Source organism: Pararhizobium polonicum, from assembly GCF_001687365.1.
Classification (GTDB): domain Bacteria; phylum Pseudomonadota; class Alphaproteobacteria; order Rhizobiales; family Rhizobiaceae; genus Pararhizobium; species Pararhizobium polonicum.
Genome location: NZ_LGLV01000006.1, coordinates 288,225 through 402,999 on the forward strand (window position 1 = coordinate 288,225; position 114,775 = coordinate 402,999).

Genomic DNA, 114,775 nt, shown 5'->3' on the forward strand with positions numbered 1-114,775 from the left:
CGGGCTCGTTTGGCGATGTGCTGGCCAATGCCTGCCTCGCCAAGGGTATCGGCGGCCTCGTGACGGACACGGGGGTACGCGACACGCTGCAGCTTCGCGACCTCGGCTTCCCGGTCTTTTCCTTGAGTGTCTGCATCAAGGGGACGGTCAAGGAAACGCTGGGAGCGGTGAACGATCCGATCACCATCGGCGATGAGCTGGTTTTCCCCGGCGATATCATCGTCGGTGATGCGGACGGACTTGTCGTCGTTCGAAAGGATGAAGCCCTTGCCGTGGCCGAACTGGCCCAGGCGCGGGAGGATGCGGAAGCCGGCTATATTGCCGCCTACAAGGCTGGCAAGTCCGTTGTTGAAGTCAGCAACCTCGAGCAGGTTCTGAAAGCCAAGGGCCTCGTGGTCAATCTTTAGTCCATTGTTCTGCCGGGCGGTATCTTGAAGGGACGCCGCCCGTAAGGTGTACTGTGAACAGGCGCGTCAGGATTCAGATGTCGCCAGTGCGTTCTCGGCAAGTTGCGCGCTGCGTTTCAGCCAGTGCTCGCGCCAGACAGCGAAGAGGCCGGCTGCTGCGACAATGATTGCCCCCGCGATTGTCGTTGCGACGGGCAACTGACCGAGCAGGATATAGCCCAGCAGCACCGACCAGAGCATGGTGCTGTATTCGAACGGGGCAAGCAGCGATGCCAGAGCGTGACGCAGGCTAAGCGTCATCAGGATTTGCGCAACGCCGCCGGTGATACCGGCGGCAGCCAGCAGGCAGAGCTGGGAAAGCGTCGGCATGATCCATCCGAATATGGCCGTTGCCAGGCCGATCACTGTTGTCATCAGCGAGAAGTACAGAACAATCGCGCCCGGCCGCTCCGTCCGCGCAAGGTGACGGATCTGGACAGATGAGAGCGCTGAGAAGAGCGCCGCGAGCAGACCCGCAGCTGCGCCGAGCATCGCCGCGGTATTCGAGGACAGGTCGGGTGCGCCTTCGGTGCCGAACATGCCGAGATGCGGCGACAGCATCACCAGCACGCCGGAAAAGCCGATCACTACCGATGACCATCGATAGGCCCTGACAACTTCGCCAAGCAGCACCGCCGCCAGGATGACCGTGAACAGCGGCGCGGCATAGCTCAGCGCCGTCGCGTCGGCCAGTGGCAGATAGGCCAGCGCCAGATAGCTGAAGAACATGCCGCCGGTGCCCGACAGGCTGCGGACGACATGGCCGCCGAAATGCCGGGTCGCTGTCAGCTCGATGAGGTTTCCCTGAAGGCCCAGCCAGATACCGAGCGGAACGAGAGCGCAGATCGACCGGAAGAACACCACTTCGCCGGTCGGGACCGCGCCGTTCAACCCCTTGATGCTGGCCGCCATCAGCGTCGCACACAGCGCTGCCAGCACCTTGAGAAGAATTCCTTTTTTGGGGTTCATTGATCGTCCACCGCCTGTTGCCCCCCATGGTGCTTTCAGCACGAGCGGCAGCGCGAGAGAACCAGAAAAACGCGATATAGAAACATTGTCTGCCCCCATCGCGATAACAGGCCCATGATTTTGAGGGGCGACCGGCAGGCAAAACCAGGCTCCATCAAAACTTCGTCTGACCCCATCGCATCTTGCCTGATGTAGTCAGGATGAAAGCCGTCGCGGCTCCTATCAGGAAAGCGACGATGGACGTGAGCACGGGTGACGCATGGATCTCTCAAAAATAAAGACGCTGATCGACTTCGTCGGCCAGTCAAACATCACGGAGCTTACGGTCACCGAAAAAGAGACGACGGTTCGGATATTCCGAACGCGGTCGCCGGGTGAAGGCGTTGCATCTTCCTCTCCGGCCGATGCCGCAGTCATCGAGATGCCGGTGGTTGTTTCGACAGCCACCGAGCCCTCCGCACCGGATGCGGCGTCCATTCCGGTCCATGCTCCGATCTTTGGCGTGCTTCATACCGCCCCGGCTCCGGGTGAGGCTGCGTTCGTCAAGCCCGGCGACACGGTCGAGGCCGGTCAGACGCTCTTCATCATCGAGGCCATGAAGGTCTTCAATCCGATCGGCGCGCCCCGCGCGGGCCGCATTGTCCGTATCGCCGCTATCGACGGTGGCGAAGTCGAGGCGGGTGACATACTGGCGGAGATCGTCTGATGCCGGATGGTCAAGTTCATTCTGCCCGACCGGAGAACAGTTTCGATACGGTGTTGATCGCCAATCGCGGGGAGATCGCGCTGAGGATTCTGAGAGCCTGCAAGGATCTCGGCCTGAAGACGGTTATGGTCTGCTCGCAAGCCGACAGGCAGGCAAGCTATGGCGCGCTCGCCGACACCTTCCTTTGCATCGGCCCGGCAGGCGCCGGCAAGAGCTACCTCAACAAGGACGCCATCCTTCTCGCTGCCCGCCTCACCGGTGCCGGCGCAGTTCATCCCGGCTACGGCTTTCTGTCCGAAAACGCGGCCTTTTCCAAGGCTGTCGAAGACGCGGGGATGGTGTTCATCGGGCCGACGGCTCAATCGATCGCAACCATGGGCGACAAGATTGCGGCCAAGAGCGCGATGATCGCCGCGGGCGTTCCATGCGTCCCGGGGCCGGATTGCGAACTGCCAGACGACCACGCCAGCGTCGAGGCGATTGCCTTGCAGATTGGCTATCCGGTCATCGTCAAGGCGGCCGGTGGGGGCGGGGGGCGCGGCATGCGTGTGGTTCTTGAGGCCAGTGCGCTGCAGGAAGCTGTGGCGATTACCCGGGAGGAGGCCCGCCAGGCCTTTGGATCGCCGGCGCTCTACATGGAGAAGTTCCTCCAGCATCCGCGCCACATCGAAATCCAGGTCCTCTGCGATGTGCATGGAAACGCTGTCTGGCTCGGCCACCGCGATTGCTCGATGCAACGCCGCCACCAGAAAGTTGTCGAAGAGGCGCCGGCACCCGGTATCGCGCCCGATATCATCGGGCCGGTCGCCGAGGCATGCGTTCGGGCCTGCCTGCAGATTGGCTATCGTGGCGTTGGTACCTTCGAGTTTCTCTATGAAGACGGTGCCTTCTATTTCATCGAGATGAACACGCGGCTGCAGGTCGAACATCCGGTGACGGAAATGACCAGCGGCATCGACATCGTTCAGGCACAGATCAAGGCTGCGCAGGGCATGCCGCTGGAGGTTGGCCAGAGCAGCATCGCGGTGGATGGCCACGCCTTCGAATGCCGGATCAATGCTGAGGACCCCACCACCTTCCTCGCATCGGCCGGTATGATTACAGCTTTGAAGCTGCCCTCCGGCCCCGGCATCCGCGTCGATACGCATGTGCACGCAGGCTACAAGGTATCACCCTATTACGATTCCCTGATCGGCAAGCTGATCGTGCACGCGCCATCGCGTCCTGAGGCGATCGCTGCGATGCGGGCAGCGCTCGCGGAAACGGAGATCGAAGGCATTTCTACCAATCTGCCGCTGCTTCGCCTGCTGTTCGATGATGAGAGCTTTGCATCCGGAGGCACGGATATTCACTATCTCGAAAAATGGCTGAAACAGCGGAGCGCGTCATGAGCGGGATGGATTTCAGCGATCCTGCGGTCATCGCGTCTCTGGTGGCGGCGCTTGAAGCCGCTGGTGTCGATGGCATCGAGATCGAGCAGCGCGGGTGCAAGGTGCGGATTGTCGTTGATCACGAGGTGCCCGGTACGGCACGACGGTTCAAGACCTCGCACACACCGTCGCGGACGATGCAGCCGGGCAACGTTGTGGCTCCGATGGCGGGCGTATTCTGCAGCGACCACCCTGCCGTGGCCGTGCGGTCATCGGGGGCTCCGCTTGAGGTTGGGGCAGGCGAGCCTCTTGGTTTCATCCGGATCGGCCCTATCCTGCTGCCGATCACAGCTGCAACGCCGGGGGTACTGACACTACGGATTGCCGGGGATGGTGCTCTCGTCGGCTATGGTGCCCCTCTCTTTGAATTCGAGCCCCGCCCATGATCGCTCCCATGCCTCAACCGGTCGACAATTCTTCGAACGCTCTTGAAACATCACCGCGGATGGCGCCGGCGCTGCACCGCCAACCCGTTATTTCGACGATCGGTGCGCGGGCCTTTCTGCTGGAGGCGCCCGGCCATTTCGATCTTGCCCCCCAGCGGCGAATCTGGGCGCTGGCGCAGGCGCTGCGGCAGTGGGATGATCTGAGCGAGATCGTGCCGGGCATGACCAATCTCCTGGCCATCTTCAAGGCGACGCCCGCGGATCCGGACGCCGTGACAGTGCGGCTCCGCGACGCCTGGGGGCGGGCCGAAAGCATCGACATCAAGGGCAAGACCGTCGAGATCGGCGTTATTTACGGCGGAGAGCATGCCATCGATCTGGCTGCGCTCTGCGATCGCTCGGGCTTAACGGACAGCGAGGTTGTCCGCATCCATCATGAGGGGACTTATACGGTTTTTGCGTTGGGAAGCGCGCCGGGTTTCGGTTATCTCCACGGACTGGACCCGCGCATCCATATGCCGCGCAAGACGGTCCCCTCGCTGAAAATGACCAAGGGCTGCGTCACCATCGGTGGCATGCAGACAGGTGTTGCCACGTTGACCGGCCCGAACGGCTGGAATTCGATCGGTTTTGCCGATCTTCAGATGTTCGATCCGGCAGCGGCCGTGCCTGCGATCATGGCGCCGGGCGACACCGTGCGCTTCCTGCCGGAAAGGATCGAACTGTGATCGAGATCATCGACACCGGGCCCTTGAACACGATCCAGGATCTCGGGCGGCCGGGCTATCGCGACATTGGTGTCACCGCAAGTGGCGCCATGGATCCGCTGGCGCTGAAGATCGCCAATCTGCTGGTCGGGAATGGTGAAGGTGCTGCCGCGATCGAAGTGCAGACCTTTCCGTTCCGCCTCCGTTTCGACGAAACGACGGTTTTCGCAGTGACCGGAGGCGCCGGCGCGACACTCGATGGCCGCGTTCTGCCCCCTTGGTGGATGCAGCAGGGCAATGCCGGACAGGTTCTTGAGCTCTCGTTGTCTCCTGCTTCAGCGCGCGCCTACATCGCTTTTGCGGGAGGCGTGGACGTCCCAATCGTCATGGGCTCGCGCAGCACTTCGCTGCGCGGCGCCTTCGGCGGCATGGACGGCCGGTTCCTGCAAAGGCACGACAGGCTTCCTCTCGGCGAGGCCACGGCCTTGTCGGTGGATGGATTGGGCGTTGTGCCGCCGGCAACGGCGCTGGCCGAACTCTTTCCCATCGCACTTGACGGCACGCTGCTGATCCGGGCCCTGCCGGCGGGCGAACACCACCTTTTCGGTGCCGATGCCGAACGCTTCTGGAGCCAGAGCTGGAAAATCTCCTCGCAGAGCGACCGGACCGGCTACCGGCTTTCCGGCGAGCCCGTGCGGCCCACCGAACCGGCGGAAATGCGTTCCTACGGGATCGTTCCCGGCGTTGTGCAGGTGCCACCGGGCGGTGAACCAATCGTGCAGATGAGCGACGCCAACACCGCGGGTGGGTACCCGAAAATTGCGGGCGTTCTCGAAGCCGATCTCTGGCGGCTCGGCCAGGCGCGCATCGGCAGCCGCCTGCGTTTCGTCCGCTCCTCGCATGCCGATGCGCGGGCGCTCGACCAGGCCATCGCCGCCTATATCGACGATATCCGCAACACGTCGCAAATGGTCGCGCGTGCCTTGAAGACGATGACAGGACGGTGAATGCTCGTGGCGAAAGGAAAGAACCGGTGAAGATCGACCTGAATTCCGACATGGGCGAAGGTTTCGGGCCTTATCGCCTCTGCGATGACGAGGCACTGATGGAGGTCGTCTCCTCGGTCAACATCGCCTGCGGCTTCCATGCCGGCGATCCCGACACGATGGTGCGTATGGTTCGCCTTGCCAAGGCAAACGGTGTCGGCGTGGGTGCCCACCCTGGATTGCCGGACAGGCTGGGTTTTGGCCGCCGCGAACTGCCTTTCACCGCCGATGAACTGCGCCAGCAGATGCTCTACCAGCTGGGCGCCCTGACGGCGATCGCAAACGCGGAGCAGGTGCCCGTCGCCCATATCAGCTTCCATGCGGCGATGGGCAACATGGTCAACCGCGATCCGGTGCTGGCTGATCTGATGATGGACACGATCCGCACGATCGATCCGAACCTGATCGTCTTCGCTATGCCTGATAGCATCATTGCGCACGCCGCAGCCCGCGCGGGCCTGAAAACCCTTCTCCTGTTCCTTGCCGACCGTGCCTATGATGTGCAGGGCAGGCTTGTCGCCCGTGGTTTGCCTGGGGCCGTTATCAAGGAGGAAGACGCTCTTCGCGCCCGCGTCCGACACTTCCTCAAGACCGGCACCGTCACGACCATCGAGGGCGCAACTCTTGCCGTGCCGGCCCGCTCCATCCTCGTTCACAGCGACACGCCGGGATCGCTTGAACTCGCACGGATCGTGCGCAGCGAGATCGAGGCGACGGGCGCGACGATCGCCCCGGCTGCCGAAATCGTCGGCTAGTTCCAAACCTTCCTTGTTTCTCCTTCAACACCACGAAAGCCCTGTCCGATGCCAGCAATCGCCGACCGCCTCAAGAACGTTTCCATCTCGGCCTCCGCCGCCATGACGCAGTGCGCCCGGGAGCTTGCCGCGCAAAGCGTCAACGTCATCAGCCTGTCGGCTGGCGAACCCGATTTCGCCACACCGACGCATGCTGTCGAGGCAGCGCATGCCTCAGCCCTTGCCGGCGACACAAAATATCCGACGATGGATGGCACGCCGGCCCTGAAGGCGGCGATTTCGCGCAAGTTCAAGCGCGAAAACAATCTCGACTATGATGCTAGCCAGATCGTCGTCTGCGGCGGTGGCAAGCAGGTCATCTTCAATGCGATGCTGGCGACCTGCAATCCCGGCGACGAGGTGGTGATCCCGGCGCCGTCCTGGATCAGCTATGCGGACATCGTCAAGTTCACCGGCGCCGTACCCGTGCCGGTCGCTTGCCCGCAGGAGGCCGGCTTCAAGCTGCGCGCCGAAGATCTGGAGGCCGCGATTACGCCCCGGACCAAATGGCTTTTCCTGAACTTCCCGAACAATCCCACAGGCGCCGCCTGCTCGCGCGCGGAAATGAAGGCAATCGCCGATGTCATGCTGCGCCATCCGCACGTGTGGATCCTGACCGACGATATCTACGAACACCTGATCTATGACGACTTCGAATTCTGCACGATCGCCGAGGTCGAGCCGAGGCTTTATGATCGGGTTTTGACCGTCAACGGCGCGTCCAAGGCCTATGCGATGACGGGTTGGCGCCTCGGTTTCTGCGGCGGACCGAAGGACCTGATCTCGGCCATCAGCAATGTCAACGGCCAGAACGGCGGCGGCACGGCGACCGTTGTTCAGGCGGCAGCTGCGGCTGTGCTGGATGGACCGCAGAACCTGCTTGCGGAACGAGCCGCCGTCTACAAGCAGCGCCGCGACTTCGTGCTCTCCGAACTGGGCAAGATCGACGGCCTGAAATGCCACCGGCCTGAAGGTGCCTTCTACATCTTTCCGAATATATCGGGGCTGATCGGTAAGGTGAGCAAGGGCGGGCGAGCGATCGAGAGCGACACCGATTTCGTCATGGCGCTGGTCAACGAGCATCATGTGGCCACCGTCCAGGGTGCTGCTTATGGCATGAGCCCGTTCTTCCGGATCTCCTATGCGACCAGCATGGAAAAGCTGACGGAAGCCTGCGCCCGGATTTCCCAGTTTTGCGCCGAGTTGCTCTAAAGTTTAACCGTCACCCGCGCGGCGGCTTGAGCCGCGCGGTCAACTCGATCAAAATGTCTTTGACCGCGGCAGCGGGTTCGGAAAGCGGCGTGTGGTCGGAAACGCACAGCGACAGCGTTTCCTCAATCCGCGGCGAGACCATGCGGCAGATCAGCGGCTCGCTCGCCTCCGTAATAATCCGGTCGGCGATAGCTTTGGGCATGATTGTTGCCCCAAGGCCGATGCTGACGGCCCGCGTCAGCGTCCGGACGATTTCCACTTCGCCGACGACTTTCAGATTGGTTCTGGTCCGGGTGAAAGCCGTGTCGACGGCGCGCCGGACAAAATTGTAGGCAGGCGGCATCAACAGTGGAAGCCCGTCCAGCGCGGTGATGGAGACCGGTTTGTCATCGGCCTCGATGGCAAAATCCGGATGGGCGACCAGAAAGAATTCCTCGCTGAGCAGAGGTTCGAAACGAACACCCTTGATCGGCCCGGAGCCATGGATCAGCGCCATCTCCAGACGGCCGGTCATGATCATCTGGCTGTAGGTCTGGCCGACGCTTTCGGTCAGATGCAGGAGAATGCCAGGGTGGCGCTTGCGCGTCTCGGCCAGGAGATCGACGGAGAGCGTGGCAGCGCTGCTGAACGGCACAAGCCCGACCGATACGCGTCCGGCAAGCGAATTGCCGGCTGCGGATGCATCGGCCTGAGCCTGATCCATCTGCCGCAGGATGATCTGCGCATGACGATAAACAGCATGTCCGGCATCGGTCATGCTGACGCCCTGCTGGCTCCGGTTCAGAAGCTTCTGGCCAAAATGCTCCTCCAGCGACGCAAGCTGCTGGCTCAAAGCTGGTTGGGCCACATGCAAGATATCGGCGGCCCGCGTGATGCTGCCGGAATCGACGATGACGATAAAGGATTTGAGCCGCCTGGTGTCCATTGTGCTGCAATCGATCCAATCATTTTTCAGGCCATCGTACAGGCCTTCGGTGAAATTGCAAACCGGAAACTGCAAGATAAAACATGTGGTTACAGATAAAATCGTGAATCGTTATGTTGAAATCACAGGGCTTTAGAGGCCTGCCGGTGTACAGGTGTCGAGCATCATAAGGCTTGCTTATCGCTCCACAAATAATCGGTCTTAGGCAGGGCTTTGAAGTTCAACTAATGTTCAAAAAAACAACTGGGGAATAAAAATGTCATTTTCCGATTACAGGACAGCGCTGGTCACCGGCGCCTCTTCCGGTATTGGTGCGGCCGTCGTCGAGCGGCTGCGCCGGGAAAATATTGAGGTTCATGCCCTTGCCCGCAGCGCCGAGCCACTGCAGAGACTTGCCGAAAAGACTGGCTGCATCCCGCATGCGATCGACGTAACCAATCGTGCGGCGCTTGCCGAGCTGACGGCGCGGATCGAGTTCGATATCCTCGTCAACAATGCCGGCGTTGATCGCCCGAAGAAATTCCTGGAAGCCGACGAGAGCGATATCGACCTTCTGGTCGACGTCAATCTGCGCGCCGTGCTGCATCTTTGCCGGATGGTCGTGCCGGGCATGGTCGCGCGTGACAACGGCCATGTGATCAATATTTCCTCGATCGCGGGCGCTTATAATTTCGGCGGAAATTCCTCCTATCATGCGACGAAAGCGGCTGTGAGCATGTTGTCCAACCAGCTGCGCATCGATGCCTTCGGCAAGCGCGTTCGGGTTACGGAAATCTGCCCGGGCCGGGTCGCGACCGATATTTTTGCGCATGTGCATGGTGACGACCCATCGATCCGCGAACGCTTCATCGATGGGTTCGAACTGCCGGAAGCCGCCGATATCGCCGAAGCCATCGCTTTCGCCATCGCCGCCCCCATCGCGGTCAATATCGGCCACATGGAAATCACGCCGACGCTTCAGGTGATGGGCGGTCTTCAGACGGCCAAACCGGCAACGCCGCGGTCGGTGCCGCCTTCCGAAGGGTCGAAGCCGTGACGGGGTTCGATCTCTCTGCGATCCTGACCAACCCGGAATTCATCTCGATGCTGCTGCACGGCATCGAGATGACGTTCATCATCGCCATCGGCTCCTGGCTGCTGGCGATGACGCTCGCCATCCTGCTGCTTGCACTGCGTTTTTCGCCGGGCCGCTTCGGCAATGCCTTTGTCGCCGGCTATGTCTCCTATCACCGTAATGTCCCGACACTCGTCCAGCTGATGCTGTGGTACTTCGGTATCTTCACGCTGCTGCCCGACTGGCTGACCTATTGGCTTGCGAGCCACAACGCCGAGGCGATCTTTGCGATCATCGGGCTCGGGCTCTGCCAGGCTGCCTATTTCAGCGAGGACCTGCGATCCGGGCTTCGCTCGGTCAGTCCGGGTCAGATGGAAGCTGCGCGAGCACTTGGCCACGGTTACCTGTCGGCGATGCGCTTCGTCATGATGCCGCAAGGGGTACGCAACGCCTTGCCGCCGCTGATCAACCACAGCGTTTCACTGTTCAAGAACAGCAGTCTCGGGGTCGTGATCGGTGCGTCCGAGCTGACGCATGCGGTCAAGGAGATCGAGAACCTCAGCTTCCGGACGTTCGAAATCTATCTGATCGGGACAGTGCTCTATCTGTTCTTCTCGCTCGTCATCATGGCCGGTGGTGCCTATGTGACCATGCGCGCCGATCCGGCCACGAGGGTACGGGCATGATCAGCGATATCGTCGCCATCATTCACGACTATTGGCTGCTGCTGCTGATCGGTCAGTATCCGAACGGACCGCTGGGCGGGCTTGCCAACACGCTGATCCTGTCGGTGCTGAGCATCGCATTGGCATTCCCGCTGAGCATCCTGCTGGCGCTGGCGCGTCTTTCCAAATGGCCGTTCCTGCGCTGGCCGGTGACGGTGCTGGTCTATGTGACGCGTGGCGTGCCGCTCTTGATGCTTATCCTGTGGAGCTACTTTCTGGTGCCGCTTTTGACCGGCGCCGATGTCCCGAGCTTTGTGACGATGCTGACGACACTGGTCGTCTATCAGGCCGCTTTTCTCAGCGAGGTCGTGCGGGCAGGGATCGTCGCGCTTGGCCACGGGCAGATGGAAGCGGCCAAGGCTCTGGGGCATGGTTATTTCGGTGCGATGCGCTTCGTGATTTTGCCGCAGGCGCTCTACAACATGATCCCGAGCATCCTGTCGACCTTCGTTTCGACGATCAAGGATACGACGCTCGGCTATGTGATCAACGTGCCCGACCTCACCTTTGCCGCGAGCCAGGTTAACAATCAGCTCCTCACGCAGCCCTTCCAGGTCTTTCTCATCCTGGCGGTCATCTACTACGCGATCTGCTGGTCTCTCACCCATGTCGCCTATCGTCTCGAGCGCCGGATCAGCCGCAGGCGTGCCGGTCTTTCCGGTGCCCGCCCGGCGGCGGTGATCGCGCCCGTCAAAATCATATCGGAGCAGCTATGACCCCGTCAGTTTCACCGCAGGATGTGAATGCGATCCGGATTTCCAAGGTCTCCAAGCAGTACGGCGACTATCAGGTCCTGAAAGAGATCGACGCTCAGGTCGCCAGAGGCGAAGTCGTGGTCATCTGCGGCCCTTCCGGCTCCGGCAAATCGACGTTGATCCGAACCATCAACCGCCTTGAGGAAATCAACAGCGGGGCGATCTCCTTCGACGGCCAGAACATTCACGCGCCGATGAAGACCCGGGAGCTCAACCAGCTGCGCAGCCGGATCGGTTTCGTCTTCCAGAATTTCAACCTGTTCCCGCATCTGTCCGTGGTCGAGAACGTCTCGATGTCGCCCGTCCGGGTGAAGGGCATCGCTCGCGATATCGCCCATGACAAAGCTCTGCTCCTTCTCGATCGCGTCGGGCTGGTGGATAAGGCCAATGCCTATCCCGGCCAGCTGTCCGGCGGCCAGCAGCAGCGCGTGGCCATTGCCCGTGCGCTTGCCATGGAGCCGCCGGTCATGCTGTTCGACGAGCCGACCAGCGCCCTCGATCCGGAGATGGTCGGAGAAGTGCTGGCCGTCATGAAGAGCCTGGCCGCCGACGGCATGACCATGCTGTGCGTCACCCATGAAATGGGCTTTGCCCGCGATGTTGCCGACCGGATCTGGTTCATCGACGCTGGCCAGATCATCGAGATGGCGACACCGGAAGAGTTTTTCACCAATCCCCGGCATCCCCGCGCTCAGCGTTTTCTCGCCGACCTGCGGCACTGATCCCAATAATAACCAAAGGAGAACAGCAATGACCATGAAATGCACCGCCCTCAGTTTCGCCATCGCGGCAACCGCCGCCATCGCCCCCGCTAAAGCGGATCGGCTCGGCGACATCCTGTCGACCAAGACACTGCGCTGCGCCACCTTCGCCGATGTGCCGCCCTTCGCCTCTCCCGATCTGAAGACACGCGAGATGGCCGGTTTCGACGTCGACCTCTGCAACGCGATCGCCAAGCAGCTCGGCGTGACGGCGGAGGTCAAGCCGGTCTCCGTCGAGGCCCGCGTGCCGGAAGTCAAGCTCGGCCGTGTCGACATCACCGTCGCCAACCTCGCCTATACCCAGAGCCGCGCCGAACAGATCGAGTTCAGCGATCCCTATTATCTCGCCAAGGAAATGCTGATCGTTCCGGCCGATGACGCCGGGCAGACCAAGGCCGATTTCGCAGGCCAGCGTATCGCCTCCACCAAGGGCTCTACGTCGGAAATGTCGATCAAGCTCAACAAGTCCGAGCCGCTGACGTTCCAGGATACCGCATCGGCCTATCTGGCGGTTCAGCAGGGCAAGGCGCGCGGCATGGTGGCCAATACGATGACCACGACAAAATTCGTCAACGAGTCCCAGACCAAGGGCAAGAAGATGCGGATGATCCAGGATCCGATGCTCTTCCAGCCGATCGGCGTGGGCATGGCCAAGGATCAACCGGCTCTGACCGCCAAGATCAACGAAGCGCTCCATGCGCTCGATGAAGCGGGGGAGATCAACAAGATCTGGGACAAGTGGCTCGGCCCGAACACGGAATACAAGATGAGCCGGACAGACAAAGTCGTTCCGATCAGCGAGCTGAAGTTCACGCCGATCCCGTAAGGAGTCGAGAAAACGCGAGGTGTCGTTCGCCTAACTGAATGTCACAGTGTCGGGGGGATGACCATGATCTCCCCGACGCCGACGCATATTCAATAGTCCGGCGCGTCTGAAGGCCATGGTTTCGTCAAATGCCGTTTGGCGTACGCAGCCCCAGCATCGCCAACGTGACGTCGATTTCGTCTCGCAGCATCTGAAACAGTGCGTTGGCGCCTGCTTCGCCATTGGCAGCGAGCCCCCAGAGAGGAAGACGGCCCACCATGACGGAACTGGCGCCAAGCGAGAGGTATTTCAGCACGTCGCTGCCGCGCATCACACCGCTATCGGCAAGAATTTCAGTGCGATGTCCAACTGCTTCAGCAATCGCCGGCAGAACTTCAGCGGGCGCCGGCGCGATATCGAGGTTACGACCGCCATGGGCGGATACGACGATACCATCGGCTTCCAGCTCACAGGCCTTGATCGCGTCCTGAAGACTGAGGACGCCCTTGATCACGAGCTTGCCCTTCCACCATTGTCTTAACTGACGCACGTCGTCCCACTTCAGCAGGTTTTCGAGTTTTACCGCTTCAGAGACCGACGGGCGGGTGACTGCACTGCGAAATTCCTTTGGGTAATGCCCGTAGGTCGGCATGCCGGTGGTCATCAGGTAACGCAGGAGCACCCCGAAAAACCAGTGGGGATGCGTCAGCACGTCGATACCGCCGCGAACCGAATATTTCAGGGGAATGGAGAAACCGTTGCGGTTGTTGTATTCCCGCTTCGGGCCGACTGGCGTATCGGCCGTGACCACGAGCGTTGTCGCGCCGCTGGCCGCCACGCGTTCCAGAAGTTTTCTGGAGAGGTTGCGGTCTTTCCACATATAGAGCTGGAACCAGAGCAGCGCGTCCGGCGCACCGTCTCTCACCTCTTCAATGGTGGTCACAGACTGCGTGGAAATGCAGAAGGGAATTCCCATGCGTGCCGCCGCACGGGCAAGCTTGACCTCGCCGTTATGCGACACCATGCCTGCAAGAGCCGTTGGCGCAACGATCAATGGCATTCCGGTTTGCTGTCCAAGCACCGTTGTCTGCAGATTGCGTTCGGCATGGCCCGTCAGGATGCGCGGTGCAAGGCGAATGGCGTCGAGGCTCTTGCGAATCCCGTCAATGGCCAGCTCGTCTTCCGTGCCGCGATCGATATATTCGAATAGAGCCGTGGGAAGGCGCTTGCGTGCGGCGTCCCGGTAATCCCGGGCGTTCAGCAGTTGTGGCATGTTGTCATTCTCGTTTGCACCAAAGCGCAAAATTCACGGCACGACCAGAACCCAGAGCACCTTGGCATTCGCTTCGCCGGCGGATGTCCAGACATGCTCGGAATTTGCGTCGTAATACATGGAATCGCCCTGCTTGAGCTCAAGCGGTTCATAAAGCCGGCTGTGCACGACAAGCGTACCCTCGACGACCATCAGGAAAATTTCGGCTTCGGACTTTGCCCAGATCGAATACTCGTCAGGAGAGCGGGCCGTCACGTTGGTCAGGATCGGCGTCATCTTCTTGTTGCGCATGTCCGAGCACAAAAGCACGTTGGCACAGGTCATCGTATCATGCGCATTGCCCGCGCCCGCGCGGTTGACGCTGCGCCGGCCGTAGGTGCCCAGTACGGTTTCCTGGCCGTTCAGCAATGCCGGCAGCTCGATGCCGAGGCCTTGGGCGATGCGCTGAAGCGTGCCGATTGTTGGCGACAGTTCGTTGCGCTCGATTTTCGAGAACGCCGATGCGGACACGCCCGTGACCTTGCTGACGTCCTGCAGGGTGAGCTTTCTGCTTTTGCGCAGCTGGTGCAAGCGCGCACCAATGTTCACCTCCTCCACGTCGTTTTCAGTGTCGGTCTTGGGTATTTCATCTGCCCTGCGGCGGATAACATCCTGAATCAGTTCACTTTGATCCCGGATTGCTGCATCGGCCATAAAGCCTCCTTCTGGCGACGGAGTGCCCGTCATTCCCCTGTCTCGCAATGTGCACGTGTATCGCAGATTCTGCGAATTTTAAAGCAAAAATGCTCTAAAGTGTATATTTATCGTATAGTGAATTTTTTGAACAAAAATATTGACTAAGAGATAATAGTCGATAATCATCGAGATCGTGAAGCGACATAAACAAAACATCAGGGGCGGCTTCACGGGAAAACAGCCATATCATGCGCTCATTCCGTGCCGCTCGGATCGTCAAGACAGGACAGGCAAAGATGGCACTCTCATCCACCGATCTCCGCGGGCTCTACACGGCAATCGTCACTCCGTTGAAAGATGATGGCAGTGTGGATGTCGCAGGCCTGCAGGCCCTCGTCGGCTTTCAGATTCAGGCTGGGGCGTCCGGCGTCGTGCCGATTGGCGGAACGGGTGAATATCCGGCCTTTTCCCGCGCGGAACGCAAGGCAATCGTCGCTGCCTGCGTTGACGCGGCAGACGGCAAGCCCGTGATCCCCGGCGTTCTTTCGACAGGTTTTCAGGATGCGGTGGAAGCCGGAAACGATTTCGCCGAAGCGGGTGCCGCGGCCGTCATGACGGTGACGCCGTATTACGCTTCCGGCACGCAGGACGGCATGCGCGACTATTTCCGCAACTACCGTGATGCGGTCAAGGTTCCGGTTCTTCTCTACCAGATCCCCCGTCGCACCAATGTCGCCGTTACCGCCGAAGGCATTCAGGCGATGGCGGAAGATCAGTCCATCATCGGAATGAAGTTCTCATCCTATGACATGCCGGAATATATCAAGACCATCAAGCTCGCCGGCGACAAGATCGCCGTGCTGAGTGGCGAAGAACCGCTCTTTGCCACGCATGTCGCACTCGGCGCAAAGGGGGGCGTTCTGGCCTCCGCGACGATATATCCCAAGATCTGGCTCGAGATTTTCGCCCTTGCCCGGGACGGCGAGTTGAACAAGGCTCTGGAATTGCAGGCGTCCGTCGATCCCGTTATCGACAGCATTTTCCTCGAGACCAATCCCGGCCCGCTCAAGACATACATGGCGCTTGCCGGAATGCCGGTCGGCGGCGTCCGCTTGCCGCTTCAGGGCCCGAACGCCGTGACGCTGGCAAGGCTCGAAATCGCTGCGAAACAGGCCAAATCGGCCAATCTAGCCTGATCGGAGACTATCTTGATCGACCGGTTGCTTGAGATTGTCGGACCGAAAGGCGTCATTTCAGACGCAACCGAAATGCTCCCTTTCCTGACTGACTGGCGCGGTCGCAAACAGGGTCACGCAATCTGCGTGGTCCTGCCCGCCTCGACCGAAGAAGTGGCGGCCGTGATACGCCTCGCACACGCGGAAGGACAGCCGGTCTTTGCAAGCGGCGGTAATACCGGGCTTTGCTACGGTGCAGTGCCCGAAAGCGGCGCTCCGGCAAAGCCGGGCATCGTCCTGTCGTTACGCCGCATGAACCGCATTCGCGCAATTGATCGTGCCGCCAACCTTGCCATCGTTGACGCGGGTGTCGTTCTCGGCGATCTCCATAAGGCAGCCGATCACATAGATCGCCAGTTCCCGTTGCACCTCGGCAGTGAAGGCAGCGCACAGATCGGCGGACTGATCTCGACCAATGCCGGTGGCACGGCGGTCGTTCGTTACGGGCCGATGCGCGATCTTGTGGCGGGCCTGGAAGTCGTGCTGGCCGACGGCCGCGTGCTGAACGATCTGGCGGCGTTGCGCAAGGACAATACCGGATACATGCTGCGCCAGCTTTTCATCGGCGCCGAAGGGACGCTCGGCGTTATTACCGGCGCTGCCCTTCACCTTCATCCAAAACAGAACAACAGCGTTCATGCCTGGGTCGACGTTCCATCGCCAACGGAGGCGGTCGAACTGCTTTCTCGGTTCCGGGATGCGGCGGGTCCTTATATCGAAGCCTTCGAACTGGTGTCCGCATCGCAGATCGAGCTTGTCGTCCGGCATGTCGATCGTGTTCGCATCCCGTTTGCAAACATTCCTAACTGGTCCCTGATGGTCGAGCTGAGCAGTGCCGATTCATCCACCGGGCTGCGCGAAATGCTGGAGAAAATTTTGGAGGCCGGCCTTGAGGAGGGCCTGATAACCGATGCCATGGTGCCCGCTTCCCAGCAACAGGCTGATGATATCTGGCACGTGCGCCACTCTGTTTCGGAAGCCAACAAGAAGGAAGGCATCGGCGTTGTTCATGATATCGCCGTGCGCACCTCGAATGTTCCCGATTTCATCAAAGCCGCCGACAAGGTTTCCGCCGAAAGCTATCCGCAGGCCGTGACACAGGTCGTCTGCCATCTCGGCGATGGCAATGTCCATTATATCCTGATGTTCCAGCATGATTTCTGGTCGCAACGTCCGGACATGGATGCCTTCGCTCTTCAGATCGAGCGCACCATTCATGATGTCGGTGCGCGGTTTGAAGGCACCTTTAGCGCCGAACACGGCGTCGGCCGCAAGTTGCCGGAAGAACTTGAAAGGCTCTGCGATCCGCTTCGTTACGAACTGATGCAGCAGGTCAAGCAACTGTTCGACCCGCAGAACCGGATGAACCCCGGCGTTCTGCTCTCGCCGCCAGATCATGGGGCAAAACCGTAGAAGCGGGTGCCCCATGCGCAATACTCGCCGCTGTGGCGATCTCGCCCTCATCGAAAATGAGGATAAAAAAAGGGGAATTCACATGGTTTCAAGAAGAGAATTTGCTGGCCTTATCGGTGGTGGCGCGCTTGCGGCGGCAATGGTTGGCGCCAGCGGCAGGGCGGCTCAGGCGCAATCGGACATGAGCACGTTCGAACGCGTGACCAGCACCAAAAAGCTGCGGATCGGCGGTGTCGCTACAGGCGCACCCTGGACGATGAAAGATCCGGCAACAGGCCAGTGGGGTGGACAGTTCTATGACATCGGTGCAGCGCTTGCCGCCGATATGGACGTCGAGCTTGAGATCGTCGAAACCACCTGGGGCAGCGCGATCCTCGAGGTTCAGGCCAACAAGGTCGATATCATGTTCGGCATGAATCCGACGCCGAAGCGTGCGCTCGCGGTCGATTTCACCGTTCCCGTCTATAACAGCGCGCTTGTCGTCATGGCAAAACCGGGCTTTGAGCCGAAGACATGGGCAGACCTGAACAAGCCGGAGGTGAAGATTTCCGTCGATGTCGGTTCGGCACACGACCAGGTCGCGACCCGTCTTTGCCCGAACGCCCAGATTGTTCGCTTCAAGTCCATCGACGAGGCAACGCTTGCCCTGCGAAGCGGCCGCGTCGATTGCCAGAGCATTTTCTGGATGGGCGGTGTCCGTGCCGTCAAGCGCGATCCGTCGATCGGCAAGGTCATCGTGCCTCAGCCGACATTCGGCTCCACGTCGAATGCGGCCGTCCGGCGCGAGGTTGACAAGACATGGCGCGATTTCGTCAACACCTGGATCGTCTATGCGCAGGGGCTTGGGCTTATCCGCGAAGCCGTCATTACAAACCTCGCAAAAGTGGACATCACCACCGACGACATTCCGGCCGGCGTCACGTTCTGATCGGCACTGCGGCGCCTGTTTTTGGACAGGCGCCGTCAGCCATACGGGAAGGTAAAACATGTATACCTGGGACTTCAATATCCTCTGGACTTACCGCTGGTTATTTGTGGAGGGAACGGCGGTCACGATCGCTCTGACCATCGGCATCATCGTCCTCGGCCTGCTGCTCGGGCTGATCGGCGGTCTTGCGCAATTATCGAAATCAGCCACGTTGCGCTGGGCATCCTGGTTATACATCGAGATCTTTCGCTGTACGCCTCTGCTTGTGCAGCTTCTATGGTGCTACTACGCATTGCCAATCCTGACCGGCATCGAAATGTCGGCGACTACCGCTGCGGTTCTGACGCTTTCTCTCTATGGCGGCTCGTTTTACGCCGAAGTCATCCGTGGGGGTATCGTTTCGATCGAGCCGGGGCAGAGTGAAGCGGGGCTTGCTCTTGGGCTGACACCGGCCCGCGTCATGCGACGCATCATTCTGCCGCAGGCATTGAAACGCATGATCCCGCCGTTGATGAACCAGTCGATCATTCAGTTCAAGAACACCTCGCTGGTATCGGTTCTCGCGGTGCCGGACCTGCTGTATCAGGGGCAGGTTGCCGCCATGGACACCTATCGCCCGCTCGAAGTCTATACGGTCATTGCGGTCATCTATTTTATCGTCCTCGTGCCTCTTACCGCCGTGGTGAAGAAGAGCGAAAAACTCCTTCAAGAAAGCAATTGAGGCCACGATGAACACCGAAAACCACATGATCGAAATCGTATCGCTGAAAAAACAGTTCGGTGATCTCGTTGTCCTGAAAGATATCAATCTGAAGGTCACGCCTGGCTCGGTCGTTGCTCTCATCGGCCCGTCGGGCTCGGGAAAATCGACGCTGTTGCGCTGCATGAACCTGCTTGTCGTTCCGGACGGCGGCCGCGTGCGCATCGGCAGCGACACATTCACCTTCGATGGAACGTCGCGGTTGCCGAGCACGCGGCAACAGGCCCGGTTCCGATCCGGTACCGGCATGGTGTTCCAGCACTTCAATCTTTTCCCACATATGACCGTCCTTCAAAATGTCATGGAAGGGCCGGTTTCCGCCAAGAACATGCCGGCGCAACAGGCGGCCGAACTCGCCAGAAAGCTGCTGGCGAAAGTCGGCTTGAGCGAGAAGGTTGATGCATTCCCCAATCGCCTCTCCGGAGGCCAGAAACAGCGCGTGGCAATTGCCCGTGCGCTGGCCATGGAACCGGCCGTCATGCTGTTCGATGAAGCGACATCGGCGCTCGATCCTGAGCTGGTTGCCGAAGTCCTGTCGGTCATGCGCGATCTGGCCGCCGAAGGCATGACGATGATCATCGTCACCCACGAAATCGCCTTTGCCCGCGACGTTGCCGACACGGTGGTTTTCATGCGCGACGGTATCATTGTCGAGGAAGGTCCGGCGCGCGATGTCATCGACAATCCGAAGCAGGAAGCGACCCGCATGTTCCTGAGCCACTTCCATACCCGCGCTTCGTGACACGAATTGGTACTGGTGGCCTATCGATGGTTTGGCGGTTCCCCCATATTCCCAATCGCGTGGAGGAGTGACCATTGCGGGGCTATCCGCCAAACCGAGTTATTGGGCTGAGTGAGGACTGCGGAGAGGTTCCGCGCCTGCAGGTACGGTACCAAGCAATCGATGGGGACGGAAGGCCGGCGCAACATCGGCTTCTCCTCCAGAGAGAATATCGGCGGCAGCTCTATCGGCAATGGGGGGTGCAAGGGTGACGCCGCTAAGTGTCGCGACCCGATAGATGTTTTCGTTGAGCCGGCCGATCGCCGGCAGTCCGTCGCCAGTCATCGAGCGTCTGCCGATCCGAAGTTCCTGGATCGCCTTTTCGGGGAGGAAGGGCAAAAGAAGTCGAATTCGGCTGCGGATCACCTCGTGTAGGAAGGCCATGGCTCAGGCCACGTCCGAATTTGCAAATACCTGGATGACAAGACTGACGTGCGCTTTGATTTTGCGCACGCCGATCAAGCGCGACGAATGCCGCGTCGGGGAAACCTTGTGGGACGTCGTTTCGAATCGTCGTCAGATATCCTTGGCCAACCGCAGCGCGTCGTAGATAGCCGCGTGCGTATTGCGTGCCGCGACGGCATCGCCGATCCGGAAGAGCTGGTAAGTGCCGTCCGGGTTGCGTTCAATGGTTTGTGGGCCACCGGAAAGCAATTCGTCGTAGGAGACCTCGCCGAGGTTTTTCGAACCCGGCTTTAGCGCGAAGTAGAGATCGTCCAGCGGAATGGTGCCGTGATTGATTACGATCTGATCGACTGTTCGCTGTTTTGCTATGCCGCCGTAATCGCTCCCCACATGGGCGATGATCTGGTTGCCGCTCTTTTCGGCAGCCTCCAGCCGGTAGGTGACGGTGAAGGTCACATCGAGCTTCTGGAGCGAGCGCATATAGGGGACGAGGTTCATCGCCATGACTTCCGGCGCGAACGAGCGATCCGGAGTCATGATTTCGACCTTTGCGCCAGCCTTGGCGAGGAATTCGGCAGCCTGCAGGCCGGCATGGTCGCCCGCATCGTCGAAGATCAGCACGTTCGTACCCGGTTTCACGTCGCCTGAGATGATATCCCACGACGACACGACCAGTTCGTTGCCGTTCGTCAGGACCTCCGTGTGCGGTATCCCGCCCGTGGCAATGATGACAACATCGGGATTTTCGGCGGAGATCGTGTCGGCTTCGGCCCAGGTGTTGAAATGGAAGGTGACGCCGAGCTTCTGACACTGGCTCATGCGCCAGTCGATGATGCTGATCATTTCGCGGCGGCGCTCGCTCTGCGCGGTGAGCCTGATCTGGCCGCCGGGATTGTTGGCCGCTTCGAAGACCACCACGTCATGACCGCGCTCGGCTGTGACACGCGCCGCCTCAAGTCCTGCCGGACCGGCGCCGACGATGACGACTTTCCTGCGGGTGCCGGACTTTGAGATGTGATGCGGCATCGTCTCCTCGCGGCCCGTCGCGGCATTGTGGATGCAGAACGCCAGCCCGCCCTGATAGATGCGATCGAGACAGTAGTTCGCGCCGACGCAGGGGCGAATATCATCTTCGCGCTTTTCGATGATCTTGCGCACGATATGCGGGTCGGTCATGTGGGCGCGCGTCATGCCGATCATGTCGACCTTGCCGGCGGCGATGGCGTGCCGAGCAGTGGCGACATCCTGAATTTTCGCCGCATGAAACGTCGGGAATTTTGTGGCGGCGCGAACATCGCCCGCGAAATCCAGATGCGGCGCGCTCGCCATGCCCTGGATCGGAATAAGGTCGGTCAAGCCCGGATCGGTGTCGATATGACCGCGGACGACGTTGAGGTAGTCGATAAGCCCGCTGTCTTTGAGGCGCCGGGATATCTCAAGTCCCTCGGCCTTGCCTGTTCCCCCGGGAAGACATTCGTCGGCGGTGTAGCGAACGCCGAGAATAAAGTCCTCGCCAACCCGCTCGCGCATGGCCCTGAAGACGTCGAGACAGAAACGCAGGCGATTGTCGAGCGAGCCCCCATAAGGGCCGTCCAGTTCATTGGTCAGCGGCGAGGTAAACTGCTCGATCAGGTGACCATAGGCTTCCAGCTCGACGCCATCCATGCCGCCGGCCTTCATGCGTTCGGCGGCGTCGGCAAAATCCTTGATGATCCGCTCGATGTCCCAGTCTTCGATCTTTTTCGGGAAGGCGCGGTGCGCAGCCTCGCGATGATGGGACGGTGCCAGCACCGGCAACCAATCGCCCTTGTCCCAGCGGGTGCGCCGGCCAAGGTGCGTGAGCTGGATCATGATTGCCGCGCCTTCCTCGTGGACGGCATCCGTCATCTCCTTGATCCAGGGAACGATCTCGTCCTTGTAGGCCAGAAGGTTATTGAAGACCGGCGGGCTATCTTTCGAAACGGCGGCGGACCCTGCCGTCATCGTCATGGCAACGCCGCCTTTTGCCCTTTCCGCCGTGTAGGCGCGATAACGTCCCTTGGGCATCCCATCCTCCGGATAGGCCGGCTCGTGGGACGTGACGATGATACGGTTGCGAAGGGTCAAATGCTTCAGTTTGTAGGGTTGAAGGAGGGGATCGTTCGACATGCGCCGGGCTCCGGTCTGAGGGCTTTGATCGGAAGGCTAGGCGGGAATGTACACATATGTCAACGATCAAAAACACAAGCGTTTACTTTGTGGACATTAATGTACATTCTACGCGCTGGTGCGACGGATTGATTGGGGGCTGCATGGAACAGACGATGAGTGACAGCGGTTGGCGCGGCTCTCACGAAGGGTGGCTCGAAGCGGCCTATGACGCCCTGCTCGAATCCGGTGTGGATTCGGTGAAGATCCTGCCATTGGCAAAAAAGCTCAATCTTTCCCGGACCAGTTTCTATTGGTTCTTCAAGGACCGGGAGGAGCTGTTGAACGCACTGATCGCACGCTGGAGAGACAAGAATACCGGTAACCTCGTGAAGCAGGCGGATGCCTATGCAGAATCGCTGGCGGAGGCGATGCTGAACGTCTTTGACTGCTGGGTGAACAGGGACCTGTTCGATTCCCTGTTTGAGTTTGCAGTTCGCAGCTGGGCGCTGCAATCGCCGGAAATCCTTGAAGAGGTCCAGCGTGCCGACCAGATACGGCTGGAGGCACTCAGCCGGATGTTCATGCGGTTTGGCTACGAGGAACCCGCCGCGGATGTCCGGGCGCGAACGACCTATCTGGTGCAGATCGGATACATCTCGATGCAGTCCAAAGAGGACATCCTCACCCGCATGACGCGGATCCCGGAATATATCGCGATTTACACCGGCCAAGTGCCCCAGCAGAGAGAGCTTGATCGCTTCTTCTCACGGCACGGCTGCAAACCCGATTAGAAAAGGGATGGTCTCTTGAAGGGGGAGCGTCATCGTGGTGGTGGCTGGTGTGCCACAGCTGGTTTGATGCTGACGCAGATGTCGTGCAACTGCGAAATTCGGGGTAGTGTCTCAGGAAGGGCTTGAGCTATTGTGCCTTGTTTAGCTCCGCGCGAATTCAATTAGGGGGCTGATATCGTGATTGTCCGCAGCGCGTAGCGAGGCGACATAGCGCGCGCGTATTTCGCCGGCATCGGCCAGGCTGCCACTACCCCAACTGAAAAGGTTTGCACCGAGGCGTTGAATCAGAAGATCGGCGGCTAGCCGAGCATGACGGCCATTTCCGTTCGGAAACGGGTGGATCGCGACGAGGCGGTGATGGAATCTGATTGCTATCTCATCCGGTGGAAAAGTTGCATGCTTGACCCAGTATTGGATGTCGTTCAATAGGCTCGCGAGCTCTATTCCTATGCGATATGCCTGAATACCGATGTTGCGCTCTGTCGCCCGAAACGTACCCGCCCATTGCCAGACTTCCCCAAACATCCGCTTGTGCAAGGTGCGTATGAAGTCCTCGCTGAGAAGCCGCTCGATCGGCACGCGCCGCTGGCCCCGTGCCCAGGCAGCGCCCTTAACGATGTTTTCCTGTTCTGCCTCGTTGAGGTCGTTACGGTGGGTAATCCAGCTCTGCAGAAGCCCCTCTCGCTCCTGCGGCTCAAGCGGGGTCGCGTCCTCAGGCTGCCGGAAGAGGTCCGTCATGTGTCGCTCCAGAGGTCGCGTTCGGAGAGTTGGTCGCGGATGTATGTTTGAATGCGATATTCGAAGTCGTCGTTATCCGTGCCTTGCGCTTCCAGCTGCATCGTGTGCGCGACACGTTGCAATTCGCGTATCGCGATTTTGCGCGCCCGTATCTCGACGGCGGCCTCAAGTGAACTGTTCGGAATGAGGGCATAGACAAGGGTGCAATCCATCGCCTCGGCGGCGCGGCGCAGCGTGTTGAGTTGGATCGTTCCCGCCGCCTCCGACTTTTCGATCGCATCGACAGTTTGGGGCCGGATGCCCATGCGCGTGCCTAATTGCGCGCCTGTCATGCCGAGGACATCGCGTAGCGCACGCACCCATCCCTTTGGTGGCACCCTGAACCGATCAATAGGTCGAAGCGCCTGAAGCCTCTCGTCAATCCTGAGGCGTGCTCTCTTGCGGCTGTCGCTTTTCATTATGGCCTCATTTCCAGATCAAGCACCGAGCGATGAGCGCAAAATTTATCAGCTCATAGAGTGATAAACAATTAAAATTTATCAGCCTATAGCCTGAGCAAATTTTGTTAAAATCAGCTTATAATCTGATTCAAGGGTGAATAAAAGATTGCGCCCTTTGACGGCATCAAAACGAATTCAAGGCGTAGGCGGACGGTAGGCGCGCATTGCGCCCTGAACCTGCGGCCGTGTAGCTTACCCCCAATGAGCGACGCACAAGCGATCCGGTTCGTTTCACGCATGAAAACGGCGCCGGTAGTCGCTCGGCGTCAGCCCGACAAATCTGGCGAAAATCTTGCGGAACGCGCCGGGATCATTGTAGCCGACCTCCCAGGCGATCCGGTCTATGGAGAGGGCGCCGAACTGCAGCAGTTCGCGCGCTCTGCCGATGCGCAGCCGCTGGCAATATTCGGTCGTCGTCAGTCCGGTTGCCTTCTGAAAACGCCGCAGGAAGGTTCGCTCTTCAAGCCCTGCCTGCTCGCAGAGGATTGAAAGATCCATATCCTTGGCTTTTGTCACTTGTAGCCAGTGCTGCACCTTGAGGATGGCGGCATCACCATGGCCAAGCCTCGGTGAGAAGGTGCTGTAATAGCGCTGCTCACGGCCGGGTGGATCGACCAGAAGCACCTGCGCAGTTTCGACCATCACCGTCGGGCCGAGAAAACGGTCCACAAGCTTCAGGCCAAGATCGGTCCACGACATCAGCCCACCGGCGGTGATGATGTCACCGTCATCGATGATCAGCCTGTCCGGGTCGAGATGAGCCTCGGGGAAGCGCTCCCGGAACGTTTCGGCATACGACCAGTGCGTCGTGACGGTTCGACCAGCCAGCAAGCCGGTTTCTGCGAGCAGGAAGGCGCCTGCGCAGACCGAGGCCAATACGGCTCCAGCGCCGTGCCGTTCGCGCAGCCAATCCGTTAGCGGTGCAGTCATCTCCACGGAGATGAGATAATCGATCGCCGGCGGCAGGATAAATACATCGGGTGCGCCTTCATCGCTGAACTCCGTATCGAAGACACGGGCCGGTGGGGCCGATGCGCTTTCAAGCGCCCAATGCGTGACACGCAGAAGACGTTGGCTGCCCTGTTCGTTCTTTGCGGCTGCGATCCCATTGGCAATGCCAAACAGATCGGTGAGGCCGAGCACGCAAGACATCTGGCTGCTGGGGTAGAGAACCAGGCCGATTTCAATCGGAGCAGAGTTGGGCATTTGTCGGTATCACCCTCTATTATGTCATGATCGCCAATGGAGGAGCAATTTATTCCGCTGCATCATCCATGCAACAGCCAATGATCCACCAATAAGGGATAAGTCATGAGCAAGCGCGCCATTGTCGCCGTCGATATCCAGAACGAATATTTCGCATCGGGGAAACTGCCGCTCGTCGGTATTGAGGAGGCCGCTGCCAACGCGGCCAAGGTGCTTGCCCATGCCCGCGCCAAGGGCGATCTGGTCATCCACGTCCGCCATGAAACGTCAGATCCGCAGGACCCTATCTTCATCCCCGGCACGCCAGGTGTGGAGATCAGCCCGATCGTCGGCCCCCTGAGCGGTGAAACAGTGATCGTCAAGAATTACCCCAATTCCTTCCGCGAGACGGGGTTAAAGGAAATCCTTGACGCGAAGGGTATTGAAGAGGTCGTGCTGGTTGGAGCGATGACCCATATGTGCATCGACGCGACCGCCCGCGCGGCGGCGGACTTCGGCTATAGCACGGTTACTGTCCACGATGCCTGCGCCACGCTCGACCTTGAGTTCGAGGGCGCAACAGTTCCGGCGGCCCAGGTCCACGCCGCCATCATGTCCGCGCTGGCGTTCGCCTATGGCGAGGTGATTGATACCAACGCTTTGCTCTCCCGCTAAAGCGCACAGGTTCCGCTGTTGGTCGAATTGGTCCGCGCAAAAAATTGACGGGCCACCTCTCATTGCCGTGCTAAGCCACACCGGCAATGAGAGGTGGAATACCAGAGATATGGAGGCCTCGGTGATGGCTTCGGCAAGGGCGGCCGGTCGTGTGCCGAAGGCTGGATCACAGCCACCACCTGATTTTGGGAGCGGCATATGAAGCACGGCGGTGGACAACCACCACGGGACGTCACACGCCCATCTCAAGTCACCCTATTGGTAGTCGGCCCTGCCAAAGTATGGGCTCCAGAAGTTTGTTCGCCGCGAAATCCACGAACGCCCGGAGCTTGGGCGAGAGGTGGCGGCTGGATGGCCACAGGACGCGCAGTGTCGTGCGGGTTTGCATGTAGTCGTCGAGCACGCTGATCAGAGATCCGTCTTCGAGTTGTCTGCGGACCGCCATGTCGGGAATGCAGGCAAGGCCGAGACCTTGCTCGGCAAGGCAGATTTGCGGTTCCAGCGTGTTCATCACCATGCTGGCGGGCAGGGCGACATCAATCGCTTCTCCGTCACGGCGCAGCAGCCACCGGTCCAGCTTGCCCGTCGAGGGGTAGCGGTAGATCAGGCAGGCATGGCCGGCGAGATCTTCGGGGCTGGCCGGTAGGCCAGCCTGTTTGAGATAGGCGGGCGAGCCGACGATGACCTTGCGATAGAAGCCGAGTTTTCGGACCATCAACCGTGAATCAGCCTGCGCGCCGGTGCGGATCACTGCGTCGAAACCCTCCTCGATCACATCCACCAGCCGATCGCTGAAATCCATCTCTATTTCGATCTGGGGATAAAGCCGCTTGAATTCGGCGAGCCTCGGCATGAACAGGATACCGATGGAGGGAAGGCTGATCCGGAGCTTCCCTTGCGGCGCGCTCTGCGCCTGCGTCAATTCCGTCTCGGCCGCTTCGACCTCACACAGGATACGGCGGCAGCGCTCAAGAAACACCGCGCCTTCGGGCGTCAGGGTGATGCTGCGTGTCGAACGGTGAAACAGCCGGACACCAAGACGTTCCTCCAGCCGTTGCACGGCCTTGCTGACGGCGGAGGGCGACACGCCGAGCTTGCGCCCGGCCTCGGTGAAACCGTTGGCATCGGCCGCCTGAACGAAGGCGCCGAGTGCACCGAGACTGTCCATGGGTTCACCGCTCCGCTGCACGACATATTTGTCCAAAGTGTTATGAACTGTAGCCTGTTTGTCGCTCATTGGCGAGGGGTTAGGTTCGCCGCGAACCACGGCCAGGTTGCACGCCGCCTTCTCAAGGGGGGCGGTTGCTCTCCTGCCTTCATCCCAATCTCTCACGAAAGCGATTCTCATGACATTGACCAGCCCGGCGGACATTCCCGCCCACGAACCGCATAGCGACAAGACGAGCCGAAGGAGCGCGGCTTTGCAGGAGCGGCTTCCCGTCTGGGGATTGCTGGCACTCGCCATGGCAGCGTTTGTCACGCTGCTGACCGAAGTGATGCCTGCGGGCCTGCTGCCGCAGATGAGCGCGAGCCTCGGCGTTTCCGAAAGCATGACGGGCCAGTTGATTACGGTCTACGCCGCCGGCTCTCTGCTGACGGCCATTCCGTTGATGACCGTGACGCAGCGCCTGCGCCGACGGCCGCTGCTGCTGGTTGCCATTGGTGGCTTCGCCGTCGTCAATACGGTGACGGCGATATCGGACAACTACACCCTGACGCTCGTGGCGCGGTTCTTCGCCGGTGTGTCCGGCGGTCTGGTCTGGGCGCTTCTTGCCGGTTACGCCGCCCGCATGGCGCCGCCACATCTGGCAGGCCGGGCGATTGCCATCACCGGGATCGGCGCGCCGCTGGCGTTTTCCCTCGGTGTTCCCGCCGGGGCTTTCGTCGGCGGACTGGCCGGCTGGCGCTTTGCCTTCGGTATCATGAGCGTGCTGGCAGTCATTCTCATCGGCTGGGTCCTGGCAAGAGTGCCTGATTTTCCGGGCCAACCGGCAGGCAAGCAGCTTTCCACTGCGCAGGTCTTCATGCTGCCGGGTATTCGCCCGATCCTGTTTGTGATGTTTGCCTTCGTCGTCGCCCACAATATTCTCTACACTTACATCGCGCCGTTCCTGGCTCCCGTCGGTTTGGCGGAGCAGGTGGATGCCATCCTGCTCGTCTTCGGCCTGTCCAGTCTCATTGGTCTGTGGATCGCCGGGGTTTTGATCGACCGCTGGCTGCGCGCGCTGGTGCTTACCAGTATCGCCGTATTCGCGGCCGCCGTTTTGGCGTTGGGGCTGTTGGGCGCTTCGCCAATGATTATCTACGTCGCCATCGCCGTCTGGGGGCTGGTGTTTGGCGGAGCTCCGACGCTGTTCCAGACAGCCTCGGCCAAGACGGCCGGCAAGGCGGCGGATGTCGCACAGGCCATGATCGTCACCGGATGGAATCTTGCCATCGCTGGTGGCAGTGTCATCGGCGGCGTGCTGCTGGGAACGATTGGTGCTGCCTATTTACCTTGGGCGATGCTCGCTGCTCTTGTTCCGACACTGATCGTTGCTTGGGCCGCGAGGCGGCACGGATTTCCCTCAGCGGGTCAGGAGTGATGGAGTAGCGCCTGTGCGAGCCCCCGCCTGCGTGCCGTGGATATAGGTCTTTCCTCCGGTATGTAGCATGCCGGAGGAAAGACGCGCTCGAAGTAGTCTCCATTCACTACCCATGCCAGGCCCGTGAATGAGGGCAAAGGTCGTCATGCCGTTCTTCCAGTCATGAACTGGGCCGATGTTCGCGGAACGCTGTTGCGAGCGTGCGCAGCGCCTCGCGGGACCTGGCGTCGGTCAGCGTGGAGAACATCACGATCTCCGTGGAAGGCAGCGGCGGCAGGCCGAAACGATGGCTGACCTCGACTGTGCCGGGAGGGGCCAGACGGCAGGAGAAGGCCGAGATGGCAAGGCCCGCCGAGACGGCGGCCGTCACCATGGATGACGTGCCGCCAAGGAATACCTCCGTCCACGGTATCGAACCGGCGTCCAGCGCGCGGGTGGCAATGTCGCGCACCCCGCAGGCGGGTGCGAGTGCGGCCAGCCGCAACGGCTCGCCCTGACGATGCGCGAACTGCGGGGCTGCAAACCAGCCGAAATGCTCTGGCCCCAGCACCTCTCCGTCGCGCCGGTCGTCTTCACGCCGGATGATGGCGGCGTCGAGTTCGCCGCGATCGAAGGCGTCCAGCAGCACGCGTGACGTGTCCATGCGCACTTCTATGGTCAAGCCAGGATCGTGCGCATTCAGCCGCGCCAGCAGGGTTGGCACCTCCGGCCCCGCGACATGGGCGGCGATGCCGAGGCCGAAATGCCGCCGGGCGGAAAATACCCCCGCCAACGCGCGGTCATGGGCGGCGAGGAATTCGCGGGCACCATCGATGAAGACCGCGCCTTGCGCCGACAGGCGCACCGAACGCGGCGTCCGCTCGATCAGCCGTTGCCCCAGACGATCCTCCAGCCGTTTGAGCTTGACGCTGATGGCGCCTTGCGTCGATCCGAGCAGCTCGGCTGCGCGCGTGAAGCTCTGGAGATCGGCGACGGTGACGAACGCCTGAACGGCGTCCACGTCCAGCGTGGTCATGGCAGTAATCCGATATTGTTGTCTCTGAAATATCCAATCATCCAATTCAGTTATGGTCAAGATGCCGTTAGGCTGCCTCAACCACGCAACACGCGGACCGAAGCAGCGCGCCATCCGTTTTGACCGGATCGCGCCATTGCCGTCCCACCGTCGAAAGGCTGAACACATGACCCTTGCCGTATCCGCACCAACCAGCAGCCGGAGTGCCATTGCGCTCGCCGCCGTCTGCCTGTCCGCGCTGATGTTCGGGCTGGAAATCTCCAGTGTGCCGGCAATCCTGCCAACACTGGAAGAGGTGCTGCATGCGGATTTCAGGCAGCTCCAATGGATCATGAATGCCTATACCATCGCTGTGACGATGGTGCTGATGGCGACGGGCACTTTGGCGGACCGCTTCGGGCGCAAACGCGTCTTCATCGCCAGCATCGCCGCTTTTGGCGCGGCCTCGCTGGCCTGTGGCGTGACCGAAAGCGTGATGGTGCTGATCGGCGCCCGGTTCCTTCAGGGACTGAGCGGCGGCGCGATGCTGGTGTGCCAGATCGCCATCCTCTCGCATCAGTTCCGCACGGCGCGCGAACGCGGCATGGCCTTCGGGTGGTGGGGCATCATTTCCGGTGTGGGGTTGGGGTTCGGCCCGATCATCGGCGGTGCCATCGTCGCGCTTTGGAGTTGGGAATGGGTGTTCCTCGTCCATGTTGTGCTCAGCATCATGACATTGCTGCTGGCGATTGGCGGTGTGCAGGAATCACGGGACCCGGAAGCGACCCGCCTCGACATCGCCGGCATCGCCACGCTGTCGCTATCGGTGTCCTGCCTTGCCTTCTTCATCACCCAGGGACCGGATCTCGGCTTTTCCAGCCCGATGGCGCTTTTAATCCTCGGCATTTCGGTCATAAGCTTTATCGTCTTCCTCGTCGCAGAGACGCTGACCCCACGGCCGATGTTCGATTTTTCGGTGTTCCGCATCCGCGCCTTTTCCGGTGCGATCATCGGCTCGGCGGCGATGAATATCAGCTTCTGGCCGTTCATGATCTATCTGCCGATCTGGTTCCAGGCAGGTCTTGGTTATGACAGCGTCACCGCCGGGCTGGGCCTGCTTGCCTATACGCTGCCCGCGCTGGTCGTGCCGCCGCTGGCCGAGCGGCTGTCGCTGCGCTATCGGCCCGGCCTGGTCGTGCCGGCGGGACTGTTCGTCATCGGGCTGGGCTTTATGTTGATGAAGCTCGGTAGCGGGGCCGCGAATGCGAGCTGGCTGACCATGCTGCCGGGCTGCGTTCTGGCGGGTGTTGGGCTCGGGCTGACCAATACGCCGGTTACCAACACCACGACGGGCGCGGTCCCCGCTGCACGCTCCGGCATGGCATCGGGCATCGATATGAGCGCACGCATGATCTCGCTGGCCATCAACATTCCGGTCATGGGCTTCCTGCTGGCCGCAGGGGTGCTGTCCTCATTGAGTGCCGCCCAGCCAACCGGAGCGGGGATCGAGCAGTTGCGCGGGCTGGCCGAGAGGATCGCCGCCGGAAATGTCGGCACCGTGCCGGACCTGTCCGGCGCTGTCATCCACGAGGCGCTGGTCACAGGCTTCGGCTGGGTAATGCTCTACGGTGGAATCGGCGCCTGGGTCCTGGCCGCGCTCAGCTTCATGATCTTCGGCCCCAAGACAGCCGTCGCCTGCGCGGATGCTCGAAATCTTCAAGGGGCATCGGCCGATTAAACACCGGCAGGATCGGTCAAGAACCACCGGCCAAGGCTGCCCCAACGGAAAAGGGGGCAGCATTCCCGCTCTCCGCGGCCCTCAGCGTATTGTTGTGGCAAGACCCGGAAATGGTCCCGCCGGTTCGGCTCAAACCTCTTTTGGCGTCATCCGGCCATCCAGGCTTCCGATCAGAGTCGAGCTTGCCTGGTTCAGGCCGACGATATCCACGGGAATGTCATGCGCCTTGAACCGCTGTACCACCTTGTCGAGGGCGCCGACGGCAGTGACGTCCCAGAAATGGGCATCCGACACGTCGATCAAGACCGCCATGCCGCCCGCATCCTGTATGTCGAACGCCTCGACGAAGACATCCGCGGACGCGAAGAAAACCTGACCCGATACACGATAGGTCAAGCGGGCAGCCGAAGCATCGGTCTCGGTTTCCACCCGCAACAGGCGGGCAACCTTGAATGAGAAGAATACGCCGCTCAGGAGGACGCCGACGGTAACGCCCAATGCAAGATTAGAGCTGAACACCGTGACGAGAACGGTTGCGATCATGACCACGCTCGACATCTTGGGATGAACGACCACTGTGCGCAAGGACGACCAGTCGAACGTGTCGATCGACACCATCACCATGATGGCCACCAGCGCCGCCACCGGAACTTGGGATACCCATGGCTTGAGCAGGACCATCAGAACCAGCAACAGGGCGCCTGCGAACAGGGTGGAGAGCCGGCCGCGTCCGCCGTATTTCACGTTGCTGATCGTCTGGCCGATCATCCCACAGCCAGCGATACCGCCAAACAGGCTTGCTGCAGTGTTGGCAAGGCCGAGGCCCGTGCACTCCCTGTTTTTCGAACTCGGAGTGCCGGTCAGGTCGTCAACGACGCTGGCCGTCATCATCGACTCGAGCAAGCCGACCATGGCGATGGCAAGGGCAGGGCCGGCGATGATTGCCAGCGTTTCCAACGTCAGTGGAACTGCGGGCCAGCCAAAGACCGGAAGCGAGTCCGGAAGCTTTCCAAGGTCGGCGACGGTCAGGACCGGAAGCTGCAGGGTGATCGAAGCGGCGGTCAGAACGAGAATGCAGATCAACGGTGATGGAATGGCCGTGGTGATCCGTGGGACGAGATAGATGACGGCCAGCCCGGCGGCCAGCATGGCGTAGGCAGTCCAGTCTCCTCCGATAATATGCGGAAGCTGCGCCGTGAAGATCAGGATCGCGAGTGCGTTGACGAAGCCCGTGCGGACGGAGTTTGAAACGAACCGCATGAGGACGCCAAGGCGCAACAGCCCGAACAGGATCTGGAAGCCGCCTGCCAGCAATCCGGCGGCAAAGAGATAGGGCAATCCATGCGCATGGACCAAAGGTGCCGCAACAAGCGCGACCGATCCTGCGGCGGCCGAGATCATGGCGGGACGTCCGCCTGTGAAGGCGATGACGATGCCGATGATGAACGACGCGAACAGGCCGACCTGCGGATCGACACCCGCAACGAAGGAGAAGGCAATGACTTCGGGGATCAGTGCGAACGTCGCGACGGCTCCGGCGAGCATTTCGCGCATGGGGTTGGCGGACCAATCCCGGCGGATGGATGAAAATGACATGGAATGAGATCTCGCAAAGCATGGCGAACGCGCCCTGTTAAGCGGCGGTTTCGATGGCATGCAGGTTTTGCGTTGTCTGGCGGATCGGCGGCCAGAAGAGCCACCCGGAATTTCACCGGGTCCGTGGTGAGTACATCATCTATAATCCGCATTTTTGCCGCGATGCAACACGAAATCGTCGTCACCGTGCCATCCCCTCGCTGCTCACGAAACGAGCATCTCTTGCAAAGTCCAGAGAACCCCTGCGTCAGGCGCATAGGTGGGGTGAGGGATTATCCGTAGTTTAAACCGATTGAAACGCCTATATTCCAATCACCGAAACGACGCCGGAACCAAACGCGGTTGCTGACGTCAGACAACCCTCAGGAAAGGGGATCATCATGAACGTTGCACGCTCTTTCAACAACTGGCGCAAGTTCCGTCAGACCGTTAACGAACTTGGCCGCATGTCTGCCCGCGAACTGCAGGACCTTGGTATCGATCGCGCCGACATCCGCACCGTTGCCCGCGCATCGGTCGCTCGTTAATTCGCGCCAGACTATACCCGAATGATACCGCATGACGCCCGCTGATGACGCGGGCGTTTTTGCGTCAAAGGGGTACCGTCCCGGCACGACGGAACCTCGAATGCCTATCTGAAAGCATCGACAAGAAATCTCGGAAGAAGGTCTGCGTTTCGCAGGGTCTCGATCAGATCCGGATGCCGGTAGATCGCAAGATATGGCTTGCCGACGTGGATGCTTCTTGTGTCAGCGAAAACAGGCCAGACGTCCAGCCGTGATTTCAGGCAGCAAAGCCCGGTTGATTGCGCAACCGGGCTTTGCCTTTCTGCCGGAAAAGGAACCGGAGTTATCCTAAAACTCCTCCCAGGAAGCATCCTGCGCGACGGCGGCGCTTGTCGCCCGGTTGTTGGCGAATGCGCCGGCAAGTTTGCGGCCGAGCGCCCGTGCCGGGGATGCGACGGGCTGACTATGGCTGCTGCTCGGCATGGGGCCCGACCGCCCCGACGTTCTGCTGAGCGTAAACTGTGCGAGCAGCCTGTTCAGTGCCTGGGCCTCGCGTGCAAGGCTGTGGCTTGCAGCGGTCGATTGCTCGACCATGGCGGCGTTCTGCTGGGTGCCCTGATCCATCGTGTTGACGGCGGTGTTAATCTCCTGAAGGCCGACCGATTGTTCGCGGGCGGCCTCGACGATGGCGGTAACATGCCGGTTGATCTGCTGGACCTGCTCGACGATCTCCTGCAACGACGTGCCGGTTTCCTCGACGAGCTCGACGCCTGAGCGCACCTGATTGCCGGAGGTGCTGATCAGCGCCTTGATTTCCTTTGCTGCATTGGCGGAGCGTTGTGCCAGTTCGCGCACCTCTTGCGCCACGACGGCAAAACCCTTGCCGGCGTCGCCGGCGCGCGCGGCTTCGACACCGGCGTTCAGGGCCAGCAGGTTTGTCTGGAAGGCGATTTCGTCGATAACGCCGATGATATTGCTGATTTCTTGCGACGATTTTTCGATTTCGTGCATGGCGGAAACCGCGCGTTTCACGACATCGCCGGATTTCCCGGCCTGGGTTCTGGCATGCCCAACCAGTGCGCCGGCTTCCTCCGCCCGGCGGGTCGAATCCTTGACGGTTGTGGTGATCTGCTCGAGAGCCGCCGCGGTTTCCTCGACGGAGGCAGCCTGCTGTTCTGTGCGCTTGGCAAGATCGTCGGCGGCCGAGCGGATTTCATTGGCACCGGAATCGATGCCACGGGCATTCTCGCCAACCGCCTCAAGCGTTTCCTGCAACTTCTCGACAGATGTGTTGAAGTTGTCTCTCAAACCATCGAGGTGGGCAACGAAAGGGGTGGCAATGCGGTAGGTGACATTCCCTTCGGCAAGGTGCACGAGGCCGGCCGCCAACCCATCGACTGCAAACCGTATGTCCGCAGCCTCCTTGGCCCTGAGCTCGTCCCGTTCGATCCGCTCGCGTTCGGTCAGACTGCGATTGGCCTCGGCTTCCTGCTCAAGGCGCACCCGCTCTCTTGCATTGTCTCTGAAAGTGGCGACCGCGGTTGCCATCTGGCCGATTTCGTCCCCGCGGTTCAGGCCGGCAATCTCATCGGTTGCGTTGCCGCCGGCAAGGGAAAGCATGCGGCCGCGAAGCCGCTCTATCGGACGCGTGATGCCGCGCGATGAAACGTAAAGGCCAAGAAGAACCATCAAAGCGATCGCAATTCCGAGGCCGGACAAGCTGGTGAATATGGTCCGGTCCACGGTCGCGGTGATTTCATCACGGCCGCTCTCCATGGCCTTGATCAACTGGTCGTTGCCATTCGCAAAGAGAGGCAAAAGCCCCATGATGTCGCTACCCGCTGTTTTCATCAGGTGTTGTGCCTGATCGCGCTGCCCGGACTGTGCGAGAGAAAGAACCGTCGCACCGACATCTTCAATTTTGGCGACCCCCTGGAGCATCGCCTCGACCGGCTCGGCACGGCTCGGCACCAGCTTCGCTGTTGTCAGCAGCCGCTCCTTGATCTGTGCCCGGTCCGCATCGTACTTGGCGAGGGCTGCTTTGAATTCCGCAGACGAGGGGTCGTTCAATGCGGCGAGGCTGAGTTGCAGGCCCATCTGCAGAAGGTTTCCCGTCGAACGGGCATTGAGCATCGCAGCCATGCTCTCATGCGTGATGAATGCGTTGTATCGCTCGTTGGCATCGTTGAATTTGACACTCAGATAAATAAGGCCGGCGAGCGATAGAATTGCCATCAATACGATGACGGAAATGATTTTTGTGCGAATCTTGATGCGTTCGAGAAGCATGGCAGCCCCTTTCAATACAGTGCTTTGCTCACGCGGCCGGGGTGCATGCCGGCCGGATCTATCTATCGTTTAAAGGAAGGGAACATGACGGCATTTGACGCCGTGATGGCGAAAGGGCTCCTCAGAGCCGTCCCGGCCTGTCTAGCATGGTGCAAATGTATGATTTCTTAACCATAAGCGTCGGGTCCGCGACGGCTCGATTGATACCGGGGCCGCGTTCTCAAGGCCGATTTTGCGATGCTGCTGAAGCGGTGCGGTGACCGTTTACCAAACTCCGGCCAAGCCAGCGGTTTTAGCCGTCTGAGGTAAACCAGGGCGCGCTCCGGGGCAAAATCAGCCGGCGGTGACGACAGGCAATCCGTTCCTGCGCCGTAACCGCACGGATCATCGTTCGCGTCATGCCGGCCGTCTAAGGCGCTCCGGATGGGGGAGGACAGCGGTGTTCACCCGGAAGTCTTCCGCCGGTGCCGGCCGGCCGACATGGAAGCCTTGGACCTGATCGATGCGAAACTCCTGCATGAGTGCCAACTGCTCGTCGGTCTCGACACCTTCGACCAGAATCTTGTGACCGCGATTGCGGACGAGGCCGATAATATCCTGAAGCATCGCCTTTCCCTTCGGCGTGTCGCTGTCGTGCAGAAACGAGCGGTCGATCTTGACGGTATCGAAATCGATCAGGCGGAGCCAGGAGAGGCCGGCGAAACCCGTACCGAAATCGTCAAGCCATATCCTGATCCCGAGCATCTTCAGGTCGCTGATGCAGCGAAGAATGTGCGAATTCATCTCCATTTCGAGGCCTTCGGTGATCTCGAAGGCCAATCTGGCGCCGGCGACCCCGGTTTCGCCCAGGATTGCGGCGACGGAGGTTGCAAACCCGGGTGTCTTGAGCTGAATGGGAGAGACGTTGACGCTGACCACGCCGACGTGATTGCCGGCAAGCAGTTCGAGGCACACTGTTCGTATGGCCCAGTATCCGAGATTGAGAATGGCGCCCGTCCGCTCTGCTACGGGAATGAAAAGGCTTGGCGGAACGGATGTGCCATCCAGCATTTTAAGACGCATCAGCGCCTCGACGGCTTCAACCTGGCCTGTCGAGACGTTGCGAATGGGCTGATAGACGAGCGACACGAGGTTTTGATTGTTGGCGATCTTCAACAGGGCCGCGATATTCTCGCTTTCGTCGCTGCTCTGCGGATCGTTTGGATCAAACAGCCGGACACAGTTGCGGCCGCTTGCTTTGGCGCCATAAAGCGCACGATCTGCCTCGTGGATGATCTTTTCAAGCTTCGAGCCCGTCTGATTCCGCGTGAATGCGGCGCCAACGCTGACGGTGACGATGGACATGCCGTCGCGGCGCTGCTGGTGCAGCAGCCCCATGTTCTCCACGGTTCGGCAAATGGCTTCTGCCAGATCCGTCGCCCGTTCTCTCGTCTCCAGGCGGGCAAGCACAATGAATTCTTCGCCGCCGTAGCGGCCGATGGAACCATTGAACGGCTTTATCGAATCCGTGAGAGCATCGGCAACGAGAACGAGGCAGCGATCGCCTTCCTGATGGCCGTAGCAGTCATTGTATATCTTGAAGAAATCGACGTCGATCAGGATTGCCGCAAAGCTGGTACCGTTTTTTTGCCAGTCATGCCAATAGTCGCGCAGCCTCTGATCGATGGCGCGGCGATTTTCCAGGCCGGTCAGGGGATCGGTGTTCGACAGTCTCAGCAGGGCTTTTCCCCGTTCGGACGCCTCGTTGTGCTGAACCTTCGCCTCGAAGGCGTTCAGAAAAACCTTGTAGCGCTCTCTGTTGAGTTTCCAGTTCACATAGGAGGTGAACACGAAGCACGAGACGCAGAACGTGCCGAATGCCAGCTTGTAGGAAGGATCCACAGGTGGGAAGGACTGGAGAGCGCCCAGGAAGATGAAGAGAATGACGACCGATGCCATCAGGGAAAGGCGAAACTGGAAGCTGAAGAACAGGTTGACGCTCATCATGAAGATGGCGCCGAAGACCATGTAGTAGGAAATGCTTTGCGTATCCGCCGTCATCAGCGACGGATAGAGCCAGCCGGCATAGGCCACGACGAGCGCGGTCGCGCAGGTGCTGTCGATCGTGTCGGCGCTGGCATTCAGGCGGACCTGCATTTCGAGCAGGACGAACGCGATCGAGCCGATGATGAACCGCGCGGCGATCGTGTCGTGCGCCACGTCCGGTACCAGCAGAATATCGGTGATGGAAAACAGCAGATAGACGGCAATCGCGATCCACATCCCCTGCCTGGTGGCCTGTCTTCGCGTGCTCTGGCCTTCCTGCTGGTAGAGTACGCGAAGCTCCGCCGACCCCGGCCTCGGCGGTTCAGCGTGGAGATCGATCTCTACTACGTCGGCCAGCGTGTGCTTCATGCACGATCCATCGCGTTGCGGAGCATTCTTTCGAGCTCGAAGTCTCTTTCCGACAACTGACATTGTCCCAGAGGTTCGTGCCCACAGTCCGGATAGGAATCCCATCCAGAAGAGGCAGCACTTTTCGGCACAATAGAGGAGGTACATTAAGTTTTCCTGAATTTAGCGGAAGCCGACGGGCGTGCCCGGCAGAGCCAACTGATACGCACCTGCGTTAACCATGCCATGCTATGGCGAGCAATTTTGTTTGGCACTGCACCCAAATTTCTCCATAGTATTAACAATCTGTTAACGGACGAGGTTCGAGTGACCCAATTTAAAATTGCCTTCGACGGCGAAAGCCTGATCACCCCCACGGCCATAACGACCGAGCTTTCTTCATCCAAAACCGATAGCCATGACGAGCAGCTGGCAACAGGAAAAGCCGAGCTTGTTCTCGTGCTGGCGATTGCGCAGCAGCAGATCGAAGAAGGCCGGGATCCGGCACAGATCATACACCGGCTTATCGGCGCGCTGCATGAAACGCGCCGCAAGTTTGATCCGAATGTCTGGCAGGAACTGATTCCGATGGTACAGAACCATCCGGTGGCAGCGTTCTTCCATCAGGATCCGTTCACGCGCTGGTCTTTCGAAAAACCGCGCGGCTATTCGGGTGACGCTCAGTTGATCGACTTCATCTATGGTCATCCGAGTGTGTCGGACGAAATTGCCAAGGCCTCTCCGCTGGGCCGGGAACTGTACGGCTACACCAGTCAGTCGCCGTCGCCGGTTGCAGTGCGGGAACGGCGCGATCTCTTGACCCGCTACGTCGATGAGATTGCAACGGAGAAAGGTCCGGAAACCGAGATCCTGACGGTCGCGGCGGGGCATTTGCGCGAGGCCGACAACTCGGTCGCGCTGAAGGAGCGGCGGATAAAGCGCTGGGTGGCCCTCGATCAGGATCCGCTCAGCGTCGGATCGATGGTCCGGGACTTCAGAGGTACCTGCATCGATCCGATCGATGGTTCCGTTCGCGGGTTGCTCAGCAAGTCGCACAAGCTCGGCAAGTTCGACTTCATCTATGCGGCCGGTCTCTACGACTATCTTGCCGACAAGGTTGCGGTAAAGCTGACCCAGACCTGCCTGGAGATGCTGAAGCCGAACGGGGTCTTTCTCTTCGCCAATTTCTCGCGCGACGTCGACGATGACGGCTATATGGAAACTTTCATGAACTGGGCACTGTTACTGCGCTCGGAAGTGGACATGTGGAACATCATCAACGCCAGCGTCGAGCGCAACAGCGTCGAAGCGCATGTCGAGCTCGGTGCCAACCGGCACATCGTTTATGGTGTCATTCGCAAACGCAGCTAAAAGCCGCTTTAACTCCAAATTGGGGTGCAGGCTGCGGGGCTATCTGCCCTGAACGGATAGTTCATCCTCCCGGTGGCGTTCGGTGGTCTCACCCGGCGCCACCGCCTCGGTGAATCCCCTAGCGCAATACCAGCCGCAGCGCCTTTCTCATCTCCATCAACAACGACAGATACCGCGTCGCCATTTCGGCGGCCGGGACATGCGCGGCGGGTGCTCCGATATTGATGGCCGCGACGACGCGGCCACGATCGTTTTCGACCGGTACGGCGATCGAGCAAAGGCCCAGTTCCAGTTCCTGATCGATGATGGCATAGCCGCCGGCGCGGATGTGTCGTAGCTCTTCCATGAGAATGTCCGGGTCGGTCTTGGTCAGCGGTGTGTTGGCCTTGAGGTCCGACCGGTCCAGAATGTCGCGGGCGTCTCTTTCCGGCAGAGAGGCAAGCAGAACGCGCCCCATCGAGGCGCAATAGGCTGGCAGGCGCGATCCCGGCGAAAGATTGATCGACATGACGCGTTTTTGCGCGGCCCGGGCGATGTAAACGACCTCCGTGCCATCCAGCACCGACGCCGAAGCGCTTTGCCCAGCCTTTTCAGAGAGCTGATCGAGATAGGGCTGGATCAGAAGCGGCAGCGGCGTGGCCGAAAGATAGGCATGCCCGAGCCGCAGGACTTTCGGCGTCAGGGCGAAAAACTTGCCGTCATAATCTGCATAACCGAGTTCGGCGAGTGTCAGCAGACAGCGCCGCACCGTCGCGCGATCCAGTTCCGTCAGCTTTGCCGCCTCGGCGATGGTGAGCTTCGGCCGGGTTTCCCCGAAGGCCTCGATGACCTTGAGCCCGCGCGCAAAGCCGCTGACGAAATCCGTTTCCCGCATGACCGTTCCCTCAATGTCGCGGTAGAATATGTGCTGTATACGAACAAATGTCAAATAACGCACGAAATATTTGACGGCCCGCAGATTTGGGCGCTTATTTGCGCCAACCCGGATCAACGATACTTCAGGAGGAGAATGCCTTGGCGCGATTGACTTCGCTGGCGGAAGCCATTTCCGAAAACGTCAACGACGGCGATACCGTCGCCATGGAGGGGTTCACCCATCTGATCCCTTATGCAGCGGGTCACGAGGTGATCCGGCAGGGCAAGAAGGATCTGTTCCTGATCCGCATGACCCCGGATATCCTCTACGATCAGCTGATCGGCGTCGGCGCGGCGCGGGGCATGAAATTCTCCTGGGGCGGCAATCCGGGCGTCGGCTCGCTGCACCGGTTTCGCGATGCGGTCGAAAATCAGTGGCCGCGGCCGCTGGAGATCGAGGAACATTCTCACGCCGCCATGGCCAATGCCTATGAGGCGGGAGCGGCCAATCTGCCTTTCGCCATGCTGCGCGGCTATATCGGTGCCGACCTGCCGAAGGTGAACCCCAATATCAGACGGGTGACTTGCCCCTTCACCGGCGAGATACTCGCCGCCGTCCCTGCTATCCGGCCGGATGTGACGATCATTCATGCGCTGCGGGCAGACCGCAAGGGCAATGTGCTGCTGGAAGGGATCGTTGGCGTACAGAAGGAGGCGGTGCTTGGCGCCAGGCGTTCGATCGTTACGGTCGAGGAAATCGTCGATGAGTTGGACCCGCCTTCGCCCAATTCCGTCGTGCTGCCGTCATGGGCCGTCACGGCTGTTGTCGAAGTTCCCGGCGGTGCTTTCCCGTCCTATGCGCAAGGCTACTATCCGCGCTCCAATGCCTTCTACATCGCCTGGGACGAGATCGCCCGCGACCGGGATACGTTCCAGGCGTGGATCGAGGAAAACATCATGAAGGCCAGGCCGGAAGATTTCGCGAAGCACGCGAAGAAGGCTGCGTGAGGAGATATAGATGAGCGATTTCACCCCAACCGAAATGATGACCATCGCCGCTGCCCGTGCGCTCACCAACGACGACGTCTGCTTCGTCGGCATCGGTGCGCCGTCTGCCGCCTGCAATGTCGCCCGTCTGACCCACGCGCCCGATATTACCCTGATCTATGAAAGCGGTACGGTCGGCACCAAGCCGGAACTGCTGCCTCTGTCGATCGGCGATGGCGAGCTGTGTGATACGGCACTGTTTACCGTTTCGGTGCCGGAGATGTTCCGCTACTGGCTGCAGGGCGGCCGCATCACCACCGGGTTCCTCGGCGGGGCGCAAATCGACAGGTTTGCCAATCTGAACACCACCGTGGTCGGCCCCTATGACCATCCGAAAGTCCGTCTGCCCGGCGGCGGGGGCGCACCGGAAATTGCCAGCAATTGCGGCCAGATCTTCATCACCATGGCGCTCTCGAAGCGCGGCTTCGTCGACAAGCTCAACTTCATCACCTCCATGGGGCACGGCGAAGGTGGCAATCACCGTGAACGGCTCGGTATGAAGACCAAGGGTCCGACCCGTGTCATCACCGATCTCTGCATTCTCGAGCCGCATCCCGTGACCAGGGAACTCACCGTCGTCTCGATCCACCAGGGCGTGACACGTGAGCAGATCAGCGACAATTGCGGTTGGCCGATCCAGTTCGCCGATACCGTAATCGATACGCCAGTGCCGACCGAGACCGAGTTGAAGACCTTGCGTGACATCAATGCCCGCACGAAAAAGGCGCATCAAGCCGGCAGGGAGGCTGCGTGATGACGGAGGCCTATATCTGCGACTACATCCGCACGCCGATCGGCCGGTTCGGCGGCGCATTGTCTTCCGTCCGTGCCGATGATCTGGGGGCGATCCCGCTGAGGGCGCTGATGGAGCGCAATGCCGCCGTGGATTGGCAGGCCGTCGATGACGTCATCTTCGGTTGTGCCAACCAGGCAGGCGAGGACAATCGCAATGTCGCCCGCATGTCGCTGCTGCTGGCGGGCCTGCCGCTGGACGTTTCGGGAACGACGATCAACCGGCTCTGCGGCTCCGGCATGGATGCTGTGATCACCGCTGCCCGCGCCATCCGTGCCGGTGACGCGGAGCTGATGGTGGCCGGCGGCGTCGAAAGCATGTCGCGTGCGCCCTTCGTGCTGCCGAAAGCGGAAAGCGCCTTTTCCCGCAGCGCCGAAATCCATGACACGACGATCGGTTGGCGCTTTGTCAATCCGCTGATGAAGAAGCAGTACGGCGTCGATTCCATGCCGGAAACCGGCGAGAACGTCGCCGAAGACTATCAGGTGAGTCGTCAGGATCAGGACGCCTTTGCCGTTCGCTCACAGAACAAGGCCGCCGCTGCGCAGGAAAACGGACGGCTGGCGCGGGAGATGACGCCCGTCACCATCCCGCAGCGCAAGGGAGAACCGGTCGTGGTCGACAGGGATGAGCATCCACGCGCGACGACAATCGAGACACTCGCAAAGCTTGGAACGCCCTTCAAGAAGGACGGTGGCACGGTCACGGCCGGCAACGCTTCCGGCGTCAACGATGGTGCTGCGGCGTTGATCATCGCCTCGGAAGCCGCCGCAAGGAAACATGGCCTGACGCCGATCGCCCGCATCATGGGCGGTGCTGCTGCCGGTGTGCCACCCCGGATCATGGGCATCGGCCCCGTCCCCGCCTCGCGGAAACTGATGGCACGGCTTGGGCTGCAGGCGAAGGATTTCGATACCATCGAGCTCAACGAAGCCTTCGCCAGCCAGGGTCTGGCGGTTCTGCGCGAGCTCGGCATCGCCGACGACGATCCGCGTGTCAACCGCAATGGCGGCGCCATAGCCCTTGGTCATCCGCTCGGTATGTCCGGTGCCCGGATCACCGGCACGGCGGCGCTGGAACTCAAGCTGAATGGTGGCCGCTATTCGCTGTCGACCATGTGCATCGGGGTAGGGCAGGGTATCGCCATTGCCCTGGAGCGTGTCTGAGCCAACGCCGGCGGTCGTGCAAAGCCGCTACCGTGCGGTTCGTGTCCCTGGGGCTCATGCCCTGCCTCATTCCGGCGAGGTAGGGCCGCAAAAAAAGGCGCGGTGGCAGCAAGTTGCCGCCACCGCGCTCCTTGGAGCAAGACCGCATCGTCTTGCACCGGCCTCGATCGCGCCACCTGAGGAGGCGCAGGCGACGTGATCGGGGAAATCGTCTATTAGACGGTTTTGCGCTTCTTCTGGCGATACACATCAACCACAACGGCGGCGATGATGATCAAGCCCTTCACGATCTCTTGGTAATAGGCATCCACCCGCAGGAACGTAAATCCGGAGGTCATGACGCCGAGGATCACGGTTCCGATCACTGTGCCGGTGATTCGGCCGACGCCGCCGGTCAGCGAAGTGCCGCCGATGACTGCCGCCGCGATCGCATCCAGTTCGTACATGACACCCATGCCGGCCTGTGCCGTCTGGGCGCGGGCTGCCGTCACCACGCCTGCGAGGCCCGCCAGCATGCCGGCGATGGCATAGACCTTGATCAGGTGCGCCTCGACATTGATGCCGGAGACGCGCGCTGCCTGGACGTTGGCGCCAATCGCATAGGTGAACTTGCCATAGCGCGTATAGCGCAGGGCGATGTGGAAGATGAAGGCGACGGTGAGGAAGACGACAACCGGCCAGATGCCTGTGCCGATGAAATTGAACTGGTCTGAAAGGCCCGAAACCGGCTGCCCCTTGGTGTACCACTTCGACAATCCGCGCGCAGAGACCATCATGCCGAGCGTCGCGATGAAGGGGGGTATCTTGGTCTTCGCGATCAGCCACCCGTTGATAAAGCCGGCGAGCAGGCCCACGCAGAGCCCAAGCCCGATGGGTACGATGGCAGGCAGGTCGGTGAGCGAGGGATAAAGCGCGCGCGGCCAGGTCGATGCCTGTGCCACACTGGCGGCGATCATCGCCGTCACGCCCACGACCGAGCCGGACGAAAGATCGATGCCGCCGGTGATGATCACCTGCGTCACGCCGACGGAGATGATGCCGATCACGGCCACCTGCAGGATCATGATTGTCAGGCGCTGCGTGTTCATCAGGAAGCTCTGGCCGATAAAAATCCAGCCAAGCACCTCATAGACCAGCGCAATGCCGACCAGCACCACGAAAATATTGAATTCCGGCGGGATGCGCCGCTTGCTTGCCGTCGGCGTGATGCCCGTGACCGCTACTTCGGTGTTCATTGTCGTATCCTCCCTGATGGTATTTCTAAAAGCGCGCCATCACTGCGCTGCAAGTTCCATGACCTTGACCTGGGTGGCTTCCGCCCGGTCCAGGAAACCCGTGACACGGCCTTCGTGCATGACCATGACGCGGTCGCTCATGCCGAGAACCTCCGGCATCTCCGATGAGATCATGATGACGGCGACACCGTCTCGGGCAAGCTCCGACACCAGCCTGTGAATCTCGGCCTTGGCGCCGACATCGATGCCGCGCGTCGGCTCGTCGAGGATGAGAATGCGTGGGTTGGTCAGTAGCCAGCGTCCGATCAGCGCCTTCTGCTGGTTGCCGCCGGACAGGTTCTCGATCCGCTCCTGCAGGTTCGGGGTTTTCACCCGCAGTTTGCGGGCCATCTCCTCGCATTGTGCGGAGATACCCTTCTGATCGACGAAGCCCATGGTGACGAACTTGTCCTGAAGTACGGCGATCTGCATGTTTTCCAGCACGTCGAGGATCAGCAGGCAGCCGGTATCCTTGCGGTCCTCGGTGAGGAAGGCCATGCGATTGCGGATGGCTTCCGTCGGCGAGCCGATCTTGACCGGTTTGCCGTTGATCTCGATAGAACCGGAGCTTGCAGGCGTGACACCGAACAGGGTTTCGGCGACATTCGAACGACCGGAGCCGACAAGGCCGGCGACTCCGAGAATTTCGCCAGCGCGCACCTCGAACGAAACGTCGCGAAAAACATCGGTGAGACAAAGCCCCTTCACCGACAACACGATGTCGCCGATCGGCACGTCCTCTTTCGGGAACATCTGGGTGATCTCGCGGCCGACCATCATCTTGATGATGTCATCGCGGGTCACGTCGGTGGACGCATGCGTGCCGATATACTTGCCGTCGCGAAACACCGAGAATTCGTCGGCGATCTCGAACAGCTCGTTCATCTTGTGGGTGATGTAGACGATGCCGATGCCCTGGCTGCGCAGGTCGCGGATGATGGTGAAGAGATGAGCGACCTCGCGCTCGGTCAGAGCCGATGTCGGCTCGTCCATGATCAGCACGTCGGATTCGTAGGAGACCGCCTTGGCGATCTCGACCATCTGCCGGTTGGCGATCGACAGGTCGCGCACCTCGGCCTGCGGATCCAGCGCGATATTCAGCCGGTTGAACAGATCGGCGGTCTTGCGGTTCATCTCGCGATGATCGACGAAGCCAAGCCGGGTTAGCGGTTCGCGGCGGATCCAGATGTTTTCGGCGACCGTCATGAAGGGCATCAGGTTGAGCTCCTGATGGATCATCGCGATACCGTTTTCGAGCGCGTCCAGCGGCGATTTCAATTGGATATCGACGCCCTTGAACTTCACTTCGCCCTTGTCGGGCGTGTAGATACCGGCCAGAATCTTCATCAGCGTCGATTTGCCGGCGCCGTTTTCGCCCATCAGCGCATGCACCGTGCCGCGCTTCAGGCGAAACGACACATCGTCGAGGGCCACGACGCCCGGAAACTCCTTGCGCACCCCTTCGACGGAAAGAAGATACTCGGCATTGGGTACTGCGCCACTGGCGCGTACGGCTGCCATTGTTGTCGGACTGACCATGTTTTGATGCCTCCCTGTCGCCTGATCGGCAGGAGCCTGTGCCTGTGCACTCCAGCTCCTCATGGTTTCGGGCAACGCTGCTGGCCGCCGCACAAACCGGGTCGTCCGGAGCGCGGACAATGCCGCGCTCCGGTGTCTATTGGCTCAGTTCTTGGCCTGGTAGTCCTTGAGGTTTGCCGGAGTGACGAGCTCGAAGGGAATGTAGACCTTCTTGTCGACGGCTTCCCCCTTGGCAAGTTTCAGGGCCGCATCCAGCGAACCCTTGCCCTGACCGGCGGCATTCTGGAACACCGTGACGTCGAGGTCGCCAGCGGCCATGGCAGCCAGAGCGTCCTGCGTTGCATCGATGCCGCCGATGACAACCTTGTCCATCGGCTTACCGGCAGCTTTGAGCGCCTGGATCGCACCGATCGCCATTTCGTCATTGTTGGCGATAACGGCGTCGAATTCCGTTCCAGCGGACAGCCAGTTGGTCACGAGGTCGGCGCCCTGGGTGCGCGACCAGTTGGCCGTCTGCTCCTCGACGATGGTGATACCCTTGCAGGCATCGGTCGCCAGCACGTCATGAATGTCCTTGGTACGCATGCGGGCAGCCTGGTTGGAAAGCTCGCCCATCATGACGACGGCCTTGCCCTTGCCGCCGAGCAGATTGCAGATTTCCTGGGTTTGCAACGTGCCGGATTCCAGCTCGTTGGATGCAACGAAAGCCTGCTTTTCCGGAAGCGTATCGACGTTGACGGGCTCGCGGTTGACGTAGACCAGAGCAATGCCCGCATCGGCCGCGATCTTCGACATGGCGGCGGTCGCATCGGTATCGACCGGGTTGACGATGATGGCATCGACGCCGGCAGCGATGAAGTTTTGGATCTGGCTCTGCTGCTTGGCAACGTCGTTCTGTGCGTCTTCGACCTGCAGCGTCACGCCGTCGAGTGTCTTGGCATAGTCCTGCATGCCGTTGCGCAGAACCGTCAGGAAGTTGTCGTCGAACAGCGCCATCGAAACGCCGACCGTTTCGGCATGCGCCGCCGTCGACATCATGACAGCCAAGGCTGCGCCCATGATCATTTTCTTCATAAGGTATTTCCTCCACAAAACGGTGTCCGGCGACCACCCTCCACAAGCCGGAGGCATCCCGTTGCCCGGTGATGCCCATTTCCCGTAAGCCTGCCTCTCCCAAGGCAGGGTCTGCTATAAAACAGAATAAACAAACCGATGATTTGTTAATACGGAATATGTATTCCATTTCTTGTCTGCAAGGTCAAGTGCGTGCCAGCTCATATTCATGCGAAAATATGGAGCCGCACGCACCCGAGGTTCATACCCTGGCGGCAAGGAACTCCATGCTTTCACGCACGGCCGTCCTGATGTCGCTGTGTTGATGGACCACCGGTGAAAAGGGTTCGAAGGAAAATGGCCCCGCATATCCGCTCGCCCGCAGCTTTTTTGCCTGGCCGGCATTGTCGAGCCTGTCATTCGCATCGACAAGCACGCGGTGCGGATCGCGCATGGTGCTGACAGTGATATTCGGATCGGTCACGCCGGATATATGCACCAGTCCTGTGAATTCAGGATGGAATTTTTCTTCTCCGGCTAGATGATGATGGAACGTGTCGTGCACGATTCTGAATGTGTTCTCACCGCCAACGGCCCGGATGCCTTCAACGGCCTCGGTCTTTGACCGCAACGAGCAGATCTCGAACCCGAGTGGCTCGACAAGGCCGATGACGCCGGCTTCGTCCAGCATCGGCTTCAGGGCGGTCAACGCCGCCAGCAGGTTTGCCTGCCGCTCGCCGTCTTTCCGGCCGCTACCGTCGTTGACTGGAACGAGAACGAGAGCCTTTGCGCCGCAGTTCTGTGCATAGGTGATGAGTTCCTGGGCTTCGCGGGCGCGATCGTCGTTCCATTCGTTAAATCGCTGCAGCGCATTGATCGAGATGATGGTTAGTCCATCTTTTTCCGCAAGCGTCTTTATCGTCTCCGCTGGCGTGCCATCGATAATGGCGTTTCCGGCAAGGTCGTTGCGGATTTCCACCGCGGAAATGCCGAGCGATTTCACCAGGGTGAAGAACTCGTCCAGCGGCAGCGCCGGTGCGGTCATATGATTGAGGGCGAATGAAATTGTCGTCATGGGTGATGTTCCTCCTGCAACTGAAATCAAAGGGGGCGGACGTGGACTTCCACGCCGCGCCGGGCGCGCTTGTCTTGCCCCTTGGATCATGGAGGATCATCAGCTTATCGTTATACAGTCAAAGAGGAACACGGCTCTTTCTCTTGCATTCCTGCAAGAATATAAAACTGAAATGATGGAATTAAATCATTTTTTGGACGGGCGCGCGCTGCTCAGATGTTTTCCGGCGTGAAAATGTCGAAAGGCAGAAATGTCTGTCCGGGGACACCCGCAATACCCCGATCGATGGCACCGACCATCAGGCCAACCAGCTCGCGGGCAACGTGCGCTGCGGGCGTTGCGACGGCCATGGTGACGAGATCCTCGGCAAGTGCCGCCCTCGATTCCGGTGTCAGCTCGTTGACGACCACGAGCAGTTTCCCGGCCATTTTTTCTTCCGCCAGCGCCGAGATGGCCCCCTCCATCCCGCCGCCGCAGACATAGAAACCGATCAGGTCCGGATGGCGTTGCAGGAGGTTGATCGTCGCTTCGTGGGTAATTTCCTCCGTATCGAGGTTGACCATCGTGTCGAGCACCTCGAAGTCCGGGGCGTTTTCGCGGAAATAGGAGCGGAAGCCGATTTCACGCAATTCATGGCCATGAAACCGGTGGCTTCCGATGAACGTCGCGACCTTTCCCGGTTTTTTCGCCGCTTTGGCGATCATCCATGCAGCGGTGCGCCCGACCGTGCGGTTGTTCAGGCCGACATACCCCTCGCGCACGCCGGCCGCGAAATCGGACAGAAGCGAAAAAACCGGAATTCCCTTCTCTTTCAGTTCTTCGACGGCCGCCGTGACTGCGGGGTAGTCGGGGCTAACCAGGGCAATGGCCTGGTTGCGCCCGGCGACTGCCTTTAGTTTTTCTACCAAGGCGGTCGGTGTTGCGCTCATGTTGAAGTCGATCTGCGGGATGATCCGAACGCCGGGTGCCGAAAGCGCCGCATTCTCGATTTCTCGGGCCATGGATTGATAGAAGGACTGGTTCGGTTTTTGCAGAATGAAGCCAAGCCGGTATTGCGGCAAATCTTCGAAAACCCTTTGCCGCAACAGGCTCACCGCGTGATAGCCGATGGATTTGGCAGCATCATAGACCCTGCGCGCCGTTTCCTCGCGCACTTTATGGCGGCTGTTCAACACCCTGTCCACCGTGGCGACGCTGACGCCGGCGGCCTTGGCAAGATCGGCGATGGTCGGTCTTCCGGTCATGTCGGCTCCTGATGTATTCTTTCATTTTTGCGGGCGGTTTATGCTATGTTTTGATAGAATATATCAAGGCTGCATTGAGCCGCAGCGAAAGTCAACCTATCCTGCCTGCAATGACGATGGCGCATATCCGATGGGGGAATGCCGGATGTTGCGCACAAGGAGGATCACATGGACAAGGTTGCCACGAAACGCGACTACAGCCTGCTCGGACGGGACGCCAAGGCCGCCGTCGAAAACGGGCTTTCCGCTGCGGAATGGTATCATACCGATATTCCCCGCAAGCAGATGAAGGAGCTGATGAGGCGCGAGGACGGCCCGGCCATCCGCGACACCGCTCTCTGGCTCGGCAGCATGGTCGTTTTCGGCGGTCTCGGTATCGCCTTCTGGGGCTCCTGGTGGTGTCTGCCGTTCTTCCTTGTCTATGGTGTGATGTACGGCTCGGCCTCGGATTCGCGCTGGCATGAATGCGGCCATGGGACCGCCTTCAAGACGCGCTGGATGAACGACGTGGTTTACGAGATCGCCTGCTTCATGATCATGCGCAATCCCGTCACCTGGCGCTGGAGCCACACGCGCCATCACACCGACACCGTCATCGTCGGCCGCGATCCGGAGATCGCCGTCATGCGGCCGCCGGACCTCTTCCGGCTGGTGCTGAATATCTTCGGCATTCTCGATGCCGGCTATGCGATGATCGACATGGTTCGCAACGCTTTCGGCGTGATCAGCGATGCGGAAAAGACCTTCGTTCCGGAGCCGGAACAGCCGCGCGTTATCCGTATTGCCCGCATCTGGGTGGTGATCTACGTGGCGACCATCGCTCTGGCGATCACCCTCGGTTCCATCCTGCCCTTGATGCTGATCGGCCTGCCGCGCCTCTATGGCGCCTGGCATCATGTGCTGACGGGCCTTTTGCAGCACGGCGGCCTTGCCGACAACGTCATCGATCACCGGCTGAACAGCCGCAGCGTCTACATGAACCCTTTCAGCCGGTTCGTGTACTGGAACATGAATTACCATGTCGAGCATCACATGTTCCCGATGGTGCCCTATCACGCGCTGCCGCAACTGCACGCGATGATCAAGCACGACCTGCCGGCGCCGAACACATCCATCCTCGAAGGCTACCGCGAGATGCTGCCGGCGTTCCTGCGCCAGTTGAAGAACGAGGATTATTTCCTCAAACGCGAACTGCCGCCGACGGCAAAGCCCTACCGGGAAGAGTTTCACGCAGAGCCGATCGCTGCCGAATAGCGCGGGCTTAAACACGTTTGAATGGAGGAAAGCATGAGCAATTGGGTGGAAGTCTGTGCTGCGGACGAGATCGACGAAGAGGATGTCATCCGCTTTGATCACGAGGGGAGGACATTTGCTGTCTATCGCAGTCCGGATGACGCGTATTTCGCGACCGACGGCCTGTGCACGCATGAGAAAATCCATCTGGCCGATGGGCTGGTGATGGACGACATCATCGAGTGTCCGAAACACAACGGCCGGTTCAGCTACAAGACCGGCGAGGCCAAGGGTGCCCCTGTTTGCGTCAACCTGAAGACATATCCGGTCAAGGTCGAGGCCGGCAGCGTCTATATTTCCCTCGCGTGAAAGAGCCCGCCATGTCGCACATCGTCATCATCGGGGCAGGGGAATGCGGCGCGCGCGCAGCCTTTGCGCTGCGGGAAAAGAATTTCGACGGACAGATCACGCTTGTCGGTGCGGAAGATCATCTGCCTTATGAGCGGCCGCCGTTGTCGAAGGAGGCGCTGCTGCATGGCCACGCGCCGAAGCTGGTCGCAGACGCGGCGCGCTATGCCGACGCGGGCATCGAGCTGCTGATCGGGATAAGTGTCGAGAGCATCGATCCAGCGGGAAAAACCGTCCAGCTCTCGAATGGCGGCGGACTGATCTATGATCGCCTCTTGCTGACGACTGGTGCACGGCCCCGGCCCTTTCCCGGCCTTTCCGGCCAGAATGAGCGGATCAGAACACTGCGTACCCATGGCGATGCCGCCGTCCTGCGCACTGTCCTCCAGCCCGGCAAACATCTTGCCATTATCGGTGGCGGCTTTATCGGTCTGGAGCTTGCTGCGACAGCGCGCAAGCTCGGCGCACGGGTGACCCTGCTCGAAGGCCTGCCGCGCATTCTGACCCGCGGCGTGCCGGAAGAGATTGCTGCGGTCGTGGCCGCCCGACATCGGGCGGAGGGTGTAGAGATCATCTGCGGCGCCAAAATCCGGAGCCTGGAAGAGAGCCGTGACGAGGCAAAAATCCAGCTCGAGGATGGCCGCACGATTGCCGCCGACATGATTGTTGTCGGCATCGGCGCCATGCCGAATGTCGAGCTTGCCCGCGACAGTGGCCTGGCGATCGACAATGGCATTGCCGTCGACGCGTATCTGCGGACATCCGCTGCCGATATCTTTGCCGCTGGTGACTGCTGTTCCTTCCCGCTGCCGCATTATGGCGGCCGACGGGTGCGGCTGGAGGCGTGGCGCAATGCCCAGGATCAGGGCGCGCTTGCCGCGGCCAATCTGCTGGGAGCGGAGGAGGCGACATCGGCCGTGCCGTGGTTCTGGTCGGATCAGTATGACCTGACGCTGCAGATCGCTGGTCTGGCGGATGGCGCGGCGGAAACGGTGCGTCGCGATATGGTCGACGGGGCTTTCATTCTCTTCCATCTCGATGCCAGCGGGCGGCTGATCGCGGCCAGCGGCATCGGCACCGGCAATGTGGTGGCCCGCGATATCCGGCTTGCCGAAATGATGATCGCTGCGGGTGTTCGTCCCGATCCGGCAGCTTTGGCGGCACCGGGAACCAAACTCAAATCGCTGCTGGCCGCCTGAATTCAAAAGCGCAGCGGTCCCGAACTCTTGATGGCGTCCGGCTGGAGCCGGCCGGCGTTGTAACCCCTTCAGATACCCGCCCACAGATGAGGGCGACGGCGGCTCCATCTGTCGCTTGCCAAACCCGGAGAGAACCTGATGAGACACAACCGCCCGACCGTGGCCGACCTTCTGTCGATGAAGGGCAAGCGCCAGCTCAGCATGTTGCGCGTCGAAACGTTGGAGGAGGCGGACGCCGCCGAGCGGGCAGGGGTCGATCTCGTCTCCGTGCCGCCGTCCCTGCTCGGTCCGTCCTTCCGCGAAGCGGCCCCTTCCGTTTTCGCCTTTCCCGGCCTCGAATATGGCGATCTCGTCACCGCCGACGACTATATTCGCGCCGCGTTCCAGGCATTGAAGGCCGGGGGCGACGCTGTCTATTGTGCGGCAAGCCTTCAAACCGTCCGCCGCATGCGCGATGAAGGTATCCCCGTCTGTGGCCATGTCGGCCTCATTCCATCCAAAGCCACCTGGACCGGCGGTTTCCGCGCGGTCGGCAAGACCGCACTCAGCGCTCTCGAAATCTGGCGGCAGACGAAGGCTCTGGAAGAGGCCGGCGCTTTTGCCGCCGAAATCGAAGTCGTGCCCGGCGAAGTCGCAGCAGCAATCAGTAGGCGGACTTCGATGCTGATGCTCTCCATGGGCGCCGGTACCGGCTGCGACGCGCAATATTTGTTTGCCGACGATGTTTTGGGTGCCAACAAGGGCCACGTCCCGCGCCATGCCAAGATCTATCGCAATTTTGCCGCGGAATATGATCGCCTGCAGCAGGAGCGTATTGCCGCCTTTTCCGAATATGTCGCTGACGTAAAGTCCGGCGCCTATCCGGGCAAGGCACATCTTGTCGGCATCGACCCCGGAGAGCTGGAAGCGTTTCTGACATCGCTGGATTGAGGAGGCATCAATAGGGCGGTCCGAGATTATTTCTGCGAACGCCATCGTGGCCGGAGGCTTGATCCAGTTCGATTTCGGGATGCATACGTTGTAAGGAATCGATCGGGTAGTAAACCGCGCGAAAGCGTGTAGCCCTGCCTTCCGCCCGAAATTGCATCGAACGTTTTATCGAGGGATCCCCATGGCCAAGCCTCCAGCAACGCTCCAGACGGTGAACACACCGGCCGTCCTGGTCGATCTCGATATCGCCCGGCGCAACATCGCCCGGTTCCAGGCCTATGCCGATGCGCATGGGCTGAAGGTCCGGCCGCATATCAAGACGCATAAGCTGCCTGCGGTGGCCGAGATGCAGCTGAGGGCAGGAGCGGTCGGCGTTACCTGCCAGAAGGTCTCCGAAGCTGAGGCGATGGTTGCCGGTAGCCCGGAGATCCGTGACGTGCTGATCACCTACAACATCCTGGGCACAGAGAAGCTTGGACATCTCGCCGCCTTGGCCCGCAAAGTAACGCTGAGCGTCGTCGCCGACAATGAAACCGTCATCGATGGCCTCTCGGCCGCTTTCGTTTCGCAGCCCGAGCCGCTTCGTGTTCTGGTCGAATGCAACACCGGCGCCGATCGCTGCGGCGTGCCGACCCCGGAAGCCGCTGCCGCGCTGGCACAGCGGATCGCCAGGGCGCCCGGCCTCGTCTTCGGCGGCTTGATGACCTATCCGCCAACGGGTGGAGCGTCTGCTGTCGAATCCTTCATGACCCGCGCGAAAGCTTTCATCGAGGCGACCGGCATCGGCGTCCCCGTCATCACCTCCGGCGGCACGCCGTCGATGATGGATGCAGCCCAGGCGCCGGTGACGACCGAATACCGCCCAGGCACCTATGTCTACAACGACCGTTCGCTGGTCTCGCGCGGCGTCTGCGACTGGGACGACTGCGCGCTGACCGTGCTCGCAACCGTCGTCTCGGTGCCGTCAGCAAACCGCGCCATCATCGATGCAGGCTCGAAGACATTGACCTCCGACCTGCTCGCCCTATCGGGTTACGGCCATGTGCTCGGCCGCGACGATATCGCCATCGATCAGCTGTCCGAAGAACACGGCCGCCTCGTCAGTGAAGGCGCGATCAATCTCAAGGTCGGCGACAAGCTCCGCATCGTACCTAACCACGTCTGCGTCGTCACCAACATGGTCGATGCGGTGCATATCGTCGAACACGGCGAGATTACGGGCGTCTGGCCGGTCGCTGCGCGTGGGCGGATTGTTTGAGTTCGCTGGCCGCACTCACAAAAAGAATGAGGAGGCCTCTCGAGAGACCTCCTTTCGAATTTACTGAACAATTTTCTAGGCCATAGCGCAGCCTCCTGCGACCTCAATCCTCGTCGAGAGCCGCCGGCGCCTTGCCCTTTTCCCCTTGCAGGTTGGCAAGCAGCGAGGAGACAGCATTGTCTCCCTCAAAGCCAGCCTCCTTCAGAAGCTGATCGAGGATCGGCTTGTTCGCCTGATAGGCCAAAAGCTGCCCGGCAAGGCCTTCGCCCATGCCGATACCGTTTCCGCCACCCGCGCCGCCGGTGCCGCGACCCAGCATGCCGCCAGTATCGAAGATGCGGATATCGGAAATCTTCTCGATCGGCTTGACGGCTTCGGCCAGCGCCTGCGGAATGATGCGGATGCGCTCGCGCAGGACCTCGAACTCGATGATGGCTGCGCTCAGCTTGTTGCGCGCCTCGTTGAGCAACGCCGCACTTTCCGCTTCCGCCTTGCCTGTCTCCAGAATGCCCTTGGCCTTGATGATGGCAGCATCCGCTTCTGCGGTCGCCAGCGTCTTGATCGCATCAGCCTGGTCGGTCGCTGCCTGCTTTTCGGCTTCGGCACCGACCGTCACGGCAGTCGCTTCCGTTTCCGCGGTCTTGCGTGCGTCGATGACGGCAATCTGGCGTTCGCGTTCGGCGATTTCGACGGCCTTTGCCGTCTGGACCTTTTCTTCGGCGGCAATTGCAAGCGCCCTTGCCACTTCCGCCTGCGCCTTGGCTTCGGATTCCTCGCGGCTCTTGTTGGCAACGGCGATGGCGCTTTCCTGGGCGACGATCTGCAGATCGCGCTTGGCCTCGGTGTCGCGTTGCTGTACGGCGCGGGCGGCATCGATGTTGGCGCTTTCGCGCGCCTGCTTCGCGGTCGCCTCGCGTTCGGCGATCGCCTGTTGCGATGCGATGCGGGCCTCTTCCTCGGCGCGTTTTGCGGCCTGCTCCTGCTGCGCGGTTTCGGCGCGCGTTGCCGCCGACTTGTTGGCGATGTCGCGTTCCTGGCTCAGTTCGGCCTCACGCTTCGTCCGCTCTATCTCCAAGGATTGCTGGCGTGCCTCCAGATCCTTCTGCGCGATGGCGACTTCCGTATCGCGAACGATTTCGTTGCGCTCCTTCTTGCGGCCTTCGGTGATGCGCGTCAGTGCGGCGAGACCATGGGCGTCGAAGAAATTGTTGGCGTTGAAATGTTTGATATCCGTCTGGTCGAGACGGGTGAGGGATACGGATTCCAGCTCAAGACCGTTCGACTGAAGGTCGGCGCCGACAGCTTCCTGCACGGCCTTGACGAAATCCATCCGCTGTTCCTGCAGCGCATCCAGCGTCATGGTCGCCGCGACCGAGCGCAGGCCATCGACGAATTTTGCCTCGATGAGAACGCGCAACTGTTCCGCATCATTGGTCCGGTTCCCCAACGTCTGTGCCGCAAGCGCGATCGACGATGCATCCGGCTTGACGCGGACGTAGAATTCCGCGCCGATATCGACGCGCATGCGATCCTTGGTGATCAGCGCATCGCCTTCACCGCGCCGAACTTCCAGGCGCAGCGTTTTCAGGTTGACGCGGGCGATAGAGTGGAAAATCGGCAGGACCATCGAGCCGCCGTCCAAAACCACCTTCTGGCCACCGAGACCGGTACGGACATAGGCCTCATCCCGGCTTGATCGGGTGTAGAGCGATGCAAGAACAAAACCGATGCCGAGGATCAGGACGATACCGATACCGGCCGGCAGGAAAAGATCGTAGATCATGAGTGCTCCGTAGGGGTGGGATTTGGTGGTGTGAGAATGTCTGACGGCGCGCGAATGGCGGTGTAGACATTGGAAATTTGATCGACGAGCAAAACCGTGGCGCCGATGGCTATGGGTTCTTCGCTCTTGGCGGCCCGTGCCCTGAGTGTGTGCCAGTTGCCGTGCCTGTCCTTGACGCGCACACGCCCCGGCAACCCCTGGTCAAGCGGACCGACGGCCACTTCGGCGCTGCGCCCGATGAATTCGGTGAGATCGACGGCATAGGTCTCGTCGCGCGGGACAACGCGCGCCACGGTGCGACTGGACGCCCTGACGGCGGGCAGGGACAGGACAAGCGCGGGCAGGGCAGCAACAACAGCGGGCAAGGGCGCCCAGAAGGCCTGCGCCAGGCTCTGTATGGCAAACCCTGTCATGGCGAAGAAGCCGAGAAGCAGCATGATCAGGATCAGGATCGGAACGCCGCCGACATTCAGCCAGGACAGCAGTCCGAACATGCCGGTGTGGTCATCCGGCAAAGCCTTGTCGATGACTTCTCCGAGCGAGAAACCAATCAGCAGGCACAGCATCTCGATCCCTGTCAATGCGGCGAGCATGACGGCGGCGATGGCAAAAGGCAGGCATTCCGGCGAGAGGAAAAGCTGCATCGGCGTCAGTTCTTGGCCGTCTTGAACTGTGCAAGCCGCGCTTCGATCGCCTGCTCGCGATGAAGCCGGTCGAGTTCATCCAGTTCGGCATTGCCGGCATTCACGCCGGCAGGAACACCGGTGACACGCGACACTGCGGCAGCGGCGCGCGCCGCGCCATCCGCGGGATTGCTGCGCGCCCGCCCGGTGGCCGTCTCTTCCGGAAACTGTGCGAGGCTGCGCTTCAGGTCGGCAAGCCGCGCTTCGGCCTCCCGGCGCGTGGCGAGCACGGCCTGCAGGGCCTGCTGGCCTTCATCCAGATAGATCTTTGCATCCGTCAGCGCCTTGTCCAGCGCGGCAATCTGCGATTCCAGGTCGATCTGGCGCGCAACGCCGGCTTTGGCGAGATCGTCGCGATCGGCCGAGACCGCCAGGCGGATTTTCTCATCGAGCTTGCGCAGATCTGCGACGATCTCCTCGCGGCGGCTTTGGACACGATATTCCTCGGCACGCGCCTTGCCGATATCGGTGCGCGCCTCGTCGGCGGCGGAATCGATTTCCCGTAGCGCCTGTTCGACCACCGCGATCTTGTTGGTGCCTTCCGCCTTGTCGACTGCGGCATTGGCGATACCGGCGATGAGCCGCCCCATGCGTGAAAGAATGCCTTCGTTCATCATCATGTTTTCCTCCGTTCGATCGGAATGCGGCGTAACGCCGATGTGGATTTCATAGGTGCCGTGATCGGCAACCAGCTGGGCGGCAAAAATGTTCAAGGTGCCGCGGGAGTAGCCTGCGACGTCGTAGGGTATGGCGACCCGGCCGCGCACGGTGGCGACCGTCAGGTCCGATGGCCCCTTGATGGCAAACAGCTTGTCGTCCAGCGGCAGGCGGGCGGGACCGGGTAGACGGCCCCTGTTGGAAGCGAAGTCGCGCAGGCCAAGCGTCACCAGCCGAGCCGGTAGGCCAGTACGTTCACGCACGGTTTCATAGGCCAGTTCATGCAGGGTGACGAGATTGGATCCGCCTTCCGCGGCCAGTTCTTCCAGGATTTGGAGCATCGCCGTATAGGCGAAAAACGTGTCGTCCAGGGCCAACCTTGCCTGCGAATCCGGCGCGAGACGATAGCGCAAAATTGAAGTGTGGGTCGCTTGCATCATGTGCTTTAACATAAAGCACCACTTTGGTGCTTTCAAGGGGGAGTTGTTCTGTGTGTGCAATTTTAAGTCTAGGTAAGCGCGAATGGTTACCGGTTTTCCGTTGATGGAAGGTCTTCAGTGCGCAAGGGCAGGTCCGAACGGGAGAGTATGTGTCGGGTCGATACAGATGCGTTGCTGAGCAGATCCTCATCGTCTGTCGGAGGCATTGCGGCTCCGATTTCGGCAATCGTCAGGCTGGTATTATGCGGCAGAAGATCGAAAATTTCCGGATGGACGAGAGGCAAGAATTGCAACCTGTGCAGGGTGTTCCGCCTTGGACTGAGTTGTCGTAAGAGGCGTTGTGTCCGGCTTTGTATGGATATGTATAGACATTGAATTTCGAAAGTGGTGTTTTTGAATCACGCCGCTGGCGAACTCGTTTGACTGGAGATCTGCACGATGGAAATTGCCGCTCTTTTTGATCTTTCCGGCCGCAAGGCTCTGGTGACGGGTGCGAGTCGCGGCATCGGACAGGCAATCGCCGAGGCCCTTGCCGGCGCGGGTGCCGATGTGGCGGTGACGGCGCGCGACGTGTCCTCGCTTGAGGAAACCTGCGGCCGGATTGCGGTCAAGGGGAAAAAGGCGCTGCCGTTTTCGCTCGATGTTCGGGATGTTTCGGCCTGCGCGTCGGTCGTGGCGCAGGCAGCCGGGATGCTGGGTGGTCTCGATATTCTCGTCAATAATGCGGGCTATGAAGAGATTCGGCCGTCGATGGATGTCGATGAGGCGCTGTGGGACACGATTGTTTCCACCAATCTCAAGGGGGCGTTTTTCTGCGCCCAGGCTGCTGCCCGGCATATGTCGCAGACAGGGCGGGCGGGGGCGATCGTCAATCTCTGCTCGCTGACATCCTATGTCGGAGTGCCGACCGCCGTGCCTTACGGCTCGTCGAAATCCGGGTTGCTTGGCATGACGAAGGCGCTTGCCGCCGAGTGGGCGGCGCTCGGCATCCGTGTCAACGCGATCGCGCCCGGCTATTTTCGCACGGCGATGACGGATGTCTTTTACGAGAATGCCGACTGGCAGGAGGCGATGCTCGCCAAAATCCCGCAGCGCCGTTTCGGCGCTCTGGGCGACGTGGCGGGCACGGTCGTGTTTCTCGCAAGCGATGCCTCGGCCTATGTGACGGGCCACTGTATTCCGGTGGACGGGGGCTATCTTGCCTCGATATAAAGACCGGGACTGATATCAGTTGATCATAAAATAGGCATGGCGCAAGTCCGCCTAAAAAGTGGTTGATACGTCATGTATGTATATGTATAGACATTCTCGGAGCAGGGCGGCCAAAAGACGGTGCCGGCGGCAACGAGGGGATGATGATGCGGGATACGGCAAGGGATGCCGCCACGATTGCGGTGTCTGTCAAGGATGTCAGCATGGTCTTCAGCGGCTCTCACGCCGTCAAGTCAGCATCCTTTGATCTGCCTGCCGGTAAATTCCTGACCATCCTTGGTCCTTCCGGCTCGGGCAAGACGACATTGCTGCGGATGATCGCCGGTTTTCAGGTGCCGACCAGCGGCGAAATCGTCATCAACGGCAAGGCCGTCAGCGCCGTTCCGGCCCATAAGCGCTCCATCGGTATGGTGTTCCAGAAGCTGGCGCTTTTTCCCCATCTGACGGCGGCTGAAAATGTTGCGTTTCCCTTGAAGATGCGCAGGCATGATGCCCGTACCATTCCGGAGCGGGTCGAGCGGTATCTCGATCTCGTCAAACTTGGCGGTTACGGCGCCCGGCGTATTCATGAGCTTTCCGGCGGGCAGCAGCAGCGTGTCGCCATCGCGCGGGCCCTTGTCTTCGGCCCGGACCTTTTGCTGCTCGATGAGCCGCTGGCAGCGCTCGACCGCAAGCTGCGCGAGGAAATGCAGCTCGAGTTCCGCCGCATCCAGCGCGAACTGGGCGTCACGACCATCAACGTCACGCACGACCAGCGCGAGGCGCTCGTCGTGTCCGACGAGATCATCGTCATGGACGGCGGCGAAATCCAGCAGAAAGCGCAACCGGCGGCAACCTATCGAAACCCGCAGAATGCCTTCGTGGCGAATTTCATCGGTGTTACCAACTTCATTCCCGGCACTGTCAATAGCGTGGCAAACGGTGCCGCTGTCATTGCGCACGGGGCCACGACTATTGCCGGCATTGTCGGCGACGAGCGCAATCCGCCGCAGGCCGGCGGCAAGGCGTCGGGTGCGATCCGCGCCGAGCAGATCCGTCTTGCGGCCAGCGCGGCGGCCCTCTCGGCGCTGGAAACCGTCCTGGAGGGGACCGTTTCCGATGCGATCTTCGAGGGCGAACGTATCGTCTATGAGGTGCGCGTACCGGTGCTTGGCGGCGAGCCGCTGCGTGTTTTCGATCACGATCCGGTCGGTCACGTCCAGTTCGAGCCGGGCGCGTCGGTGTTTCTCGGCTGGAACAGCCGGGATGTTCTTGTGTTCAATAATTAAGCCGGAAAACCGGCCAACCAGAGGAGAATGACGATGAGCAAAGTGCCTTTCACGTCGCCGGCAATGCGCCGGCGGAGTTTCCTTCAGGGCGCGGCGGCGATTGGCGGCGCGGCGGGACTTTCGGTCCTCGGTATGCCGCGCGCCTTTGCGCAGGAGCCTGAAAAGCCCAAGGAAATCATCGTCCGTGCCTGGGGCGGAAGCTGGGTCGATAGCCTCAAGGCCGGCGTTTCCGACAGCTTTACCAAGATGACCGGCATTGCCGTCCGCCATGACCTGACGGAAGACAACGAGATCCAGCCGAAAATCTGGGCCGCCGTTGCCCAGAAGCGCGTGCCGCCGATCCACATCAACTGGGATACGACGACGAATGCGACCAAATCGGCATTGCGGGGCGTCACGGAAGACCTGTCCGACCTGCCCAACCTGAAGACCGTCACCGATCTGGCAAAGCCGGTCGGTCTCGACGGCTATCCGATCGTCAACACCTACGGTTATGTCTACGTGCTGGCCTACCGCCCGTCGGCCTTTCCGGATGGTCCGCCGAAATCATGGAAGGATTTGCTCGATCCGAAGTTCAAGGGCCGCATCGCCCTCTACAACGACGGCATCGGCTTTCACTTCCCTGCGCAGGTGGCCGGCGGCGGCAAGCTGGAAGATATTCCGGGCAACATGCAGCCTGCCTGGGATTTCATCGCCAAGATGAAGCAGCAGCAGCCGCTGCTCGGCGAAGATCCGGATTTCACCACTTGGTTCCAGAAAGGCGAAATTGACGCCGCCTGCACGATTTCCACCAATGCCCGCGAAGCCCGCAAAAACGGCATCGACATCAAGTGGGTCATTCCGGAGGAGGGTGCGAAGTTCGATACCGATGGCCTATGGATTCCGAAGGGCCTTCCGGAAAGCGAACTTTACTGGGCAAAGCAGTACATCAACCATGCGCTGACCAAGGACGCGCAGCAGGTCTGGCTCGACGGCCTCGGTCTGCCGGGCGTCGTCCCGGGCCTGACGCCGCCGGCCGATCTCGTCAACGATCCGTCCTATCCGACGAAGGAAGAGGACTTCAAGCACCTGATCCGGATCTCGTCGAAAACCCAGGTCGAAAACGAGAGCGAATGGTTCGGCAAGTTCAAGGCGATCATGCAGGGCTGATGCATGTGCCGCTTTGCGTGTTCCTGACGGCGCGCAAAGGCCTGATCGATCCCTCGGACCGGCACCGGTTCGAGGGAGATACACGCTAGAGCCGCCAGTTCCCGACGGCTTCGGTTACCCGTTATCCGCAAGGACTTTCCCATGCGCGCTGCCAAAACAGCCTATCCCCTGACATGGCGCGTGATGGACGCGCTGGAGGCCTTCGCCGCCTTCGTCTGGCCGACGGCCTTCAAGCGCGCCATCCCCTATCTGATGCTGGCGCCGGCGGTGCTGCTGGTCGGCCTGCTCGTTCTCGGCCTGATCCAGATCGGCGACAGCAGCCTGCGGACGCTCGATACGAGCACGTTCCTGTTTTCCGAAACCTACACGCTGGCGAACTACAAAAAGGCGATCACCGAACCGCTCTTTGCCATCGTTGCGACACGCAGCCTTCTGGGCGCGCTGATCGTTACGGTCGTGACGCTGATCTTTGCGTTCCCCTATGCCTATCTGATGGTGCGAACCCGCTCGCCCGGCTTGCGGAAATTCCTGCTGATTGCACTCTTCCTGCCGTTCTTCATCGGTCAGGTCGTGCGCGCCTATGGCTGGCTGATTATTCTGGGCAATCAGGGCATCGTCAACGAGGCGCTGGGTCTCGTCGGCGTTGCGCCGCTGCGTCTGCTCTACAACTATCCGGCCGTGCTCTTCGGCCTGGTGCAGTACATGCTGCCGTTTGCCGTTCTGATGCTTGCCCCGGCGCTCACGGCCATACCGGAGGAGCTGGAAACGGCGGCTGGTTCGCTCGGCGCCAACTGGGGGCGCAGCTTCATCCATGTCGTGCTGCCGCTCGCCCGCCCAGGGCTTGTCGGCGCCGGCCTTGTCGTGGTCACGCTGTCGCTGACCGATTTCGCCATGCCCGCTATCCTTGGCGGTGGCTCGCAGGATTTCATTGCGAACGCGATCTATGATCAGTTCTTCCGCACCTCCGATCAGGGGCTCGGGGCAACACTCGCCCTGATGCTTGTCGCCATCGGCTCGCTGCTCGTCGGGCTGGTCTTCACCCTGTTTGGCGCAGGAACGCTTGCCATGGGGAGGGCCCGGCAGTGAACAACCCATTGAGCAAGACCTTTGTCCTGTGGAGCTTCGTCATGATCGCACTTTTCATGCTGTCGGCGCCGACGGTGGTCGTGCTCGGGGCCTCCTTCACCTCGGGCAATATCATCACTTTCCCGCCGGATGGGCTGTCGCTGAAGTGGTATGCCGCAATCCTGCAGGCAACCGATCTGCGCGATGCCTTTCTCCGTTCTCTTTACGTCTCGGCCGTCTGCACGATCGTCTCCATTCCCGTCGGAACGCTCGCCGGCATCGCGCTCGCCAAATATGCGGTTCGTTTCGAAAAAGCGGTTCAGGTCTACCTGCTCTTGCCGTTCACCATTCCGTTGATCGGCTCGGGTATCGGGCTGATGCTGGTCTTCGGCAATGCCGGTGTTTTGGGGCAACTCTGGCCGGTGGGGGTCGCCTGCAGCGTGATCAACCTGCCGTTCATGATCTGGGCGGTCACGGCAAGCGCCTCAAGCCTTGATCCCGATCTGGAGCTTGCCGCGGCCAATTGCGGCGCCGGGCCGGTGCAGACCTTCCTCTCGGTGACCTTGCCCGCCGTCACTCCCGGCATCATCACCGGCTCGTTGCTGATGTTCATCCTGGCGCTTAATGAATTTCTTGTCAGCCTGCTCCTGGTCGATGCCCGCATCGTGACCTTGCCGGTGCAGATCTACAATTCGATCCGCTCGATCATCACGCCCGATCTCGCCGCAATCTCCGTGGTGTTCATCGCCTGCGCCGCGGCCGCCATCTTTCTGCTCGATCGCCTGGTCGGGCTCGATATCTTCCTCAAATCAAAGTGATCACAGGATGTCCGCCGGTTGCAATGCCGCCGGGCAGCAAGGGAACTCCAATGACCAACGTTTCATTTTACGAACTCGATACACTCGATGCCTCTGCCCGCGCAGCCCTTCTCCGCCGCTCTGAGACCGACCTGTCGGGCTTCATCGAAAAGGTGAAGCCGATCATCGAGGCGGTCAGGACCGAAGGCGACGCTGCGCTGGTGCGATTTGGCCGCGAGCTCGACAAGGCGGATCTCGACCACGGCAAGCTGAAGGCGACGGAAGCCGAGTTCGATGCGGCGTTCGGCATGGTCGACAAGGATGTTATCGAAGCGATCCAGTTCGGCATCGACAACATCCGGGTCTTTCATGAGGAGCAGAAGCCGGAAGCCATGTGGCTGAAGGAAATTCGCCGCGGCGCCTATGCCGGCGACCGGTTTACGCCGATCCAGTCCGTTGCGCTCTACATCCCGCGCGGTAAAGGTGCGTTTCCATCAGTAACGATGATGACGGCCGTGCCCGCTGTCGTCGCCGGTGTGCCGGAACTTGCCATCATCACGCCGCCGGCGCCGGATGGCTCCGTCGATGCGGCAACCCTTGTCGCCGCGCGTCTTGCCGGCGTCGAGACCGTCTACAAGTGCGGCGGCGCGCAGGCCGTGGCCGCCGTCGCCTATGGCACTGAGACGATCAAGCCGGCGCTGAAGATTGTCGGCCCCGGCAGCCCGTGGGTGGTGGCGGCAAAACGGTTGCTGTCCGGCGTCATCGATCCCGGCCTTCCCGCAGGACCGTCCGAGGCGGTGATCTTCGCCGACGATACGGTGCATGGCGGCCTTGCAGCGCTCGACCTGCTCGTCGAAGCGGAGCACGGTCCCGATTCCTCCGCCTATCTGGTAACCCACAGCCGCCGCGTGGTGGAAGAAGCGCTAAAGGCGCTGCCTGATCACTGGGCGCGCATGACCGAACAGCGGGTGCAGTTTTCGAGCGCGGTGCTGGGTGGCAAGTGCGGCGGCATCGTGCTGACATCCTCGGTCGAGGAAAGCTACCGTTTCATCAACGACTATGCGCCCGAGCATCTGGAAATCCTCTCGACCGATCCCTTCGCCCATCTCGGTTACATCACAGAGGCGGCGGAGATCCTGATGGGGCCGCATACGCCGGTCTCGATCGGCAATTTCGGCCTTGGACCGAACGCGGTTCTGCCGACCAGCCGCTGGGCGCGCACCTACGGTCCCTTGTCGGTGACGGATTTCGTCAAGCGCTCATCGATCGGCTACGTCACGGCGTCGGCCTATCCCGAATTTGCAAAACACGCCCGCACGCTTGCCCGCTACGAAGGCTTCTCATCGCATGAGAATGCCGTTTCGGACATGCGCAACGCCTATCTTCCAGGCTGAGAGGAAAACCCGATGAGAGCGGCGAGGCTTTATGCGGCCGGCGACCTGCGCGTCGAGGAGATCGAGGCTCCCGGTGCGCCTGCTCCCGGCTGGGCACGCCTCGCGGTCACGGCTGCCGGGATCTGCGGCTCGGATCTGCACAATTACCGCACCGGCCAGTGGATCAGCCGGTCCCCATCCGTCGCCGGCCATGAGTTTGCCGGTATCGTGACGGCCGTGGGGGCGGGCGTGACGGATCTCGCCGTCGGCGACACCGTCGTTGCCGACAGCCGCTATTGGTGTGGCGAATGCGCGGCCTGCCGCAGCGGGCGCCGCAATGTCTGCCTGCATCTCGGATTTGTCGGTGAGGCCTGCGACGGCGGGTTTGCCGAGCAGACGGCGCTGCCGGTCCGCCTTCTCGTCAGACACGATCCGTCCCTCGATCCCGCGATTGCCGCCATGGCCGAACCGCTGGCGGTGGCCCTGCATGTGCTGCGTAAACAGGCCGTCCCTGCCGGGGAGCCTGTTCTTGTCGTCGGATGCGGACCGATTGGCGGGCTCGCGGCGGTGCTTCTCTCGCGGCTTCACGACGGACCGGTGCTTGTCGCGGACCGCAATGCGGCCCGTGCCGCCCGTGTTGCGGATGCAACGGGAGCCACCATTGTTGAATTTGATGGGAAATCCATTCAAGCGGCGCTGCATGAACAGGTCTTGCGCCACGCCATCGATGCGACAGGCAATATCGGTGTCCTCAATACTCTGTTCGATCTCGTATCCGGCGGTGGCTCCATTGCGCTTGTCGGGATCACCCATGGGCGCATCGATCTTGATCCGAACATCCTGGTCGAGCGCGAAATCTCGCTCATCGGTTGCCATGCCTTCGCGGACGAACTGCCCGATGCGGTTGCGATGCTGCCGCAACTGGAGCCGATGCTGCGATCTCTCATCGATGAACAGATAACGATCGAGGATATCCCGGCGGCCTATGAACGGCTTCTGGCCGGGACAGCATCCGGATTGAAGACGATCGTGCGGTTCGATCCGCAGGCAAACGGGGCATCGGGCGAAACGTCTGCGGCCATCAGCCATGTCCATCCCCCGGGAGGCAAACAGGAATGAACAATCTTCCTTCGACGGCAGGCCCCCTCTACGGGAAAGTGAAGGACTATGTCCTCCAGAACATCGGCAGCGGCAAATGGGGCCGGGACCACAAGCTGCCCTCCGAACACGAACTCGTCGCCGAACTCGGCGTGTCGCGCATGACCGTTCACCGGGCACTGCGCGAACTGACCTCGGACGGGCATCTGATCCGGATTCAGGGTGTGGGTACGTTCATCGCGCCGCCGAAAGCGCAGTCGGCGCTGATCGAGATCAACAATATAGCCAGCGAAATCCGTCTGCGCGGCGGGCGCTATGCCGCCAAAGTCGTTCTTCTCGAGACGATCCAGCCGGGACCGGAACTGCTCGCCGCCTTCGAATTCGGGACGCAGGGGCCGGTGGGGCATTCGATGGTGGTTCATTACGAAAACGATATTCCGGTGCAGCTGGAGGAGCGTTTCGTCAATCCCGATCTGGTGCCCAACTATGACAAGCAGGACTTCACCACGATCACGACCTACGATTATCTGCAGCAAAGCACGCCGCTTACGGAGGTCGAGCATGTGATCGCGGCGGTCGCGGCGGACGAGGAGACGGCGCGGTTGTTGATGATAAAGCTGCGCGATCCATGCCTGCTGCTGCACCGGCGCACATGGTCCGGCTCCATCGTCGCTACCGTCAACAGGCTGACCTATAACGGCAGCCACTACACGCTCGGCAGCCGCTATTCTCCGGCCGCCATGCGCTAGGCTCCAAGGTTGGGGCGAGTGGCCTGCCCCAGAACGAGTATACGTCCATTATCGACCTCGGCCCTGCCGGGAGGAAAGGTTTCCATTATGTCCGCACCGAGCAGAACCGCCGATATACGCCGCATGGCCCGCACCGACGAAGGGCAGGCGGTCGCCATGCTGACCGTGCTTTTGCACGATATCTTCGCTATCGACGCGCGAAACATCGTCATCAATCACGACCGCTACAGCCTCAATTCGCTCAACGGTTTCTTCGAAACGGATGAGGGCGACTTCTTCTTCAAGTTCCACCAGGAAGAGGGAGAGGAGGCGATGTCCGGCGAATATTACCGCGCCGACATTCTGGCCAAGGCCGGGCTCCCCGTCGACCAGCCCGTGCTGATGTCGGTGCTGCCGGGCGAGCAGATCCTGATCTACCGCCGCCGGAGCGATCCGCGCTTTTCCGATGTACTGCGGGCGCTCGATATCGTCCCCGATCTGGAAAGGGAGGCCTTGGCCCTTGCCGCCGAGCGCCGCCTCTCCGGTGAACTTCTCGCGGTCTATCTGCGCACGCTGCACGCGGTAACAGCCGAGGAGGTTGCTTGCGAACCCATTCACCGGCTTTTCCAGGAACGAATGATCGACCCAGAGACGAGGACGGTTCCCGGTGGACGCTATGCGGATTTCTATATCGGCCGGACGTTCCGTTTTCCCGGCATGGAACTCGACTGGGAAACCTTTTCAAAGGCGAAGTTTGTCATCAACGGTCAGCCCTACGCGCAAACGGTCGGCGAACTCTTTGCCGCTGCCGCCGACCGTCTCAACCCACTGAACCTCGCCGATGCCGGTGGCGTGACCGCCCATGGCGACGCCCACAATGCCAATGTCTGGTACAGCCGGGGTGAGGGCGGGGCCGTGCTTTCCTTCTTCGATCCGGCCTTTGCCGGCCGCAACGTGCCGACGCTTCTGGCCGAGATCAAGGCGACCTTTCACAACGTCTTGGCGCACCCGCTCTGGCTCTACGACCCGGCTGAAGCCGAGGCCCGTTACCGTGTCGAGGCGCGCCATGCCGATGGGGTGCTTGCGGTCGAGACCGACTGGACATTGAGCCGCGTGCGGCAGAGCCTGCTCGACGTCAAGGCGCAATACCTGTGGCGGCCGCTGCTTGCGGAACTCAAGGCGCGTCAGATGCTGCCTGCCGATTGGCGTACCGTCCTGCGGCTCGGTCTCTTCCTGTGCCCGACGCTGGTGATGAATCTGAGGGCGGGAGTAAGCACGCACAACCCATCCTCATCGCTGCTCGCCTTCAGCGTGGCAGTGATGGCCGGCAGCGAGCCGGAAAGCGGCAGCGACATCATGAGCCGGTTCCTGGATGCCATTGATCCCGATTTTCCGGCGGTTCCGTAGCCTTCGGCTTTCTCTCGCCAACCGGCTGAGGGAAACATCATGCAGGAGTGGTGCTGGCATGGAAGACAAGCGCCGTCGGCTTAGGCGCTTGCCGTCGTTGTGTTCAGGTCGGCGGCATAGCGCCACCGCGTCGACGTGAACATTCCGGCCCTCCCAAACCGTTGCCTAGAGTCTTTTCATCCATGTCAGGCCCGCCACGGTTTCCCCGCGCGGCCTGTACTCGCAGCCCACATATCCCCGATAGCCCAATGCATCCAGATGCTCGAAAATCCGGAAGTCGTCGAGTTCGCCGGTTCCCGGCTCGTGACGTTTCGGTACGGAGGCGATCTGCACATGGCCGATCAGCGGCATCATCGTTTCCAGCGCAGTCAGCACGTCGCCGTGCATGACCTGGCGATGATAGATGTCGAACTGCAGCTTGAGGTTCGCATGGCCGAGATCCATGATCAGATCCGCCGCCCGCTCGAAGTCGTTGAGAAAATAGCCCGGCATGTCACGGCCGTTGATCGGCTCGATGACAAGGCCGATGCCCGCTTCCCCGACGGCATCGGCGGTGAAGGCCACTGCGTCTCGATAGGTCGCCATGGCGGCTTTGTCGTCATGGCGCGCAATACCCGCCATCATGTGCAGCAGCGGTGTTCCGATCGCGCGGCCATAGCCCACGGCCGTTTTTACGGATTGGCGGAATTCGGTTCGGCGCTCCGGCAGAGCGGCAAGGCCGCGTTCGCCCTTGCCCCAGTCTCCCGCCGGCAGGTTGAACAGTGCCTGCTCGAGACCGGCATTGGCCAGGGTTTCGGCCACGGTTTCGGCCGGGAAGTCGTAGGGAAACAGATATTCCACCGCCTTGAACCCGGCATGGGCCGCGATGGCGAAACGATCGAGGAAATCGTTCTCATTGAACATCATCGTCAGGTTGGCGGCAAAACGCGGCATCTCAATCGCCCTTTTCCATGCCGGGAAGCTCAAGGCCGGCGATCTGCGCCAGAAGCCGCGCCACGGAGGAATCGTCGTCACGGCCCATGCCGGCAGCTTCCGTCATGACGAAGAGCTGAAGCGCGGCGGACGCGATGGGCAGCGGGAACTTCTGCTTGCGGCCGAGATCGGAAACGATGCCCAGATCCTTGGTGAAGATCGAAACGGCGCTGTGCGGCGTATAGTCCCCGGCCAGGACGTGCGGAATGCGGTTTTCGAACATCCAGCTGTTGCCAGCCGATTTGGAAATGACCTCGAACACTTTCGAGATATCGAGGTCGAGGCTCTTGGCGAAGGTGATCGCCTCGCAGGCGGCTGCGATATGCACGCCGGCCAGCAGCTGGTTGACGATCTTGAAAGAGGATCCAATCCCGACATCGTCGCCGAGCGTGTAAACAGTTTCAGCCATGGCATCGAGCGCAGGCTTGGCGGCTGCAAAGGCCTCAGGCGCGCCGGACGCCATCACGGTCAGCTTGCCGGCATCCGCTTTCACCGAGCCGCCGCTGATGGGTGCATCGAGGTAGCGCACGTCTCGCTCCAAGGCGCGGGCGGCAAAGCTCTTGGCCTCCGCCGGGGCGACGGTCGCGGAGGAAATGATCACCGAACCCGGTTTCATCGCGGCGACCGCGCCGCCGGCGCCGTAGAGCACCGTTTCGGTCTGCGCCGCATTGACGACAACGACGACGACGATATCGGCATCCTTCGCGGCCTCGGCGGGGGTCGAAAATGCCTGTCCGCCGCTCGCCGTCAGGCTGTCGAGCGCGCCGGCACTGATATCGCAGCCGGAGACGGGGTGACCGGCGCGGATCAGGGAGCGGGCCATGCCCAGCCCCATGGAACCAAGCCCGATAATGGCTACTCGTTCAAGTTCGGACATCAGTGGCTACTCCTGTCAAATCTGCGCATCAGCAATATGGTGAGAATGATGACGCCAAAAACGATCTGGCGAAATGCTTCCGGCATTTGCAGCACGGAAAGAATGGAAGAAAGAAGAGTGATGAAGACGGCCCCGGCCACCGTTCCGGCATAGCCGCCGCGACCACCGAGGATGGATGTTCCGCCGATAACGACAGCCGTGATCACCGGCATCAGGTATGGATCACCCATGCCCTGATAGGCTTGATTGGCATAGCCCGCCAGAAGAATTGCGCCGATCGCGGTGAACATACCGGCGGCGACGAATGTCAGGACCGTTACCAGCCGCACGCGTACGCCGGAGAGGAACACGGCCTTTTCCGAATTCCCGGTTGCAAACAGATACTGCCCGTAGATCGTCCGGCGCAGCAGAAAGCCGACGAACAGGATGACGGCGATCCAGAAGAGAAAGACATTGGGAACGCCGAGACTGCGCTCGAGAGACAGTGTCACGGATAGCGGCGGCACAACACCGCGCGGTTTGAACCCACCGGTAAAGAAGACCAGGGCACCCATCAGCATCGAATTGACCGCCAGTGTCCAGACCATGGACGGCAGCCGGAAGATGGCAACGCCGATGCCGTTGATCAGGCCGATCAGTGCGCCGCCGGCAAGCCCGATCGGGATGGCGAAGAGGGCGATGTCCGGCGACGACGATCCGGCAACGGTGGTCGTCAGAACGGCGACGGCGGTGATGGCCGAGGGAACCGAAAGATCGATATGGCCGAGCAGGATGACGAGTGTCGCGCCGGCCGCGATGATGCCGAGGAAGGAGGCGATCTGCAATTGCTGCAGCAGATAGCCGGGCGACAGGAAGGGCGGGAAAATCGCTCCGCCGATGGCCAGCAGGACGATGCATCCCGCTGCAACGGCCAGGATGGCTGGATCGGCGGCGAGGTGGTGCTTGGCGGGCCTTGGGAGAGGAGGTGCGGACTGTGTCATTGGGCAAACAACTTCAAACGGTTGCGGACCTTGATCAGGCCGAGGGAGCCGAGCATGATCGCGAGCGCGAGGATCAGCCCTTCGAAGAACGGCTGGGCAAGCGGCGGCAGGCCTGAGAAGAACATCAGTGCCGCCACGGTTTTGAGGAGGAGGGCGCCGATGACGACGCCGAAGGGGCCGCCGATCCCGCCGGCCAGCGAAATGCCGCCAAGTACGATGGCCGCGATCGAATTCAGCGTATAGGAGGGACCGATACCTGCATCGCCGGTGAGGGTGACCATCGAGACGTAGAAACCCGCGATGCCGGCGCAAAGGCCGCCGAGCGCGTGGGCGGCAATCCGGGTGTTCGCCAGCGATATGCCCGTGAGTTCGGCCGCATGCTCCGACGAACCGATGCCGTAGAGCGACAGGCCAAAGGCCGTGCGCCGCAGCATCACCACGAAGATGGCCACCAGGATTGCGATGAGGATCAGCGACGTCGGTACTGGTCCGACGGCATAGGTCATCGCGTCGGACAGATTCGAGTTCACGTCGCCGCCGGGTGTCGGGCGCAGGAACAGTGCGACGCCGGAATAGACAGCGCCTGTCGCCAATGTGGCGATGATGGGCGGAATGCGGCCGATCGCGACGACGACACCGTTTATCAAGCCACAGGCGAGGCCGGTGCCGAGCACCGCGACGACGCCGAGCCACAGCGATGCGCCGTCGCCGGCGAGGACATAAGACGCGACGACATTGGACAGCGCCACCATCGGCCCGACCGACAGATCGATGCCGCGCACCAGAACGACAAAGAACTGGGCGAAAGCGGCAAAGACGAGAAGGGCGCTCTGGTTGGCCCAGATGGTCACCACATAGGTGGAAAAGCCGCGCGGGTGGGTACCGATATAGAGTGCAAACAGGAGGACGAAGGCAATCGTCGGGATCAGGAACCGGATATTGCGCCGGAGGGTATCGAGGGTCATGCCACGGCATCCTTCAAGGGTTGATCCACCTGTGCCGAAAGCCCCATCGCGGCGGAAATCAGGTTCTCCGGTGTGAGCGTGGCGCCGGAAAGCTCGCGTGCGATCCGCCCGTGATAGAAGACGGCCACGCGGTTGCAGAGATGCACGAGTTCCTCATAATCGGTCGATTGCAGGACGACCGCCATGCCGGCATCGGCGAGATCGCTGAGCAGCTGGTAGATTTGTGCCTTGGTCTTGACGTCGATGCCGCGCGTCGGATCGAGCAGCAGGATGCAACGCGGCTTCAGCGCCAGCCATTTGGCCAGCAGAACCTTCTGCTGGTTGCCGCCCGAAAGCGATGAAACGGGGTCGTTCAGCGTGCCGTAGACGAGATCGAGCCGGTGCAGAAGTGCCTTGTAGTGCTCCTCGCGGTCGGCGTTTCGCCCAGTCAGCAATCCGTCACGGCCAAGTCCGGCCAGACGCATATTGTCGGCGATCGAAAGGTTGGGAATCATGCCCTCGGTCTTGCGGTCCTCCGGAATGAAGGCAATGCCGGTTTCGGCAGCCTTGGCACGGAAAGGAGAGCGCCGCTCGAACGGCCTGCCTGCGATGGTGACGTCACCGGAAACTCCGCGCAAGACGCCGAAGATTGCTTCCAGCACCCTTTGCTGGCCCTGGCCTTCGAGCCCTCCAAGGCCGTAAATCTCGCCGGGGCGAACGTGAAGGCTGATATCGTGGAGCTCCCCCGACCAGTTCATACCGCTGACGGACAGGAGCGGTGCCACGTCCTGCGCGATGGCCGACCGGCGCGGCGGGAAGAGTTGTTGCAGCGACTGGCCGATCATCAGCGCGACGATGCCTTCGTGATCGATGCTGCCGGCCGGGAACGTCCGCACGTGGCTGCCGTTGCGGAACACCGAAATCCGGTCCGCGAGCGCATGCACCTCATGGAAGCGATGTGAAATGAAGAGAATGCAGACCCCTTCGTCGCGCAATTGCCGCACGACGGAAAACACCTTCTCCACCGCATCGGCACCCAGCGCCGATGTCGCCTCGTCAAGGATCAGTAGCCGGGGTTTCTGATGGAGCGCCTTGGCGATTTCGACAAGTTGCCGCTCTGCCAGCGTCAGTTCGTTGACGGGCGTGTCGAGCGCGATGCGTTCCGCACCGATCCGGGCAAGACATGCAGAGGCTTCGGCATAGGCCGTGCGGCTGAGAAAGCCCATAACCGTCTTTGGCCGTGACAGGACAATGTTGTCGCCGACGGTGAGGTTCGGCATCAGCGACAGTTCCTGGAACATGCAGACGATGCCGCTTTTGGAGGCCTGACGCGTTCCGGAAAAGGCAACAGGCATGCAGTCGAGCTGCATCGTGCCGCTGCTCGGCGCTATCACGCCCGAGAGCAACTTCATCAGGGTCGATTTGCCGGCGCCGTTTTCACCGAGGATGGCGTGGATCGTACCCGCTTCGCAGGCGAAATCCACGTCCCGCAACGCCGTTACGGCACCATAGGTCTTGGAAATGCCGGATAGCCGGATCAGGGGGGGTGCTTGGGTCATGTCGATTCTATCCGCGAAGCCGGGACGGCGAAGGCCGCCCCGGTCGCCGTTGCCTCAGGTATTGTCCGGGCTCTGGCCCAGAAGCTCATCCGGCGTGAAGACCGGAAAGCAGTTCGGATAGCCTGTCGTGGTGTAGAACGTGTCCGGCAGCTTGGGGAAGAAGTCGGTGCCTTCCTTCAGCTCGGCATTGTCCTTGCTCGGGATCGGCAGGAAGACCTTCTGCGGCAGGGCATTGCCCTCCAGAAGCGAGACGATGGCTTCGAGCGATACGGAAGACATGACCGGAGCCTGTGCTGCCGTTACGCCTGGATACTTGCCTTCGGCAAGCAGCCTGCGGGTGCCGTTACCGGCATCGCCGCCGAAGGGAACGACCGGGTGATTGGCATTCTTCATCGCATTGAGCGCACCGATCGAGCCTTCCTGCACCATGACGCCGTCGAACTGGCCATTGGTGGCGATCGCATCGGCCGTTACCTTCTGGACCGTACCAGCATCCCAGTTGCCAACGACCTGAACAACCTTCAGGCCGGGTTCCTTGTCGAGCACGGAACGCATACCGTCATGATTGTCGCGGTCGGTTGCGTTGCCGGGAAGGCCGGAGACCTCCAGCACGCTGCCCTCGACCTTGCCCTTGGCTTGCCTGATCCCGTCGACGACGGCCTGCGCCTTCATCTTGCCAAGCTCGAACTGGTTCTCGTTTACCTGAACGATCTCATCGGTATCGAGCACGTTGTCGAACGGTACGAGCACCGTGCCGGCCTGCGCGGCGCGCTTGATCACGGCCTTGAAGGCGGTCGGGTTGACAGCGATGAAGCTGATGCCGTCATAGCCGGCAGCGATGAAGTTATCGATCGCCGCGATCTGTGCCGCGCTGTCATTACCGACGGAGACGACGGTGAATTCGGCGAGCTTCGCTTTGTTCTCCGGACGGGCCGCCCAAGCCTTGGCGCCCTGGATAGCCGTCACGCGCCAGTCGTTGCCGGCAAAGCCGTTGACGAAGGCGATCTTGTAGGGCCCGTCACGCTTTTCGTAGCGAATGACCTTGGCATTGTCGGGTGCCGGCGAAAAGCATTCCGGACGATAGGTGTCCTCCGCGTAGGCCACGCTGAACCCGGTGGAGAGCGCGGTGAACGCGCAAAGGCTTGCGGCCATCGTGAAGACGGCCTTTCCATTGTATTTCACGGTATTTCCTCCCAAAAAACGTCGAATCTCGTCCCTGAGCGCCAATGACAGCGCTAACATAAAAATAATAAGCACAGGCTCTGGCCTTGCGCAAGAGAAATATGTTAGCGCTGTCATAATGACTTTCCGGGGGTATGGACGGCCTTTTCGGAATAGGGAGAAGAGCCAGATGTTGCAGGATATGCCGACGCTGACGGATGTGGCGAAGCTGGCGGGCGTCAGCGAAATCACCGTTTCGCGCGTTGTGCGCAACAAGGGGCCGATCGCCGACGCAACCCGCACGCGCGTTCTCTCGGCGATCGAAAAGCTGGGTTACGTGCCGAACCGCGCCGCGGGTTCGCTCGCCTCCTCCGGCTCGCAATTGATGGGCGTGCTCCTGCCGTCGCTCTCCAATATCGTCTTTCCCGAGGTCCTGCGCGGCATTCACTCGGCACTTGCCTCGACCGGTTACCAGCCACTCATCGGCGTGACCGATTACGATCTGAAGACTGAGCAGGGCATCGTTTCCTCGCTTCTTGCCTGGCAGCCGGCGGCCATCATCATGACCGGCTTCGATCACACCGATGCGACGCGGCGCATGCTTGCCAACAGCCGGGTGCGGGTGGCGGAACTGATGGATATCGACGCCGACCCGATCGACATCGCCGTCGGGCTCTCCCATCGCCGCGCCGGTTTCGATGCCGGACGGCATCTCATTTCCCGGGGGTATCGCCGCTTCGGCTATGTCGGCCACGACTGGGATGCCGATCGGCGGGCGCGGCTGCGCTACGAAGGGCTGTGCACGGCGCTGGCCGAGGCCGGACTGACGCTTGAGGCCGAGCAGCGCTTTGCCGGACCAAGTTCGACCATTGCCGGCCGCGATACGCTGGCTGCGATGATGGCGAAAAATCCCACGATCGATGTTGCGGTGTTTTCCAACGACGACATGGCCGTCGGCGGCTTTTTTTACTGCCTGACGGCGGGTATCGCTGTGAAGGAAAAGCTGGCTCTGTTCGGCTTCAACGGGCTCGATATCGGCCAGTCGCTGCCCATGCCTCTGTCGACCGTGCGCTCCAACCGCTTCCTCATCGGCAAGATTGCCGTCGAGAAACTGCTGGAGAGTGGCGAGCGGCCAACGGAAAAGCAGATCATCGATACCGGTTACGAAATCGTCGCAGGCGCCACCGCCTGACGGCATCATCTTTTGTGTTTGAGGAGTTGAGAACCATGCTTTTAGGTGCTGTGGCGGATGACCTGACGGGGGCGACGGATCTCGCCTTGACGCTTGCCCGGGAGGGCATGCGGACGGTCCAGGTCGTCGGCGTTCCGGCTGCGGGTTTTGACTTCGGCGATGCCGAAGCCGTGGTGATCGCCCTGAAGTCGCGGACGATACCGGCAAGCGAAGCCATCGCGCTTTCTCTTGACGCAGCGCGCTGCCTGCGTGCTGCCGGCGCCGAGCAGATCATCTTCAAATATTGTTCGACGTTCGATTCGACACCGGAAGGCAATATCGGTCCGGTGACGGATGCGCTGATGGAGCTGCTGGGCACATCGCTGACCCTTGCCTGCCCGGCCTTCCCGACCAATGGCCGCACCGTTTACCGCGGCCATCTCTTCTTCGGTGATCTGCTGTTGTCGGACAGTCCGATGAAGGATCATCCGCTGACGCCGATGACCGATGCCAATCTGGTGCGCGTGCTGCAGGCGCAGTCTCGCTCCAAGGTCGGCCTGATCTCGCATGACATCGTGGATAACGGCAGCAATGCGATTGCGGCGGCCTTCGAGGCGGCGGCCGGCACCGGACATCAGGTTGTGCTCGTCGATGCGGTTACCGACGAGCATCTTCGCGCCATTGGCCGGGCTGCGGCCGGTATGGCGCTGATCACCGGCGGATCCGGCATTGCCATCGGCCTGCCCGATAATTTCCGGCGTGCCGGCAAGCTGGCCGGTCCGTCCGCCGACGGGTTTGCCGCACCCGAAGGGCCTGCCGTGATGCTGGCCGGCTCCTGCTCGGCCGCCACACGGCGCCAGATCGGAGCCGCGATCGCGGCCGGCGTGCCGGTCCTGAAAATCGACCCGCTCGATATCGCCGCAGGCAGGACGCGACCGCAGACCGTTACGGATTGGGTGCTTTCTGCGCGGGACAGCATTCCGCTCGTCTATTCCAGCGCCGATCCGGCCGACGTGCGCAAGGCGCAGGACGTGCTTGGCCGTGACAGGGCGGGCGCGCTGGTGGAGGAGCTTCTGGCGGATGTCGCAATCGCTCTGCGGGCGGATGGTTACAACAGGTTTCTCGTTGCCGGCGGCGAAACCTCCGGCGCGGTGGTGAATGCGCTCGGTGTTCAGGCCATGCGGATTGGCCCCGAGATCGATCCGGGTGTTCCCTGGACCTGCAGCATTGGCGATGACCGGCCGGTGGCGCTGGCGCTGAAATCCGGCAATTTCGGCGCAGACGACTTTTTCCTCAAGGCATGGAGGCTGCTACGATGACCGCGATCCTCTCGGAAGAAACCAAACTGCGCGACCAGATCGTCAGCGTCGGAAAATCCATTTTCGACCGGGGCCTGACCTTCGGCTCGACCGGAAATATCAGCGCGCGGCTGTCCAGCGGGGAACTGCTGATGACGCCGACCAATGCGTCGCTCGGTAGCCTGGCGCCGGAACGGCTGTCGCGCTTTTCGGCCGAGGGTGTTCACACCGGTGGCGACAAGCCGACGAAGGAAGCCTTCCTGCACCAGTGCATGTACTGCCAGCAGAAGATGAGCGGCGCCGTCGTGCATCTGCATTCCACCTATGCCGTTGCCGTCAGTATTCTTGCCGACATCGATCCGGACGACGTGCTGCCGCCATTGACGGCGTATTATGTCATGCGCGTCGGCTCCCTGCCGCTGGTGCCGTATTTCCCGCCGGGCGACAAAGCGCTGGCCGATGCCGTCGCGGAAAAGGCAAAGACAAGCCATGCGGTGCTGCTTGCCAACCATGGCCCCGTTGTCGCCGGAAAGACATTGCTCGATGCGCAATATGCGACCGAGGAACTGGAGGAGACGGCAAAGCTGTTCTTCATCCTGCGCGGGCAACCGGTCCGGCCATTGACCGGAGCCCAGAGAGAGCAATTGCGCGGATAGCCGACACGCTGCCGGTTTCGCCGTTAGGCAGGGTTCGGTCCTGGCCGATATGGCGTCCCTCGGACGTTTAGGTGCCGACGGACGCCCGGTGTTTACGGATATGCGGTTGCGCCGTCCGGTTTCTTGGTGATCTTGCGCTCCCAATGGATGTAGTCTTCCGTTATCAGGGCTTTTTCATCGATCTCGATGCCCCAGCCGGGTCGGTCGGGGCGAAGCTGCATATGTCCGTCCACCGGAACATAAGGGTCGAGAGCCCAGGGTGCGTGCACATGCGGCTTGTATTCCAGAATCTTGAAATTCGGCTGCGTGGCGCAAAAATGGATATTCACGGCCGTGGCAAGGGGCCCCATGGGATTGTGCGGTGCGACCGTGACGTAATGGGCTTCGGCGATTGCCGCGATACGCCGCATTTCGGTCACGCCGCCCACCACGCAAATGTCGGGCTGGATGATGTCCGCGCCCCGCGCGGTCAGCAGCGCCAGGAATTCAAAGCGGTTGTAGAGCGATTCTCCCGTTGCCAGCGGTACCGTCACCTTTGATTTGAGCTCGGCCCAGGCGGGAATATGTTCCGGCCGGATCGGCTCTTCGTAGAAGAGGGGATCGTAGGGCGCGATCGCAGCTGCCAGCTGCACGGCCTGATAGGGCTCGTAGATCTTGGCGTGCGCGTCAAAGGCAAATTCGAAATGCGACGGCGTGATTTCGCGGATCTTGCCGAAATAGTCGCCGGTTTCCTTGACCAGTTCGCCCCAGCGGCTGTTGTGAAGATCGCGCCTGTAGGGGCTGAGCTTGAACGCGGTGTAGCCGAAATCCTGGTTCAGCTGAAGCGTCTGGTCCAGTGCTGCTTCCGGATCGGGTGCCGTGTAGACGCCACAATAGATCCTGACGCGGTCGCGAACGTTGCCGCCGAGCAGCATGTAGACCGGCAGGCCTGCCGCCTTTCCGGCAATATCCCACAAGGCGTGGTCGATCGCTGAAATGGCAGCCAGCCCCAGGGCACCCGGCGGAAAACGAGCCTGCTGATTGAGCTTGAGGATCAGGTATTCGACACGGCGGGGGTCCTCGCCTTCGATCTGGTGAAACAGATAATCGAGCATCGGCGGAAGAGCCCAATCTGGACCATGATTATAGGCTTCACCCCATCCCGAAATGCCTTCGCTGGTCTCGATCTTGACCAGAAGGCGGGGGCGATCGTCGACGCGCTGCATGTACGTCTTCAGGGCAGTAATGTGCATTGCAATTCTCCGGTCAGGCCGCGCGCGTTTCGCCGTCGACACGTTCGACGATTTCTCTCAGGTTCTTTCGTTCCAGTTCATCCAGCGTCTCCACGCCCGGCAGCCTGACCGGCCCGACGTCATTACCCAGCATTCCCAGCGCTTCCTTGACGACGGTGACATTGGCGCCATTGAGATATTTCGTCCGCATCGCCTCAAAGCCTGCGATCCCATCGATCAGTTCACGAGCCTTCGCGTAATCGCCGGCTTCCAGCGCGCGGTGAATCGCATGCGAGCGCTCGGGGAAGACATTGACCAGACCGGAGGTGAAGCCGCGCGCGCCCATCGCGTAGAATGCCGGTGCCCAGCCTTCCGCCAATCCGCAGACCCAGATTGCCGGAGCGTCCTTTGTCGAGCGGATCACGTCTGCAAGCAGCATCAGATTGCCGGACGCAAATTTGATACCGGCAATGTTCGGATGGAGCGCGAGTGTGCGGAAGTCGGCGACGGAAAAGGTGTCGCTTCTGACATAGGCGATGACCGGCACGCTGCAGCTGTCGGCCAGCTCCAGAAAATACTTCGCCTGATAGGCCGGGCCGGCAAACGGGTCCATCGGATGGTGTCCCATGATCGCGTCGACGCCTTCGGCGATCGCGTCACGTGCCAGTGCCTTTGCTTCTGTCAGCGATCTGCCGACGGCAGCGCTGACAAGGGCTTTGCCGTCTGCTGCCTGGATTGTCGTGCGGTGGACCAGGCGCACTTCGTCGAGGGACAGGGTGAAGAACTCACCGGTATTGCCGGCCGCCATCAGATTGTGGACGCGCGCAGCCGCCAGCTTTTCGATCAGCGCTTTCAGCTTGGTGGCATCGACACTTCCATCGGCGGCATAGGGCGTGACGGGCACACCCGATATGCCCGTCAGGGCCTGCCGAACTCTCGCAACAGCTTCGCTCACGTCAAATTTCCTCTTTGTTTTTGAAAACGATCTTCAGATATGTCTCGCCGGACCGCACGACGTGATCGCGCATCACGCGCTCCGATTTATCGGTATCGCCGGCAGTGATCGCGGCGGCGATTGCAGAATGTTCGTTGAGCGCGATTTCACGCTCGGTCGGGTCGGAATGGATGATGCGCCGGATGCTGGCATCGTAGAATTGCTGCCGCTCGATCATTCGTGCCAGATACTGGCACTGGGAGGCCGTATGGATCTGATCGTGGAAGCTCTCGTTCAGCGCGATCAGATCATCGGGGGCACCGTTCCTGGTCGCCTCGACCATGAGATTGATGGTGGCTTGAAGATCGCTTGCCGCGGGTTTCGTCAGCCGCTTTGCCGCCAGATGGGCGATCATCGATTCGAGTGCTGCGCGGGCCAGGATCATTTCCTCGGCCCAGTTCGCGTCGAACCGGATCAGAACGCCCCGGCGCGGCAATGTCTCGACCAGTCCCTCGGTCTCGAGCTGACGCAACGCTTCCTTGATCGGCGTGGTGCTGACCCCAAGCTGCTCGGCGAGCTGGCGCTCGTTCACGCGCTCGTTCACGCCAAACCGGCCCGACAGGATCGCACTGCGAAGCGTGCGATGGACGTGATCGCGCAGCGTCGTCAAGAAGCGGGGATCGAGCTTTTCGATCCGCTCGTCATGCGGCGATAGGCCGGCATCTTCCTTCATCTGCAAAATTCCCCCGTTGACGTCTGTCGCATTCTGTGAGATCTGATATACCAGATTTCAGGTCGATGTCGATATGAAATTTTGGTTTATCGGGCCGGTGAGGGGCCTTTGGGAGGAGTTTCCATGGAAATGCTAAGGCGCCATTTTTTGATGACGACGGCGATCGCGGTTGCAACTCTTGCCGCGCCTATTGCCGTCAGGGCCGCAACGCCGGACGATCAGCTGGTCATCGCCTTGAACATGTCTTCGATGCGCGGGCTTGATCCGAACGAGATCAACCAGCTTGAAGCAGCCGAAGTGGTCGCCAATCTCTATGAGCGCCTTGTCGTTCTTCCCGCTGAGAACATCACCGAGCCGGCCCCCGGACTCGCGGAAAGCTGGACGGTTTCCGATGACGGCAAGACGTTCACATTCAAGATCCGATCCGGCGTCAAATTTCATTCCGGCAACGCGCTGACGGCAAAGGATGTCGAGTGGTCGTTGCGCCGTCTCGTCAAGCTGGGCCTGGCTCCGTCCGTCGATCTGCGCCAATGGGGTTTCAGCGAAGACAATGTCGATGGCCTGATCAAGGCGACGGATGACACGACACTTGTCCTTCAGACACCGGAAGTCTGGAGCCCGAACCTCATCCTGTTTTCGCTCGCCAGTTTCTCGACATCGATTCTCGACAGCGCTCTGCTGGCGCAGCATGAGAAAGATGCCGACATGGGGCGTGAATTCCTGCAGACCAACGATGCGGGCTCCGGCCCCTATTCGCTGCGCACGTGGCGCTCCAACGACCTTCTCCTCGCCGATGCCTTCAAGGGCTATTGGCAGGGTGCACCGAAGATGCGGCGCGTCATTCTGCGCCATCTGCCGGAATCGGCGGCGCAGCGGCTGCAGCTTGAAGCCGGCGATGTCGATGTCGCGACGCGCCTGTCGTCAACCGACCTCAATGCTCTCGATCAGGACGGCAAGGTCACGATCCAGAAGACGCCCGGATTCGGCTTTTACTATCTCGCGCTCAACCAGAAGGACGAGATTCTTTCAAACCCGAAAGTCCGTGAAGCGTTCCGTTATCTCATCGACTATGATGGGCTGGCCGGCACTGTCATGAAATATTACGGCATCAAGCAGCAGACCATCGTTCCGGAAGGGCTTCCCGGTTCGATCGATGAAAATCCCTACAAGCTGGATATCGAGAAGGCCAAGCAGTTGCTGGCAGAGGCCGGATATCCGGATGGATTCTCCAAGGTTTACTACGCAACGCCGGTGACGCCGGAATACGAGGTTGCCCAGTCGCTACAGGCCAATGCGGCCAAGGCCGGCATCAAGCTTGATCTCCAGAGCGGCGATCATATCGGCAAGTTTCGCAGCCGCGAGTTCGAGATATTCTCCGCGCGTTCCGGCGAGCGCCTGCCGGATCCCCATGCCGTCCTCCAATCCTACGCGACGAATGCCAACAATGCGGATGAGGCCAAACTGACGGGGCTGAATGCGTGGCGCACAGCCTGGGACGTGCCCAAGGATATTCAGGAGATGGTGGTTGCCGCGGCACATGAGGCCGATCAGGCAAAACGCACCGAACTCTATACGAAAATCAACAAGGCCTATCTGGCGGCATCGCCGGCACTGGTGACATCGTTTCGCAGAACGGATGCCAAGGCCGTGCGCAATGCGGTCAAGGGATATGTCGGGCATTCTACCTGGTTGACCCGCTGGGACACCGTGTCCAAGGGCGAATGACCTTGCTCGATCAGGGAAAACGGACATGAGCATCTCGCAGACACACAACGCACGCGCGTCAGCCGGCTCAGCCGTGCTGTCGGGTGTGCGAAAGCTGGCAAAATCCTTTGCCGTCATCCTGACGACATTGCTGGGGCTCCTGGTCCTGACATTCGTCATCGGCCGCATGGTGCCGGCCGATCCGGTCATTGCTGTCATCGGCGATCAGGCAGACCAGGCAACCTACGATCGGGTCCACGAACAGATGGGCCTCGATCGGCCGCTTTACGTGCAGTTTGCGACCTATCTCGGCAATGTCGCGCGACTGGATTTCGGGCAATCGAACGTCACGAAGAATGCCGTGTCCAGCGATCTGGCGCGGGTCTTCCCGGCAACGCTCGAACTGGCGACGATCGCGACGCTCATCGGTGCCATATTCGGCATTCCGCTCGGGATCATCTCTGCCGTGCGCAAGGGGACATGGGTCGACCATCTTGCCCGGGTTGTCGGGCTGCTCGGCCATTCGACGCCGATATTCTGGCTCGGAACGATCGTCATTCTCATCTTCTATGCAAAGTTCGGGCTCATACCCGGAAGCGGCCGCATCGACGTCTTCAATGAAGGGCTTGTCGAAGGGCCGACCAACTCCCTGTTGGTCGATGCGGTCATCGCCGGCGAATGGGGCGTGTTCTTCGATGTCCTCCATCACGTCATGGCGCCGGCGTTGATCCTTGGCTATGCGGCAATGGCCTATCTCAGCCGGATGAGCCGCAGCTTCATGCTCGAGCAGCTTCGCCAGGAATATATCCTGACGGCAAAGGCAAAGGGGCTTGGTCAGCGCACCATCATCTGGCGGCATGCCTTTCGCAACATTCGCGTCCAGCTTCTCACCATCGTGGCGCTTGCCTATTGCGGGCTGCTCGACGGTACGGTGCTGATCGAGACCGTGTTCGCGTGGCCGGGACTTGGTCAGTACCTGACGTCAGCTCTCTTCTTCGCGGACATGAACGCGGTTCTCGGAAGCGTGCTTCTGATCGGCATCATTTCCATCGCGATCAATCTGCTGTCGGACATCGTCTATCGCTTCCTCGATCCACGCACCCGGTAAAACCATGACAACACGATATTTCTCCGACCTGCACGACTGGCTGATCAGCGAGGATTTTTCGTCCACGCGGCAGGCCCGGCTGCACAAGGCCTATGTGCTATGGCTCAATCTGGTCGGCAACCCGCTTGCCCTGGGCGGACTGATCGTCGTTGCAGCGCTGGTCATCATCTCGGCCTTCGCGCCGCTGCTCTCGACCCATGACCCGATCGCCCAGGATCTGGCTTTCGCATTGAGGCCTCCGTCCTCGGTCAACTGGTTTGGAACGGATGAATTTGGCCGCGATGTGTATTCGAGGCTCGTCTATGGTGCGCGCACGACCCTTTATATCAGTATCCTCGTCACCATCATCGTTGCCCCGATCGGGTTTGTGATCGGCGCTATGGCCGGCTATCTCGGCGGCTGGGTCGATACCATTCTGATGCGCATCACCGATATCTTCCTGTCGTTCCCGAGCCTCGTTCTGGCGCTTGCTTTTTCTGCGGCCCTTGGTCCGGGCATCGAAAACGCGGTGATCGCCATCGCCCTGACGGTCTGGCCGCCGATCGCCCGGTTGGCACGCGCCGAAACGCTGACCTTCCGCCATGCCGATTTCGTCGTTGCCGCCGAGTTGCAGGGGGCCGGTATGGGCCGCATCCTGTTGCGCCATATCGTCCCGCTCTGCGCGCCGTCGATCATCATCCGCCTGACGCTGAACATGTCGAGCATCATCCTGACGGCTGCGGGTCTGGGCTTTCTCGGTCTGGGTGCGCAGCCGCCGATGCCGGAATGGGGAGCTATGGCTGCCTCGGGCCGTCAATACCTGCTGGATGCCTGGTGGCTGACCACCGTTCCGGGCGTTGCCATCCTCGTCGTCAGCCTGGCGTTCAATCTGCTTGGCGACGGCCTGCGCGACATTATGGATCCGAGAAATGCCTGACAATCAAAACACAATCCTGTCGATTGACAACATGTCCGTGCAGTTTCCAACCCTGTCGGGCTCGGTCACGGCGGTGCGAAACGTGTCCTTCAAGGTCGGCCGGGAAAAGGTCGGGATCATCGGCGAATCCGGCTCGGGCAAAAGCACGACCGGCCGGGCCATCATGCAGCTTCAGCCGCCCGGTGCGATCGTCACGGCCGACAGGATGCAGTTCGAGGATGTCGATCTGCTGGCAGCAAGCGAACAGCAGATGCGCACCATCCGTGGCCGTCGCATATCGATGATCCTTCAGGACCCGAAATACTCGCTCAACCCCGTCATGACGGTCGGCGAGCAGATCTCCGAAACGGTCATCCTGCATGAGCGCGTCTCCCGGCGTGAAGCGCGGGCGCGAACCCTGGCCATGCTGGAAAGGGTGAATATTCGCGATCCCGAACGTGTCTACACACTCTATCCGCATGAGGTGTCGGGCGGCATGGGGCAGCGGATCATGATCTCGATGATGCTGATTTCATCGCCGTCACTGATCATTGCGGACGAACCGACATCCGCCCTCGACGTCACCGTCCGCCAGCAGGTTCTCAGCATCCTCGACGATCTGGTGACCGAGCGCAATATCGGCCTGATCTTCATCTCCCACGATCTCAATCTGGTACGAAGTTTCTGCGACCGGGTGATCATCATGTACGCCGGACGGATCGTCGAGACGATCGATGCGGAAAATCTGGAACATGCCACCCATCCCTATACTCGGGGACTGCTGAACGCACTGCCGAGTCTCGAGCATCCGCGGGATCGGCTCGACGTTCTCAAGCGTGATCCCCTCTGGCTGGAGAACTGATATGGCGATGATCAAGGTCGACAATCTGGCCGTCGCCTACGGCCATGGGCAAAACGCGCTGAAAGTCGTCAAGGATGTCTCGTTCGAGGTTGCCAAGGGCGAGACCTTCGGCCTCGTCGGTGAAAGCGGTTGCGGCAAGTCCACCGTGCTTGGAGCTCTGGCCGGCAGAAACAAGACCTGGAGCGGTTCGGTCGTCATCGATGGCGAAGCCGCAAACCCGAAGCGGACGAAAAGCCAGCTCGCCAAGCAGCAGATGGTGTTTCAGGATCCGTTTGGGTCGATCCATCCACGCCATACGATTGGGCGAACGCTGCTCGAGCCATTGGAGATTCATGGTCTCGACCGACGGCAGGAGCGCATAGAGGAAGTGCTGCGCGATGTCGGCCTGCCGCACAATTTCCGCTATCGTTTTCCGCATCAGCTGTCCGGCGGGCAGCGCCAGCGCGTTGCCATTGCCCGCGCGCTCATCCTGAAACCGCGAATCCTGCTTCTCGACGAGCCGACATCCGCGCTCGACGTTTCGATCCAGGCGGAAATCCTCAATCTCCTCAAGGATCTGCGCGAGCGCGAACATCTGACTTACGTGCTCGTCAGCCACGATATGGCCGTGATCGCGCATTTATGCGATCGCGTCGCCGTGATGCAGGATGGCGTATTCGTCGAAGTTACGACACGAGAGAATCTGCTGAAAGGGGAGGTGGCGCATCCCTATACGCAAACACTGCTGGATGGCAGCCGGGGTTATGTTCCGGCGCGGCAGCGTCGCGGATTGCAAAGCGTGGGGCATGCTTGAGTGCCCCACACCCACGTCCCCATTATCCCCGCAGTGTTGCGCCTCCATCGACATAGAGATCGGCCATGGTGATATGACCGGCCCGGTCTGAGAGAAGAAAAACGACGGAATTGGCGATATCGTCAGGGGTGGCGAGCTTGCCCAGCGGAATGCCGGTCTTGAACGCCGGCAGGGAGCCCTCAATGACGCGCTTTTCTCCTGACGGATCCGCCCACATGCCTGTCTGCATGGGGGTCTGTGTCGAGCCGGGCGCCACGATGTTGCAGCGGATGCCATACGGCGCAAGTTCCAGCCCCAGGCATCGGGTGAACATGGTGGATGCGGCCTTGGAGGCGGCATAGGCGGCCATATTCTGGCGCGGAATACCGGCTGCATTGGACGCGACCGTCACGATGCTGCCTTTGCGCCGCGGCATCATATGCCGGGCCAGTGCCCGCGATACATGAAAGACGCCAGCGGTGTTGACGGCAAAGACCCGGTCCCACTCATCATCCGAGGTCTCGACGATCGATTTGGTCGACAGAACGCCGGCCACGTTCACGCCAAAATTAATCGACCCAAGGGTTTCGATCGTTTGCTCGATACGGCGATCGACATCCCGGCTACTGCGGACATCGAGCTCGGCAGCATAGAGATTGTGGTGAACCAGAGAACCGAGATCGCCAAGTGCGACATCGGTGGCCACGACTTTTGCGCCTTCATCCAAAAGAAGCCTGGTGACGGCAAGTCCGATACCGCTGCCAGCCCCGGTCACGAACGCGACTTTCTCTTCAAACCCGGTCAGCCGCATATCGTCTTCCTTACCGTCTTGTTGGCGCTGGACATCGACCCAGCACGGTCGGCAGTCAAAATTCTCATGGGTTAGTATCCACGGTTCCGTTGATCGTGCGCTTGGCGACACCCCACCAACTGGTCAGTGTCGGCGCGGCGGCCAGCTCGGAAAACTGGAGAACGGTTCCGCGTTCCTGCCACAGTAGCAAGAGGTTCATCGCCCGCATCGAATCGAGACCCAGATCCATCAGATTGTCCTCATCGCCGATCTCGTCCGGATCGACATAGATCATGGTGGCGATGTCGTGGCGCATCTGCTCCATGGTGAAATCGTTTTTCATCTCATTGTCCTTCAATTTTTGGGAGCAGCGCCGACAGCGCCAACGGAATGCCGGTGGTTTTCGCCAGATAGGTCAAGGCCATGTCGTGATTGTCCCGGGAGAAATCGGCCACGGCATCGGCCACCAGAAAAGGCTTGATATCGCGCTGGAATGCCTCGGCGGCTGTCAGCAGGCAGCCGATATGCGCATAAATCCCGCAGATGATGATCTGGTCGCGCCCACGAACACGCATGAGGTGTTCAAGGTTGCTGAGCTGAAAGGCACTATAGCGATGCTTGACCAGAACCGTATCGTCCTCGTCGGGCTTCAGGGCGTCGGTGATCTGCTGATGTTCCGGCGCAGCGGTCATGCCCGGACCCCAGAGATGGGCCTGCAAGCCACGATCCCGCCGATCCTGATTGCCATTCTGGGCAGTGTAGTAGACCGGTATCCCAGCCTTTTTGCATGCGGATTTGAGCTGCATGATATTGTCGATCACCGGCGCGATCGGCGACGTATGCTGCTCGAATGCGTTGATGAAATAGTGTTGCATGTCATGGATCAGCAATGCGGCGCGGCCGGGCTCGAAATCCCACCGGGCCCGTGCTGCCGGTATATCGGCCAGCCCGGGGAGGGCATAAGGTTGAATTTTCGGCAGTCCCATCGTCAAAGCTCCGCAGTTTTCAGAAATTGTTCGCGCAGCATCTGGCGTAGGAATTTGCGGCTGGTCTTGCCAACGGCCGTCGTCTCGAATGCCTCGACGAAAACGATCTGATCCGGCACCTTGAAATCGGCAAGGCCACGCGATCTGACAAAGGCCTTCAATGCCGCCCCCTTGGGTTTTTCACCCATCGGGATGACAAAGGCGCAGCTGCGCTCGCCCAGATAGGGATCGGGGATGGAAACAACCGCGGCATCGAACACCGACGCATGCGCCAAAAGATGGTCTTCGATCTCCTCGGCGGAGATCTTTTCGCCCGACCGGTTGATGTGGTCGCCCGTTCGTCCGCAGACCGTCAGATAGCCATCCGCTGATCTGGAGACGATATCGCCCGTGCGGTAATAACCGTCATCGGTGAAGGACCGCGCGTTCGCCGCATCGTCATTGTGATAGGCGTTGATCGTATAGGGCCCGCGCGTCAGGAGCATGCCCGGCTCGCCGTCCTTTGTCGGGTTGCCCAGATCATCGACAATCAGCACCTCGTCGTCGGGGCTGATCGGACGGCCTTGCGTGTTGATGACGATATCGTCGGGATCGTCCAGCCGCGTGTAGTTCACCAGACCTTCCGCCATGCCGAACACCTGCTGCAGTGCGCAGCCCAACGCCGCTTTTACGCGAGCCGCCGCTTCCGGTATGAATTTGGCCCCGCCGACCTGCAAAACCTTGAGGCTCGAAATATCCCACTGTGTCGTTGTAGCCGCCTGCATCCACAGGAGAGCCAGCGGCGGAACAAGGCCGGTGATGGTCACGCGTTCCTGCTCGATCAGGGCAAAGGCCACTTCCGCGGCCGGTGATGGGCACATGACGACCCGGCTGCCGGCGTAGAGCGCACCAAAGACGCCCGGCGAGCTCATCGGAAAATTATGGGCAACCGGCAGCGCCGCCATATAGGCGCTGGTTTCGTCAAGCCCGCATATTTCGGCACTAGCGCGGAAGCTGTAAATATAATCGTCGTGCGTGCGGGGGATGAGCTTCGACAGCCCGGTGCTACCGCCGGAAATCTGCAGGAAGGCAACGTCCGCGGGATTGGCGTTGACAGGCAGGTTCGCCAGTTCGATGGCCCCCTCTGCCGCTTGGCGCACATCGTCGACGACGATAAGATGGCGCAGGCGGGGCGAGTACGCCTGCACCTCTGCCGCAAGCCCGCGGTAATTGAAGCCGTCATGCGTTGCGGTGATTACATAGGCACAGGCTTCGGATTTTTCAGCGAAATGAACAATTTCCGTCAACCGGTGCGCCGGTAACGTGAAGACGGGAATGAGACCCGCCCGGAACAGGCCGAAGACCACGGATAGGAACTCCGGAATATTGGGCAGCTGAACGATTACCCGGTCCCCGGGCGCAAGCCCCAGGGCAAGGAATGTCGCAGCATATTGTTGCGCCTTGCGGGCCAGATCCGCATAGGTCCAGCGCTCCGGTCCTCCGACAACCGCGATATGATCGGGTATCTCCGCCGCCCGCTGCTCAAGAAAGCCGGACATCGTTTCGCCGCGCCAGTAGCCGGCATCCCGGTATCGCGCCGCGCGCTCCTCGGGCCATTTTTGCTTCAGTTCAAGCATGATGAATTCCCTTAAATTCCGGACCGGTCGCGATCGATGCCGAAGGCATCGAGCATGGCGCGAAACTTGGCCGCGGTTTCCGCGATCTCGCCTTGTGGTGTAGAGCCTGGAACCACGCCCGCGCCGGCATAAAGCCGGGCATTCGCGCCTTCGACCTCCGCGCAGCGGATGGAGACGAACCAGCGGCCGTCGCCGGCGGAATCACACCAGCCGACAGCGCCGGCATAAAAGTCGCGATCGTAGGCTTCCAGTTCGCTGATCTTGCTGTGTGCGGCCGCGCGCGGCACGCCGCAAACGGCAGGAGTGGGATGCAGAAGCGAAACAAAATACTCCGATGAGGCCGAGGCGTCTTTCAGCCGGCCAACGATTTTCGTGCCGAGATGCCACATGCTGGCTGTCGCACGCAGCGCCATTCCCTCGGGGGCGGATAGTTCGAAGCAATAGGGCGTCAGCAGGTCCATGATGGATTCGACCACCATCGCGTGTTCGCGCCGGTCCTTGTCAGAGTTCCACAGGGAATCCGCCGAACGGCGATCATCGATACTGTCGGCATATCGCTTGGCGGATCCGGCCAGCGGATGCGAAGCGATGTGGTTGCCGCGCTTCTCGACAAGCAGTTCCGGCGTCGCGCCAACGAGCATCGCCCCGCCGTTCTCTTGCCGGCGCAGGGGGGTGGCGAACACAGTGATGCTTTCATCAAGCGCAAGCTTGCTCATCAGGTCCGCGATGGAGAAATCCCGGCTTGCAAAGACTTTCAGGCTGCGCGAGAGGACGATTTTCTGCAAACCGCCCTGCGATGCCGCCATGGCTTCAAGGCCGGCCAGAACGCTGTTTCCAAAGACATCCGGCGCGGGATCCGCGCTTACGGAGAGAATGCGGTTCGGCTCTTCATTGGAGACACTCGCTCCAAAGCCCGGCACGTGCCCGAGATTGTGCTTGCCCTGAACACGCATCACCCGTGTCGGCTGAAACAGAAATGCCGATTGGGCGGGATCGAATGGCAGCGCGCCGACCAGAATATCCGGGCCGTCCTGACGCTGCCGGAAAAACCGGGCTGTCCGATCGCTCAACGTCGAGAGAGGACCCTCTTCCAGAACGGCATTCTGCCCGAGCGAAAAGAACGTCTCTCCCGATGTCTTGAGGATGTAGAAGGGCTTTTTTGAATTTGCGCTCTGAGGTGGCGTATCCCTGTCGAGCCGAGCCAGCGAAGTTGGCATTTTCATACTCCATTCCTAAGGTTTTCGGCTGGTTTGGTTCGATCCCTCTTCGCGGCTGGATATAAATAATATGATAAAACTTGTCATATTATCGTGTACAAGGCCGGAAGAGATCGAAGCAATCAGGACGAAGTTTTTAAAAGATGACGATGATTTCAGTTGAAGACCTGGCGGTGGAGTGCTTGTCCAAACGCTCTTTCCGCCTTCCTTTTTCCATGCGACAAAGCCAGGAAAGGCCGGGTGCCCGTCTGTCGGGGAGCGATCCCCAATGACCGTACCGTTTCAATCCGCAGGCAATCTCGCCGGCTCCGACCTTTCGCTTGGTTATGGCAAGCGCCTGATTTCCCGTAATCTTGATGTGGTTGTGCCCGCTGGCGGCTTCACCGCGATCATCGGCCCGAACGGCTGTGGAAAATCGACGCTTCTGCGAGCCCTGAGCCGATTGCTGGTGCCATCGAGCGGTCAGGTCTTCCTCGACGGCAAAGACATCCACAACTACCCGGCCCGCGAGGTTGCCAAACGGCTTGGGCTGCTGCCGCAGAGTGCCGTCGCCCCGGCTGGGATCAACGTTTCCGATCTGGTTTCGCGCGGCCGCTACCCGCACCAGACGCTGTTGCGCCAATGGAGCCGTGCCGACGCCGAAGCCGTCGAGCGCGCCATGGAGATGACGGCCACGGCCGACCTTGCCACCCGCAGCGTCGATGAATTGTCCGGCGGTCAACGACAGCGGGTGTGGGTGGCGATGGCGCTTGCGCAGGAAACGCCGCTGCTGCTGCTTGACGAACCGACGACGTTTCTGGACATCACGCACCAGATCGACCTGATGGATCTCTTCCGGGACCTGAACCGCAACAGTGGCCGCACCCTGATTGCCGTGTTGCATGACCTCAATCAGGCCTGCCGCTACGCCAGCCACCTGATCGCCATGCGCGATGGACGCATTGTCGCCGAAGGCGCTCCGAAGGAGATTGTGACTGCCGAGCTGGTCGAACGGGTTTTCGATCTCTCTGCGCTGATCATCGAAGATCCCGTCAGCGGCACGCCTCTGGTTATCCCGCGGCAGCGTGTTCGTAACGTCGTGGAATAGGTTGAAAGCCGGCATATCCATCACCCCAGCGACATGACATTGGCCAGGAGCCTTGCCAGCAAGGGTCCCAGTTCGACGAGCGTTTCGGGGGCGAGGATGTCCTCGTGCGCGCAATCGACCTCATGGACATCGAGGCCTCTCAGGCGCCCCGCCCACGAGCCCCTGACATCCCAGTCCTGCGGCAAGGTGCGTGTTGCGACGAACAACACGGCCTCGCCGTCGAAATAGGGGGTTTTGCCGTGAGCGAGCAGCTTCACCGCGTCGGTATAATTGGCGACGATGTCGGTGAACATCGCGGTCTTCTCTGCCTGCATTGCTTCGTCGAAGGCATCGTCCTCGGTCGCCGCGACAAACTGTTCGCGTTCACGGTCCGCTTCCGCGCCCGCTTCGTTTTCGGTGTTGCCGCTCCAGTCCTGGCCTTCCGGCGGATAGGTGTCGAACAGGCCGAGAAAAGCGACGTCCTCTCCCTGTTCCCGCAACCGAGCCGCGACGCCCTGCGCGAGAGTTCCACCCAGGGAGTAACCGATCAGGTGATAGGGGCCGCGCGGCTGGAGATTGCGGATCGTTTCGAGATGGCGCTCGCAGGCTTCGTCAAGGCTGCCGCTGTTGGCAATGACGCCATCCGATCGTGGCGATTGCAGCCCGATGACCGGCAGGTCCGCGGGCAGGTAGCGGGCAAAGCCGTTATATTGCCAGGCAAAGCCTGAAGCCGGATGGAAGCAGAAGAGCGGATTGCCCTTGCCACTGCGCAACTGCAGAACGGTTCCAAAGCCGGCACTTGTCCTGTCGCCGGGCTGGACGGAGAGCAGCCGGGCCAGTTTGGCGACGCTCGGCGCCATCATCACCTGTCCGACCGACAGGGGCATTCCGAGACTGGAGCGCAGCTTTGACGCAAGCCGCATGGCCAGAAGCGAGTGACCGCCCATCGTGAAGAAATCATCGTCGGCCTGTACCGACGGCAATTCCAGAATGGCCGCAAACTCGGCGGCAATCCGGCTTTCCAGTCCGGGAAGCGGCGGCCGCCCGGATTGAGGAGCTACCGTTGGGACCGGGAGTGCCTTGCGGTCGAGCTTTCCGTTCGGGCTGAGCGGCAGGGCGTCCAGTTGCAGGATCAGGGCCGGTACCATGTGCGCCGGCAACAGAGAGGCCAGTGCTTCCTTGAGCCCGGCGCTGTCGAACCCGGCGGCATCCGTGACGACATACGCGACAAGCTGGCGGGCGTCACCGGCGGTTCCAGCCGTTCCAAGGACACACGGGTTGACCACGGCATTGACGATACCCGGCTGCGCTTGAAGCACGGCCTCGATTTCACCCAGCTCGATACGCTGGCCGCGAATTTTAAGCTGGTCGTCGCTGCGGCCGAGATAGTCGACATCTCCGTTGGCAAGCCAGCGGGCAATGTCACCCGTGCGATACATGCGTTGCCCGTCAGCGAAAGGATCAGCAACGAAGCGCGATGCCGTCAATCCGGCCCGGTCGAGATAATAGTCCGCTAGCTGGACGCCGCACAGATAAAGGTCGCCTGGGACATCTGTGGGGACGGGCCGCAATGCACTGTCGAGAATGCGCAGCTGCGTATTCCAGACCGGGCGTCCAATCGGAACATTTGGCAACACGGCACCCGGCTCGCTGGCAGGCTTGTAGGTCACATCCACGGCTGCTTCCGTCGGCCCGTATAGATTATGCAGTTCCGCACCGAACAAGGCCTGATGCCGGTCCGCCAGGCCGCGCGGCAGGGCTTCGCCGCTGCAAAAGACATATCTCAGGCTTGCAGCCAGCGATGCGCGGATATCGGCATCCTCTTCACACCATTCGAGAAACGCGGCGAGCATCGAGGGGACGAAATGCATGACCGTGACATGTTCACGGGCGACAACGCGCGCCAGCTCAGCCGGATCGCGGTGCGCTTCCGGCGGTGCCATATAGAGAGCGGCGCCTTCCATCAGCGGCCAGAAGAACTCCCACACGGACACATCGAAACTCGCCGGCGTCTTCTGGAGTACCACGTCGGTACCGCCGATACGATACTCGTGCTGCATCCAGGCAAGCCGGTTGACGATAGCCCGGTGCGACACCAGCACGCCCTTGGGCCGTCCCGTCGATCCCGACGTATAGATCAGATAGGCCGGATCGTCCGGGTTCAGCGCGCTCAATGATTCAAAGGAGGCGGTCGCGTCCTCTTCGGCAAGCGCATCGACATGCATCGTTATGCCAAGATGGTCGAAACGATGCGCCAATGCGGCTGCCGTGACAATCAGCTTGGGCTGCGCATCGCCGATCATCATTCCCAGCCGCTCGTCGGGGTAGCTGGTATCCAGCGGCAAATAGGCGGCGCCGGCTTCGATCGCGGCGTGGATGGCAATCGTCAGCAAAACCGAACGCGGCAATGCGACAGCGACGATCGTGCCGGGACCGGCACCGCCGGCCTGCATCCGCGTGGCCAGATGCCTCACCTGATGGCGCAGCTGCGCATAGGTCAGGGAATGGTGTTCATCAGCCAGAGCGATCGCGTCGGGGGTAGCTGCCGCTTGGCTGGTCAGTCGGTCGCGCAGGGTTGCGTCGGGTATGGCTACGTCCGTGGCATTCGTCGCGTCGATGAGCGCCTGCTCGGCCGGAACGAGCGGGGCGAATTGCGACCATGGCTTTTCGCTGTCATAGGCCAGATGATCGAGCAGCATTCTGATGCGGGTCATCAACTGTTCGGGATCCCGCAACAAATCGCGATACTCGACCAGCAGCCGCAGCTTCTCCTCACGCAATACCATCAGCGTCAGCGGGTAATGCGTATAGCCGCGATTGTTCAGCCCGGTTATTGTCACTCCGGCATAGTCGCGGCCTTTGAGGGCGTCGGTCTGCGGATAGTTTTCGCTGACAAGAAGCGTATTGAAGAGGGTGGCACCACCCGCGATCTGCTGGATTTCCGCCAGGCCAAGCCCGTCATGTTCCAGCATCGCGCCCTGGGTCGCCTGCGAGGCGGTCAGTTGCTGCAAAAGCGGTTGGCTCGGATCGAGGCGAATGCGGACTGGGACGGTGTTGCTGAACAGTCCGATATGCTCGTCAATGCCGTCAATGGGGCTGAAGCGCCCGGAAACCGGTGTGCCGAACAGCACGTCTCTGCGGCCACTCAGAAGGGACAGCACCGCACCCCACACGCCTTGCATCAGCGTGTTCAGCGTCAGGCCGTTTTCCCGGCAGCGCGCCAGCAAGGCGGCCTCGAGAGCATCGGGGACGATAAAGTCGATCTCGTGCACGGCTGGCGAGGCCGAGGCTGTTCCGAACAGCAGCGTCGGCCGTGCACCGGCGAGCATGTCCGCCCATGCCGTGCGCGCCGGCCCAAGATCCCGCGCCGACAATGCGCCGATGACCTCGGCGTAGGGGACACGGGTCGGTACCAGCGTATCTGGCCCATTGTTATAGGCGGCAAGGAGTTCGCGCAGCAAAACCGGCGTCGACCAACCATCGATGACAAGGTGATGCACATTGATGAAAAGGGTGTGGTTGGCATCCCCATGCTGGGCCAGGCTGGCATGGAAAAGCCGGCCTTCAGCGGCAGAGAATTCGCGGTCCAGCTCGCACTGTTCAATGCGTCGCAGGGCTTCCTGCTTGTCGGTATCGCGACTGATATCGCATGTTTCCAGCGGCCAGCGGCCCGGATTGAGCGGCAGCACCTGCCGGGATCCGCATTGCAATCCCGCCTCGAAGCGTCCGGCCAATTGCGGGTAGCGTGCCAGAACCGCGTCGAATGCATTCTGCAGGCGTGCGACATCCAGTGGACCCGCGAGATCGATACGGGTGATCGAGTTGTACCGGCTCGCCGTTTCCTGTAGCTGCGTATGGAAAAGCAATCCTTCCTGCAAGGGCAGGAGCGGCAGGACGGCGGCCAACGGACCATACCGCTCGCGCAAATCGTCAAGCTCGTCGACGGTCAACCCCGGTGCGTCGGCGGCAACGAGCGTATCCGCGGCAAGGGCGGGATGTCCCCAGGCGGTGTCGGCCAGAGCTGAAATATTGGCGGCAATGGCGCCATGCAGGGTTTCGATGATGCTGTCATCGAAGAGACCGTTCGCCCAGGTCCAGTTGATGGCAAGCCGCGGACCGGAGGCGGTCTCTTCCACGAAGGCGTTGATTTCGGCCCCATGCATGAGCTTCATGCCGGGGTCGACATCGACGGCAAAGGCATCGGCGAAACGACCGCCGATTGCCTGGGGTGCCCAATGGCCGTCGCGGGCAACAAAACGGCCGAGATAATTGAACAGCAGCTCGGGCGGATTATCGGCCTCGAGCGCGGCAAGCTCGGGACCGTTGTCCGCATCAAGGTAACGCAGAACGCCAAAGCCAATTCCATGATCCGGAATCTGCCGCAAGGCTTGCTTGACCGCACGAACTGCACCGGGCAGATCGCCCGCTTGCGCCATGTCGAAGACAACCGGATATTCTGCGGTAAACCACCCGATCGTGCGGCTAGCGTCGATCCGGTCGTCAATCGGGTGGCGTCCATGCGATTCCATCGCGACGCGTAGCCGATCGACGCGGAAGATCTGTGCAAAGGCGCGCGTTACCGCGGCAAGAAGCGTTTCTTCGACGGTCGCCCGGTACGCTGCCGGCAGATCCTGCAACAGAAGCCGTGTCAGATCGGTATCGATCAATGTGCGGCTGCGGCGAGCGGTGCCGTAAGTATCGTGCGCCGCATTTAGCGGCCGGGGCATGATCCCGGACGTTTCCGCCAGCGTGGCTCGCCACAGAGGCAACTCGCTCCGCCGTACCGGAACCTGTTGCACCAGCATATTGGCCCAGTCCCGGATCGAGGCTTCCTCGCGTGCGATGAACGGTACCGTTCCGGCCATGGCGGCCATGCATGCGGTCTCGAATTCGGAGAGGAGAATACGCCACGACACACCATCGACGACAAGATGGTGGACAACCAGCATCACCCATCCGTCATCACGGCTTGCCGGCCAATGGACCGCTTGCAGCATGATACCCGCTGCGGGATCAAGGCGGGCACTGGCGGCCGCGAAGGCTGCTTCGGCCTCATTGACCATGGCCTGTGGTTCAGGCGGAGAACTGTCGATCGTGCGCAACAGCGACGCCGCGCTGAAGTCCGGGGTCAAGGGCGTAATGGTCAGGCCTGTTGCGGTTGTCCGCGCATGCAGTGCCGGATGCGCGCGGTAAAGTGCTTCCAGTCCGCGTTCGATCGACATGCGGGTCAGACTTGCCGGTATGCGCAACAGCACGGCCTGGGCAAAGCGCGTTTGGAGGCCGTAATTCTCGGCATACCACTTTACAATCGGCAGGCTGCTGACATCACCCTCAACATCGGCCGGACGCAACGGCGGTTGTATGTCCAGGGGCTGCAAGACGGTTTTCATGCAATCGGCACGCCGCAGTCCAAAGACGTCACGCGGGCGCAGGATGAACCCGGCTTTTCGCAATGTGCCGCACAGCGCCATTGCACTGATGCTGTCGCCACCGAGAGTGAAGAAATCGTCAGCCGCACGCACGGAATGCAGGCCGATCACGGCTGCGATGGTTTCGCAGATCAGCTTTTCATCGTCATCGGCGTAAACAGCGATTTCGTCGGCAACGGTCTTCTGTCCGGGACGCGGCAATTCCTTACGCTCGATCTTGCCGTTGACGTTGAGCGGCCAGGCCTCCAGCTTCTGCACGCTGGAGGGCACCATATAGTCCGGCAGGCTGCGGGTCAGCGCGGCCAGCACTTCGGTTTCATCGGCGCTTCCGGTGAACCAGGCCAGAAGCCGCAGGCCCGTCTCGAATGTTTCCGCCAGGACAAGCGCTGCTGTAACGCCCGGCAATGCCGATATCGCATGTTCGATTTCACCGGGCTCCACCCGGAAGCCGCGCAGTTTGATTTGGTGATCGCTGCGTCCGACGTAATCGACCTGCCCATCGGGTCGCCAGCGCGCGAGGTCGCCGGTGCGGTACATGCATGTTCCGTCTTCGAAGGGATTGGCGACAAAACGGCTTGCCGTCAGGCCGGCACGGCCGAGATAACCCTGTGCCAATCCCATGCCCGAGATGTACAGTTCGCCCGTTACACCGGCAGGGACCGGCTGCAACCGATTGTCCAGAATATGGACCGTGGTATTGGCAATGGGGCGGCCGATCACCGGGACGTCCGCCTCGGCGATACCGGCGTTCAGGGCATCGACGCTATATTCGGTGGGGCCGTAGAAATTGTGAAAATGAATGTCCGGATGCTGGCGCAGTTCGCGCCACAGCGCGCCCGGCACCGCTTCGCCGCCGACCTGAATCATCACAGGGCGCTGTTCATGATCGAACAGACCGGAATTGATGAGCTGCTGCAGCATTGATGGCGACACGTCGAGCGTGTCGATCCGGCGCTGGACGAGGAGTTCGACGAGCGCCAGGGCGTCACGCCGTTGTTCTTCGTCACACAGATGCAGCTCGTGACCGAGCAGCATCCAGATGATCTGTTCCCACGACGAATCGAATGCCAGCGACATGACATGTCCGGCCCTCACGCGCCGTGAGCCGACCTTGCGCATGATATCACCAAACAGTCCGGCCTCATGCGACAACAGAAGATTGAGCAGGCCGCGATGCGGAACCATCACTCCCTTGGGGGTTCCTGTCGATCCCGACGTGTAGATGATGTAGGCGAGATCATTGCCTGTGAGCGGGCGGAGACGATCGGTATCGTTTACCGGGCGTGACGATTGCCGCGCAATCTGCCTGATGACGTCGGGATCGTCGAGATAAAGCGTTGCGGTGTCAGTGGTGATCGCCACATCCAGATCTCGCCGGGTCAGCAGCAATGCCGGTTTGGCATCGGCGCACATCAGCGACAGGCGATCGGCCGGATAGTCCGGATCGAGCGGCATCCAGGCCGCTCCGGCAGCCATCACGCCAAGCAGCGCGACGATTGCTTCGGCACGGCGCGGCAAGGCTGTAGCCACGACATCGCCGGGACCGATACCGCGTGCGATCAGCAAACGGCCAAGGCTTGCGACAGCGGCCGACAGCGCCCTGAAATCCAGCTGGGTTTCGCAATCGACAATGGCCGTCTGGCCGGCATGCAGGACTGCATTCCGTTCGAATATATCCAGCACCGTGGAAGCCTGCGGCGGCCCCTTGATATCAGGCCCTTGAGCCCAGGTCTCGATGAGCGTCTTTTCATCCGGACCAAGCAACTGCGATGCTGTGACCGGATCATCGACATGATCGATCAGTTCGCGCAGGAAGGCATTGAGGCGATCGCGATGCGACGCCAAAGCATAAGCGGTGTAGCGCGCCGGGTTGGCTGACAGCTCGATGGTAAGGGCATCGCCTTCATACCAGAGACCGAATTCGATGTCCTCCACGGGCCCCGCAGCCAGAACATGCGTGGTGGATTTGATGCCGGAGAGTGCAAGTCCGCCGTCATACACCTTGAAATTGACCGTAGGCCCATACAAGGCCCGTCCTGAACCAACCAGGCCAAGATCGCGCTGCACCTGTTCGGCATCGTAGCGCTGATGCTTGCGAACGCGCCTGAGTTCCTGCGAGAAACGCTGTGCGAGTGCGCCGAAGCTGAGCGCATCATCCAGCATCAGCTTGACGGGCAGGACATTGACGACCGGACCGACGGCATTGATGGCCACGGATCCCATCCGCCGCATGAACGGCACGCCGACGATCACGGTGCTGCTGCCGGTCATCCGCTGGTAATAGGCGAGGACCCCGGTCATGACGATTTCAGGCTGAGCGACCCGGTAGCGCTGACTGGGCGTGGCGAGCTGCGCGAGCACGGGCGCTTCAAGCTGGAATTTGAGACGAAGGACGTCCAGGTTTGCCGTGCTTTGATTGACCAAGCCGCCCGTTGCGGCAAGCATCGCCGGAGCATCCGTTTCTTCCAGATAGCCGGCCCAGAAAGCACGATCGCGTTCGCAGGTTTCCGAAAGGGAATAGGTTCGATATTCCTCAACGACTGCGGCAAAGGACGTAAATGGATTGGCATCCGGTGTCTGCCCTTCTGCCAGGGCCGAATAGATCTGGGTGATGCGCCGGGTCAGCGCGGCGAAACTATAGCCATCGACGCAGAGATGCTGGTAGCGCTGATACCAGAACCAGCGGTCGTTGCCGACTTTCAGCAGGATATGACGATAGAGCGGCCCATCGGCGCCGGGTGCCGGAGCGGTGTCGAGATCGCCGCGCATGATCGCGTGGGCGGTGACGATGGGATCAGTCTCATCGGCCAGATCGAAGACATCAGGCTCTGCAATGGTTTCAACCGCGCGTTCCTGCGGCCAGCTTTGAGTTGGTTCTCCGTCGCTATCCGAGAAACGGGCATGGATCGTGTCAGCCTCGGCCAGCCCGCTGCGAATGGCCCGGCGTAGCAGCGCAGCATCGATGGCGCCGTGCATATCGGCGTAATGCGCGACAACGAACGTCTGGGCTTCCGGCTCGATCTGACCTGCAAACCATATGCCCGGCTGGGCGGCGGCAAGCGGCAACGTCAGGACGGACGCCTGATCGGATGTATCGGAGCGCGATGAACTGAATGCTGCGATGGTCATGATGGCTTTCTCACAATGCGTTTGGGTGCGGTTTTCACGATCGATGTCCCGCGCGGATAAACCGCGCGCCGTCGTTTACCTGCTACCGGCCTGAAGCCGGTGAGCCGGCTTGACGAACGGCTCGCATTTGGAACGGCAACCCTGTTTCTCGATCAAAGCCCGAAGGGCTGTTCGGTGACGGCGATCGCGCCGGGCCTCAATGCCGGCCCCCAGCGCTCTTCCACGAATTCGAGGCAGAAGGCGCGGCTGTCAGGCCCGGCCTCAACGCACCATCCCGCAGGGACGGGCGCGAAATCGGGCCACAGGCTATATTGACCCTGCGCGTTGCGCAGAACGAGAAACGTGCCGTTCTCGTCGTCGAGTGGATTGACGTCATCTGAACTCATGGCATCCTCTTTTGACTGTTGTCTTTGCCGACAAAACGATCTGGGCTGGGAAAAACTACCTGGCCAATAGCCAGCGCAATCCGTCGATCAGTCCGTTGCGCCAACAGAGGCCGTCATGGCCGCCCTCGAACTGGCGGTAGAAGACATCGTGTCCGGCCTGGCTGAGGGCTGCCTCCATCGCATCGCTTGCATCGATCATGTCGTCTTCGCGGCGTCCGACTTCCATGAACACGCGCAGCCGGTTTTGCGGTTGCGCGCTCGTCGTCCGATTGCCCGCTTCGACCTGTGCCGTGAGCCATCCGGTTCTGGCTGCCTCGCGCCGCTCCGTCTGGTTTTGCGCCGATCGCAGCGCATCGAAATTGGGCCACCAGAACGAACCGGACTGGCTGAGGATCAGGCCGAAACGATCCGGCATGTGCAAACCGGCATAGGTGGCGGCTAGCCCGCCGTAGCTTTGTCCGGTTACGGCATTACGCGCCGGATCAGTGGCAATGGGCACGATATCTGCCACAAGCGGCAGCAATTCATCGCGTATGGCCTGCCAGAAGGTGGCATTGCAGGGCATGTCTTCGCCACGATTGTCGCTGTCGATCACGTCAATGAAGACGTAGACGGCCGGAGGCAGATGGCCGCTGGCCGTTTCAGCCTCCAACACCGGGTGAATCGGCGTCTGCTCAACCCAGTTGCCGCCGTCAAGCAGGAGTACCAAGGCGTATCCGTCAGCCGGAACCGCTTCTTGCTTGGGGCCGGTGATGTAGATCCATATCTTGCGCCGCTTGTTCTGGATGTGGCTCACCCAGTCGATCTCGATCAGATCCCGTGCCGCCGCGTGGGCTGACTGCCCGGCATCGATTCCGTGCCACAATTCATAGTTGGGTGCGTCCGGCAGATGCAGTGGCGATACGGGTATGCGCCCGCCGACAGTGTAAGCCGTCAGCGGATTCAGCGGGTCGGCAATGGCGAGCGGGAGGATCGAGCACCACCACGCCCGTTGCAGACTACGCTTCGAATGGGGATCGCTTGGCACCGCCGGTGGCCGCTGGGCGGCATCGACGGGAATGAACCCATAGGTGCCGCGCCAGTCCATGGGCAGTTCGACCTGCCAGAACCAGATATCGGTGCCGCCGATCCGCTCCAGGCTTTGCGGCGTGAAGCTGTGATGATCGGTGACGGAATTCACATCCGCATAGACGCGTTCTATCGGCGATGTCCGTTCGCAGCCTTGGCTGTCACGCCACAGGAACGTGACGCAGGCAGCACCATCCTTGCCGGTTTCGATCAATGGCACAATGCAGGCCTCAACCCGGCTCCACCATGCAGCTTCCCCCCGGTCCGGCGCACCCAGCAACGCAGCAGTCTGCGGTGCCCGGTCGTTGAAGATGGGGGCTGCCCCATCGAAGGCAGCCGGTGCTCGCGATACTGTTTCTCTACCCATGGCGCTGTCTTTTTGCGTTTGTCTGGGGGGCACGCACGGTTACCATGTCCGCTTCAGCGTGGCGGTTACCGTGCGGCCTTCGCCGTAGAAGCAGGCCGTCGAATTGGCGCAGGACGCCACGAAGGTCTTGTTGGCCAGATTCTTGACGTTGAGCTTGAGCGAAATCCCGGCCCAGTCCGGATTGACCGCCGCAAAGTCGTAGCTCAAGGACGCGTCTATGAGGGTTGCCGCATCGACGGAGAAGCTGTTTTGATCGTCGCCCCAGCTCTTGCCGATGTAGCGGACACCGGCACCGGCGGTTAAGCCGTCAAGCGGGCCGCTTGCAAAGGCGTAATTTGCCCAAAGCGCTGCCTGATGCCCCGGTACACGCGCCGGCATCTTGCCGATCGTATCCGTTTCCAGGGAATCAACGATTTCGGAGTCGATATAGGCGTAGCTCGCGATCAGGGAGAGGTTGTCATAGACCTCGCCGCGGGCGGACAATTCCAGACCGCGATTGTGGATTTTGCCAATCTGCGAATAAACGCTTTCACCAAGAGTGCTGTCCCACTTGCCCATGACGACGTCGTTTTGCGTCAAATCGTAATAGGCCGCAGTCAGAAGGATGTTGCTACCTTCCGGGGCATATTTTACACCGACCTCATACTGTTCCGCAGTCGTCGGCTTGAAAGCGGCCTTGCCAGCACCAGGAGCGGTCAGAGAAGGCTCGAACGAGGTGGAATAGCTGACATAGGGGGCTATGCCATTGTCGAAATTGTAGATGGCGCCGGCGCGCCATGTGAAGGCATGATCGTCGTAAGCGTAGTTCTTGCTGTTAAGCAGGTCGTCGATATCCGTTTTGGCCCAGTCATAACGTCCACCGACCGACAGATTGAGCTGACCGATCTCGATCTGATCCTGAAGATAAAGACCCGCCTGTTTCGCCTTTGTGTCCTCGGTCGACGAAGGGTCAAAGTCCAGCGAACCAAAATCGAAGCCACCATATTGTGGATTGGTCAGATCAATGGTGGGTGCATCCCAGCTGCGTCGCCAGCGATATTCACGGCTGAGATAACGATAATCGAAGCCGGCAAGCAGCGTATGCTGAGCAGCACCCGTATCGAAATTGGCCTGCAGCTGATTGTCGATGACGAACTGGTTGACCTTGTCGGTTCCACTGCTGGCGACGCGGTTGACGATCGTATTGAAACCGGTGAGTGGATCGGGGCTTGTATAGCCCCATACGAGCGTGTCCTGCTCATACTGCAAGGACTGGTACCGTGCATTCTGCCGAACCGTGAAGGTGTCGTTGATCTCGTGTTCGAATTCATAACCGATCCACGCCTGCTCCCGCTTGAAGCGTTCGTAATTCGGGTCGGAGACAAAGAAATCACGCGGCACGTAACCATAGCCCGTAATGGGGGTAACCGTACCTGCGGCATCAAGAAAGTTGCGGAAGCCGGCATGGGGCTCGTTCTGATAACCGCCGAGGATCGTCAATGTCGTCTGATCGCTGGGCGACCAGGTGACGGAAGGAGCAATCGCAAAGGTTTGCTGCTTGGTGAAATCCTCTTGCAGATGCGTCGTAAGGCCTGTTCCGACAAGGCGGTAGGATAGGGAATCGGAGCCGGGAACCTGGTCGCTGACATCGAACGAAACGCCGGCACGGTCTCGGTTGCCAACGGTTAATTCCACTTCATGCAGCGGCGTATCGGTCGGCTTCTTGCTGACCATGTTCACCAGGCCGCCGGGGTTTGCCTGCCCGTAGAGGACCGATGACGGACCGGAAAGCAGCTCGACCCGCTCCAGAAGGTATGGATTGAGCTTCGAATAGGAAAGCCCGGATCCGAAGAACAGGCCGTCGAGATAACGAGGCACGTAGTAAAATCCGCGCACGAACATTTCGTCGTTGAGGTTAGAGGCGCCACGATATTCGGTGACCACGCCCGGCGTATAACGCAGCGATTCCGCGACCGACTGCACGTCCATGTCCGCCATCTGCTGCTTGGAGACAACGGCGATCGACTGCGGCGTCTTGATCAATGGCGTATCGGTTTTGGTTCCCGTCTTGCTCTGCTTGGCGACGTAGCCGTCGACCGGACCGTCACCTTTTTCGCCGTGGACCGTAATCGTCTCGAGAGTAGTCGCGGTGCCGCTTTCCTGCGCATGGGCGGCAGTGCCAAACGCACCGCCTGCCATCACGAGCAGCACGGCCGAACTGGAAAAATAACGATCTCTAAGAAGGCGCAGCATCAACAAGGTCCCCATCATTGCCGGGGTTTGCGTTGCCCCGATAAACTTGACTATTGTTGTCATGTATATGATGCTACAGAGGCTGTCGACCGAGTAGGTTTTTGGGGAAACGGCAAAAAACATTGTTCAAACGGCAGTGCGAAAGCACGGGCCCTTTGCAAATGGAATTTTCTGGTAAGGCCTGAGGAATGCAGCACGTCGTGATGAATCTGAATATCCCGCAACCCTTGTTCGTCGGCACGATCGAGGGCGCGACCGCATGCACATCCGATACCGAAACGCAGGATATCCTGCCGAAATTCATCGTCATGGTGTTGCTGCAAGGGGCCCAGCATTTCATCGTCGATGACGTGCCGTTCCGCATCGACGCCGGGTTCGGCGAAGCCTGCGCTCCATTCGTGTTCGTGCTGAACGTGGCCCGTGCTTCCAAGCTGAAATTCATCGATGCCAGCAAGGTCCCTTTGCGCAAGATCATGATATCGGCGCCCCTGTCGTGGATGAACTGGCTGATCAGCGCGCAGACGGATGGCGTGCCGGCGTTGCAGAACTTCGTGTCGACGCATCTGGCCAATTTCCGCATCGACGCCAGCCGCCACATTCTCATGCTGGCAGAACAGCTGATGAGTCCGCCGGCGGCGATGCAGGGCGAAATGCGCACGCTCTTCCGCAGCTCGCGGGCCTTCGATCTCATGTCCCTGACATGCGCGGAGCTTGCAGCGCGCAAGTCGGAGCGCCAGGGCCCGCAGCTGTCGAGCGCGCGTCAAAGCGAACGCGTCTACAACTACATTCTGGCCAATCTCGGCGAGGACCTGACGATCGAGGCAATTGCCCGGGAGAGCGGGGGCAGCGTCTCTTCCGTCCAGCGCCATTTCAAGGAGCATTTCGGCCTGACGGTCTTCGAGTTCATCCGCCGGAGCCGGCTTGAACGGGCTTACGAAGCGCTGGAGCGCGAGGGGGCGACCATTGGCCAGGCCGCCTATTTGGCCGGCTACAATACACCGTCCAATTTCACGACGGCCTTCAAGAAAACCTACGGCGTCTTGCCGAAATACAAGCGCAGGTAATCCCGCATGCCAGCCTTTTCACCCTTGTGGAAACGTCGTTCCTTCCTGCTGTCGGCTGGAGGTGGAATACTCGCTGCCTGCGATATGGGGGCAGCTCGCGCAGCAGCGCCCGATGGCCCATGGTCGCGCACCATTCACACCCCGAAGGGTGACGTCACGCTGGACAGCAAGCCGCAGCGGATCGTCTCGACGAGCGTAACCCTGACCGGGACTTTGCTTGCCATTGGCGCGCCGGTGATTGCAAGCTCTGCCACCAACAACATGGGGACGGTTGCCGACAATACTGGCTTCTTTACCCAATGGGCCGACGTCGCCCACGAGAGGGGTATCCTACCGCTCTATCGCGCCGAACCCGATGTGGAAGCCATCATGGCGGCGGCACCGGATCTGATCGTCATGTCGGCAACGGGTGGCGATAGCGCGCTGCGCCTCTACGACCAGATCAGCCAGATCGCACCAACACTTGTCGTCAACTACGATGATAAAAGCTGGCAGGAAGTGGCGCTGCTTCTCGCCACTGCAACGGACCGCGAGGCGCAAGCCGCGGCCGTCATTGCCGAATTCGATCGGCGCGTTGCCGCGGCGGCGAAGACCCTTCGCCTGCCGCCCCAGCCGACCACTGCGGCGGTCTATTACGAAGACGATTCCGGCGCCAATGTCTGGACCGCCGCGTCCGCCCAAGGAAAGCTTCTCATCTCCCTGGGCTTTGAGCTTGCAGCCATCCCGCCCGGTTTGAAGACGATGACGACCATGGGCGTCCGCAGCGACATCATCCAGCTTTCGGGCGAACAATTCGCCGACGGCCTGAATGGCGAAACGCTGCTTTTGTTCGCAGCCGACGGCAGCGTCGTCGATCAGGTCAATGCCAATAAATTCCTCCAGCACATCCGATCCGTGTCCAGCAAGCGCGTCTATGCCGTGGGAATGGATACGTTCCGTCTCGACTACTACAGCGCGTCTCACATGCTGGATCGGCTGACACGGCTTTTCGCCTGACGCAACGTCGTCGGATCCATTCTCAACCCGCCGCATAAGGTGCGATAACGTCTATGGCCTCTTCTATTTTTGTCGACTTCAGCCTGCTGAAACACAATGCAAATTTCCGCGCCGTTTTCGCAGCGCGCATGATGTCGGTGATCTCGCTCGGTATTCTCACCGTGGCGGTGCCGGTTCAGATCCATCAGTTGACGGGCTCGGCCTTGCAGGTCGGCATCGTCATCGCTCTCGACGGCATCGGAATGTTCGTCGGATTGCTGGCCGGCGGCGTGCTTGCGGATCACCATGACAGGCGCCGTCTGATCCTTCTGGCGCGCGGTCTGTGCGGTGTCGGTTTTCTGGTGCTTGCGCTCAACGGTTTTCTGAGTGAACCGTCTCTGGTAGCGCTTTATCTCGTTTCTCTCTGGGACGGCTTCTTCGGCGCAATCGGCATGACTGCGCTGATGGCCGCCATCCCGACGCTTGTCGGACGTGAAAACCTGCCGGCTGCGGGTGCATTGTCGATGCTGACCGTCCGTTTCGGCGCTATCCTTGCGCCGCTGATCGGCGGCCTGATCATAGCCTCCGCCGATGTCAGCTGGAACTATCTCATCGCCGGTATCGGAACGCTTGGAACCCTGATCCCGCTGTTCCGGCTTCCGAGCCTGTTGCCGGGAGAGCGCGGCGATGAGCACCCGCTGCGGGCCATGATCGATGGCTTTGCCTTTCTCGGCCAGAACAAGATCGTCGGCGCTGTTATCGCGGTCGGCACGCTGCAGTCGGCCTTGAGCGCCATCCGCGTGATGTTTCCCTCGATCGCCGAAAGCTTTAGTGCTGGATCGGTGGGTATCGGCCTGATGTATTCGGCCGTGCCGCTCGGAGCCATGATCGGTGCCTTCACCAGTGGCTGGGTCGGTCAATTCCGGCTGCCCGGCCAATTGCTTCTCGGCTGCGTTTGCGCCGCATCCGCGCTCTTGGCTTCGATCGGTCTGGTAGGCCATCTTGTCCCGGCGCTGGGTATCCTCGTGCTGTTCGGCTATCTCGGCTCCATCGCCTCGCTGATGCAGTATACGCTGGTACAGACGAACACCCCGGACCAGATGCTCGGCCGCGTCAACAGCCTGTGGGCGGCGCAGGATGTTGTCGGCGATCCCGGCGGTTCGATTGTGATGGGAAGCCTGTCGCGTGTACTCGCGCCGATGGTCTCGGTGTTCTGGTTCGGCAGCGGTGTGTTCCTCATCGGCGTCGCGATGAGCGCGGGGTTCCGCAGCCTGCGCAACCTGTCGAAAAGCGTGACGGCCGCGGATGAAGAGCCTGTTGGCGATATCCTTGTCACCGACAGCGTCGCACAATGAATTCATCGCGCAGGAGCCGGATTCTCTGGCTTGGTATCGGTTTCGTTGTTCTGGTGCTGGTTTTCATTGCCAGCCTCGGCATCGGTGCCAAGCCCTTGCCGATGCAGGTGGTGATCGACAGCCTGTTCGGCCCGGCGACGGGCCCGGAAGCAACGATTGTCCTGCAATCGCGCCTGCCGCGCGCCCTGATCGGTATTTTCGGCGGCGCGGCGCTCGGCATATCCGGTGCTTTGATGCAGACATTGACGCGCAATCCGCTGGCCGATCCCGGCATCATCGGCGTGAATGCCGGAGCGGGCCTTGCCGTGACATTCGGCTTTGCCTTTGCCGGTATTACCCAACCCTATAGCCTGTTTGCATATAGTTTCGCGGGGGCATTGCTCACCGCGCTGCTGGTGCATCTGATCAGTATCAAGGGCGCAGCCCGGCCGGATCCCTTGCGCTTTGTGCTTGCGGGCTTGACGGTCGGTGCGATGATGAGCGGCATATCGTCGGCAATCGCTCTCCTGCAGCCGCAAGTGTTCAACCGGATGCGCTTCTGGATGGCCGGTTCCCTGGATGTCGGCGACCTCACGCTGGTCCTTGCGGCCATCCCGCTGATCTGCATTGGATGCCTCGTAGCGCTCGCTCTGTCCCGCTCGGTCAATGCGCTGGAAATGGGTGTCGATACCGCTGCATTGCTCGGAACCAATCCGGCGAGGACACAGGCGGCAACGCTTCTGACCGTGGCTCTTCTGTCGGGGACCGTCACGGCCGTGGCGGGTCCCATTGGCTTTGTCGGCCTGATGATCCCCTATATCGCGCGCTGGGCCGTCGGGCCGGACCTGCGCTGGATGCTGCCGTTCGCCTTCCTCTATGCTCCGGTGCTGCTATTGTGTTCCGATATTGCCGGGCGCCTGATCGCGGCGGGCGAACTGCGCGTTTCCATCGTCACGGCCTTTATCGGCGCCCCGGTACTCATCCTGCTGGCGCGGGGGCGCACAGCCGGCCGGCCGGCCTTTCGATGACACCCTTGTTTCGTGACCGGACCGTTTTCCTCGGCAATCTCGATGGGCGCTTCAGCGTTCGCGTGCCGTTGCGGCATATGATCGTCTCCGGCCTGTTGGTTGTCTCGGCTCTTGCGCTCGCGGTATTCGCATTGCAGCTCGGCACCTTGCCGCTCTCCCTTGCCGATATCGTGTCGGCGCTGACCGGGCAGGCAACGCCGCGCATCACCATGATTGTTGTCGACTGGAGGCTGCCACGCATCACCATGGCACTTGTGATCGGTGCCGCGCTTGGCATGAGCGGTGCTGTCTTCCAGTTCCTCATCCGCAATCCGCTTGGCAGTCCTGACGTCATCGGGTTCAATACCGGGGCCTATACGGGCGTTCTCGTTACGATCATCGTGCTGCAAGGCGATCAGATCGCGATCACGATGGGTGCCCTTGGCGGCGGCCTAGCGACGGCGATCGTGGTTTATCTTCTCGCCTGGAAAGAGGGCATACAGGGTTTTCGGCTGATCGTGATCGGCATCGCCGTCAGCGCCATGCTGACGGCCTTCAACACATGGCTGGTGGTGACCGGCAATCTTGAAGCCGTCATGAGTGCTGCCCTGTGGGGCGCAGGATCGCTCAATGGTATGACGTGGCCGCGCGCCGCGCCGTCAGCAGTGGCCTGCATCGCCGGTATGGTCCTGTGTTTCGGTCTTGCCCGTCGCGTCCGCATCCTGGAAATGGGCGATGATCTCGCAGGGGCGCTCGGCCTTTCGGTCACGCGAGCGCGGCTATGGCTGATGGTGGTGGCCGTCATGCTGGTTGCGGCGGCAACGGCCGCGATCGGCCCTGTGGTTTTCATAGCCCTTGCCGCGCCGCAGATTGCCCAGCGCCTGTGCCAGACCCGTTCGATGACCCTGGCCGCGTCGACCGCGACGGGTGCTCTTCTGCTGCTGGCCGCCGATGCGATAGCCCAGCACCTTTTCAGTCCACTCAGCATACCCGTCGGCATCGTGACCGTGAGCCTGGGTGGGCTGTATATGCTTTGGCTGCTGGTGCGGAATGTTTAGACAAGGGCGCCTCCGCGTCCGGCTGTTTCCTTCATGTGTCCCTATCCCGCGCCGCCACCGCCAGTATGAACCCGTCTTTTGACGGCCATTGCCAAAAGGCCCAGCGCCGCTGCGCGCCGGTGTCCGGCGAGGTTTCCACGAGCCGCGGCGGGAAGGGAAGGACGGAGAATGTCTTCAGATCGATCGTCAATCCCGTGCCGAGCGCTTTTGTCATGGCTTCCTTCAATGTCCAGAGATGGAGAAACGCAATGGACGGCGTCAGGGAGCGCTGTGTTTCCAGCCATTCGCACTCCAGCTGTGAAAAGCATGCCTCTGCCAGGGCGACATCGACTTTGCGGGCAAGCGGCTCGCAATCGATGCCGACGTCATGGTCTTTTGCGGTCACGCAGGCAGCCATCCCTCTGGTATGGCTGATATTGAAATCCACGGTGCCGCCGTCGCAGTTGCCGGTGGGGGAGAGGCGCGGTTTGCCGCCTTGTTCGCCGGCCGCGATGGTGGCAGGAAACAGCAAATCCGGAAATCGGTCGCGCAGTTGCATGCGTAGCAGGGCGTGGGCTGCGACAAAATCGCGTCGGTCTTCGCCGTGCAGGAAGCGTTCCGCTCGGCCATTTTCCTCATCGTTGAGCCAGGACCGGAGCAGCTCCATTTCACCGCCGGACAGAGCCTCGGTCGGCAGAGTGCTGACATCGATCGCTGCGCCGCCTGGGGTGCTCTCGTCGTCAAATGCGAGGGCCTGTCGCTCGATGCCAGCCCACGGAAAGGTCAGTTGGTTCAATCAGGGGATTCCTGCGTCTGGAGGTGGTTTCGGATGGCAGAGCAACATCGGCCGATTGGTCTTGCCGATCTGCTTGAAGACACTGTTCTGGACGGGCGTCAGCGCCAGCCGAGAGCCGGTGCGACGTGGGTCAGGATGGCCTCGATGACATGCGCATTGTAGTCCACGCCGAGCTGATTGGGGACCGTCAACAGCAAGGTGTCGGCTTCGGCGATGGCCTCGTCCTTCAGCAATTGCTCGATCAGGACGTCCGGTTCGGCGGCGTAGCTCCGGCCGAAGATGGCGCGGGTTTTCTCGTCGATGAAGCCGATCTTGTCCTCGCCCTGATCTCCGTAACCGAAATAGCGGCGATCGCGGTCGTCCACCAGCGCAAAAATGCTGCGGCTGACCGAAACTCTTGGCGCGCGCGTGTGACCGGCGGCTTTCCAGGCCTCGCGGAAAACCCGGATCTGGTCGGCCTGCTGGACGTGAAACGGCAGCCCACTCTCGTCATCCTTCAGGGTGGAACTCTGCAGGTTCATTCCCATCCTGGCGGCCCAAGCCGCGGTGGCGTTCGAGCTTGCGCCCCACCAGATCCGGCCGCGCAAGCCGGCGGAATGCGGCTCGACACGCAACAGGCCCGGGGGATTGGGAAACATCGGCCGCGGGTTGGGCTGTGCGAAACCTTCGCCGCGCAAGACATCGAGTAGGGTTTCCGCATGATGCCGGGCCATGTCGATCTCGCTCTCGCCCTCAGCCGGCACGTAACCGAAATGGCGCCAGCCATCGATCACCTGCTCGGGTGAACCGCGGCTGATGCCCAACTGGAGACGCCCGCCCGCAATCAGATCGGCGGACCCGGCATCCTCAGCCATGTACAATGGGTTCTCGTACCGCATGTCGATGACCGCCGTGCCGATCTCGATCCGCTTGGTCCTGGCGCCGACTGCCGCCAGCAGCGGGAACGGCGAGGCGAGCTGGCGGGCGAAGTGATGGACGCGAAAATACGCGCCATCGGCACCCAGCTCCTCCGCAGCGACCGCCAGATCGATGGATTGTAACAGCGCATCGGCTGCCGACCGTGTCTGCGACTGGGGGGAGGGCGTCCAGTGGCCGAATGAAAGGAATCCGATCTTCTTCATAGTAAGCCCCTGAGCGTGTGATCTGTATGGAACAGCTTCTTTGCATAATTCCGGCCTGACAAACAGGCGGTGCCATACAGTTTCAGGCAGGCACGAGGATTCCGAATCCGGATATTTTCTGTGGTGTTATCCTGTTTTAGACGACTATGCGCGCGTCATGCCAAAGCCGAAAACCGCCGTCAAAGGCGTGAAGATTGTCCCCCCGCCGGCAATTCTCCGGTAAATCATCCAGTTTTTCGACATTGCCGCCGCCGATGACGATATAGTCCGGCAGTATGGCGGCGTTCAGTTTGTCGACGACATCGAACACGGCGCTTTTCCATTTTTTCTTGCCGCGCGCCTCCAGCGCATGCTCGCCGACATAGTCTTCGAAGCTGCGGCGTTTTTTGTAGGGCAGATGCGCGATCTCCAGCGGCTGCGCCACGTTTTCAAGGATGATGGCAGCGCCGAGCCCGGTTCCGAGCCCCAGGAAAAGCATGCGTCCGCCGTCATAGCTGCCGATGGCCTGCATCAGCGCATCGTTCACGAGTTTGACCGGTTTGCCAAAGCTTGCCGCAAAATCGTGACCGGCCCAGCCCGGTCCAAGGTTGACCGGATCGCGCAGCGGCGCGTTGCCCTTCACGGGGCCGGGATATCCGATGGAGATCACGTCATAGGATAAACCCGCTGCCAAGCCCTTCACCGCATCGACCATCTGGAGCGCCGTCATTGACGGCCCAGAATCTGCCTTCAGTTCCGTAGCGCCAGGTGCGCTGGACAATATCTTGACATGGGAGCCGCCGACATCGATGGACAGGACCACCGGCTTGCTGGTCGCTGCAGCAGCATTTTTCTTGGCCGTCATTTCTCACCTCCCGTATCTATTCCGTTGGACTGACCCAGCCATTGGGCGGTCCGAATTGCGCCATCGCGTCTGCCGGTCCCCAGGTCCCTGGCGGATAGGGATGGGGAGGAGACTTGTCGTCGAGCACGGGAGCGACGATGCGCCAGGCGATCTCGCTGGCATCCTGGCGCGTGAAGAGCTGGCTGTTGCCGTTCATCGCGTCGCCGATCAGCCGCTCGTAGGGCTCCATGTCTCCCCGGTCGTCATCGACGGCATAAAGTTCGATCTGCTCGCCGACCATGGCGTCGCCCGCCGCCTTGCGGCGCGCGCCGATGGCAATTGCGACCTCCGGCGTGATCCGGAAGCGGATATAGTTTGCGTCTTCCGTCTTTATCGCATCGAAAACGTTGAGCGGCGGCCGTTTCAGGCGGACGACCACTTCGGTGAGGTGGGCGGGCAGGTTTTTGCCCGCGCGGATGAAGAACGGAACGTCCTGCCATCGCCACGTATCGACGAAAAACCGGACTGCGGCAAAGGTCTCCACCGTTGAATTGGGTTGCACGCCGGGTTCGGAAAGGTAGCCGTTGAACTGGCCGCGCACGACGTCCTCCTTGGTCAGCGTGCGGACAGCTTTGAGAACCTGGACTTTCTCGTCGATGAGGTCGTCCGCCGAGCGCCCGGAAGGGGGCTCCATCGCCAGAAGCAGCAGGATGTTGAGCAGGTGGTTCTGGATGACGTCGCGGATACAGCCGACCTCATCGTAGAAACGCCCGCGCCCCTGCACGCCGAAATCCTCGGCCATGGTGATCTGTACGCTTTCGACATGATTGCGGTTCCAGATCGGCTCCAGAAAGGAATTGGCAAAGCGGAAATACAGGAGATTCTGGATCGCCTCCTTGCCGAGATAGTGATCGATCCGGAAGATCGACTTCTCCTCGAAAACGATGTGCAGCACCCGGTTCAGCCAGCGGGCCGACTGTAAATCCTGGCCGAACGGCTTTTCGACCATCAGCCGCGCGCCTGCCGCGCCGCCGGACTGCTCCAGTCCCTGCACGACGGGCTCGAACATGCTGGGAGGAACAGCGAGGTAATAAAGCGGATGCTGTGCCGTGCCGATCGCAGTCTTCAGCTTGTCGAAGGTCGATTGATCGCGGTAATCGCCGCTGACATAGCGCAGCAGCGAGGCAAGCTTTGCAAAAACCGCCTCGTCGATTGCCCCGATGGCGTTGGCGATGCCGTCGCGGGCCCGCGCCTGCAATTGCGCGACGTCCCAGTCGTCGAAAGCGATGCCGATGACAGGTTCGTTCAGCGCGCCGCGTGCAACCATGGCGTAGAGTGCCGGAAATATCTTCTTGTGGGCGAGATCGCCCGTGGCGCCGAAAAGCACCAGAGTATCGGATCGTATGTCAGTCACGGTCGCCTCCCTTTTTTCGATTTTTCTGATGCCGGTCACGCCTCGGTTTTGGGCTTCTCGTGATGGCCGCCGAAGGCAAAGCGCATGGCTGACAGAAGCTTGTCGCCGAATTCGGACCCGCCCTGCGAGCTGAAACGCTGGAACAGCGCCGAAGCCAGCACGGGAGCGGGCACGCCGGTATCGATCGCAGCGTCCAGTGTCCAGCGTCCTTCGCCGGAATCCGAGACCCGGCCGCCATAGGCGGAGAGCGCGGGGTCCTGTTTGAGGGCATCCGCCGTCAGGTCGAGCAGCCAGGAACTGATGACGCTGCCATGCCGCCAGACCTCGGACACGGCCGCCATGTCGATATCGAACTTGTAATATTCCGGCGTTGGAAGCGGGCTCGTTTCCGCATCGATCTCCCGGTTCTTGTTGCCGGAATTGGCGGCTTTCAGAATATTCATACCCTCGGCATAGGCTGCCATCATGCCGTATTCGATGCCGTTGTGAACCATCTTGACGAAATGGCCCGCCCCGCTTGGGCCACAATGCAGATAACCGAGATGGGCGGTGCGCAGACCTTCGCTTGCCGCCGTTGCGTCAGCCTCATTGCCCGGAGCAAGCGTCGCAAAGACCGGATCGAGATACCGGACCGCCGCTTCCGGGCCGCCGATCATCAGGCAATAGCCGCGCTCCAGCCCCCAGA

At 60.8% G+C, this 114,775-nt stretch carries 101 protein-coding genes and 1 other annotated feature (2 of these 102 only partly in view); of the genes, 56 read left to right on the plus strand and 45 right to left on the minus strand.

The genetic code is table 11. The features are described 5' to 3' along the window. Positions 1 to 407 carry the 3' portion of a 4-carboxy-4-hydroxy-2-oxoadipate aldolase/oxaloacetate decarboxylase gene (locus ADU59_RS10190; RefSeq protein WP_068953981.1) on the plus strand. Its footprint begins 268 nt before the window's first position, so 407 of the gene's 675 nt are visible here — the last part of the coding sequence; its start codon lies off the left edge, out of view; it ends in the stop codon at positions 405 to 407. A gap of 66 nt (positions 408 to 473) precedes the next feature. Here ADU59_RS10190 and ADU59_RS10195 read toward each other — a convergent pair whose 3' ends face one another. Then, a complete protein-coding gene (locus ADU59_RS10195; RefSeq protein WP_068953982.1) occupies positions 474 to 1,415 on the minus strand; it encodes a DMT family transporter in 942 nt (313 codons plus the stop codon). Positions 1,416 to 1,674: 259 nt separating this feature from the next. Between ADU59_RS10195 and ADU59_RS10200 the strand changes: the two genes are divergently transcribed. The 7 genes from ADU59_RS10200 to ADU59_RS10230 are packed head-to-tail and all read left to right on the plus strand — an operon-like array spanning position 1,675 to position 7,696. Further along, positions 1,675 to 2,121, plus strand: a complete 447-nt coding sequence (locus tag ADU59_RS10200; protein WP_068953983.1) for an acetyl-CoA carboxylase biotin carboxyl carrier protein — start codon at positions 1,675 to 1,677, stop codon at positions 2,119 to 2,121. Then, positions 2,121 to 3,512, plus strand: coding sequence for an acetyl-CoA carboxylase biotin carboxylase subunit (gene accC / locus ADU59_RS10205; protein ID WP_068953984.1), 1,392 nt, complete (start codon positions 2,121 to 2,123; stop codon positions 3,510 to 3,512). Before ADU59_RS10200 ends, accC begins: the two co-directional genes overlap by 1 nt. Continuing rightward, on the plus strand, positions 3,509 to 3,937 hold the full coding sequence (locus ADU59_RS10210; protein ID WP_068953985.1) for a biotin/lipoyl attachment domain-containing protein: 429 nt from the start codon (positions 3,509 to 3,511) through the stop codon (positions 3,935 to 3,937). Before accC ends, ADU59_RS10210 begins: the two co-directional genes overlap by 4 nt. Positions 3,938 to 3,996: 59 nt before the next feature. After that, entirely contained in the window at positions 3,997 to 4,665 is a 669-nt protein-coding gene (pxpB, locus tag ADU59_RS10215) for a 5-oxoprolinase subunit PxpB (protein ID WP_099050795.1), read from the plus strand. Next, complete coding sequence (locus tag ADU59_RS10220; RefSeq protein WP_068953987.1) at positions 4,662 to 5,651, plus strand: 5-oxoprolinase subunit C family protein; 990 nt, start codon at positions 4,662 to 4,664, stop codon at positions 5,649 to 5,651. Before pxpB ends, ADU59_RS10220 begins: the two co-directional genes overlap by 4 nt. Before the next feature lie 26 nt (positions 5,652 to 5,677). Continuing rightward, positions 5,678 to 6,445: a 5-oxoprolinase subunit PxpA gene (locus ADU59_RS10225; RefSeq protein ID WP_068953988.1), complete on the plus strand. Its 768-nt coding sequence runs from the start codon at positions 5,678 to 5,680 to the stop codon at positions 6,443 to 6,445. Between the two features lie 48 nt (positions 6,446 to 6,493). After that, a complete protein-coding gene (locus ADU59_RS10230; RefSeq protein WP_068953989.1) occupies positions 6,494 to 7,696 on the plus strand; it encodes a pyridoxal phosphate-dependent aminotransferase in 1,203 nt (400 codons plus the stop codon). Positions 7,697 to 7,706: 10 nt separating this feature from the next. Here the strand turns inward: ADU59_RS10230 and nac are convergent, their stop codons facing one another. Continuing rightward, on the minus strand, positions 7,707 to 8,621 hold the full coding sequence (gene nac, locus ADU59_RS10235) for a nitrogen assimilation transcriptional regulator NAC (protein ID WP_068953990.1): 915 nt from the start codon (positions 8,619 to 8,621) through the stop codon (positions 7,707 to 7,709). 256 nt (positions 8,622 to 8,877) lie between these two features. Between nac and ADU59_RS10240 the strand changes: the two genes are divergently transcribed. Genes ADU59_RS10240 through ADU59_RS10260 form a run of 5 tightly spaced genes read left to right on the plus strand, consistent with a single transcriptional unit; the run spans position 8,878 to position 12,742 of the window. After that, complete coding sequence (locus ADU59_RS10240) at positions 8,878 to 9,657, plus strand: SDR family oxidoreductase (RefSeq protein WP_068953991.1); 780 nt, start codon at positions 8,878 to 8,880, stop codon at positions 9,655 to 9,657. Continuing rightward, on the plus strand, positions 9,654 to 10,361 hold the full coding sequence (locus ADU59_RS10245) for an amino acid ABC transporter permease (RefSeq protein ID WP_068953992.1): 708 nt from the start codon (positions 9,654 to 9,656) through the stop codon (positions 10,359 to 10,361). Before ADU59_RS10240 ends, ADU59_RS10245 begins: the two co-directional genes overlap by 4 nt. Continuing rightward, positions 10,358 to 11,116: an amino acid ABC transporter permease gene (locus tag ADU59_RS10250; protein WP_068953993.1), complete on the plus strand. Its 759-nt coding sequence runs from the start codon at positions 10,358 to 10,360 to the stop codon at positions 11,114 to 11,116. The genes ADU59_RS10245 and ADU59_RS10250 overlap by 4 nt, the downstream gene beginning before the upstream one ends. Further along, positions 11,113 to 11,877, plus strand: coding sequence for an amino acid ABC transporter ATP-binding protein (locus tag ADU59_RS10255; protein WP_068953994.1), 765 nt, complete (start codon positions 11,113 to 11,115; stop codon positions 11,875 to 11,877). Before ADU59_RS10250 ends, ADU59_RS10255 begins: the two co-directional genes overlap by 4 nt. Positions 11,878 to 11,905: 28 nt before the next feature. Then, positions 11,906 to 12,742 (plus strand): ABC transporter substrate-binding protein, encoded by an 837-nt coding sequence (locus ADU59_RS10260; RefSeq protein WP_068953995.1) that lies wholly within the window; start codon positions 11,906 to 11,908, stop codon positions 12,740 to 12,742. Positions 12,743 to 12,866: 124 nt separating this feature from the next. Here the strand turns inward: ADU59_RS10260 and ADU59_RS10265 are convergent, their stop codons facing one another. Further along, complete coding sequence (locus tag ADU59_RS10265; protein ID WP_068953996.1) at positions 12,867 to 13,994, minus strand: alpha-hydroxy acid oxidase; 1,128 nt, start codon at positions 13,992 to 13,994, stop codon at positions 12,867 to 12,869. A 33-nt stretch (positions 13,995 to 14,027) separates the two neighbouring features. Further along, positions 14,028 to 14,687: a helix-turn-helix domain-containing protein gene (locus tag ADU59_RS10270; protein WP_068953997.1), complete on the minus strand. Its 660-nt coding sequence runs from the start codon at positions 14,685 to 14,687 to the stop codon at positions 14,028 to 14,030. Between the two features lie 278 nt (positions 14,688 to 14,965). Between ADU59_RS10270 and dapA the strand changes: the two genes are divergently transcribed. The 5 genes from dapA to ADU59_RS10295 all read left to right on the plus strand — a co-directional run bounded on the left by dapA (position 14,966) and on the right by ADU59_RS10295 (position 19,747). Further along, on the plus strand, positions 14,966 to 15,865 hold the full coding sequence (dapA, locus tag ADU59_RS10275) for a 4-hydroxy-tetrahydrodipicolinate synthase (RefSeq protein ID WP_068954142.1): 900 nt from the start codon (positions 14,966 to 14,968) through the stop codon (positions 15,863 to 15,865). Between the two features lie 12 nt (positions 15,866 to 15,877). After that, positions 15,878 to 17,317 carry an FAD-binding oxidoreductase gene (locus tag ADU59_RS10280; RefSeq protein WP_068953998.1) on the plus strand — a complete coding sequence of 480 codons (1,440 nt, stop codon included), beginning with the start codon at positions 15,878 to 15,880 and terminating at the stop codon, positions 17,315 to 17,317. A gap of 82 nt (positions 17,318 to 17,399) precedes the next feature. Next, positions 17,400 to 18,245 carry a transporter substrate-binding domain-containing protein gene (locus tag ADU59_RS10285; protein WP_068954143.1) on the plus strand — a complete coding sequence of 282 codons (846 nt, stop codon included), beginning with the start codon at positions 17,400 to 17,402 and terminating at the stop codon, positions 18,243 to 18,245. Between the two features lie 58 nt (positions 18,246 to 18,303). Further along, positions 18,304 to 18,966, plus strand: a complete 663-nt coding sequence (locus ADU59_RS10290) for an amino acid ABC transporter permease (protein WP_068953999.1) — start codon at positions 18,304 to 18,306, stop codon at positions 18,964 to 18,966. Between the two features lie 7 nt (positions 18,967 to 18,973). Continuing rightward, positions 18,974 to 19,747 (plus strand): amino acid ABC transporter ATP-binding protein, encoded by a 774-nt coding sequence (locus ADU59_RS10295; RefSeq protein ID WP_068954000.1) that lies wholly within the window; start codon positions 18,974 to 18,976, stop codon positions 19,745 to 19,747. 555 nt (positions 19,748 to 20,302) lie between these two features. Here ADU59_RS10295 and ADU59_RS10305 read toward each other — a convergent pair. Then, positions 20,303 to 22,339 carry an NADH:flavin oxidoreductase gene (locus ADU59_RS10305; protein ID WP_068954002.1) on the minus strand — a complete coding sequence of 679 codons (2,037 nt, stop codon included), beginning with the start codon at positions 22,337 to 22,339 and terminating at the stop codon, positions 20,303 to 20,305. A 143-nt stretch (positions 22,340 to 22,482) separates the two neighbouring features. Here ADU59_RS10305 and ADU59_RS10310 point away from each other — a divergent pair, with 143 nt between their 5' ends. Then, entirely contained in the window at positions 22,483 to 23,112 is a 630-nt protein-coding gene (locus ADU59_RS10310) for a TetR/AcrR family transcriptional regulator (protein WP_068954003.1), read from the plus strand. A gap of 141 nt (positions 23,113 to 23,253) precedes the next feature. On the opposite strand, the gene ADU59_RS10315 is transcribed toward ADU59_RS10310, so the two are convergent. The 3 genes from ADU59_RS10315 to ADU59_RS10325 form a co-directional block, all read right to left on the minus strand. Beyond that, positions 23,254 to 23,850, minus strand: a complete 597-nt coding sequence (locus tag ADU59_RS10315) for a mobile mystery protein B (protein ID WP_068954004.1) — start codon at positions 23,848 to 23,850, stop codon at positions 23,254 to 23,256. Beyond that, positions 23,847 to 24,308, minus strand: coding sequence for a mobile mystery protein A (locus ADU59_RS10320; protein ID WP_068954005.1), 462 nt, complete (start codon positions 24,306 to 24,308; stop codon positions 23,847 to 23,849). Before ADU59_RS10320 ends, ADU59_RS10315 begins: the two co-directional genes overlap by 4 nt. Positions 24,309 to 24,581: 273 nt before the next feature. Next, a complete protein-coding gene (locus ADU59_RS10325) occupies positions 24,582 to 25,556 on the minus strand; it encodes a GlxA family transcriptional regulator (RefSeq protein WP_068954006.1) in 975 nt (324 codons plus the stop codon). Between the two features lie 105 nt (positions 25,557 to 25,661). Between ADU59_RS10325 and ADU59_RS10330 the strand changes: the two genes are divergently transcribed. After that, entirely contained in the window at positions 25,662 to 26,210 is a 549-nt protein-coding gene (locus ADU59_RS10330; protein WP_068954007.1) for a cysteine hydrolase family protein, read from the plus strand. A gap of 250 nt (positions 26,211 to 26,460) precedes the next feature. Here the strand turns inward: ADU59_RS10330 and ADU59_RS10335 are convergent, their stop codons facing one another. Next, on the minus strand, positions 26,461 to 27,378 hold the full coding sequence (locus ADU59_RS10335) for a LysR family transcriptional regulator (protein ID WP_068954008.1): 918 nt from the start codon (positions 27,376 to 27,378) through the stop codon (positions 26,461 to 26,463). 178 nt (positions 27,379 to 27,556) lie between these two features. Here ADU59_RS10335 and ADU59_RS10340 point away from each other — a divergent pair, with 178 nt between their 5' ends. After that, a complete protein-coding gene (locus tag ADU59_RS10340; protein ID WP_083198206.1) occupies positions 27,557 to 28,795 on the plus strand; it encodes an MFS transporter in 1,239 nt (412 codons plus the stop codon). A gap of 160 nt (positions 28,796 to 28,955) precedes the next feature. On the opposite strand, the gene ADU59_RS10345 is transcribed toward ADU59_RS10340, so the two are convergent. Next, positions 28,956 to 29,810 (minus strand): LysR family transcriptional regulator, encoded by an 855-nt coding sequence (locus ADU59_RS10345; protein WP_068954009.1) that lies wholly within the window; start codon positions 29,808 to 29,810, stop codon positions 28,956 to 28,958. Between the two features lie 166 nt (positions 29,811 to 29,976). On the opposite strand from ADU59_RS10345, the gene ADU59_RS10350 reads away from it, so the two are divergent. Then, positions 29,977 to 31,527, plus strand: coding sequence for an MFS transporter (locus ADU59_RS10350; protein ID WP_068954010.1), 1,551 nt, complete (start codon positions 29,977 to 29,979; stop codon positions 31,525 to 31,527). Between the two features lie 129 nt (positions 31,528 to 31,656). Here the strand turns inward: ADU59_RS10350 and ADU59_RS10355 are convergent, their stop codons facing one another. After that, positions 31,657 to 33,123, minus strand: coding sequence for a SulP family inorganic anion transporter (locus ADU59_RS10355; protein ID WP_068954011.1), 1,467 nt, complete (start codon positions 33,121 to 33,123; stop codon positions 31,657 to 31,659). Positions 33,124 to 33,193: 70 nt separating this feature from the next. After that, positions 33,194 to 33,249 (minus strand) — a sequence feature (sul1 is cis-regulatory element that is thought to sense ions involved in sulfur or methionine metabolism; They are found in Alphaproteobacteria). A gap of 254 nt (positions 33,250 to 33,503) precedes the next feature. Here ADU59_RS10355 and ADU59_RS10360 point away from each other — a divergent pair. Further along, positions 33,504 to 33,650 (plus strand): DUF1127 domain-containing protein, encoded by a 147-nt coding sequence (locus ADU59_RS10360; RefSeq protein WP_068954012.1) that lies wholly within the window; start codon positions 33,504 to 33,506, stop codon positions 33,648 to 33,650. Between the two features lie 327 nt (positions 33,651 to 33,977). Here the strand turns inward: ADU59_RS10360 and ADU59_RS10365 are convergent, their stop codons facing one another. After that, positions 33,978 to 35,918 carry a methyl-accepting chemotaxis protein gene (locus ADU59_RS10365; RefSeq protein ID WP_068954013.1) on the minus strand — a complete coding sequence of 647 codons (1,941 nt, stop codon included), beginning with the start codon at positions 35,916 to 35,918 and terminating at the stop codon, positions 33,978 to 33,980. Between the two features lie 396 nt (positions 35,919 to 36,314). After that, a complete protein-coding gene (locus tag ADU59_RS10370; RefSeq protein WP_068954014.1) occupies positions 36,315 to 38,312 on the minus strand; it encodes a putative bifunctional diguanylate cyclase/phosphodiesterase in 1,998 nt (665 codons plus the stop codon). A gap of 306 nt (positions 38,313 to 38,618) precedes the next feature. Between ADU59_RS10370 and ADU59_RS10375 the strand changes: the two genes are divergently transcribed. Next, complete coding sequence (locus ADU59_RS10375) at positions 38,619 to 39,662, plus strand: class I SAM-dependent methyltransferase (RefSeq protein WP_068954015.1); 1,044 nt, start codon at positions 38,619 to 38,621, stop codon at positions 39,660 to 39,662. A 118-nt stretch (positions 39,663 to 39,780) separates the two neighbouring features. Here the strand turns inward: ADU59_RS10375 and ADU59_RS10380 are convergent, their stop codons facing one another. Then, entirely contained in the window at positions 39,781 to 40,536 is a 756-nt protein-coding gene (locus ADU59_RS10380) for an IclR family transcriptional regulator (RefSeq protein WP_068954145.1), read from the minus strand. Between the two features lie 140 nt (positions 40,537 to 40,676). Here ADU59_RS10380 and ADU59_RS10385 point away from each other — a divergent pair, with 140 nt between their 5' ends. The 3 genes from ADU59_RS10385 to pcaF are packed head-to-tail and all read left to right on the plus strand — an operon-like array spanning position 40,677 to position 43,523. Beyond that, entirely contained in the window at positions 40,677 to 41,525 is an 849-nt protein-coding gene (locus ADU59_RS10385; RefSeq protein WP_068954016.1) for a CoA transferase subunit A, read from the plus strand. A gap of 10 nt (positions 41,526 to 41,535) precedes the next feature. After that, entirely contained in the window at positions 41,536 to 42,318 is a 783-nt protein-coding gene (locus tag ADU59_RS10390; protein ID WP_068954017.1) for a CoA-transferase subunit beta, read from the plus strand. Continuing rightward, entirely contained in the window at positions 42,318 to 43,523 is a 1,206-nt protein-coding gene (gene pcaF / locus ADU59_RS10395) for a 3-oxoadipyl-CoA thiolase (RefSeq protein ID WP_068954018.1), read from the plus strand. Before ADU59_RS10390 ends, pcaF begins: the two co-directional genes overlap by 1 nt. 215 nt (positions 43,524 to 43,738) lie before the next feature. On the opposite strand, the gene ADU59_RS10400 is transcribed toward pcaF, so the two are convergent. The 4 genes from ADU59_RS10400 to ADU59_RS10415 form a co-directional block, all read right to left on the minus strand. Further along, positions 43,739 to 44,758: an ABC transporter permease gene (locus ADU59_RS10400; protein WP_068954019.1), complete on the minus strand. Its 1,020-nt coding sequence runs from the start codon at positions 44,756 to 44,758 to the stop codon at positions 43,739 to 43,741. Positions 44,759 to 44,797: 39 nt separating this feature from the next. Next, positions 44,798 to 46,336: a sugar ABC transporter ATP-binding protein gene (locus ADU59_RS10405; RefSeq protein ID WP_099050796.1), complete on the minus strand. Its 1,539-nt coding sequence runs from the start codon at positions 46,334 to 46,336 to the stop codon at positions 44,798 to 44,800. A gap of 144 nt (positions 46,337 to 46,480) precedes the next feature. After that, positions 46,481 to 47,410 (minus strand): sugar ABC transporter substrate-binding protein, encoded by a 930-nt coding sequence (locus tag ADU59_RS10410; protein WP_068954021.1) that lies wholly within the window; start codon positions 47,408 to 47,410, stop codon positions 46,481 to 46,483. Positions 47,411 to 47,651: 241 nt separating this feature from the next. Then, entirely contained in the window at positions 47,652 to 48,464 is an 813-nt protein-coding gene (locus ADU59_RS10415) for a TIM barrel protein (RefSeq protein ID WP_068954022.1), read from the minus strand. Here ADU59_RS10415 and ADU59_RS30245 point away from each other — a divergent pair. Beyond that, positions 48,463 to 48,696, plus strand: coding sequence for a hypothetical protein (locus ADU59_RS30245; protein ID WP_139093166.1), 234 nt, complete (start codon positions 48,463 to 48,465; stop codon positions 48,694 to 48,696). The genes ADU59_RS10415 and ADU59_RS30245 overlap by 2 nt on opposite strands. Here ADU59_RS30245 and ADU59_RS10420 read toward each other — a convergent pair. Continuing rightward, complete coding sequence (locus ADU59_RS10420) at positions 48,677 to 49,708, minus strand: LacI family DNA-binding transcriptional regulator (protein ID WP_068954023.1); 1,032 nt, start codon at positions 49,706 to 49,708, stop codon at positions 48,677 to 48,679. The two genes, ADU59_RS30245 and ADU59_RS10420, sit on opposite strands and share 20 nt — an antisense overlap. 168 nt (positions 49,709 to 49,876) lie before the next feature. On the opposite strand from ADU59_RS10420, the gene ADU59_RS10425 reads away from it, so the two are divergent. From ADU59_RS10425 to ADU59_RS10445, 5 genes are all read left to right on the plus strand, one after another. Continuing rightward, the gene (locus ADU59_RS10425) at positions 49,877 to 50,962 is read left to right on the plus strand and encodes a fatty acid desaturase family protein (RefSeq protein WP_068954024.1); all 1,086 of its coding nucleotides are present in this window, start codon (positions 49,877 to 49,879) and stop codon (positions 50,960 to 50,962) included. Positions 50,963 to 50,995: 33 nt separating this feature from the next. Then, positions 50,996 to 51,310, plus strand: a complete 315-nt coding sequence (locus ADU59_RS10430; protein ID WP_068954025.1) for a MocE family 2Fe-2S type ferredoxin — start codon at positions 50,996 to 50,998, stop codon at positions 51,308 to 51,310. 11 nt (positions 51,311 to 51,321) lie between these two features. Further along, complete coding sequence (locus ADU59_RS10435) at positions 51,322 to 52,548, plus strand: NAD(P)/FAD-dependent oxidoreductase (RefSeq protein WP_068954026.1); 1,227 nt, start codon at positions 51,322 to 51,324, stop codon at positions 52,546 to 52,548. A 138-nt stretch (positions 52,549 to 52,686) separates the two neighbouring features. Further along, positions 52,687 to 53,478: a 3-methyl-2-oxobutanoate hydroxymethyltransferase gene (locus ADU59_RS10440; protein WP_068954027.1), complete on the plus strand. Its 792-nt coding sequence runs from the start codon at positions 52,687 to 52,689 to the stop codon at positions 53,476 to 53,478. A 181-nt stretch (positions 53,479 to 53,659) separates the two neighbouring features. Next, positions 53,660 to 54,736, plus strand: coding sequence for a D-TA family PLP-dependent enzyme (locus tag ADU59_RS10445; RefSeq protein WP_068954028.1), 1,077 nt, complete (start codon positions 53,660 to 53,662; stop codon positions 54,734 to 54,736). Positions 54,737 to 54,839: 103 nt separating this feature from the next. Here the strand turns inward: ADU59_RS10445 and ADU59_RS10450 are convergent, their stop codons facing one another. From ADU59_RS10450 to ADU59_RS10460, 3 genes are read right to left on the minus strand one after another with little or no spacing between them, the layout of a single operon-like run. Next, entirely contained in the window at positions 54,840 to 56,519 is a 1,680-nt protein-coding gene (locus ADU59_RS10450; RefSeq protein ID WP_068954029.1) for a flotillin family protein, read from the minus strand. Then, positions 56,516 to 57,163 (minus strand): OB-fold-containig protein, encoded by a 648-nt coding sequence (locus tag ADU59_RS10455; protein WP_068954030.1) that lies wholly within the window; start codon positions 57,161 to 57,163, stop codon positions 56,516 to 56,518. Before ADU59_RS10455 ends, ADU59_RS10450 begins: the two co-directional genes overlap by 4 nt. A 5-nt stretch (positions 57,164 to 57,168) precedes the next feature. Next, a complete protein-coding gene (locus tag ADU59_RS10460) occupies positions 57,169 to 58,311 on the minus strand; it encodes a PspA/IM30 family protein (RefSeq protein ID WP_068954031.1) in 1,143 nt (380 codons plus the stop codon). Positions 58,312 to 58,737: 426 nt separating this feature from the next. On the opposite strand from ADU59_RS10460, the gene ADU59_RS10470 reads away from it, so the two are divergent. From ADU59_RS10470 to ADU59_RS10510, 9 genes are all read left to right on the plus strand, one after another. Further along, entirely contained in the window at positions 58,738 to 59,511 is a 774-nt protein-coding gene (locus ADU59_RS10470) for an SDR family NAD(P)-dependent oxidoreductase (protein ID WP_068954033.1), read from the plus strand. A 146-nt stretch (positions 59,512 to 59,657) separates the two neighbouring features. Further along, complete coding sequence (locus ADU59_RS10475) at positions 59,658 to 60,779, plus strand: ABC transporter ATP-binding protein (RefSeq protein ID WP_244506394.1); 1,122 nt, start codon at positions 59,658 to 59,660, stop codon at positions 60,777 to 60,779. A 27-nt stretch (positions 60,780 to 60,806) separates the two neighbouring features. Next, on the plus strand, positions 60,807 to 61,928 hold the full coding sequence (locus tag ADU59_RS10480) for an ABC transporter substrate-binding protein (RefSeq protein ID WP_068954034.1): 1,122 nt from the start codon (positions 60,807 to 60,809) through the stop codon (positions 61,926 to 61,928). 141 nt (positions 61,929 to 62,069) lie between these two features. After that, complete coding sequence (locus tag ADU59_RS10485; protein WP_068954035.1) at positions 62,070 to 63,014, plus strand: ABC transporter permease; 945 nt, start codon at positions 62,070 to 62,072, stop codon at positions 63,012 to 63,014. Positions 63,015 to 63,055: 41 nt separating this feature from the next. Next, positions 63,056 to 63,811 carry an ABC transporter permease subunit gene (locus ADU59_RS10490; protein ID WP_083198220.1) on the plus strand — a complete coding sequence of 252 codons (756 nt, stop codon included), beginning with the start codon at positions 63,056 to 63,058 and terminating at the stop codon, positions 63,809 to 63,811. A 50-nt stretch (positions 63,812 to 63,861) separates the two neighbouring features. After that, entirely contained in the window at positions 63,862 to 65,184 is a 1,323-nt protein-coding gene (hisD, locus tag ADU59_RS10495; RefSeq protein WP_068954037.1) for a histidinol dehydrogenase, read from the plus strand. A 12-nt stretch (positions 65,185 to 65,196) separates the two neighbouring features. Then, positions 65,197 to 66,282, plus strand: a complete 1,086-nt coding sequence (locus ADU59_RS10500) for a zinc-dependent alcohol dehydrogenase (protein ID WP_068954038.1) — start codon at positions 65,197 to 65,199, stop codon at positions 66,280 to 66,282. Further along, positions 66,279 to 67,010 (plus strand): histidine utilization transcriptional repressor HutC, encoded by a 732-nt coding sequence (gene hutC / locus ADU59_RS10505; protein ID WP_068954039.1) that lies wholly within the window; start codon positions 66,279 to 66,281, stop codon positions 67,008 to 67,010. The genes ADU59_RS10500 and hutC overlap by 4 nt, the downstream gene beginning before the upstream one ends. Positions 67,011 to 67,166: 156 nt before the next feature. Then, entirely contained in the window at positions 67,167 to 68,396 is a 1,230-nt protein-coding gene (locus tag ADU59_RS10510; RefSeq protein ID WP_193427075.1) for a phosphotransferase, read from the plus strand. Positions 68,397 to 68,561: 165 nt separating this feature from the next. Here ADU59_RS10510 and otnI read toward each other — a convergent pair whose 3' ends face one another. Genes otnI through ADU59_RS10540 form a run of 6 tightly spaced genes read right to left on the minus strand, consistent with a single transcriptional unit; the run spans position 68,562 to position 74,910 of the window. After that, positions 68,562 to 69,329, minus strand: coding sequence for a 2-oxo-tetronate isomerase (gene otnI, locus ADU59_RS10515; protein ID WP_068954041.1), 768 nt, complete (start codon positions 69,327 to 69,329; stop codon positions 68,562 to 68,564). 1 nt (position 69,330) lies between these two features. Then, positions 69,331 to 70,245 carry an L-threonate dehydrogenase gene (gene ltnD, locus ADU59_RS10520; protein WP_068954042.1) on the minus strand — a complete coding sequence of 305 codons (915 nt, stop codon included), beginning with the start codon at positions 70,243 to 70,245 and terminating at the stop codon, positions 69,331 to 69,333. Next, positions 70,245 to 71,225 (minus strand): ABC transporter permease, encoded by a 981-nt coding sequence (locus tag ADU59_RS10525; RefSeq protein ID WP_068954043.1) that lies wholly within the window; start codon positions 71,223 to 71,225, stop codon positions 70,245 to 70,247. The genes ltnD and ADU59_RS10525 overlap by 1 nt, the downstream gene beginning before the upstream one ends. Beyond that, on the minus strand, positions 71,222 to 72,190 hold the full coding sequence (locus ADU59_RS10530) for an ABC transporter permease (protein WP_068954044.1): 969 nt from the start codon (positions 72,188 to 72,190) through the stop codon (positions 71,222 to 71,224). Before ADU59_RS10530 ends, ADU59_RS10525 begins: the two co-directional genes overlap by 4 nt. After that, positions 72,187 to 73,728, minus strand: coding sequence for a sugar ABC transporter ATP-binding protein (locus tag ADU59_RS10535; RefSeq protein WP_068954045.1), 1,542 nt, complete (start codon positions 73,726 to 73,728; stop codon positions 72,187 to 72,189). Before ADU59_RS10535 ends, ADU59_RS10530 begins: the two co-directional genes overlap by 4 nt. A 54-nt stretch (positions 73,729 to 73,782) precedes the next feature. Continuing rightward, positions 73,783 to 74,910 carry a sugar ABC transporter substrate-binding protein gene (locus tag ADU59_RS10540; RefSeq protein WP_158515716.1) on the minus strand — a complete coding sequence of 376 codons (1,128 nt, stop codon included), beginning with the start codon at positions 74,908 to 74,910 and terminating at the stop codon, positions 73,783 to 73,785. A 169-nt stretch (positions 74,911 to 75,079) separates the two neighbouring features. Here ADU59_RS10540 and ADU59_RS10545 point away from each other — a divergent pair, with 169 nt between their 5' ends. Genes ADU59_RS10545 through otnC form a run of 3 tightly spaced genes read left to right on the plus strand, consistent with a single transcriptional unit; the run spans position 75,080 to position 78,014 of the window. After that, positions 75,080 to 76,081 (plus strand): LacI family DNA-binding transcriptional regulator, encoded by a 1,002-nt coding sequence (locus ADU59_RS10545; RefSeq protein ID WP_068954046.1) that lies wholly within the window; start codon positions 75,080 to 75,082, stop codon positions 76,079 to 76,081. A gap of 35 nt (positions 76,082 to 76,116) precedes the next feature. Continuing rightward, complete coding sequence (gene otnK / locus ADU59_RS10550; protein WP_068954047.1) at positions 76,117 to 77,379, plus strand: 3-oxo-tetronate kinase; 1,263 nt, start codon at positions 76,117 to 76,119, stop codon at positions 77,377 to 77,379. After that, the gene (gene otnC / locus ADU59_RS10555; protein ID WP_068954048.1) at positions 77,376 to 78,014 is read left to right on the plus strand and encodes a 3-oxo-tetronate 4-phosphate decarboxylase; all 639 of its coding nucleotides are present in this window, start codon (positions 77,376 to 77,378) and stop codon (positions 78,012 to 78,014) included. Before otnK ends, otnC begins: the two co-directional genes overlap by 4 nt. Positions 78,015 to 78,106: 92 nt before the next feature. Here the strand turns inward: otnC and ADU59_RS10560 are convergent, their stop codons facing one another. The 3 genes from ADU59_RS10560 to ADU59_RS10570 are packed head-to-tail and all read right to left on the minus strand — an operon-like array spanning position 78,107 to position 80,892. Then, complete coding sequence (locus ADU59_RS10560; protein ID WP_068954049.1) at positions 78,107 to 79,246, minus strand: mandelate racemase/muconate lactonizing enzyme family protein; 1,140 nt, start codon at positions 79,244 to 79,246, stop codon at positions 78,107 to 78,109. A 13-nt stretch (positions 79,247 to 79,259) separates the two neighbouring features. After that, positions 79,260 to 80,180, minus strand: coding sequence for a dihydrodipicolinate synthase family protein (locus tag ADU59_RS10565; protein WP_068954050.1), 921 nt, complete (start codon positions 80,178 to 80,180; stop codon positions 79,260 to 79,262). A gap of 1 nt (position 80,181) precedes the next feature. Continuing rightward, positions 80,182 to 80,892, minus strand: coding sequence for a GntR family transcriptional regulator (locus ADU59_RS10570; RefSeq protein WP_068954051.1), 711 nt, complete (start codon positions 80,890 to 80,892; stop codon positions 80,182 to 80,184). Between the two features lie 129 nt (positions 80,893 to 81,021). On the opposite strand from ADU59_RS10570, the gene ADU59_RS10575 reads away from it, so the two are divergent. The 5 genes from ADU59_RS10575 to ADU59_RS10595 are packed head-to-tail and all read left to right on the plus strand — an operon-like array spanning position 81,022 to position 86,254. Further along, the gene (locus ADU59_RS10575) at positions 81,022 to 82,617 is read left to right on the plus strand and encodes an ABC transporter substrate-binding protein (protein ID WP_068954148.1); all 1,596 of its coding nucleotides are present in this window, start codon (positions 81,022 to 81,024) and stop codon (positions 82,615 to 82,617) included. A gap of 25 nt (positions 82,618 to 82,642) precedes the next feature. Beyond that, the gene (locus ADU59_RS10580) at positions 82,643 to 83,704 is read left to right on the plus strand and encodes an ABC transporter permease (protein ID WP_068954052.1); all 1,062 of its coding nucleotides are present in this window, start codon (positions 82,643 to 82,645) and stop codon (positions 83,702 to 83,704) included. A gap of 4 nt (positions 83,705 to 83,708) precedes the next feature. Next, positions 83,709 to 84,620: an ABC transporter permease gene (locus tag ADU59_RS10585; RefSeq protein ID WP_068954053.1), complete on the plus strand. Its 912-nt coding sequence runs from the start codon at positions 83,709 to 83,711 to the stop codon at positions 84,618 to 84,620. Further along, positions 84,613 to 85,461, plus strand: a complete 849-nt coding sequence (locus ADU59_RS10590) for an ABC transporter ATP-binding protein (RefSeq protein ID WP_068954054.1) — start codon at positions 84,613 to 84,615, stop codon at positions 85,459 to 85,461. Before ADU59_RS10585 ends, ADU59_RS10590 begins: the two co-directional genes overlap by 8 nt. Before the next feature lie 7 nt (positions 85,462 to 85,468). After that, positions 85,469 to 86,254 carry an ABC transporter ATP-binding protein gene (locus ADU59_RS10595; protein ID WP_425332010.1) on the plus strand — a complete coding sequence of 262 codons (786 nt, stop codon included), beginning with the start codon at positions 85,469 to 85,471 and terminating at the stop codon, positions 86,252 to 86,254. Positions 86,255 to 86,276: 22 nt separating this feature from the next. Here the strand turns inward: ADU59_RS10595 and ADU59_RS10600 are convergent, their stop codons facing one another. The 5 genes from ADU59_RS10600 to ADU59_RS10620 all read right to left on the minus strand — a co-directional run bounded on the left by ADU59_RS10600 (position 86,277) and on the right by ADU59_RS10620 (position 90,848). Then, the gene (locus tag ADU59_RS10600; RefSeq protein ID WP_068954056.1) at positions 86,277 to 87,044 is read right to left on the minus strand and encodes a 2,3-dihydro-2,3-dihydroxybenzoate dehydrogenase; all 768 of its coding nucleotides are present in this window, start codon (positions 87,042 to 87,044) and stop codon (positions 86,277 to 86,279) included. A 64-nt stretch (positions 87,045 to 87,108) separates the two neighbouring features. Beyond that, complete coding sequence (locus ADU59_RS31145; protein WP_068954057.1) at positions 87,109 to 87,366, minus strand: phosphopantetheine-binding protein; 258 nt, start codon at positions 87,364 to 87,366, stop codon at positions 87,109 to 87,111. 1 nt (position 87,367) lies between these two features. Further along, positions 87,368 to 88,009, minus strand: a complete 642-nt coding sequence (locus ADU59_RS10610; protein ID WP_068954058.1) for an isochorismatase family protein — start codon at positions 88,007 to 88,009, stop codon at positions 87,368 to 87,370. Between the two features lie 2 nt (positions 88,010 to 88,011). Next, complete coding sequence (locus ADU59_RS10615; RefSeq protein WP_068954059.1) at positions 88,012 to 89,625, minus strand: (2,3-dihydroxybenzoyl)adenylate synthase; 1,614 nt, start codon at positions 89,623 to 89,625, stop codon at positions 88,012 to 88,014. A gap of 11 nt (positions 89,626 to 89,636) precedes the next feature. Then, positions 89,637 to 90,848, minus strand: coding sequence for an isochorismate synthase (locus ADU59_RS10620; protein WP_068954060.1), 1,212 nt, complete (start codon positions 90,846 to 90,848; stop codon positions 89,637 to 89,639). A 262-nt stretch (positions 90,849 to 91,110) separates the two neighbouring features. On the opposite strand from ADU59_RS10620, the gene ADU59_RS10625 reads away from it, so the two are divergent. Then, a complete protein-coding gene (locus ADU59_RS10625; RefSeq protein WP_068954061.1) occupies positions 91,111 to 91,929 on the plus strand; it encodes an ABC transporter ATP-binding protein in 819 nt (272 codons plus the stop codon). Positions 91,930 to 91,949: 20 nt separating this feature from the next. On the opposite strand, the gene ADU59_RS10630 is transcribed toward ADU59_RS10625, so the two are convergent. The 4 genes from ADU59_RS10630 to ADU59_RS10645 form a co-directional block, all read right to left on the minus strand. After that, positions 91,950 to 100,466 (minus strand): amino acid adenylation domain-containing protein, encoded by an 8,517-nt coding sequence (locus tag ADU59_RS10630; RefSeq protein WP_068954062.1) that lies wholly within the window; start codon positions 100,464 to 100,466, stop codon positions 91,950 to 91,952. Between the two features lie 152 nt (positions 100,467 to 100,618). Continuing rightward, entirely contained in the window at positions 100,619 to 100,852 is a 234-nt protein-coding gene (locus ADU59_RS10635) for an MbtH family protein (RefSeq protein ID WP_068954063.1), read from the minus strand. A gap of 55 nt (positions 100,853 to 100,907) precedes the next feature. Continuing rightward, the gene (fes, locus tag ADU59_RS10640) at positions 100,908 to 102,287 is read right to left on the minus strand and encodes an enterochelin esterase (RefSeq protein ID WP_083198208.1); all 1,380 of its coding nucleotides are present in this window, start codon (positions 102,285 to 102,287) and stop codon (positions 100,908 to 100,910) included. 39 nt (positions 102,288 to 102,326) lie between these two features. Next, positions 102,327 to 104,519: a TonB-dependent siderophore receptor gene (locus ADU59_RS10645; protein ID WP_083198221.1), complete on the minus strand. Its 2,193-nt coding sequence runs from the start codon at positions 104,517 to 104,519 to the stop codon at positions 102,327 to 102,329. Positions 104,520 to 104,722: 203 nt separating this feature from the next. Between ADU59_RS10645 and ADU59_RS10650 the strand changes: the two genes are divergently transcribed. The 5 genes from ADU59_RS10650 to fepG are packed head-to-tail and all read left to right on the plus strand — an operon-like array spanning position 104,723 to position 109,957. Then, positions 104,723 to 105,583, plus strand: coding sequence for a helix-turn-helix transcriptional regulator (locus ADU59_RS10650; protein ID WP_244506402.1), 861 nt, complete (start codon positions 104,723 to 104,725; stop codon positions 105,581 to 105,583). A gap of 6 nt (positions 105,584 to 105,589) precedes the next feature. Next, positions 105,590 to 106,579, plus strand: coding sequence for a Fe2+-enterobactin ABC transporter substrate-binding protein (fepB, locus tag ADU59_RS10655; RefSeq protein WP_068954065.1), 990 nt, complete (start codon positions 105,590 to 105,592; stop codon positions 106,577 to 106,579). A gap of 53 nt (positions 106,580 to 106,632) precedes the next feature. Beyond that, on the plus strand, positions 106,633 to 107,913 hold the full coding sequence (gene entS, locus ADU59_RS10660) for an enterobactin transporter EntS (protein WP_068954066.1): 1,281 nt from the start codon (positions 106,633 to 106,635) through the stop codon (positions 107,911 to 107,913). Further along, positions 107,910 to 108,920 carry a Fe(3+)-siderophore ABC transporter permease gene (locus tag ADU59_RS10665; RefSeq protein WP_068954067.1) on the plus strand — a complete coding sequence of 337 codons (1,011 nt, stop codon included), beginning with the start codon at positions 107,910 to 107,912 and terminating at the stop codon, positions 108,918 to 108,920. Before entS ends, ADU59_RS10665 begins: the two co-directional genes overlap by 4 nt. Continuing rightward, positions 108,917 to 109,957, plus strand: coding sequence for an iron-enterobactin ABC transporter permease (gene fepG, locus ADU59_RS10670; protein WP_068954068.1), 1,041 nt, complete (start codon positions 108,917 to 108,919; stop codon positions 109,955 to 109,957). The genes ADU59_RS10665 and fepG overlap by 4 nt, the downstream gene beginning before the upstream one ends. Before the next feature lie 31 nt (positions 109,958 to 109,988). Here the strand turns inward: fepG and ADU59_RS10675 are convergent, their stop codons facing one another. From ADU59_RS10675 to gnd, 5 genes are all read right to left on the minus strand, one after another. Then, positions 109,989 to 110,732, minus strand: a complete 744-nt coding sequence (locus ADU59_RS10675; protein ID WP_068954069.1) for a 4'-phosphopantetheinyl transferase family protein — start codon at positions 110,730 to 110,732, stop codon at positions 109,989 to 109,991. Between the two features lie 98 nt (positions 110,733 to 110,830). Further along, a complete protein-coding gene (locus ADU59_RS10680) occupies positions 110,831 to 111,853 on the minus strand; it encodes an LLM class flavin-dependent oxidoreductase (protein ID WP_068954070.1) in 1,023 nt (340 codons plus the stop codon). A gap of 136 nt (positions 111,854 to 111,989) precedes the next feature. Beyond that, positions 111,990 to 112,697 carry an ROK family protein gene (locus ADU59_RS10685; RefSeq protein WP_068954071.1) on the minus strand — a complete coding sequence of 236 codons (708 nt, stop codon included), beginning with the start codon at positions 112,695 to 112,697 and terminating at the stop codon, positions 111,990 to 111,992. A 16-nt stretch (positions 112,698 to 112,713) separates the two neighbouring features. Further along, a complete protein-coding gene (gene zwf / locus ADU59_RS10690; protein WP_068954151.1) occupies positions 112,714 to 114,090 on the minus strand; it encodes a glucose-6-phosphate dehydrogenase in 1,377 nt (458 codons plus the stop codon). A 35-nt stretch (positions 114,091 to 114,125) separates the two neighbouring features. Then, on the minus strand, positions 114,126 to 114,775 hold the 3' portion of the coding sequence (gene gnd, locus ADU59_RS10695) for a phosphogluconate dehydrogenase (NAD(+)-dependent, decarboxylating) (protein ID WP_068954072.1). 367 nt of this gene lie beyond the right edge of the window; only the last 650 of its 1,017 coding nucleotides appear in the window; its start codon lies off the right edge, out of view; it ends in the stop codon at positions 114,126 to 114,128.

What these genes read in the sequence shown, in the direction of transcription:
- ADU59_RS10195 (WP_068953982.1), bottom strand. Translation starts at nt 1,415, where the DNA reads ATGAACCCCAAAAAAGGAATTCTTCTCAAGGTGCTGGCAGCGCTGTGT.
- ADU59_RS10200 (WP_068953983.1), top strand. Translation starts at nt 1,675, where the DNA reads ATGGATCTCTCAAAAATAAAGACGCTGATCGACTTCGTCGGCCAGTCA.
- accC (WP_068953984.1), top strand. Translation starts at nt 2,121, where the DNA reads ATGCCGGATGGTCAAGTTCATTCTGCCCGACCGGAGAACAGTTTCGAT.
- ADU59_RS10210 (WP_068953985.1), top strand. Translation starts at nt 3,509, where the DNA reads ATGAGCGGGATGGATTTCAGCGATCCTGCGGTCATCGCGTCTCTGGTG.
- pxpB (WP_099050795.1), top strand. Translation starts at nt 3,997, where the DNA reads ATGGCGCCGGCGCTGCACCGCCAACCCGTTATTTCGACGATCGGTGCG.
- ADU59_RS10230 (WP_068953989.1), top strand. Translation starts at nt 6,494, where the DNA reads ATGCCAGCAATCGCCGACCGCCTCAAGAACGTTTCCATCTCGGCCTCC.
- nac (WP_068953990.1), bottom strand. Translation starts at nt 8,621, where the DNA reads ATGGACACCAGGCGGCTCAAATCCTTTATCGTCATCGTCGATTCCGGC.
- ADU59_RS10240 (WP_068953991.1), top strand. Translation starts at nt 8,878, where the DNA reads ATGTCATTTTCCGATTACAGGACAGCGCTGGTCACCGGCGCCTCTTCC.
- ADU59_RS10250 (WP_068953993.1), top strand. Translation starts at nt 10,358, where the DNA reads ATGATCAGCGATATCGTCGCCATCATTCACGACTATTGGCTGCTGCTG.
- ADU59_RS10255 (WP_068953994.1), top strand. Translation starts at nt 11,113, where the DNA reads ATGACCCCGTCAGTTTCACCGCAGGATGTGAATGCGATCCGGATTTCC.
- ADU59_RS10260 (WP_068953995.1), top strand. Translation starts at nt 11,906, where the DNA reads ATGACCATGAAATGCACCGCCCTCAGTTTCGCCATCGCGGCAACCGCC.
- ADU59_RS10265 (WP_068953996.1), bottom strand. Translation starts at nt 13,994, where the DNA reads ATGCCACAACTGCTGAACGCCCGGGATTACCGGGACGCCGCACGCAAG.
- ADU59_RS10270 (WP_068953997.1), bottom strand. Translation starts at nt 14,687, where the DNA reads ATGGCCGATGCAGCAATCCGGGATCAAAGTGAACTGATTCAGGATGTT.
- dapA (WP_068954142.1), top strand. Translation starts at nt 14,966, where the DNA reads ATGGCACTCTCATCCACCGATCTCCGCGGGCTCTACACGGCAATCGTC.
- ADU59_RS10285 (WP_068954143.1), top strand. Translation starts at nt 17,400, where the DNA reads ATGGTTTCAAGAAGAGAATTTGCTGGCCTTATCGGTGGTGGCGCGCTT.
- ADU59_RS10290 (WP_068953999.1), top strand. Translation starts at nt 18,304, where the DNA reads ATGTATACCTGGGACTTCAATATCCTCTGGACTTACCGCTGGTTATTT.
- ADU59_RS10295 (WP_068954000.1), top strand. Translation starts at nt 18,974, where the DNA reads ATGAACACCGAAAACCACATGATCGAAATCGTATCGCTGAAAAAACAG.
- ADU59_RS10305 (WP_068954002.1), bottom strand. Translation starts at nt 22,339, where the DNA reads ATGTCGAACGATCCCCTCCTTCAACCCTACAAACTGAAGCATTTGACC.
- ADU59_RS10310 (WP_068954003.1), top strand. Translation starts at nt 22,483, where the DNA reads ATGGAACAGACGATGAGTGACAGCGGTTGGCGCGGCTCTCACGAAGGG.
- ADU59_RS10315 (WP_068954004.1), bottom strand. Translation starts at nt 23,850, where the DNA reads ATGACGGACCTCTTCCGGCAGCCTGAGGACGCGACCCCGCTTGAGCCG.
- ADU59_RS10320 (WP_068954005.1), bottom strand. Translation starts at nt 24,308, where the DNA reads ATGAAAAGCGACAGCCGCAAGAGAGCACGCCTCAGGATTGACGAGAGG.
- ADU59_RS10325 (WP_068954006.1), bottom strand. Translation starts at nt 25,556, where the DNA reads ATGCCCAACTCTGCTCCGATTGAAATCGGCCTGGTTCTCTACCCCAGC.
- ADU59_RS10330 (WP_068954007.1), top strand. Translation starts at nt 25,662, where the DNA reads ATGAGCAAGCGCGCCATTGTCGCCGTCGATATCCAGAACGAATATTTC.
- ADU59_RS10335 (WP_068954008.1), bottom strand. Translation starts at nt 27,378, where the DNA reads ATGGACAGTCTCGGTGCACTCGGCGCCTTCGTTCAGGCGGCCGATGCC.
- ADU59_RS10340 (WP_083198206.1), top strand. Translation starts at nt 27,557, where the DNA reads ATGACATTGACCAGCCCGGCGGACATTCCCGCCCACGAACCGCATAGC.
- ADU59_RS10345 (WP_068954009.1), bottom strand. Translation starts at nt 29,810, where the DNA reads ATGACCACGCTGGACGTGGACGCCGTTCAGGCGTTCGTCACCGTCGCC.
- ADU59_RS10350 (WP_068954010.1), top strand. Translation starts at nt 29,977, where the DNA reads ATGACCCTTGCCGTATCCGCACCAACCAGCAGCCGGAGTGCCATTGCG.
- ADU59_RS10355 (WP_068954011.1), bottom strand. Translation starts at nt 33,123, where the DNA reads ATGTCATTTTCATCCATCCGCCGGGATTGGTCCGCCAACCCCATGCGC.
- ADU59_RS10360 (WP_068954012.1), top strand. Translation starts at nt 33,504, where the DNA reads ATGAACGTTGCACGCTCTTTCAACAACTGGCGCAAGTTCCGTCAGACC.
- ADU59_RS10365 (WP_068954013.1), bottom strand. Translation starts at nt 35,918, where the DNA reads ATGCTTCTCGAACGCATCAAGATTCGCACAAAAATCATTTCCGTCATC.
- ADU59_RS10370 (WP_068954014.1), bottom strand. Translation starts at nt 38,312, where the DNA reads ATGAAGCACACGCTGGCCGACGTAGTAGAGATCGATCTCCACGCTGAA.
- ADU59_RS10380 (WP_068954145.1), bottom strand. Translation starts at nt 40,536, where the DNA reads ATGCGGGAAACGGATTTCGTCAGCGGCTTTGCGCGCGGGCTCAAGGTC.
- ADU59_RS10390 (WP_068954017.1), top strand. Translation starts at nt 41,536, where the DNA reads ATGAGCGATTTCACCCCAACCGAAATGATGACCATCGCCGCTGCCCGT.
- pcaF (WP_068954018.1), top strand. Translation starts at nt 42,318, where the DNA reads ATGACGGAGGCCTATATCTGCGACTACATCCGCACGCCGATCGGCCGG.
- ADU59_RS10400 (WP_068954019.1), bottom strand. Translation starts at nt 44,758, where the DNA reads ATGAACACCGAAGTAGCGGTCACGGGCATCACGCCGACGGCAAGCAAG.
- ADU59_RS10405 (WP_099050796.1), bottom strand. Translation starts at nt 46,336, where the DNA reads ATGGTCAGTCCGACAACAATGGCAGCCGTACGCGCCAGTGGCGCAGTA.
- ADU59_RS10410 (WP_068954021.1), bottom strand. Translation starts at nt 47,410, where the DNA reads ATGAAGAAAATGATCATGGGCGCAGCCTTGGCTGTCATGATGTCGACG.
- ADU59_RS30245 (WP_139093166.1), top strand. Translation starts at nt 48,463, where the DNA reads ATGGGTGATGTTCCTCCTGCAACTGAAATCAAAGGGGGCGGACGTGGA.
- ADU59_RS10415 (WP_068954022.1), bottom strand. Translation starts at nt 48,464, where the DNA reads ATGACGACAATTTCATTCGCCCTCAATCATATGACCGCACCGGCGCTG.
- ADU59_RS10420 (WP_068954023.1), bottom strand. Translation starts at nt 49,708, where the DNA reads ATGACCGGAAGACCGACCATCGCCGATCTTGCCAAGGCCGCCGGCGTC.
- ADU59_RS10425 (WP_068954024.1), top strand. Translation starts at nt 49,877, where the DNA reads ATGGACAAGGTTGCCACGAAACGCGACTACAGCCTGCTCGGACGGGAC.
- ADU59_RS10430 (WP_068954025.1), top strand. Translation starts at nt 50,996, where the DNA reads ATGAGCAATTGGGTGGAAGTCTGTGCTGCGGACGAGATCGACGAAGAG.
- ADU59_RS10435 (WP_068954026.1), top strand. Translation starts at nt 51,322, where the DNA reads ATGTCGCACATCGTCATCATCGGGGCAGGGGAATGCGGCGCGCGCGCA.
- ADU59_RS10440 (WP_068954027.1), top strand. Translation starts at nt 52,687, where the DNA reads ATGAGACACAACCGCCCGACCGTGGCCGACCTTCTGTCGATGAAGGGC.
- ADU59_RS10445 (WP_068954028.1), top strand. Translation starts at nt 53,660, where the DNA reads ATGGCCAAGCCTCCAGCAACGCTCCAGACGGTGAACACACCGGCCGTC.
- ADU59_RS10450 (WP_068954029.1), bottom strand. Translation starts at nt 56,519, where the DNA reads ATGATCTACGATCTTTTCCTGCCGGCCGGTATCGGTATCGTCCTGATC.
- ADU59_RS10455 (WP_068954030.1), bottom strand. Translation starts at nt 57,163, where the DNA reads ATGCAGCTTTTCCTCTCGCCGGAATGCCTGCCTTTTGCCATCGCCGCC.
- ADU59_RS10460 (WP_068954031.1), bottom strand. Translation starts at nt 58,311, where the DNA reads ATGTTAAAGCACATGATGCAAGCGACCCACACTTCAATTTTGCGCTAT.
- ADU59_RS10470 (WP_068954033.1), top strand. Translation starts at nt 58,738, where the DNA reads ATGGAAATTGCCGCTCTTTTTGATCTTTCCGGCCGCAAGGCTCTGGTG.
- ADU59_RS10475 (WP_244506394.1), top strand. Translation starts at nt 59,658, where the DNA reads ATGCGGGATACGGCAAGGGATGCCGCCACGATTGCGGTGTCTGTCAAG.
- ADU59_RS10480 (WP_068954034.1), top strand. Translation starts at nt 60,807, where the DNA reads ATGACGATGAGCAAAGTGCCTTTCACGTCGCCGGCAATGCGCCGGCGG.
- ADU59_RS10485 (WP_068954035.1), top strand. Translation starts at nt 62,070, where the DNA reads ATGCGCGCTGCCAAAACAGCCTATCCCCTGACATGGCGCGTGATGGAC.
- ADU59_RS10490 (WP_083198220.1), top strand. Translation starts at nt 63,056, where the DNA reads ATGATCGCACTTTTCATGCTGTCGGCGCCGACGGTGGTCGTGCTCGGG.
- hisD (WP_068954037.1), top strand. Translation starts at nt 63,862, where the DNA reads ATGACCAACGTTTCATTTTACGAACTCGATACACTCGATGCCTCTGCC.
- ADU59_RS10500 (WP_068954038.1), top strand. Translation starts at nt 65,197, where the DNA reads ATGAGAGCGGCGAGGCTTTATGCGGCCGGCGACCTGCGCGTCGAGGAG.
- hutC (WP_068954039.1), top strand. Translation starts at nt 66,279, where the DNA reads ATGAACAATCTTCCTTCGACGGCAGGCCCCCTCTACGGGAAAGTGAAG.
- ADU59_RS10510 (WP_193427075.1), top strand. Translation starts at nt 67,167, where the DNA reads ATGCTGACCGTGCTTTTGCACGATATCTTCGCTATCGACGCGCGAAAC.
- otnI (WP_068954041.1), bottom strand. Translation starts at nt 69,329, where the DNA reads ATGCCGCGTTTTGCCGCCAACCTGACGATGATGTTCAATGAGAACGAT.
- ltnD (WP_068954042.1), bottom strand. Translation starts at nt 70,245, where the DNA reads ATGTCCGAACTTGAACGAGTAGCCATTATCGGGCTTGGTTCCATGGGG.
- ADU59_RS10525 (WP_068954043.1), bottom strand. Translation starts at nt 71,225, where the DNA reads ATGACACAGTCCGCACCTCCTCTCCCAAGGCCCGCCAAGCACCACCTC.
- ADU59_RS10530 (WP_068954044.1), bottom strand. Translation starts at nt 72,190, where the DNA reads ATGACCCTCGATACCCTCCGGCGCAATATCCGGTTCCTGATCCCGACG.
- ADU59_RS10535 (WP_068954045.1), bottom strand. Translation starts at nt 73,728, where the DNA reads ATGACCCAAGCACCCCCCCTGATCCGGCTATCCGGCATTTCCAAGACC.
- ADU59_RS10545 (WP_068954046.1), top strand. Translation starts at nt 75,080, where the DNA reads ATGTTGCAGGATATGCCGACGCTGACGGATGTGGCGAAGCTGGCGGGC.
- otnK (WP_068954047.1), top strand. Translation starts at nt 76,117, where the DNA reads ATGCTTTTAGGTGCTGTGGCGGATGACCTGACGGGGGCGACGGATCTC.
- otnC (WP_068954048.1), top strand. Translation starts at nt 77,376, where the DNA reads ATGACCGCGATCCTCTCGGAAGAAACCAAACTGCGCGACCAGATCGTC.
- ADU59_RS10560 (WP_068954049.1), bottom strand. Translation starts at nt 79,246, where the DNA reads ATGCACATTACTGCCCTGAAGACGTACATGCAGCGCGTCGACGATCGC.
- ADU59_RS10570 (WP_068954051.1), bottom strand. Translation starts at nt 80,892, where the DNA reads ATGAAGGAAGATGCCGGCCTATCGCCGCATGACGAGCGGATCGAAAAG.
- ADU59_RS10575 (WP_068954148.1), top strand. Translation starts at nt 81,022, where the DNA reads ATGCTAAGGCGCCATTTTTTGATGACGACGGCGATCGCGGTTGCAACT.
- ADU59_RS10580 (WP_068954052.1), top strand. Translation starts at nt 82,643, where the DNA reads ATGAGCATCTCGCAGACACACAACGCACGCGCGTCAGCCGGCTCAGCC.
- ADU59_RS10585 (WP_068954053.1), top strand. Translation starts at nt 83,709, where the DNA reads ATGACAACACGATATTTCTCCGACCTGCACGACTGGCTGATCAGCGAG.
- ADU59_RS10590 (WP_068954054.1), top strand. Translation starts at nt 84,613, where the DNA reads ATGCCTGACAATCAAAACACAATCCTGTCGATTGACAACATGTCCGTG.
- ADU59_RS10595 (WP_425332010.1), top strand. Translation starts at nt 85,469, where the DNA reads ATGATCAAGGTCGACAATCTGGCCGTCGCCTACGGCCATGGGCAAAAC.
- ADU59_RS10600 (WP_068954056.1), bottom strand. Translation starts at nt 87,044, where the DNA reads ATGCGGCTGACCGGGTTTGAAGAGAAAGTCGCGTTCGTGACCGGGGCT.
- ADU59_RS31145 (WP_068954057.1), bottom strand. Translation starts at nt 87,366, where the DNA reads ATGAAAAACGATTTCACCATGGAGCAGATGCGCCACGACATCGCCACC.
- ADU59_RS10610 (WP_068954058.1), bottom strand. Translation starts at nt 88,009, where the DNA reads ATGGGACTGCCGAAAATTCAACCTTATGCCCTCCCCGGGCTGGCCGAT.
- ADU59_RS10615 (WP_068954059.1), bottom strand. Translation starts at nt 89,625, where the DNA reads ATGCTTGAACTGAAGCAAAAATGGCCCGAGGAGCGCGCGGCGCGATAC.
- ADU59_RS10620 (WP_068954060.1), bottom strand. Translation starts at nt 90,848, where the DNA reads ATGAAAATGCCAACTTCGCTGGCTCGGCTCGACAGGGATACGCCACCT.
- ADU59_RS10625 (WP_068954061.1), top strand. Translation starts at nt 91,111, where the DNA reads ATGACCGTACCGTTTCAATCCGCAGGCAATCTCGCCGGCTCCGACCTT.
- ADU59_RS10630 (WP_068954062.1), bottom strand. Translation starts at nt 100,466, where the DNA reads ATGACCATCGCAGCATTCAGTTCATCGCGCTCCGATACATCCGATCAG.
- ADU59_RS10635 (WP_068954063.1), bottom strand. Translation starts at nt 100,852, where the DNA reads ATGAGTTCAGATGACGTCAATCCACTCGACGACGAGAACGGCACGTTT.
- fes (WP_083198208.1), bottom strand. Translation starts at nt 102,287, where the DNA reads ATGGGTAGAGAAACAGTATCGCGAGCACCGGCTGCCTTCGATGGGGCA.
- ADU59_RS10645 (WP_083198221.1), bottom strand. Translation starts at nt 104,519, where the DNA reads ATGCTGCGCCTTCTTAGAGATCGTTATTTTTCCAGTTCGGCCGTGCTG.
- ADU59_RS10650 (WP_244506402.1), top strand. Translation starts at nt 104,723, where the DNA reads ATGAATCTGAATATCCCGCAACCCTTGTTCGTCGGCACGATCGAGGGC.
- fepB (WP_068954065.1), top strand. Translation starts at nt 105,590, where the DNA reads ATGCCAGCCTTTTCACCCTTGTGGAAACGTCGTTCCTTCCTGCTGTCG.
- entS (WP_068954066.1), top strand. Translation starts at nt 106,633, where the DNA reads ATGGCCTCTTCTATTTTTGTCGACTTCAGCCTGCTGAAACACAATGCA.
- ADU59_RS10665 (WP_068954067.1), top strand. Translation starts at nt 107,910, where the DNA reads ATGAATTCATCGCGCAGGAGCCGGATTCTCTGGCTTGGTATCGGTTTC.
- fepG (WP_068954068.1), top strand. Translation starts at nt 108,917, where the DNA reads ATGACACCCTTGTTTCGTGACCGGACCGTTTTCCTCGGCAATCTCGAT.
- ADU59_RS10680 (WP_068954070.1), bottom strand. Translation starts at nt 111,853, where the DNA reads ATGAAGAAGATCGGATTCCTTTCATTCGGCCACTGGACGCCCTCCCCC.
- ADU59_RS10685 (WP_068954071.1), bottom strand. Translation starts at nt 112,697, where the DNA reads ATGACGGCCAAGAAAAATGCTGCTGCAGCGACCAGCAAGCCGGTGGTC.